The sequence below is a fragment of the Hoeflea sp. TYP-13 genome, assembly GCF_040932035.1.
Lineage (GTDB): Bacteria > Pseudomonadota > Alphaproteobacteria > Rhizobiales > Rhizobiaceae > Hoeflea_A.
Window position 1 is genome coordinate 1 of the sequence record NZ_JBFRBB010000001.1, and the last position, 115,343, is coordinate 115,343.

At 58.7% G+C, this 115,343-nt stretch carries 97 protein-coding genes, 2 tRNA genes, 1 pseudogene and 1 riboswitch (1 of these 101 running past the window's edge); of the genes and pseudogenes, 56 read left to right on the forward strand and 44 right to left on the reverse strand.

Annotated features, from left to right (window positions below):
• Positions 1-121: 121 nt before the first annotated feature.
• Both ABVT35_RS00005 and ABVT35_RS00010 read right to left on the reverse strand, forming a co-directional pair.
• Positions 122-197 (reverse strand) — tRNA-Thr (locus ABVT35_RS00005).
• A 130-nt stretch (positions 198-327) separates the two neighbouring features.
• Entirely contained in the window at positions 328-1,299 is a 972-nt protein-coding gene (locus ABVT35_RS00010; RefSeq protein ID WP_368463931.1) for an NAD(P)H-dependent flavin oxidoreductase, read from the reverse strand.
• A 299-nt stretch (positions 1,300-1,598) separates the two neighbouring features.
• Here ABVT35_RS00010 and ABVT35_RS00015 point away from each other — a divergent pair, with 299 nt between their 5' ends.
• Positions 1,599-2,792, forward strand: coding sequence for a hypothetical protein (locus tag ABVT35_RS00015; RefSeq protein ID WP_368463933.1), 1,194 nt, complete (start codon positions 1,599-1,601; stop codon positions 2,790-2,792).
• A gap of 11 nt (positions 2,793-2,803) precedes the next feature.
• On the opposite strand, the gene ppk2 is transcribed toward ABVT35_RS00015, so the two are convergent.
• Positions 2,804-3,637, reverse strand: coding sequence for a polyphosphate kinase 2 (ppk2, locus tag ABVT35_RS00020; RefSeq protein ID WP_368466230.1), 834 nt, complete (start codon positions 3,635-3,637; stop codon positions 2,804-2,806).
• 253 nt (positions 3,638-3,890) lie between these two features.
• Between ppk2 and ABVT35_RS00025 the strand changes: the two genes are divergently transcribed.
• The 7 genes from ABVT35_RS00025 (at position 3,891) to phoB (ending at position 11,474) form a co-directional block, all read left to right on the forward strand.
• Positions 3,891-5,153 carry an ATP-binding protein gene (locus ABVT35_RS00025; RefSeq protein WP_368463935.1) on the forward strand — a complete coding sequence of 421 codons (1,263 nt, stop codon included), beginning with the start codon at positions 3,891-3,893 and terminating at the stop codon, positions 5,151-5,153.
• A gap of 173 nt (positions 5,154-5,326) precedes the next feature.
• Positions 5,327-6,364, forward strand: coding sequence for a PstS family phosphate ABC transporter substrate-binding protein (locus tag ABVT35_RS00030; protein ID WP_368463937.1), 1,038 nt, complete (start codon positions 5,327-5,329; stop codon positions 6,362-6,364).
• Between the two features lie 62 nt (positions 6,365-6,426).
• Positions 6,427-7,797: a phosphate ABC transporter permease subunit PstC gene (gene pstC / locus ABVT35_RS00035; RefSeq protein WP_368463939.1), complete on the forward strand. Its 1,371-nt coding sequence runs from the start codon at positions 6,427-6,429 to the stop codon at positions 7,795-7,797.
• Complete coding sequence (pstA, locus tag ABVT35_RS00040; protein WP_368463941.1) at positions 7,797-9,080, forward strand: phosphate ABC transporter permease PstA; 1,284 nt, start codon at positions 7,797-7,799, stop codon at positions 9,078-9,080. Before pstC ends, pstA begins: the two co-directional genes overlap by 1 nt.
• An 86-nt stretch (positions 9,081-9,166) precedes the next feature.
• Entirely contained in the window at positions 9,167-9,985 is an 819-nt protein-coding gene (gene pstB / locus ABVT35_RS00045; RefSeq protein ID WP_368463942.1) for a phosphate ABC transporter ATP-binding protein PstB, read from the forward strand.
• Positions 9,986-10,007: 22 nt separating this feature from the next.
• A complete protein-coding gene (phoU, locus tag ABVT35_RS00050) occupies positions 10,008-10,745 on the forward strand; it encodes a phosphate signaling complex protein PhoU (RefSeq protein WP_368463943.1) in 738 nt (245 codons plus the stop codon).
• A 45-nt stretch (positions 10,746-10,790) separates the two neighbouring features.
• Positions 10,791-11,474, forward strand: a complete 684-nt coding sequence (gene phoB, locus ABVT35_RS00055) for a phosphate regulon transcriptional regulator PhoB (protein ID WP_368466231.1) — start codon at positions 10,791-10,793, stop codon at positions 11,472-11,474.
• Between the two features lie 137 nt (positions 11,475-11,611).
• Here phoB and ABVT35_RS00060 read toward each other — a convergent pair whose 3' ends face one another.
• Positions 11,612-12,304: a helix-turn-helix transcriptional regulator gene (locus tag ABVT35_RS00060; RefSeq protein ID WP_368463945.1), complete on the reverse strand. Its 693-nt coding sequence runs from the start codon at positions 12,302-12,304 to the stop codon at positions 11,612-11,614.
• Between the two features lie 113 nt (positions 12,305-12,417).
• On the opposite strand from ABVT35_RS00060, the gene ABVT35_RS00065 reads away from it, so the two are divergent.
• Both ABVT35_RS00065 and ABVT35_RS00070 read left to right on the forward strand, forming a co-directional pair.
• A complete protein-coding gene (locus tag ABVT35_RS00065; RefSeq protein WP_368463947.1) occupies positions 12,418-12,873 on the forward strand; it encodes an SRPBCC family protein in 456 nt (151 codons plus the stop codon).
• Between the two features lie 486 nt (positions 12,874-13,359).
• Positions 13,360-17,454, forward strand: coding sequence for a peptidoglycan-binding protein (locus tag ABVT35_RS00070; RefSeq protein WP_368463949.1), 4,095 nt, complete (start codon positions 13,360-13,362; stop codon positions 17,452-17,454).
• 150 nt (positions 17,455-17,604) lie between these two features.
• Here ABVT35_RS00070 and ABVT35_RS00075 read toward each other — a convergent pair whose 3' ends face one another.
• The 4 genes from ABVT35_RS00075 to ABVT35_RS00090 form a co-directional block, all read right to left on the reverse strand.
• The gene (locus tag ABVT35_RS00075; protein ID WP_368463950.1) at positions 17,605-18,066 is read right to left on the reverse strand and encodes a MarR family winged helix-turn-helix transcriptional regulator; all 462 of its coding nucleotides are present in this window, start codon (positions 18,064-18,066) and stop codon (positions 17,605-17,607) included.
• A complete protein-coding gene (locus ABVT35_RS00080) occupies positions 18,059-19,165 on the reverse strand; it encodes a twin-arginine translocation pathway signal protein (protein ID WP_368463952.1) in 1,107 nt (368 codons plus the stop codon). The genes ABVT35_RS00075 and ABVT35_RS00080 overlap by 8 nt, the downstream gene beginning before the upstream one ends.
• A gap of 86 nt (positions 19,166-19,251) precedes the next feature.
• Entirely contained in the window at positions 19,252-20,643 is a 1,392-nt protein-coding gene (locus ABVT35_RS00085; RefSeq protein WP_368463954.1) for a sensor histidine kinase, read from the reverse strand.
• Entirely contained in the window at positions 20,643-21,317 is a 675-nt protein-coding gene (locus ABVT35_RS00090) for a response regulator transcription factor (RefSeq protein WP_368463956.1), read from the reverse strand. The genes ABVT35_RS00085 and ABVT35_RS00090 overlap by 1 nt, the downstream gene beginning before the upstream one ends.
• Positions 21,318-21,390: 73 nt before the next feature.
• Between ABVT35_RS00090 and ABVT35_RS00095 the strand changes: the two genes are divergently transcribed.
• The 5 genes from ABVT35_RS00095 to ABVT35_RS00115 all read left to right on the forward strand — a co-directional run bounded on the left by ABVT35_RS00095 (position 21,391) and on the right by ABVT35_RS00115 (position 26,696).
• Entirely contained in the window at positions 21,391-22,455 is a 1,065-nt protein-coding gene (locus tag ABVT35_RS00095; protein WP_368463958.1) for an ABC transporter substrate-binding protein, read from the forward strand.
• Positions 22,456-22,582: 127 nt separating this feature from the next.
• Entirely contained in the window at positions 22,583-23,551 is a 969-nt protein-coding gene (locus ABVT35_RS00100) for a Bug family tripartite tricarboxylate transporter substrate binding protein (protein WP_368463960.1), read from the forward strand.
• A 99-nt stretch (positions 23,552-23,650) separates the two neighbouring features.
• Complete coding sequence (locus ABVT35_RS00105) at positions 23,651-24,109, forward strand: tripartite tricarboxylate transporter TctB family protein (protein ID WP_368463961.1); 459 nt, start codon at positions 23,651-23,653, stop codon at positions 24,107-24,109.
• A gap of 4 nt (positions 24,110-24,113) precedes the next feature.
• Positions 24,114-25,649, forward strand: coding sequence for a tripartite tricarboxylate transporter permease (locus ABVT35_RS00110; RefSeq protein ID WP_368463962.1), 1,536 nt, complete (start codon positions 24,114-24,116; stop codon positions 25,647-25,649).
• 12 nt (positions 25,650-25,661) lie between these two features.
• Complete coding sequence (locus ABVT35_RS00115; RefSeq protein ID WP_368463964.1) at positions 25,662-26,696, forward strand: AbrB family transcriptional regulator; 1,035 nt, start codon at positions 25,662-25,664, stop codon at positions 26,694-26,696.
• Between the two features lie 64 nt (positions 26,697-26,760).
• On the opposite strand, the gene ABVT35_RS00120 is transcribed toward ABVT35_RS00115, so the two are convergent.
• On the reverse strand, positions 26,761-27,279 hold the full coding sequence (locus ABVT35_RS00120; RefSeq protein ID WP_368463965.1) for a GcrA family cell cycle regulator: 519 nt from the start codon (positions 27,277-27,279) through the stop codon (positions 26,761-26,763).
• A gap of 430 nt (positions 27,280-27,709) precedes the next feature.
• Between ABVT35_RS00120 and ABVT35_RS00125 the strand changes: the two genes are divergently transcribed.
• From ABVT35_RS00125 to ABVT35_RS00155, 7 genes are all read left to right on the forward strand, one after another.
• Positions 27,710-28,897 (forward strand): aspartate aminotransferase family protein, encoded by a 1,188-nt coding sequence (locus ABVT35_RS00125; protein ID WP_368463966.1) that lies wholly within the window; start codon positions 27,710-27,712, stop codon positions 28,895-28,897.
• A 54-nt stretch (positions 28,898-28,951) separates the two neighbouring features.
• Positions 28,952-29,878, forward strand: coding sequence for an ornithine carbamoyltransferase (argF, locus tag ABVT35_RS00130; RefSeq protein WP_368463968.1), 927 nt, complete (start codon positions 28,952-28,954; stop codon positions 29,876-29,878).
• A gap of 14 nt (positions 29,879-29,892) precedes the next feature.
• Positions 29,893-30,882, forward strand: coding sequence for an Hsp33 family molecular chaperone (locus ABVT35_RS00135; RefSeq protein ID WP_368463969.1), 990 nt, complete (start codon positions 29,893-29,895; stop codon positions 30,880-30,882).
• Between the two features lie 198 nt (positions 30,883-31,080).
• A complete protein-coding gene (locus ABVT35_RS00140) occupies positions 31,081-32,478 on the forward strand; it encodes an efflux RND transporter periplasmic adaptor subunit (protein WP_368463971.1) in 1,398 nt (465 codons plus the stop codon).
• A 1-nt stretch (position 32,479) separates the two neighbouring features.
• The gene (locus ABVT35_RS00145; RefSeq protein WP_368463972.1) at positions 32,480-35,929 is read left to right on the forward strand and encodes an efflux RND transporter permease subunit; all 3,450 of its coding nucleotides are present in this window, start codon (positions 32,480-32,482) and stop codon (positions 35,927-35,929) included.
• A 62-nt stretch (positions 35,930-35,991) separates the two neighbouring features.
• Positions 35,992-36,861: a formylglycine-generating enzyme family protein gene (locus ABVT35_RS00150; RefSeq protein ID WP_368463974.1), complete on the forward strand. Its 870-nt coding sequence runs from the start codon at positions 35,992-35,994 to the stop codon at positions 36,859-36,861.
• A gap of 142 nt (positions 36,862-37,003) precedes the next feature.
• The gene (locus tag ABVT35_RS00155) at positions 37,004-37,873 is read left to right on the forward strand and encodes a formylglycine-generating enzyme family protein (protein ID WP_368463976.1); all 870 of its coding nucleotides are present in this window, start codon (positions 37,004-37,006) and stop codon (positions 37,871-37,873) included.
• A 68-nt stretch (positions 37,874-37,941) separates the two neighbouring features.
• Here the strand turns inward: ABVT35_RS00155 and ABVT35_RS00160 are convergent, their stop codons facing one another.
• A complete protein-coding gene (locus ABVT35_RS00160; protein ID WP_368463977.1) occupies positions 37,942-39,399 on the reverse strand; it encodes a TrkH family potassium uptake protein in 1,458 nt (485 codons plus the stop codon).
• A complete protein-coding gene (gene apaG, locus ABVT35_RS00165; RefSeq protein WP_368463979.1) occupies positions 39,396-39,788 on the reverse strand; it encodes a Co2+/Mg2+ efflux protein ApaG in 393 nt (130 codons plus the stop codon). The genes ABVT35_RS00160 and apaG overlap by 4 nt, the downstream gene beginning before the upstream one ends.
• A gap of 250 nt (positions 39,789-40,038) precedes the next feature.
• On the opposite strand from apaG, the gene ABVT35_RS00170 reads away from it, so the two are divergent.
• A complete protein-coding gene (locus ABVT35_RS00170) occupies positions 40,039-40,650 on the forward strand; it encodes a CDP-alcohol phosphatidyltransferase family protein (RefSeq protein ID WP_368466232.1) in 612 nt (203 codons plus the stop codon).
• Positions 40,651-40,665: 15 nt separating this feature from the next.
• Here the strand turns inward: ABVT35_RS00170 and ABVT35_RS00175 are convergent, their stop codons facing one another.
• A complete protein-coding gene (locus ABVT35_RS00175) occupies positions 40,666-41,883 on the reverse strand; it encodes an O-succinylhomoserine sulfhydrylase (protein WP_368463981.1) in 1,218 nt (405 codons plus the stop codon).
• A 42-nt stretch (positions 41,884-41,925) separates the two neighbouring features.
• A riboswitch (SAM riboswitch) is annotated at positions 41,926-42,003 on the reverse strand.
• Positions 42,004-42,081: 78 nt separating this feature from the next.
• Between ABVT35_RS00175 and ABVT35_RS00180 the strand changes: the two genes are divergently transcribed.
• Complete coding sequence (locus tag ABVT35_RS00180) at positions 42,082-43,170, forward strand: 2'-deoxycytidine 5'-triphosphate deaminase (protein WP_368463983.1); 1,089 nt, start codon at positions 42,082-42,084, stop codon at positions 43,168-43,170.
• On the opposite strand, the gene ABVT35_RS00185 is transcribed toward ABVT35_RS00180, so the two are convergent.
• Positions 43,171-43,959 carry an ion transporter gene (locus ABVT35_RS00185; RefSeq protein WP_368463985.1) on the reverse strand — a complete coding sequence of 263 codons (789 nt, stop codon included), beginning with the start codon at positions 43,957-43,959 and terminating at the stop codon, positions 43,171-43,173. It abuts the gene before it with no gap.
• 128 nt (positions 43,960-44,087) lie between these two features.
• Between ABVT35_RS00185 and ABVT35_RS00190 the strand changes: the two genes are divergently transcribed.
• Both ABVT35_RS00190 and ABVT35_RS00195 read left to right on the forward strand, forming a co-directional pair.
• Positions 44,088-44,161: transfer RNA gene (locus ABVT35_RS00190), tRNA-Gly, on the forward strand.
• Between the two features lie 64 nt (positions 44,162-44,225).
• Positions 44,226-45,086: a transporter substrate-binding domain-containing protein gene (locus ABVT35_RS00195; RefSeq protein WP_368463987.1), complete on the forward strand. Its 861-nt coding sequence runs from the start codon at positions 44,226-44,228 to the stop codon at positions 45,084-45,086.
• A gap of 105 nt (positions 45,087-45,191) precedes the next feature.
• Here the strand turns inward: ABVT35_RS00195 and ABVT35_RS00200 are convergent, their stop codons facing one another.
• Positions 45,192-46,001, reverse strand: a complete 810-nt coding sequence (locus tag ABVT35_RS00200) for a sterol desaturase family protein (protein ID WP_368463989.1) — start codon at positions 45,999-46,001, stop codon at positions 45,192-45,194.
• Between the two features lie 99 nt (positions 46,002-46,100).
• Entirely contained in the window at positions 46,101-46,514 is a 414-nt protein-coding gene (locus tag ABVT35_RS00205; RefSeq protein WP_368463990.1) for a tellurite resistance TerB family protein, read from the reverse strand.
• 693 nt (positions 46,515-47,207) lie between these two features.
• Between ABVT35_RS00205 and ABVT35_RS00210 the strand changes: the two genes are divergently transcribed.
• Positions 47,208-48,872: a lysine--tRNA ligase gene (locus ABVT35_RS00210; RefSeq protein WP_368463992.1), complete on the forward strand. Its 1,665-nt coding sequence runs from the start codon at positions 47,208-47,210 to the stop codon at positions 48,870-48,872.
• On the opposite strand, the gene ABVT35_RS00215 is transcribed toward ABVT35_RS00210, so the two are convergent.
• The 7 genes from ABVT35_RS00215 to ABVT35_RS00245 all read right to left on the reverse strand — a co-directional run bounded on the left by ABVT35_RS00215 (position 48,832) and on the right by ABVT35_RS00245 (position 57,636).
• Complete coding sequence (locus ABVT35_RS00215) at positions 48,832-49,602, reverse strand: thermonuclease family protein (RefSeq protein ID WP_368463994.1); 771 nt, start codon at positions 49,600-49,602, stop codon at positions 48,832-48,834. The two genes, ABVT35_RS00210 and ABVT35_RS00215, sit on opposite strands and share 41 nt — an antisense overlap.
• Entirely contained in the window at positions 49,602-50,252 is a 651-nt protein-coding gene (locus ABVT35_RS00220; protein ID WP_368463996.1) for a S24 family peptidase, read from the reverse strand. The genes ABVT35_RS00215 and ABVT35_RS00220 overlap by 1 nt, the downstream gene beginning before the upstream one ends.
• Positions 50,253-50,343: 91 nt before the next feature.
• On the reverse strand, positions 50,344-50,961 hold the full coding sequence (locus ABVT35_RS00225) for a 2-hydroxychromene-2-carboxylate isomerase (protein ID WP_368463998.1): 618 nt from the start codon (positions 50,959-50,961) through the stop codon (positions 50,344-50,346).
• Positions 50,962-51,127: 166 nt separating this feature from the next.
• Complete coding sequence (locus tag ABVT35_RS00230; protein ID WP_368464000.1) at positions 51,128-53,341, reverse strand: 3-hydroxyacyl-CoA dehydrogenase NAD-binding domain-containing protein; 2,214 nt, start codon at positions 53,339-53,341, stop codon at positions 51,128-51,130.
• A 17-nt stretch (positions 53,342-53,358) separates the two neighbouring features.
• Positions 53,359-54,567 carry an acetyl-CoA C-acetyltransferase gene (locus tag ABVT35_RS00235; RefSeq protein WP_368464002.1) on the reverse strand — a complete coding sequence of 403 codons (1,209 nt, stop codon included), beginning with the start codon at positions 54,565-54,567 and terminating at the stop codon, positions 53,359-53,361.
• Positions 54,568-54,580: 13 nt separating this feature from the next.
• Positions 54,581-55,753 (reverse strand): acyl-CoA dehydrogenase family protein, encoded by a 1,173-nt coding sequence (locus ABVT35_RS00240; RefSeq protein ID WP_368464004.1) that lies wholly within the window; start codon positions 55,751-55,753, stop codon positions 54,581-54,583.
• A gap of 89 nt (positions 55,754-55,842) precedes the next feature.
• Complete coding sequence (locus ABVT35_RS00245) at positions 55,843-57,636, reverse strand: acyl-CoA dehydrogenase C-terminal domain-containing protein (protein WP_368464006.1); 1,794 nt, start codon at positions 57,634-57,636, stop codon at positions 55,843-55,845.
• A gap of 723 nt (positions 57,637-58,359) precedes the next feature.
• Here ABVT35_RS00245 and ABVT35_RS00250 point away from each other — a divergent pair.
• The 3 genes from ABVT35_RS00250 (at position 58,360) to ABVT35_RS00260 (ending at position 63,813) form a co-directional block, all read left to right on the forward strand.
• The gene (locus ABVT35_RS00250; protein WP_368464008.1) at positions 58,360-61,848 is read left to right on the forward strand and encodes a peptidoglycan-binding protein; all 3,489 of its coding nucleotides are present in this window, start codon (positions 58,360-58,362) and stop codon (positions 61,846-61,848) included.
• A 250-nt stretch (positions 61,849-62,098) separates the two neighbouring features.
• Positions 62,099-63,025 carry a sulfite exporter TauE/SafE family protein gene (locus ABVT35_RS00255; protein WP_368464010.1) on the forward strand — a complete coding sequence of 309 codons (927 nt, stop codon included), beginning with the start codon at positions 62,099-62,101 and terminating at the stop codon, positions 63,023-63,025.
• Positions 63,025-63,813: a TIGR02186 family protein gene (locus tag ABVT35_RS00260; RefSeq protein WP_368464011.1), complete on the forward strand. Its 789-nt coding sequence runs from the start codon at positions 63,025-63,027 to the stop codon at positions 63,811-63,813. Before ABVT35_RS00255 ends, ABVT35_RS00260 begins: the two co-directional genes overlap by 1 nt.
• A gap of 16 nt (positions 63,814-63,829) precedes the next feature.
• On the opposite strand, the gene pdeM is transcribed toward ABVT35_RS00260, so the two are convergent.
• Positions 63,830-64,519, reverse strand: a complete 690-nt coding sequence (gene pdeM, locus ABVT35_RS00265) for a ligase-associated DNA damage response endonuclease PdeM (RefSeq protein ID WP_368466233.1) — start codon at positions 64,517-64,519, stop codon at positions 63,830-63,832.
• Positions 64,520-64,581: 62 nt separating this feature from the next.
• Positions 64,582-67,128, reverse strand: a complete 2,547-nt coding sequence (locus tag ABVT35_RS00270) for a ligase-associated DNA damage response DEXH box helicase (RefSeq protein ID WP_368464013.1) — start codon at positions 67,126-67,128, stop codon at positions 64,582-64,584.
• Between the two features lie 118 nt (positions 67,129-67,246).
• Here ABVT35_RS00270 and ABVT35_RS00275 point away from each other — a divergent pair, with 118 nt between their 5' ends.
• From ABVT35_RS00275 to ABVT35_RS00285, 3 genes are all read left to right on the forward strand, one after another.
• Complete coding sequence (locus ABVT35_RS00275) at positions 67,247-67,513, forward strand: DUF6460 domain-containing protein (RefSeq protein WP_368464015.1); 267 nt, start codon at positions 67,247-67,249, stop codon at positions 67,511-67,513.
• A gap of 179 nt (positions 67,514-67,692) precedes the next feature.
• Complete coding sequence (locus ABVT35_RS00280; protein ID WP_368464017.1) at positions 67,693-68,970, forward strand: MATE family efflux transporter; 1,278 nt, start codon at positions 67,693-67,695, stop codon at positions 68,968-68,970.
• 443 nt (positions 68,971-69,413) lie between these two features.
• Positions 69,414-69,659, forward strand: coding sequence for a phosphopantetheine-binding protein (locus ABVT35_RS00285; protein ID WP_368464019.1), 246 nt, complete (start codon positions 69,414-69,416; stop codon positions 69,657-69,659).
• A gap of 17 nt (positions 69,660-69,676) precedes the next feature.
• On the opposite strand, the gene ABVT35_RS00290 is transcribed toward ABVT35_RS00285, so the two are convergent.
• A complete protein-coding gene (locus ABVT35_RS00290; protein ID WP_368464020.1) occupies positions 69,677-70,774 on the reverse strand; it encodes a quinone-dependent dihydroorotate dehydrogenase in 1,098 nt (365 codons plus the stop codon).
• 2 nt (positions 70,775-70,776) lie between these two features.
• A complete protein-coding gene (locus ABVT35_RS00295; RefSeq protein WP_368464022.1) occupies positions 70,777-71,121 on the reverse strand; it encodes a DUF952 domain-containing protein in 345 nt (114 codons plus the stop codon).
• Between the two features lie 122 nt (positions 71,122-71,243).
• On the opposite strand from ABVT35_RS00295, the gene ABVT35_RS00300 reads away from it, so the two are divergent.
• The 3 genes from ABVT35_RS00300 (at position 71,244) to ABVT35_RS00310 (ending at position 72,937) form a co-directional block, all read left to right on the forward strand.
• Complete coding sequence (locus tag ABVT35_RS00300; RefSeq protein WP_368464024.1) at positions 71,244-71,690, forward strand: hypothetical protein; 447 nt, start codon at positions 71,244-71,246, stop codon at positions 71,688-71,690.
• Positions 71,691-71,839: 149 nt separating this feature from the next.
• Entirely contained in the window at positions 71,840-72,073 is a 234-nt protein-coding gene (locus ABVT35_RS00305) for a hypothetical protein (RefSeq protein WP_368464026.1), read from the forward strand.
• A gap of 198 nt (positions 72,074-72,271) precedes the next feature.
• A complete protein-coding gene (locus tag ABVT35_RS00310; protein ID WP_368464028.1) occupies positions 72,272-72,937 on the forward strand; it encodes a response regulator in 666 nt (221 codons plus the stop codon).
• A gap of 38 nt (positions 72,938-72,975) precedes the next feature.
• On the opposite strand, the gene ABVT35_RS00315 is transcribed toward ABVT35_RS00310, so the two are convergent.
• Positions 72,976-76,482: a NahK/ErcS family hybrid sensor histidine kinase/response regulator gene (locus ABVT35_RS00315; RefSeq protein ID WP_368466234.1), complete on the reverse strand. Its 3,507-nt coding sequence runs from the start codon at positions 76,480-76,482 to the stop codon at positions 72,976-72,978.
• A gap of 235 nt (positions 76,483-76,717) precedes the next feature.
• Between ABVT35_RS00315 and mscL the strand changes: the two genes are divergently transcribed.
• Both mscL and ABVT35_RS00325 read left to right on the forward strand, forming a co-directional pair.
• Positions 76,718-77,131, forward strand: coding sequence for a large conductance mechanosensitive channel protein MscL (mscL, locus tag ABVT35_RS00320; RefSeq protein WP_368464030.1), 414 nt, complete (start codon positions 76,718-76,720; stop codon positions 77,129-77,131).
• A 99-nt stretch (positions 77,132-77,230) separates the two neighbouring features.
• Positions 77,231-78,397: a pyridoxal phosphate-dependent aminotransferase gene (locus tag ABVT35_RS00325; protein ID WP_368464032.1), complete on the forward strand. Its 1,167-nt coding sequence runs from the start codon at positions 77,231-77,233 to the stop codon at positions 78,395-78,397.
• 79 nt (positions 78,398-78,476) lie between these two features.
• On the opposite strand, the gene hemA is transcribed toward ABVT35_RS00325, so the two are convergent.
• Positions 78,477-79,754 carry a 5-aminolevulinate synthase gene (gene hemA, locus ABVT35_RS00330; protein WP_368464034.1) on the reverse strand — a complete coding sequence of 426 codons (1,278 nt, stop codon included), beginning with the start codon at positions 79,752-79,754 and terminating at the stop codon, positions 78,477-78,479.
• A gap of 379 nt (positions 79,755-80,133) precedes the next feature.
• Here hemA and ABVT35_RS00335 point away from each other — a divergent pair, with 379 nt between their 5' ends.
• The 6 genes and pseudogenes from ABVT35_RS00335 (at position 80,134) to ABVT35_RS00360 (ending at position 85,286) form a co-directional block, all read left to right on the forward strand.
• Complete coding sequence (locus tag ABVT35_RS00335) at positions 80,134-81,477, forward strand: substrate-binding protein (protein ID WP_368464036.1); 1,344 nt, start codon at positions 80,134-80,136, stop codon at positions 81,475-81,477.
• A gap of 91 nt (positions 81,478-81,568) precedes the next feature.
• Positions 81,569-82,594 (forward strand): branched-chain amino acid ABC transporter permease, encoded by a 1,026-nt coding sequence (locus tag ABVT35_RS00340; RefSeq protein WP_368464038.1) that lies wholly within the window; start codon positions 81,569-81,571, stop codon positions 82,592-82,594.
• A 3-nt stretch (positions 82,595-82,597) separates the two neighbouring features.
• Complete coding sequence (locus ABVT35_RS00345; RefSeq protein ID WP_368464040.1) at positions 82,598-83,737, forward strand: branched-chain amino acid ABC transporter permease; 1,140 nt, start codon at positions 82,598-82,600, stop codon at positions 83,735-83,737.
• Between the two features lie 12 nt (positions 83,738-83,749).
• On the forward strand, positions 83,750-84,448 hold the full coding sequence (locus ABVT35_RS00350; protein WP_368464041.1) for an ABC transporter ATP-binding protein: 699 nt from the start codon (positions 83,750-83,752) through the stop codon (positions 84,446-84,448).
• 3 nt (positions 84,449-84,451) lie between these two features.
• A pseudogene (locus ABVT35_RS00355) lies at positions 84,452-84,511 on the forward strand (hypothetical protein); the annotation flags it as partial.
• Between the two features lies 1 nt (position 84,512).
• The gene (locus ABVT35_RS00360) at positions 84,513-85,286 is read left to right on the forward strand and encodes an ABC transporter ATP-binding protein (RefSeq protein ID WP_368464043.1); all 774 of its coding nucleotides are present in this window, start codon (positions 84,513-84,515) and stop codon (positions 85,284-85,286) included.
• Positions 85,287-85,414: 128 nt separating this feature from the next.
• Here ABVT35_RS00360 and ABVT35_RS00365 read toward each other — a convergent pair whose 3' ends face one another.
• Complete coding sequence (locus ABVT35_RS00365; protein WP_368464045.1) at positions 85,415-85,903, reverse strand: hypothetical protein; 489 nt, start codon at positions 85,901-85,903, stop codon at positions 85,415-85,417.
• A gap of 144 nt (positions 85,904-86,047) precedes the next feature.
• Here ABVT35_RS00365 and ABVT35_RS00370 point away from each other — a divergent pair, with 144 nt between their 5' ends.
• Both ABVT35_RS00370 and ABVT35_RS00375 read left to right on the forward strand, forming a co-directional pair.
• Positions 86,048-86,659: a LysE family translocator gene (locus tag ABVT35_RS00370; protein ID WP_368464047.1), complete on the forward strand. Its 612-nt coding sequence runs from the start codon at positions 86,048-86,050 to the stop codon at positions 86,657-86,659.
• Between the two features lie 252 nt (positions 86,660-86,911).
• Positions 86,912-88,819, forward strand: coding sequence for a methyl-accepting chemotaxis protein (locus tag ABVT35_RS00375; protein WP_368464049.1), 1,908 nt, complete (start codon positions 86,912-86,914; stop codon positions 88,817-88,819).
• 38 nt (positions 88,820-88,857) lie between these two features.
• On the opposite strand, the gene ABVT35_RS00380 is transcribed toward ABVT35_RS00375, so the two are convergent.
• The 3 genes from ABVT35_RS00380 to soxR all read right to left on the reverse strand — a co-directional run bounded on the left by ABVT35_RS00380 (position 88,858) and on the right by soxR (position 92,311).
• On the reverse strand, positions 88,858-90,126 hold the full coding sequence (locus ABVT35_RS00380; RefSeq protein ID WP_368464051.1) for an adenylate/guanylate cyclase domain-containing protein: 1,269 nt from the start codon (positions 90,124-90,126) through the stop codon (positions 88,858-88,860).
• A 112-nt stretch (positions 90,127-90,238) separates the two neighbouring features.
• Positions 90,239-91,720, reverse strand: coding sequence for an ATP-binding protein (locus ABVT35_RS00385; protein ID WP_368464053.1), 1,482 nt, complete (start codon positions 91,718-91,720; stop codon positions 90,239-90,241).
• Positions 91,721-91,846: 126 nt separating this feature from the next.
• A complete protein-coding gene (gene soxR / locus ABVT35_RS00390; RefSeq protein ID WP_368464055.1) occupies positions 91,847-92,311 on the reverse strand; it encodes a redox-sensitive transcriptional activator SoxR in 465 nt (154 codons plus the stop codon).
• Positions 92,312-92,422: 111 nt separating this feature from the next.
• Here soxR and ABVT35_RS00395 point away from each other — a divergent pair, with 111 nt between their 5' ends.
• Together ABVT35_RS00395 and ABVT35_RS00400 are read left to right on the forward strand one after the other, a co-directional pair.
• On the forward strand, positions 92,423-92,818 hold the full coding sequence (locus ABVT35_RS00395) for a VOC family protein (protein ID WP_368464057.1): 396 nt from the start codon (positions 92,423-92,425) through the stop codon (positions 92,816-92,818).
• A 33-nt stretch (positions 92,819-92,851) separates the two neighbouring features.
• Positions 92,852-93,163, forward strand: coding sequence for a DUF1127 domain-containing protein (locus ABVT35_RS00400; RefSeq protein ID WP_368464059.1), 312 nt, complete (start codon positions 92,852-92,854; stop codon positions 93,161-93,163).
• 93 nt (positions 93,164-93,256) lie between these two features.
• On the opposite strand, the gene ABVT35_RS00405 is transcribed toward ABVT35_RS00400, so the two are convergent.
• A complete protein-coding gene (locus ABVT35_RS00405; RefSeq protein WP_368464061.1) occupies positions 93,257-94,246 on the reverse strand; it encodes an AraC family transcriptional regulator in 990 nt (329 codons plus the stop codon).
• A 138-nt stretch (positions 94,247-94,384) separates the two neighbouring features.
• On the opposite strand from ABVT35_RS00405, the gene ABVT35_RS00410 reads away from it, so the two are divergent.
• Genes ABVT35_RS00410 through ABVT35_RS00420 form a run of 3 tightly spaced genes read left to right on the forward strand, consistent with a single transcriptional unit; the run spans position 94,385 to position 96,212 of the window.
• Positions 94,385-95,212 carry an NAD(P)H-binding protein gene (locus tag ABVT35_RS00410; RefSeq protein WP_368464062.1) on the forward strand — a complete coding sequence of 276 codons (828 nt, stop codon included), beginning with the start codon at positions 94,385-94,387 and terminating at the stop codon, positions 95,210-95,212.
• A 23-nt stretch (positions 95,213-95,235) separates the two neighbouring features.
• Positions 95,236-95,739 (forward strand): DUF1772 domain-containing protein, encoded by a 504-nt coding sequence (locus tag ABVT35_RS00415; RefSeq protein WP_368464063.1) that lies wholly within the window; start codon positions 95,236-95,238, stop codon positions 95,737-95,739.
• Between the two features lie 35 nt (positions 95,740-95,774).
• Positions 95,775-96,212, forward strand: a complete 438-nt coding sequence (locus tag ABVT35_RS00420; RefSeq protein ID WP_368464065.1) for a DUF4345 domain-containing protein — start codon at positions 95,775-95,777, stop codon at positions 96,210-96,212.
• 46 nt (positions 96,213-96,258) lie between these two features.
• Here ABVT35_RS00420 and ugpC read toward each other — a convergent pair whose 3' ends face one another.
• The 4 genes from ugpC to ABVT35_RS00440 all read right to left on the reverse strand — a co-directional run bounded on the left by ugpC (position 96,259) and on the right by ABVT35_RS00440 (position 100,477).
• Positions 96,259-97,320 carry a sn-glycerol-3-phosphate ABC transporter ATP-binding protein UgpC gene (gene ugpC / locus ABVT35_RS00425; RefSeq protein ID WP_368464067.1) on the reverse strand — a complete coding sequence of 354 codons (1,062 nt, stop codon included), beginning with the start codon at positions 97,318-97,320 and terminating at the stop codon, positions 96,259-96,261.
• Positions 97,321-97,329: 9 nt separating this feature from the next.
• Positions 97,330-98,118 carry an ABC transporter permease subunit gene (locus ABVT35_RS00430; protein ID WP_368466235.1) on the reverse strand — a complete coding sequence of 263 codons (789 nt, stop codon included), beginning with the start codon at positions 98,116-98,118 and terminating at the stop codon, positions 97,330-97,332.
• Between the two features lie 132 nt (positions 98,119-98,250).
• Positions 98,251-99,132, reverse strand: coding sequence for an ABC transporter permease subunit (locus ABVT35_RS00435; protein WP_368464069.1), 882 nt, complete (start codon positions 99,130-99,132; stop codon positions 98,251-98,253).
• A gap of 61 nt (positions 99,133-99,193) precedes the next feature.
• Positions 99,194-100,477, reverse strand: coding sequence for an extracellular solute-binding protein (locus ABVT35_RS00440; RefSeq protein ID WP_368466236.1), 1,284 nt, complete (start codon positions 100,475-100,477; stop codon positions 99,194-99,196).
• Between the two features lie 264 nt (positions 100,478-100,741).
• On the opposite strand from ABVT35_RS00440, the gene ABVT35_RS00445 reads away from it, so the two are divergent.
• Positions 100,742-101,575, forward strand: coding sequence for an ABC transporter permease subunit (locus ABVT35_RS00445; RefSeq protein WP_368464071.1), 834 nt, complete (start codon positions 100,742-100,744; stop codon positions 101,573-101,575).
• Positions 101,576-101,587: 12 nt separating this feature from the next.
• On the opposite strand, the gene ABVT35_RS00450 is transcribed toward ABVT35_RS00445, so the two are convergent.
• Genes ABVT35_RS00450 through ABVT35_RS00470 form a run of 5 tightly spaced genes read right to left on the reverse strand, consistent with a single transcriptional unit; the run spans position 101,588 to position 108,633 of the window.
• Positions 101,588-102,382, reverse strand: coding sequence for a TIGR03084 family metal-binding protein (locus tag ABVT35_RS00450; protein WP_368464073.1), 795 nt, complete (start codon positions 102,380-102,382; stop codon positions 101,588-101,590).
• A 45-nt stretch (positions 102,383-102,427) separates the two neighbouring features.
• Positions 102,428-104,416, reverse strand: coding sequence for an acetyl-CoA carboxylase biotin carboxylase subunit (locus ABVT35_RS00455; protein ID WP_368464075.1), 1,989 nt, complete (start codon positions 104,414-104,416; stop codon positions 102,428-102,430).
• Positions 104,413-105,219 carry an enoyl-CoA hydratase/isomerase family protein gene (locus ABVT35_RS00460; protein WP_368464076.1) on the reverse strand — a complete coding sequence of 269 codons (807 nt, stop codon included), beginning with the start codon at positions 105,217-105,219 and terminating at the stop codon, positions 104,413-104,415. Before ABVT35_RS00460 ends, ABVT35_RS00455 begins: the two co-directional genes overlap by 4 nt.
• 10 nt (positions 105,220-105,229) lie before the next feature.
• Positions 105,230-106,849 carry an acyl-CoA carboxylase subunit beta gene (locus ABVT35_RS00465; protein ID WP_368464077.1) on the reverse strand — a complete coding sequence of 540 codons (1,620 nt, stop codon included), beginning with the start codon at positions 106,847-106,849 and terminating at the stop codon, positions 105,230-105,232.
• Positions 106,849-108,633 (reverse strand): acyclic terpene utilization AtuA family protein, encoded by a 1,785-nt coding sequence (locus ABVT35_RS00470; RefSeq protein WP_368464079.1) that lies wholly within the window; start codon positions 108,631-108,633, stop codon positions 106,849-106,851. Before ABVT35_RS00470 ends, ABVT35_RS00465 begins: the two co-directional genes overlap by 1 nt.
• Positions 108,634-108,751: 118 nt before the next feature.
• On the opposite strand from ABVT35_RS00470, the gene ABVT35_RS00475 reads away from it, so the two are divergent.
• Complete coding sequence (locus ABVT35_RS00475; RefSeq protein WP_368464081.1) at positions 108,752-109,390, forward strand: TetR/AcrR family transcriptional regulator; 639 nt, start codon at positions 108,752-108,754, stop codon at positions 109,388-109,390.
• A 41-nt stretch (positions 109,391-109,431) separates the two neighbouring features.
• Here the strand turns inward: ABVT35_RS00475 and ABVT35_RS00480 are convergent, their stop codons facing one another.
• The gene (locus tag ABVT35_RS00480) at positions 109,432-111,858 is read right to left on the reverse strand and encodes a hypothetical protein (protein ID WP_368464083.1); all 2,427 of its coding nucleotides are present in this window, start codon (positions 111,856-111,858) and stop codon (positions 109,432-109,434) included.
• Positions 111,859-112,025: 167 nt separating this feature from the next.
• Here ABVT35_RS00480 and ABVT35_RS00485 point away from each other — a divergent pair, with 167 nt between their 5' ends.
• Entirely contained in the window at positions 112,026-112,859 is an 834-nt protein-coding gene (locus tag ABVT35_RS00485) for a protein-L-isoaspartate O-methyltransferase (RefSeq protein WP_368464084.1), read from the forward strand.
• A gap of 55 nt (positions 112,860-112,914) precedes the next feature.
• Here ABVT35_RS00485 and ABVT35_RS00490 read toward each other — a convergent pair whose 3' ends face one another.
• Entirely contained in the window at positions 112,915-113,358 is a 444-nt protein-coding gene (locus tag ABVT35_RS00490) for a hypothetical protein (protein WP_368464086.1), read from the reverse strand.
• 267 nt (positions 113,359-113,625) lie between these two features.
• Here ABVT35_RS00490 and mgtE point away from each other — a divergent pair, with 267 nt between their 5' ends.
• Together mgtE and ABVT35_RS00500 are read left to right on the forward strand one after the other, a co-directional pair.
• Positions 113,626-114,807: a magnesium transporter gene (mgtE, locus tag ABVT35_RS00495; RefSeq protein WP_368464088.1), complete on the forward strand. Its 1,182-nt coding sequence runs from the start codon at positions 113,626-113,628 to the stop codon at positions 114,805-114,807.
• A gap of 107 nt (positions 114,808-114,914) precedes the next feature.
• Positions 114,915-115,343, forward strand: partial view of a FecR domain-containing protein gene (locus ABVT35_RS00500; protein ID WP_368464089.1) — the 5' portion only. Its footprint extends 210 nt past the window's final position; only the first 429 of its 639 coding nucleotides appear in the window; the start codon lies at positions 114,915-114,917; its stop codon lies beyond the right edge, outside the window.

Here is a 115,343-nt window from a genome sequence, read left to right on the forward strand (position 1 = left end):
GATACATCGACTTGGAGCAAAGAACATTGCAAACCATCGACAACCCGTTCGGCACGAGGTTGTCACCCATGTCTTAGGTACGTTCTGTTACCTATGTCTCCGGGTCGGACAGAAGTGAAACTGGTGCCGCTGAGAGGACTCGAACCTCCGACCCCATCATTACGAATGACGTGCTCTACCAACTGAGCTACAGCGGCCCATTGCCATGGCGGCAAAGGAAGGATGAAGGGCGCATTACCTGCAATCCTCGAACAATTCAAGTCGCAGCGCCCATTAAATTTGAATGGGGCGGGAAAATTTGCGTGAGCGTCGATTCCCGCCCGCTCGTCAACCGGCGTCTTGCTCCAGAAGCTGTTTGCGCACCTCATGGTATTCGGCTTCGAGCTGATCGACATATTCGGCCACCGGACGGATGGATTTGACGGCACCGATGCCCTGGCCGGAGCCCCAGATATCCTTCCAGGCCTTTGCGCCGGTCTCGCGCTCGCCGAAATTCATCTTTGTGGGATCGGCCTCCGGCAGATCGTCGGGGTCCATACCGGCCCTTTCGATCGACGGTTTGAGATAATTGCCGTGAATGCCGGTGAAGAAATTCGAATAGACGATATCGGCGGCGGCACTATCGACAATCATCTGCTTGTATTCGTCGACGGCGCGTGCTTCCGGTGTCGCGATAAACGGTGTTCCGATATAGGCAAGATCGGCGCCCATTGCCTGGGCCGCCAAAACGGCGCCGCCATTTGCGATTGCCCCGGAAAGTGCAATCGGCCCGTCGAACCATTCGCGGATTTCCTGCACCAGGGCAAACGGCGAAAGCGGCCCGGCGTGCCCGCCGGCCCCTGCAGCCACCGCAATCAGCCCGTCGGCGCCCTTCTTGATGGCCGATTTGGCGTGGCGGTTGTTGATTATGTCGTGAAGCACGATGCCGCCATAGGAGTGAATGGCCTCGTTGACCTCCGGTACGGCGCCAAGTGAGGAAATAACCACCGGCACCTTGTATTTTTCGCACATCATCAGGTCATGCTCGAGCCGCTTGTTGGAGCGATGGACGATTTGGTTGACCGCGAAGGGCGCCGCAGGACGGCCCGGGTTATGGGCATTGTGGTTTGCCAGTTCCTCGGTGATTTCGGCGAGCCATTCGTCGAGTTGCGCTTCCGGCCGCGCATTGAGTGCTGGAAAAGAGCCGACAATACCGGCCTTGCACTGTTCAAGAACAAGCGGCGGGTGTGAGATGATGAAGAGTGGGGAGCCAATAACCGGCAGTCGAAGATTGTCTTTCAAAATAGCGGGAAGCGCCATAGAGCATTATCCTGTTCATTGACGTTTACGGAAACGTAAGTATCGGGTTAGCAGACCTTCGCGAAACTGAAAAGTGCTAATCGGTGCCGAAGACCGCCGTGAGGCCCGGTCTATCGCCGGTGATGGGGCATTTATCCCGCAGCGGACCCGTTCAACGCATTGCCGAAACGTGTGTTTCGGGTTTGTAAATACGGTCACAACTGTTATGAGAGAATCGGGGACAGGACCGCCACCGCAACGTGCCTGCCGGGGATGATTTGGCCCGGTGCGCAGGACGGAACGGTCGATGGGAGTTGCGTGTGAAGGCATTTGAGACGGCAATCCGCAAGGCGCTGCAAAAGATTGATGACGCCAATCCGAAGCTGCGGGAACGGATCTACCAGTCGGCCCGTGACGCCCTCACAAACAGTCAGGCAAAACAGGGTGTCTGGGGAAGCGATACCGCGTCGGCCCAGAACCGCCAGCTTGAAGAACTGATCAAGGACATCGAGGTTGAATACCGGGAACTTGCGCAAGTACGCAAGCAGTTGAGGCCTGCGCCGCAAGACCCGGATCCGGCGGCCGAACCGGAACCGGCTCCGCCACCCGGGCGCGTCGAGCCGGAAGAACAGCCCGCTCCGCGTCCGCAAAGCGAAAGGGTTCAATGGACCGACCCTGACCCTGACCCCGAAGCCGGACCCGCACCCGCGCCCGCAGCCGGCGATTTGAGGGCCGAGCGGGTCGCACCCGCCGAGGCTCGCCCGGAAGCCGGCAGGCGCGGTTTCCTGCGGCGCGGTCAGAAAAAGAAAAAGGTCGATCCGGCACTGCTTGGCGAAGAGGTTCGAAAAGGTAAGCGAGCCAAGAGGGAGAAAAAGCGGCGCAGGCCCGTTTTTTCGCTCATATTGGTCTTTTCACTGGCAATAGCCTTTATCGGTATTGGTGTCCTGTGGGCGGTTTACAGCGGCATATTCTTGAGTTCCGAACAGCGTGACACCAGTATCCCCAATCCGCCCGCCACGGTGGATGGCGGCGATTTTGCCGGTAATCCGGTCGCAGACGGCGCCTTTTCGGGAGACTGGATCAACGTCTTCACACCCGACGATCTGTCCCGCGTGGCGCGGCGCGGTGGTGCAAAGGCCGCGTTGGTCGACAGCAACGGCCGACCGGCATTGCAGGTTGTCTCGCCTGATCCGGGCAGCGAAAGTGAAGTGTTGTTCGAACTGGCGCCAGCGGTTTTACGTGAGCTTGCCGGTCGCAAGTCGCTGGTCGCGATGACGCTTCGGGCCAGCACCGATACACCAACGCAGATCTATGTCAAATGCATGCTCCCTGCACAGGAGAATTGCGGGCGTCACCGCTTCGACGTGACCTATGAAATCGGCGATGTCGTATTCAGTCTCGATCTGTCGGGCACGGCTGCCAACGGAGAGGCGGGCTACATCGCGCTCAACAGTGATGTGACCGGCACCGGACACGGCGTCGATGTCTATGCCATCCGCGTTCGCGCGCAATAGCAGGGATCCGATCAGTCGCCGACGAAGCCAGGGCCGAAACCGAGGATCTTCTTGTCGATCACGCCAATGGCGTCAGTGTCCTTGCCGTCATAGTCGAGCGTCGTCAGCATGTGCCTTATGAGGTTGATCCGCGCGCGCCGCTTGTCATTGGCGCGTATCACGGTCCAGGGCGCGTGATCGCTGTGGGTATGCTCAAGCATCATGTTGCGCTTTTGCGTGTAATCGCCCCATTTGTTGAGGCTGGCGAGGTCCATCGGCGATAATTTCCAGACCTTCCGCGGATTGTGGCGCCGGTCGTGAAAGCGCTTGAGCTGCATCTCGCGACCGATATTGAGCCAGAATTTGAACAGGTGTATGCCCTCGCGCACCGCCATATGCTCAAAGTAGGGTGTCTCTTTCAGAAAAAGTTCATGCTGGTCTTCGGTGCAAAATCCCATGACCGGCTCGACACCGGCGCGGTTGTACCAGGAGCGGTCGAACAGGACCATTTCGCCGGATGTGGGAAAGTGATCCACATAGCGTTGGTAATACCATTGGCCGCGTTCTTTATCCGTTGGTTTCGGTAGCGCGACGATGCGCGCGGTCCGCGGGTTCATATAGGCCCTGGTCGCCCCGATAGAGCCGCCCTTGCCCGCCGCATCGCGGCCTTCGAAAACAGCAATCACGCGTTCACCGCTGGCCTGCAGCCAGGATTGCACCTTTACCAGTTCAATCTGCAGCGCCTCGATCTGCTCTTCGTAGTCGTCGCGGTCAAGTTTCTTTTTGTAAGGGTAGTTTTCGGAGCTGAACGCTTCATCCTCGACCCAGTCGGGAAGCTTTGGATCGTCTATGTCAAAGGCGCGCATTTTTCCGCCTATGACCAGCTCTACGGTCCTGTCGGTATTGTTCTTGCTCAACTTACGCTCCGCGTGTTTATCCCAGCCAGCTACCATAGCAGCAATCGCCGCCCTTTCCGCAACGTCAATTTCCGTTGAAACCATTCATCGATTTGACATCCGGCGGGTGTACAGCCCGCAATATCGGGCGGGGATTGCACTTTTGTGGCCGTCGGGTGATAGATTGCGCCGCAGTGCAGCATACGGGGACAAGCCAACGAACATGCAATTCATCCGGAGGATCGTTCAGCGACTATACGACGCCCGCTACATTCTGGCGGTTGCCGTCGTGCTTGCGCTAGTTTTGTCGCTGTCTCGCCTTGTCGCGCAGTGGCAAATCCTGCTCGGGCTGATAGCGGTTATTGCTGCAGCCAGCCTTCCGGCCCGTTCAGGGGCAGTTCGCAAACGCGAGCGCCGGCTGGGCAGGGAGCGCCGGGCGCCTCTTGAGGCGATCGTGTTTTCAACCTGCGAGGCGCTTGACGATCCGGCCTTCATCCTGGCTCCCGGAAGTGTGCTGAAATACCAGAACCAGGCGGCTGTCGAACAGTTTGGCCCGATGGCTTCCGGTGCGCATCTTTCATCGCGCCTGCGCTCCCCGGCCATTTTGGACATGGTCAAGGAGGCGATGGCCAACGGGCGCACCTATTCGATTGAACACATCGAAAAAGTTCCGTCCGAGCGGTGGTACAGGGTTCGCATCGCTCCGATGACAGGATTGGCCGAAATGAAGGGCGGCAGCGAACTCTACATGCTCACATTTCGCGATCAGAGCGAATCGCGGCGCATGGATCGCATGCGCTCCGACTTCATTGCCAATGCCAGCCACGAATTGCGCACGCCGCTGGCTTCGCTTTCCGGATTCATCGAGACAATTCGCGGGCCGGCAAGGGACGATCCGGAGGCACGCGAGCGTTTCCTCGGCATCATGTTCGAGCAGGCCGGCCGCATGACGAGGCTGGTCGACGATCTCTTGTCGCTGTCGCGGCTGGAATTGAAAGCCCACATGGTGCCGACCGATGATGTCGATCTGGTGCCGTTGATCCAGCATATCGGCGATACGCTCAAGCCGCTTGCCGAAGATCTCGGTGTGACGGTCCGTCTCCATATGCCGAAGGTTCCTGTGATTGTTCAGGGCGAGCGTGACGAACTCATCCAGGTCTTCGAGAATCTGATCGAGAACGCCTGCAAATACGGGCAAAGCGGCAAACGGGTGGATGTGACCGTGAATGCGGAAACCGAAACCGGCGATCCGGCCGAGGTCACCGTGAAGGATTACGGCCCCGGCATACCGCGAGAACACGTGCCGCGTTTGACTGAGCGCTTTTACCGCGTCAGCGTTGAAGCCAGCCGCTCGAAGAAGGGAACCGGTCTCGGTCTTGCCATCGTCAAGCATATCCTCACGCGCCACCGCGCCAGGCTGATTGTCCATTCCACGGTGGGCGAAGGGTCGGAGTTTTGTGTCAGATTTTCCCGCCCGGACCGGTAATTTACACGCGGATAATATTTGCTCTATAAAAACAAACAGTTAACCTGTCACAATCTTGTAATTCAACCGTCATAAAACTGCGTTGTGCCGACTGGTAGAAGTCGGGCGCCAGGTGATCTACCGGCTGCGTCATTACGGGCGCATCAAACAGACCCTATTGACGGGAGAGATTTATGAAAACGCTTAAAATCACCGCCGCTGCATTGGTGGCATCGGCAACTGTCACCGGCGCTGCCACCGCACGCGATCAGATCAAGATTGTCGGCTCCTCGACGGTCTTTCCGTATACGCAGGCCGTGTCGGAAGAATTTGCCAACCGGACCGGCGGCGCTGCGCCGGTGGTCGAATCGACCGGAACCGGCGGCGGTTTCAAGGTGTTTTGCGGCGGTATCGGGCCGAACCATGCAGACATTACCGGCGCCTCACGCGCCATCAAGGATTCGGAAAAAAAACTCTGCGCCGACAATGGCGTCACCGACATCACCGAGGCGCTCATCGGCTATGATGGTCTATCCATCGCCATTTCCCGCAGCAACGATGCCGACTGGGACCTGACCGAAGAGCAGATTTTCAAGGCGCTCGCCGCCGAGCTTCCGGACGGCAAGGGCGGTTTTGTCGCCAACCCGCACCAGAAGTGGTCGGATATCGATCCCTCCCTTCCCGATGCTGCCATCGTCGCTTTCGGTCCTCCGCCGACCTCCGGTACGCGCGACGCTTTTGTCGAACTGGCGATGCATGACGGCTGTAATGCGCTTCCTGGCATGAAGGACCTGAAAAAGGCCGACAAGGGTCTTTGGAAGGAAAAATGCGGGCGCATGCGCCAGGACGGCCCGTTTATTGAAGCCGGTGAAAACGACAACCTCATCGTCCAGCGCCTTGAAGCCGATACGAACGCAATCGGCATCTTCGGTTATTCGTTTCTCTACGAGAATGCAGACAAGCTCAAGGGCGTGAAGATCAACGGCGTCGCACCGGATTTCGACACCATCGCCGATGGATCATACCCGGTCTCGCGCCCGCTCTTCTTCTACGTCAAGAACGCCCACCGCGAAGTCATTCCGGGCATGAAGGAATTCATCGAGGAATATATGTCCGAAGACGCTCTCGGCCCGGACGGTTACCTTGCGGAGCGCGGGTTGACCCCGCTGGATGACGAGGCGCGTGCGAAAACCCAGTCGGACGTCCTCAACGCATCGAAACTGTCCATGTAGGCAAATCTGCAATTGCCCCGACCGCAGGGCCGGGGCAATTTGATATCGGGGTAGGGGACGAAATGGTTTCGTATTTATTTCTGTTTCTGTTTTTGGCAGCGCTGATCGCCTATTTTATCGCGTCGCGAAAAGCCGTCAGAATTTCCGGCGACGATGCCGGAAGCCTACATTCCCGCCCCATCTATCATGGCCTCAACGCCCTGGTTTATACCGCCATTCCCGCATTCGTCTTCGTGCTGTTGTGGTTGTTGTTTGAAAGCTCCGTCGTCGATCTCCTCGTGCTTAGCGCCTATCCCGGTGCCGATGCGCTGACCGGACCGGAGCGCAACCTGCTCATCAGCGAAATTAGACAGGTTGCCGTCGGCAATATTTTCCGCGAGCCGACACCGGAAGTTGTCGCCGCGGTCGACCAATTGAAGTCACTGAAGGCAACGGCAAACACTCTGCTCGCAGCCTGCGTGGTCGTCATCGCACTTGCCGGCGCGGCGATTGCCATCACGTCCGTATCCAGAAGATTCTACGCCCGCCACAGTTTCGAGTTGTCGGTGACCATCTTCATGATGTTCGCCTCGACGATCGCCATCCTGACGACGCTGGGCATTGTCGCTTCCCTTGTTTACGAGGCAGTTCAGTTCTTCCAGCGCATACCGATCAGCGATTTTCTGTTTGGCCTTCGCTGGGAGCCGCAGATCCCGCTTCGCGAGGACCAGGTTGCCGGCGCCGGCGCCTTTGGTGCGATACCGGTCTTTGTCGGCACGATCCTCGTCGCCGCTCTTGCAATGGCGGTCGCGGTCCCTGTGGGCATTCTTTCCGCGATTTACCTGGCTGAATACGCCTCGCCAAGGTTTCGTTCGATCGTCAAGCCGATGCTGGAGATCCTCGCCGGCATTCCGACGGTCGTCTACGGCTTTTTCGCCGTTCTGACGGTGGCGCCCGCATTGCGGCAGTTGGGAATGGCCATCGGCCTCGACGTTGCGCCCAACAGCGCAATGGCCGCCGGTGGTGTCATGGGGATCATGCTGATCCCGTTTATTTCTTCGCTTTCCGACGATGCATTTGCCGCCGTTCCCCAGGCCATTCGCGACGGTTCGCTGGCGATCGGCGCAACAAAGGGCGAGACCATCCGGCGCGTGTTGCTTCCTGCCGCACTGCCGGGGATCGTCGGCGGCGTGCTGCTGGCGCTCAGCCGCGCCATCGGCGAAACGATGATCGTGGTGATGGCGGCCGGACTCATCGCAAAAATGACCGCCAACCCGCTTGAATCGGTAACGACCGTGACGGTTCAGATCGTGACATTGCTGATTGGTGATACCGAGTTCGATAATCCGAAGACCCTTGCGGCATTCGCCCTCGGTCTGATGCTCTTCATCATCACCCTGTTTTTGAACCTGATTGCCTTGCGTGTCGTGCGCAAGTACCGGGAGGCGTACTGATGTCGGATGGCGGAACCATTGTTCGTCCCGTATGGAATTCTCCCGAAATGGCTGCCCGCCGCCGCAAGCGATACGCCGCCGACCGCCGCCTGAAGCGTTACGGGCTGGCGGCAATCATTTTTGCTATCGGGTTTCTGGCCGTGCTGGTCTCCTCGCTGCTTTACAGCGGCGCCTCAGCCTTCGTTCAGACAAAGGTGCGGGTGACGATCGACCTGACAACCGCCGATATTGCGCCCGACGACATCATGGATGCGAGCTGGCGCAAGATCGTGCGCGGGTCTCTGCGTGATCTGGAGCCCGGCATCCCGCGCTCGGACCTGCGTTCCTATTACGGCATGTTCACATCGTCCGCGCCTTTCCTGGTGCGCGACTACGTCATCCGCAATCCGGAACTCGTTGACAGGAAATTCGATTTTGAACTGCCGTTTGCCGACCCGCTCGACCAGTTCGCCAAGGGACAGATTTCCCGTGACGTTCCGGAAGACCGCCGCCGGGTGAAGAACAAACAGATTGAGTGGTTCGACAAGCTGCAGGCCGAAGGCCTGGTTTCGAAGCCCTTCAATTTCGGCCTGATCCTCAATTCCGATTCACGATTTCCGGAGCTTGCGGGTCTCGCAGGCGCAATTTCGGGCTCGTTCTGGGTCCTGCTTGTGTGCTTCCTGATCAGTTTCCCGGTCGGCATCGCCGCTGCCGTCTACCTTGAGGAATTCGCGCCGAAGAACCGGCTGACCGATCTCATCGAGATCAATATCAACAATCTGGCGGCGGTTCCTTCAGTCGTGTTCGGCCTTCTTGGCCTTGCCGTGTTCCTCGGCTGGTTCGGATTGCCGCGCTCCGCGCCTCTGGTGGGTGGCATGGTGCTGTCGCTGATGACGCTTCCGACCATGATTATCGTGACCCGCGCTGCGTTAAGATCCGTGCCTTCGGCAATCAGGGAAGCGGCGCTCGGACTTGGCGCATCCCGCCATGAGGCGATCATGCATCACATGCTGCCGCTGTCGATGCCGACGATCCTGACCGGCACGATCATCGGGTTGGCGCAGGCGCTTGGAGAAACGGCGCCGCTACTCCTTATCGGCATGAACGCGTTCATAACAAGCGCGCCGGAAGGCGTGTTTTCCGCCTCGACGGCGCTGCCGACACAGATCTACATCTGGGCCGACAGCCCGGAGCGTGGCTTTGTTTCGCGCACATCAGCCGCAATTTTAGTTTTGCTGGGCTTCCTCGTGATCATGAACGGTCTGGCGGTATTTTTGAGAAACCGGTTCGAGCGCCGCTGGTAGCGGCGCGATCGACCGGCCTGTGTTGGTTTCTGCGGTTGCATGTATCCGCCTTGGGATGCAAAACCGGTGGAATGGGGTGTTGAAGGATGAACATGATGTCTGACGCTGCACTGGAACAAGCAGTTGAGGTCAAGGTTGCGGTGCAGCCGCCGATCAAGATGCAGGGCCGTGGGGTCAGCGTTTTTTACGGAGGCTCGCAGGCGCTTTTTGATGTCGATCTGGATATACGCGAGAACCAGGTGACCGCACTGATAGGCCCGTCCGGATGCGGCAAATCCACGTTTTTGCGCTGTCTCAACCGGATGAATGACACGATCGACACCTGCAGGGTTGAGGGAAACATCACACTCGACGGCGCAGACATTTACGATCCGTCCGTTGACGTCGTCGAACTGCGCGCCAGCGTCGGGATGGTGTTTCAAAAGCCAAACCCGTTCCCCAAATCCATCTATGAAAACATCGCTTACGGCCCTCGTATTCACGGCCTGGCGAGCAGCAAGGCCGACTATGACGCGATCGTCGAAAGCAGCCTGCGCCGGGCTGGCCTCTTCGACGAGGTCAAGGATCGTCTTCACACGCCCGGCACCGGGCTGTCGGGCGGACAACAGCAGCGTCTGTGCATTGCAAGAGCCATCGCCATCAGCCCCGAGGTGATCCTGATGGACGAGCCGTGCTCCGCGCTCGACCCGATTGCGACGGCCAAGGTCGAAGAGCTGATCGACGAGCTGCGCGAGAACTTCACCATTGTCATCGTCACCCATTCGATGCAGCAGGCTGCACGTGTCTCACAGCGCACGGCCATGTTCCATCTCGGCAATCTGGTCGAGGAAGGCGATACCGACAAGATGTTCACCAATCCGGACGACCAGCGAACCCAGGATTACATCACCGGCCGTTTCGGCTGAGCCTGATTGGACAGATACGATCATGATAGACGAAAACAACTCCGGACAACTCGCAGCGCACACGGTCACCTCCTATGACGAGGAGCTTCAGTTCCTGGTCCGCCGTATTGCCGAAATGGGCGGCCTTGCCGAACGCATGGTCGAGGAATCGGTTGCATCGCTGGTGAATTCCGATACCGCGCTGTCGCAGAAGGTCATTTCCGATGACCTGATCCTCGATGAGGCGGAAAGGCAGATCGGCGAAAAGGCTGTGCTTATCATTGCCAAGCGCCAGCCCATGGCCTCAGACCTTCGCGACATTATCGGCTCGATCCGCATAGCCGCCGATCTCGAGCGCGTTGGAGACATGGCCAAGAACATTGCCAAGCGGGTGATTGCGGTGCAGGGCATGGGCCAGCCCAAAAAGCTGGTCCGCGGCCTTGAGCATCTTGCCGAACTGGCGCTGACGCAGCTTAAGGAAGTGCTCGACGCCTATTCGTCCCGCTCTGCAGGACTTGCCAATTCCGTCCGTGACCGCGATGACGAGATCGATGCTATCTATACATCGCTGTTTCGCGAGCTTCTGACCTATATGATGGAAGATCCGCGCAATATAACCGCCTGTACCCACCTGCTGTTTTGCGCCAAGAACATCGAGCGCATAGGCGATCATGCAACCAATATCGCCGAAACGGTCTACTACATGGCAACCGGATCGCAACTCAGCAGCGAGCGTCCCAAAGACGACGAGACCGCGACCGTGGGTGTTGAAGAAGACTGAAGTGACCGCCTGTAAGCTGGCCGCCACCGGAGAATTCAAATGGGCATGGCACCGCATATAACCGTTGTTGAGGACGAGGAGGCGCTGAGCGTTCTCCTGCGCTACAACCTTGAGGCGGAGGGTTATGAGGTCGACACGATATTACGCGGCGACGAGGCCGAAATCAGACTGCAGGAACGGGTACCGGATCTCCTGATTCTCGACTGGATGCTGCCGGGCCTGTCCGGCATCGAACTGTGCCGGCGCCTGCGGGTGCGGCCCGAGACCGAAAGGTTGCCGATCATTCTGCTGACGGCGCGCGGCGAGGAAAGCGAGCGGGTGAGGGGACTTTCAACGGGAGCCGACGACTACGTCGTCAAGCCGTTTTCGACCCCTGAACTCATGGCGCGCGTGCGGGCGCTCCTGCGCCGCGTCAAGCCGGAATCCATTTCGACATTGCTGAAGAGCGGCGATATCGAACTCGACCGCGAGACCCACCGCGTCTATCGCCGCGGCCGCGAGATCAAGCTCGGCCCGACCGAATTCCGCCTGCTGGAATTCTTCATGACATCCCCGACGCGCGTGTTTTCGCGCTCGCAGCTTCTCGACGGCGTATGGGGGCACGACATCTACGTGGATGAACGCACGGTTGACGTTCACGTCGGCCGGCTGCGCAAGGCGCTGAACCTTGCAAAAATGCCTGATGTCATCCGCACCGTCCGCGGTGCCGGTTATTCGCTGGAAAACTAGAGCGTTTCTGCTTCACTCACCGGCGCGAACGCTTCGAGCGCGGCGGTGAGTGAGCGTAGTTGTTAGCGGCTTTTGAGGGCCCGCAACCAAGGTCAGCTCCGGGCCAAATTCGCCGAATGCTGTAGTGTGGTCTAACGTCAGCTTGGCATCCGCCTTGCTGTCGCCTCCTCCCAGCCTTTGATCAAAGCCGCCCGACGCCCCGGGTACTTTTCGCCGAGCACCTTTAGTTCTCGCACGCGGTCGGTCTTGAAATGCCGGTAGTCCTGGCGCGTCTCGCACCATCCGATGAGATACCGGGTTCGATCCAGATAGGCTATGAGCAGGGGCCAGACGATCCGGTCGGTCACGCTCCTGTCCCGATCCGCGTACGTCAGTTGAAGCCGATAGCGCTCGCGGATGGCGTGGCGCAAGAGCGCGCCGTCAAAGCGCTCGGCGACCGTTGATCTTGTTTGAATGGCCTTCGAGCTCGCGTCCAATACGATCGGGCGCAGTTCTTTCGGAATCGCTTCGGACAGTTTTGACACCAGGTCCCGCGCTGCACGTGCCAATGAAGGGTCGGCCTCAGAAGCCACCCACGCAGCGCCCAGAGCCGCAGCTTCCAACTCATCCGCCGTCAGCATCAATGGAGGCATGTCGTAACCGTCGTCGAGAACATAGCCCACGCCCGCTTCTCCGGTGATCGGGATACGTTGCGCATGAAGTTCCGCCATGTCGCGGTAAAGGGTGCTGATTGAGATTTCCAATTCATCGGCGAGCTCCCGTCCTGTGATCGGCGACCGGTTTGATCGCAATATCTGGATAATCTGAAACAGGCGTTCGGTGCGACGCATTTTTAACCTCTCCTCTCACACTCCTATCATAACGGTGAGAGGAGGACATAATTATTAAGGGTTCAGAACCAACAGGATCGCGCTACACCAGCGCCGATGATAAGGAGCATTCCATGATCCACTTTGAACGGAGCCTCACCATTGATGCAGACCCCGATGCCATCTGGGCCGTTCTCGATCGCTTCATGCATATTGACGAGTTCGCCCCGGAGATCGTTTCGGTCGATGCACTGACATCGGGCGAAGCTGGGCTGGGGTCAAAGCGCCGCAACCATTTTAAGAACGGCACGTCGCTGGTGGAAGAAGTAACGGCTTGGCAGCCAGGCAAAGGATATACGGTGCAACTCTCTGACATGGCGGCCATGCCGCTGCATGAAGCCAGTTCGGACCTTTGGATCCAAACTTCGGGCAAAGGCTCCCTAGTTACATGGACTTTCGATTATCGTGTCAAATACGGTCCCCTCGGATGGCTCATGGGACAAACTCTGATGAAAATGATGATGGGCAAGATCATCGATGCGAATTTGAAGGGCCTGGATAAAAAAGTGATGGCCGCGCATACCAGTTGAGGCCTACCGGGAAGTACGACTTAAAAGGCATTGCACCAGGGTCAGATATCTCCTCACGCTCAGCAAGCGCCAGCGCCAGACGAGATCTCTTGCGTTCGCACGTGCGTCGAAATTCTGCGATCCGCCCAAACAGCCCGCGTTCAGCGCCTGGACGGCTCATCGCACTGCGCATCCGGGAATAGCACGATCCCACCGGTTTCGGAATGATGCCAACGAGAGGCTGGCAGCGCTGTATCTCGACCCTGGCTGATCCAATCATTCCGGATCATCGAAGCATCGCCTGTTTCTAGCTGTAATATCAGGCTGTAAAGAACAGTTTCTGTACAGCGTGGCAGATTTGAAGTAAAATATTAACGATAACGCCCGTAAGCGAACATTGGGGAGGTAAAGGTGGTGTTTCGCGCGCTCGTTTGCGTAAACGTGCTTTTAATTTCAGTTTTATATACATCATTTTCTGCGCTGGCTCAGTTTGATGCCGGCGACTTCATGAGGATGGGCGTTGAAGTACTTCGGCATATGTCGAATGACGAAGCGCAGCCTAATCGCAACGACAATAGGAAGGCGGCTCCGGTTTCGCCGAACCGCTTGAACCGTGCCGAAATCAGAGAGGTGCAGCGAAGGCTGAATGAACGCGGTTACGCCGCCGGGCCGGTGGATGGCGCGGTTGGCCCACAAACACGGCGAGCCATTGCAGCATTTCAGAGCGACGCCGGCTTCACTGCGACCGGCAGACCAGACACGGCGCTGCTGGCTGCTTTACGCTCGCTGCCGGCGAATAACCGGCAAGACCAGGCAGTTCAGGTCACGGAGCGGCCACCGAACGGGTTTACGCAGTTTAACGGATATGATTTTCCCGGCGGCGACTATCGAAGCGGATTGACCGATCCACGGCTAAAGAACATCTCGCAAGGCCAGTGTGCGGCTCAATGCGCGCGTGAGACACAATGCAGGGCCTATACGTACAACGCTCAAGTTTCCGTTTGCATCCTCAAGGACAGGGTTCTGTCCAGAAAACGCTTTGCCGGAGCGATTTCCGGCGTCAAGCAGACCGCTCCAGATACCTCCATGGCACAAGCGGATCAGCAACCGGCGCAAATTGAATCCACTGGCGGCAAGCAGCAGTCGGCCGAATTGGTGCAGACAGATATGACAGGACTTGCCGGCATCGCCATGCGTAATGGCCGGGTTGAAACGTCGGCCGGTGGGGGATTGTCCTGGATACACGGCAGAGCGGCCGATGAGCACGCGGAGGCGCTGCGCTACGCACTGATGCGCCTGGCCTTCACGCGCGCTCCCGATCTCTGGGACGAACCCGCTTTTGCATTCACGGCTATCCGTCTGGTCGATGGCCCGACACAGGCGCGCATCCTCCAAAGCGCCGGCATCGATCCGGCCGTCCTCAACGAGGCCGGCCAGGAGCTCTATCTGGATAAAAAGCAATACCAGCGGAAACTTGACGAATTTGCAAAGCGCGCTTTGCTGGCCGCTATCCGCCAACAACTGCCGCCAATCATCGCAGCGAATGCGCCGAAGCTGCCTATGGCGATGTTCTTACCCTGTCGGATCAGCCTTAAGCAGTATGACTTCGAGCGTAAGATCTTTCCAATGTCCCGGGGCTGCGAATCCATCTGGTTTGACAAAGGCGGTTACGGCGAGGCGGTGTTTGGCTACAATCCCGAGATCATAATCACTGCGCCAATTCCGACGGACCGTCTGCGCTTCGACATTCCCATCCCGGAGGTGCAAGCGCGGGACTTTCGCGCCGATTTGTACGCGGGCAGCGCAGACAATCCGATACCGTATGGCGCCATGGGCATCAAGGCGCGGATAACCGACATGGTCGCTGCCGGCGGGCGGCACAATCTTCGCCGGTTCACGCTAAAGGTCGAGGTTGAGGATGCCGCGCTCTATCGCGCCGATGATTTTTCGATGCCGCTTTTGCAACTCGGTATCGAGCCGGTGCCGTCGGTCGACACAGTCAGCCCAGTCCCGAGCGGGCCGGTTTGGCTAAACGCCGACGCACTCAATGTCATATTGCGACGCACGGGAGAGGGCAGTGCGCAGGAACTGGCGGAACTGCTGCGAACGCGAGCCCGCCTGGAAACCTTTCCGGACCGGTTGAATGAGTACGAGAGGGCGTGGGGGCTCTTTTTCCCCGATGAGCTTGTCAGGGATATCAGCGGGGGAGCCCACCCGCCGCCCGAACTCACACGAAACTTTGCCGAGTGGCAAAAGGCGCGTGTCGCCAATCCTCCGGCAACCATGATGTTGGAAACGAGCAGTGTGGGCGGCAGCTATTTTAATAAGACCGTGGAGGGCGATAACGCCTGGCCGATATTTCCGTCAGACTTATCCACCACTCGGCAGAAAAATTATGCGGAAGTGGCTGAATGGCTGGGGTTGCCGATCGATCGGATCACCAGCCCGACGCAGATCAGCCTGTCCGATGTCGGCACCGTGAAGGACCACGAACTCTGGCTGTCCCTGCCCGCATCTGCCGACAGCTATAAAATTGCGCCCGAGACACATGTCCGGTTGGATGGAAGCCAACTGAAAACAGTGGTCGAAATGCGGGTTGTGCGTTGGCGCATTGACGCCGGTTGGGGAGATAAGCCGCTTTTGGTGATGGATGTTGAACCTGTATCCGCACTTGTCACGAACCCGCAACGCAATCAGATCATCGGCCGCGCCAGTTTCGATCAAACATTCGACCGGCTTCCGGCGGAAAGGTCACGTGGTCCGGAAATAGCTGCCCCATCTGAGAAGATGCCCTATTCGGCTGAAACTGTGGACCTGCTGATTGTAAAATTTGCGCCCTCGGCATTCGACAAAGCCATGCAGGAGCGCATGCTGCTGGTGCGATGGCACTACGAACAGAGTTTCAACGGACAAGCACGGGAACCCGAATGGGGTCGTTTCTTCGAGGAGCAGTCACCAAAGCCCAACGAGGAGTCACAACGGGACCTGATGCAAGGGTTCAAAAACTGGACCGTTGCCCGCGCCGCAGCGATGCCCGACATGGTGACGGCGGTATTTTCCACTTACAACGCCAACAAAGCCGGACCAATCCAGTATCTTGGCGGGCATGGCGTCTATCTGGAGGAGATCGACGATAGCGATGTCAGTTCATGTAAGGCTTACTCCAGGGACGACGACAGTATTCTTGCGCTGACACTTGGAAATGCGTGTGACTATCTGGCCCAGGGCCTTACAATCCCCTCTCGCAATATTTATTTCGGCGGCAGCCTTTCCGGTTGGCTGACTGCGCAGGCGCAGGACGAGATGAATGACATTTATCGTGGCGATAAGGGGGTCGGACCCAGAGTAGATTGCCATGAGGCCGTTCACGGCACTGACGAATACTGTAGCCTGATGAAAAAGGCGGTGTTGAAAGGAGATCTGGCGGGGCAGCCCAATAACCTCAACGATGTCCTGTTGCTGGACAAAGAGATCACAATCGCTGACGACAAGGTCGAGGAGCTCAAAGCGTTCGGCACCAAGGCAATCGAAATTGATCTTCGCATCACCGGCGTCGACATCAGCGATACATTGCCGATAACCACCGATCACGAGATCATCCGGCGTTTTAATGCATTTGTTTCCGACAAGAAGCCGCGATTGAAGGTACGGTTCGATATCGATCCGGACACCAGGCTCAAGCAACCGATTTTCATTATCCGTGGCGATGTGCAAGAGGCGCGTCTGGTCAAGGTGAACCACATCAAGCGCGGAGGCGATGCCTCGCTTACGACGATTGCACTGCTTGACACCCAAGTGCCGCAGCAACCGGATGAGAGCTTGATGAAAGAGGCTGTGCCAGCGTTCAGTCCGCCACCGAAGGAACCCTTCGGACCAGACGTGGTCGGTCTCAGGCTCGGCATGAGTTTCGAAGACGCCGAGAAGATCATTCGCGAGCATATGGACGTCGGACAAGTTTACCGGGCCGATCGCGCCTGGCAGCCGGCGACCGCCACGGGAGATTTGAAGCCGTATACAAGCGGGATGTTGTACGAGTCGGAAGACAGTACCGACATGATTGTCATTTTTGACGAGCCACCGGCGGCCCCCGGAACCGTTATGGGAATTCTCCGTCGCGTCGCGTTTCCCGAAGGAACGGTCCTGCCGGCGGACATATACAGCCTGCTGGTCAAGAAATATGGCAAACCCGATGACGCAGACAAATACAGAATGATTTGGCAACTCGGCGAGAAATCCGGTTCCGGTGACTGTGTCGCATTTTGGAATTCGAGCGGCACTTTAGACCTGTGGCGCAATCCTGCTGAAGGCGCGCAAGGGGCTGATTCCTTTCCGGCTCCGCGTCCGGGAGTCGTTCCAAGCATGGGTTTTTACAAAGACGACATGGACGTCGAGGATAACGGCGACTGTCCTCCCGGTATTATTGCAAATGTGGACAAGTCACTTCAGCTGAAACCCGGTCAGTATTTTCTGGCCCTGGAAGTGCGCGTTTTCGACCAACGCATTTACGCCGAGCAGTTCCGTACAAGCGTGCAAAAAGTCAAAGAAGGCGAAAGCTACACCAAGCCGGGGGGCGAGGCGGTCAAGCTGGACCTGAAGCTTTGAACCCATCGTCTAGCCCATACGCCGTTCAAAGGCACAATGTGGATGCCGTGCGCCGATCATGACGGACACTTGCTTGCAAGTATTGGGCGTCCGCATAGTCGACGTTGGTTCTTTCTGCAACGAATGACAATTCACCTCAAAACCGCCCGCTCAGCGCTTCGACGGCTCATCGCGCTTCGCATCCATGAACTGCCGGATTTCGGCCAGCTTCGGAATGATGCCTTCGATGAATTCGGGCGGGTATTTTTCTGCAAGAACCGCCATGTCCGGGCTCATGTTCTCAATCGCGCCATCGCGGAACTTGCGGCCGGCGGGCGTCAGCCACACGCATTTGCTTCGCCCGTCGTCGGGGTTCGGGCGCATCTCCACAAGGGTGTGTTTTTCAAGCACCGACAATGTGTGCGTCATGGTCGTTTTAGGCACCTGAAAGGCGTTCGCTAGTTCCAGCGGCGTGCGCCCGTCCTGAACCCGGATGAGATGGTTCAGGACGGAAAAGTGCGAGATCAGGAAACCGGTCGGCAGCTTCGATTCAAACAGGGCGCGGCTGAGCTGTTCGATGATGCCGATCTCGTTGAACAGCGTGAAATAGAGTGCAAGTGTCTTGCTATCCATTGACGATGCGTGTCTCCAGCGGCCATCGCGGCGATCGGCCGACCTTCGGTCCGAACCCGAGCCTGCCAAGCATTTGCACGGTATGGCCGGGTTCCGCAAGCATGGCATGCGCCTTTTCGTAGTGAGGAGCCATTTCCTCGAATTCCTGCAGCGCCTGGCTGACCGGGTGCAATGACAGGCCGAGCGCGGTCGTCGTCAGGTTCAGACGCAGCCAGCGGCGCCCGGCCTCGATCTGGTTGAGGCGGGTGTTGCCTTCGGTGGTTATCACCGCATAGGCAGGCGTTGCGTTCAGCATTTCCTTGTAGATCCTCACGCCTTCCTTGAAGCCGGTCGAATTCGGATCATTCTGCGCCTCGCGGCTGAGCACGCCCGCAAGCATCAGCGCCTCCAGAAAGGGGCCGCCCAGATCGATACCGTCCGGGTTGGCGTTTATCTCGGCTTTGCCGAACCGCATCAGGTCGACGCTTTCCTTCATTGTGCGGGGCGTGAAGGATTCGGTCTGCCAGGCCAGCCAGGTCAGGTCGCGGATTTTCGCCACATCGTCCGGCCTGGTGCGGATATCCGCAAGCGGTTCCAGCTCTGCAACCATGTTTGCCGGCACTTCCTGGGCGGTAAAGGGCTCCTTGCTTGAGCGGCGATCAAGGATATGGGCGAACAGCGGGTCGGCCTTGGCGCCCTCGCGGAACCGTGCAACGGCAACCGGTCCGTCCTCGCCTTCCGGGAAGAAATCGTAGTCGATTTCGTGCCCGGTCTGCGAAGCGGCAATCGTCATCAGCTCGATAAAGCAGCCCAGCCCGATGGTGAGCTGGCGCGCATAGGGGTCTGTTTCCGGCAGGTCGCGCGCCTTGTCACGGTAAAGCGTGACGGTGTCGGCCGCACCCAGATCGACCAGCCAGGGCTGCCGGTTGTGCGGATTGGGCGCAAGGATGGCATAGGAAAGGGCGCGGCGGCGCGGCTCGTCTTCAAGACCGGCCGATGCCCAGGGGGCAAGCGCCTTGGAGGGGGTGCGGGTCGCCGCGAATAGACCGGAAGCGGCACCGGCTGCAGCGATCGTGCCGCCGCCGATGATGGTCAGGACTTTACGCCTGCTGATCGTCATTGTTTGCTCCATTTAGTTCGAATTCGTACTATATAGTGCGATATCGAACTATAATCAACCCCTCGGCTTCTCCGCCGGTTCAGTCGCTATTTGGCTGAAAATTTCATATGGACGATCAGGCCACCGCCGTTCGACGGTGCGCGAAGTTCAAGGCGCCCGCCGAACAATTCGGCAATCTCATTGGCAATGGCGAGCCCCAGGCCGCTCCCTTGCGCCTGCGCATCGCTGCCGCGCCGGAACCGGCCCATCACCGATTGCTTGTTCGCCGGATCAATGCCGATGCCGTCATCTTCAATTTCAAGCAGAACGCCCGCGCCTGCATCTCTTGTGCGGACTGTGATCTCGATGGGCCGGCCGCCGTGGCGCATGGCATTGTCGACCACGTTGCGGAGCATCTCGCGCACAAGCACGTCGTCGCCGCGCATCCTCAGGTGGTCAGGTCCGTCATATCCAAGGTCGATGTCTGCAGGCAGCCCGCCTGAAATCAGCTCTTCGCAGACCTGCCGGCTGATAGCCGCGATATCGCAGCTGTCGCGGGCGACGTCCTTTTGGGCGGCGGCATCGATGCGGGCAAGAACGAGCAACTGGGATAGCACGCGTTCGGTGTCGCTGACGGCTTCGTCGGCTTCGGCCAGCGCCTCCTGACGGGCCTCCGGCGTATTTGCGCGATTGGCGATTTCGAGCTGGGTGCGCATGACGGTCAGCGGCGTGCGCAGTTGATGGCTGGCATTGGCAGTGAAATTGCGCAGCGCCGAAATGGAAGATCCAAACCGCTTCACGAGATCGTTTATCGTCGCGACTAGCCCGCTGACTTCGCTCGGTACACGGTGTTCGATCGGGCGCAGATCTTCCGGGCTGCGGCGTCCGACGGCTTCTTGCAGCCTGTAAAGTGGCCGCAGCGCCCGTGTGACCGCGATCCAGACGACAAATGCGGCGGTCAGAATGAGCACGCTCTGCCGCAGGGCCGAACGAAACAGGATGTCACGCGCCATCTTGGCCCTTGCATTTGTGGTCTCGGCAACAACCACCTGATAGGCAAGCGACACCGTGTCGGAGGCCGCCGCTCCGGAACGAACGGCGACCCTTATGGGCTCGTCGCGGAACCAGGCATCGGCAAATTGCATATCGCGTTCTTCCCGGTCGAATTGGTCCGGTACCGGAAGAAGCCGGTATCCGGTCACAAATTGCGATTGCGGACCCTCGATACGATAGAAAACCCGGTCTTCCTCTGCCGAGGTCAGCATTTCCAGGGCGACATAGGGGATATCGACTTCAAGCAGGCCGTCGTCATTGACAAAAATACGTTCGGCGATCGCCAGCGCAGATCCGGCGAGAACCCGGTCTGAAATCTCATCAGCGGTTTCGCGCGCGGACCGGTAGGAATCGAACAGCGCCAGGAGACCGATGGCCAACAGCGGCAGCAGCAGCCACAGGAGCAGGCGGGTGCGTATCGAATAGGAGGACGGTTGCCCGCTCATCAATGGTCACCGGGGGTCTGCAGATAATAGCCCAGTCCGCGTGCAGCCTTTATCGAGATACCGTGATCGGCAAGGCGCCGGCGCAGCCGGCTGATATATTGTTCTACGGCGTTCTCACTAATGTCTTCGTCAAAACTGCTAAGGGAATCAATCAGTTGTGCCTTGCTCAGGATGCGGCCATTGGCCAGCATCAGCGCCTTGAGCACGTTGATTTCGCGCGCCGGGATTTCAATGGCGACCTCATCGGCAAAGACCTGGCCGCTTTTGAGGTCGAATTTAATCGGCCCCGCTTCCACAAGCGAGGTTCTGACCGCCAGCGAACGGCGGATGAGTGCCCGTACCCGGGCGTTCAGTTCGCCCCATTCGAAAGGTTTTGTCAGATAGTCGTCCGCGCCAAGATCAAGGCCGCGAATACGATCCTCGAGCCCGTCCCGCGCCGTCAGGATAAGCACCGGAACCGCAATCCGGTCCGACCGCATTTCACGCAGGACTTCCAGACCATCCATCTCGGGCAGGCTCAAATCGAGGACAACCAGATCGTAGTTAAGCGCCTTGACGGCCGACAGCGCGGAATCGCCGTCGGCGACACAGTCGACCGCATATCCACTGTCGGCAAGGAGCTGTTTCAGCCCGTCCGCCAGTTTGCGATTATCCTCAACGATCAAAACCCGCATGGTACCTCCGCCAGAAAGGGTAGTCACTCGATTGCCTCTTGTGAATGCGAATTTTGCAGGGCAATGTCGCCGGATGCGCATTGTCTGCTTTCTGTTGTTTGTTCTCCTGATGATTGCCCCGGCTCGGGCTGCAACCGTATTTCCACCTTTTGACGGAGAGGCGGCCGAGCGGACATTGACCGTCTATTCGACGCTCGATGAAACCGTTGCGCGGCCTCTGATAACGGCGTTTCAGCAAGCCCATCCCGGCGTTGCCGTCAGCTATGAAGACCTGCAGTCGCTTGAGATCTACGAGCGCGTCATCCGTGAGACGGACGAACAGGGAAAAACCGCTGATCTTATCATCTCCTCGGCAATGGACCTGCAGGTTAAACTGGTCAATGACGGTTACGTGCAGGCGGTGCCGGAAATACGTTTGGATAATTGGCCGCAGTGGGCGAGCTGGCGCAAATCGGCTTTCGGACTGACGTTTGAACCGTCGGTCATCGTCTATCACAAGCCGAGCTTTGAAGGTTTGCCCCTGCCCAAAAACCGGGCCGATCTGATCGAGCTGCTCAAATCCTCCGAAGCGCAACTCTATGGGCGCATCGCCACCTATGATGTCGAGCGTTCGGGTCTCGGATTTCTCTTCCTGGCGCGTGACAAGGAACACAATCGGGACATTTGGGAACTGGTTTCCGCGTTCGGTTCCTCAGGCGTAAAGCTCTATTCCAACTCATCGGCGATTCTTGATCGTGTTGCCGACGGCCGTTTTGCCTTGGGTTATAATATACTCGGCTCCTACGCGCAGAGCTGGGCAAGCCGCAAACCCGACCTCGGTATCATTCTTCCCGAGGACTATACGGTCGTCATGTCGAGGATTGCGCTTGTGCCGGAAGCGGCGGCCGATCCCGACCTTGGAAAAGCGCTATTGGCGTTTTTGATGTCCCGGCAGGGCCAGACGATCATGGCGCGCGATGTCCGGCTCCCGGCGCTTCATCCGGACGTGGATGGCCCGAATACCGCATCGGCTATGCGGGAGCGTTTCGGACCGCAGCTCCGGCCGGTCTCGATCAGTCCCGGTCTGGTTGTCTATCTCGATCAGGTCAAACGTGCCCGTTTCATTGCACGCTGGAACGAAGCGCTGAGCGCCAAATAGCACCGGAATCCGGAGGCCGTGCCTCCGGCTCAGCCAATTCTGAAGGATGTCAGCTTCATGACAGCTTTTGCTGTTTTGCTTAGCCGTACACGCCTTCGGGCGCGATGATTATTTCTGGGAGGAAAACATGCTGAGAAAACTGACAGCCGTACTGGCCGTTTCGGCAATGACACTTGGTGCAGGAGCCGGTTTGGCGCAAGCGCAAACCGTTGAAGAGATCAAGTTCCTGATCCCCGGCGGGGCCGGTGGCGGCTGGGACGGCACGGCCCGGGGTACGGGCGAAGCACTGACGAAGTCGGGCATTGTCGGGTCCGCATCCTATGAAAACATGTCCGGCGGTGGCGGCGGCAAGGCAATTGCGCACATCATCGAGACAAAGGATCAGGGAACCCTGATGGTGAATTCGACGCCGATCGTCATTCGCTCGCTGCAGAAGGTCTTCCCGCAGTCGTTCCGTGACCTGACGCCGATTGCCGGAATTATCGGCGACTACGGCGCAATTGTCGTCGGCAAGAATTCCGAAATTTCAGATCTCGGCGGACTGGTCGCAGCCTATAAGGCTGACCCCGCGAAAGTGGCTATTGGCGGCGGCTCAGTTGCCGGCGGCATGGACCATCTTATCGCGGCGCTGGTCATGAAGAATGCCGGCGAAAGCCCGACCGATGTCAAATACATCCCCTATGACGCCGGCGGCAAGGCGATGGCCGGTTTGCTCTCCGGTGAAATCAGCGCGTTGACGACCGGCTTCGGCGAGGCGCTCGAATTGGCGCGCCAGGGCGAGGTCAATGTGCTTTGCGTCACGTCGCTTGAGCGGCTTCCGGCCGCCCCCGATACGCCGACATGTGATGAGTCAGGGTCGGTTGGCACCAATTTCGTCAACTGGCGCGGATTCTTTGCAGCGCCCGGCCTGCCGGACGACAAGAAGGCCGAATACATTGCGGCCCTTGAAAAAATGTACGACACGCCGGAATGGGTTGCCGTGCGTGACCGCAATGGCTGGGTTGAAATCTTCAATCCGGGCGATGACTTCTCGACATTCCTTGAGCAGCAGGAAGCAGAAGTCGGCGGGCTTATGAAAGAGCTCGGCTTCCTTTAAGCGCGGTTTCATCCGCATTAGAAAAAGGGTGGCGGGACGCTTGGTGCGGTGCCCGCCACCCAAATGGCAGACGGCATGCGCCGTCGGGGGAGCATTTCCATGCTGTTTTCCAAGGACAGAATTGGCGGCGTATTGCTGCTCGCATTTTGCATTACCTACGGCGTATTGAGTCAGAACATCACTCTGCTGCCGATCCAGGCAAAGGCCGCATTTACCGCCCGCACCATGCCCGAGGTTCTGATGGTGCTCGGTATCGGCCTGTCGCTGCTCGTTATCCTGTTTCCGGGCTCGCACGAGCGCCCCAGGCTGGCCGGTTTCAATTGGACAACAGCAGCTTTATTCATGGTGCTGATGTCCGCATACGGGCTGACCATCCGCCCCCTCGGATTTCTGCTGTCGACCTCTGTATTCCTCATCGCCGGCTTTGCAATGCTTGGCGAGCGGTCTGTCACGAAACTGCTTCTGGTTTCGGTTCCGCTCGTCGTCGCCTTCTGGGTGTTGATGACACAGGGGCTTGATGTGTTCATCGAGCCGCTCCCCTGGTTCCTGAAAGGCTGATTCAATGATTGACGGCATACTGATTGGTCTTGGAACCGCGCTGACGCCCATCAACATTCTCTTCGTCCTGACCGGCTGCCTGGTCGGCACATTCATCGGCATGTTGCCCGGCCTTGGACCCATGTCGGCCATCGCGCTGATGATCCCGGTTGCCGCCAGTCTGGAGCCGGCGACCGGTATTATTCTCATGGCCGCTGTTTACTACGGCGCCATATTTGGCGGGTCGACGTCGTCGATCCTGATCAATGCGCCGGGTGTGGCAAGCACGGTGGCAACCTCCTTTGACGGCTATCCCATGGCAAAGCAGGGCAAGGCTGGAAAAGCACTTGCGATAGCAGCCTATTCGTCATTTTCCGGCGGCGTGATTGCGGCCGTGTTCTTGCTGGTTGCAGCACCGTTTCTGGCGGCGGTGTCGCTGTCCTTTCATTCGGCAGACTATTTCGCGCTGATGGTGCTGGGACTGACCGCCGTTGCCGCATTTGCCGGCAAGGGCGATGTATTGAAGGCGTTGTTGATGACCGTTATCGGCCTGATGCTGTCAACGGTCGGCACCGATCAGACGCAAGGAGTTCCGCGTTTTACATTGGGATTGATTGACCTGACCGACGGTATTTCGTTCCTGCTTCTCGTCATGGCGACCTTTGCGCTTTCCGAGGCCCTGATGGCCATCTTGAAGCCGTCGGGCGACGACAAGCGGCAGCAAGAAATGGAGGCATCGTCCAATCTCGGGTCGATGCGTGTTTCGAAGGAAGAAGTACGTGAGATGACACCGGTTATCGGCCGCTCCTCGATCCTCGGCTTCATCATTGGCGTGCTGCCCGGTGCCGGCGCCACAATCGCCAGCTTTCTGGCCTATGGCACGGAGCAACGCATTGCCGGCCCCGAGAAGGGCAAACTGTTCGGAAAAGGATCGATCCGGGGCTTGAGCGCACCCGAAACGGCAAACAACGCTGCTGCAACGGGCTCGTTCGTACCGCTTCTTACACTTGGCATTCCCGGTTCCGGTACAACGGCGATCATGCTCGGCGCCCTGATTGGCTATGGCATTCAGCCGGGACCGCGCCTTTATGTCGATCAGCCCGCAGTGTTCTGGTCGGTCATCGTCTCCATGTGGATCGGCAATATCGTTCTGCTGGTCCTCAACCTGCCGCTCATTCCTTACATTGCCAAAATACTGGCCATCCCTTCACGGTTCCTGCTGCCGCTGATCCTGTTCTTTTCGCTGATCGGCGTCTATTTTGTCAGCTTCAACACGTTCGATATCCAGCTCATGGTGTTGTTCGGCCTTGCCGCGGTTGTCTTCCGGTTTCTCGACTTTCCGATGGCGCCGATGATCCTCGGCTTTATCCTTGGCGGTATGATGGAGGAAAATCTGAGGCGCGCGCTGCTTATCAATAACGACAGCTGGTCCTTTATCTGGCAGCGTCCGCTCACCCTGGCGATTCTCCTCATCGCCGCCTCCTGTCTTTTCGCACCCATCGTCTGGTCGCGCATACAGCGCTTGCGCAAAGGTGCCGACCGGGCCGGGGAAGGGGGCTGAGAATACCGGAACATGGCACGGGCGGGACATGACCTTGTAACCACATCGACAACGCTGGCGGCCGGAGCCGCCGGCCTTGCCGTTGCCTGGTTCATAGGATTTCCCGCACCGGCCCTTACGGGACCGGCGTTGATGGTGACGGCGCTGTCGGTGATCGGCCTTCGGCTCGCCGTGCCGAACATACTGCGCAATGCCTGCTTCGTGATCATCGGACTGTCGATGGGAACCGGCGTGACGCCGGAGGTTTATGCAGCGGCACGGCAATGGCCGCTCAGCTTCATATTGCTGGCGATCAGCGTCTGTACCATCTTCTTTGTATGCAGATTTACGTTGCAGCGTTTCTGGCGGCAGGACAGCGAGACCGCGATCCTGTCCTCAACGCCCGGGCATCTCAGCTATATTCTCGGCCTCAGCACCGATACGCGCGGTGATATTCCAACCATAAGCGTCATACAGAGCACACGTGTACTGGCGCTCACCCTGCTGGTTCCCTTTGCCGTTGCCCTGATGGGTTATGACACCACGCAGATGGGGTTGCCCGGCGGGAAAATGACGCTGCTTCCGCTCGGCGTGAGTGTTGTCCTCGCAATGCTGCTGGGCCTGTTTCTCAACCGTCTGCGGGTACCGGCGGCGCTGTTGATCGGCGGGATGATTTTTTCGACCGTGACCCATCTGAGCGGTCTGGTTGACGGACACGTTCCGCTGTGGGCATCAATTCCAGCATTTGCGCTTATGGGTACCCTGATCGGCACGCGTTTTTCGGGCGTGTCCATGAAGACTTTGCGCAGGGCGCTTGGTGCTGGACTGGTGGTGACGATGATCGCGTTCGTTGTGACAATCGTCTTTGCCGTCCTTCTCGTCCAGATCATTGATCTGCCGCTTCCGCAGGTGCTGATTGCATTTGCACCGGGGGGCGTTGAATCGATGGCTGCCGTCGCGGTCATCCTTGGCGCGGATCCGACATTTGTCGCCGCCCACCACGTCTGGCGGCTTGTTATTCTGACGTTCCTCGCACCGGCCGTGCTGGTGCGCACGAAACGCCAATAGCAAAACAAAAGGCGGCCCCGGAAGACCGCCTCTTCATCAAGGCCCGCAATGCCGTTGCTGTGCTCTAGCGCACGCGCTTGCGGTCAGCGGTCGGCTGAAAGGCCAGCTTTGAATGATAGTTGCAGTAGGGGCCGGTGTCGTCACAATCGGTGCCGCAGAAGTAGAAATCTTCTTGCAGCGGATCGCCAACAGGCCACTTGCAGGTCTTTTCGGTCAGCTCCGTCAGTGCCAGTTTTCGGAAAATCGGCACGACGACGTCCTCGACCGGTCGCGTATCGATCTCGGCAATCGCATCGGCGATGACTTCCTGCTTTAAGGCAGTTGCACCGGCCGTGCGTGGCATCGAACGGGTCGTGCTCGTCCGTGACGAATAGCCGTTGCTTCTCGATGATGTGGATACACGTTTGGCGCGCGAAGCCGACGATCCGCCGGATTTTGCACGTCCCGGTAGGTTAAGGCGATGTACCTTGCCGATCACGGCATTGCGGCTCACACCGCCCAATTCCGCCGCAATCTGGCTTGCACTCAAGCCGTCTGCCCATAGTTTCTTTAGCCTGTCGACACGCTCATCTGTCCAGCTCATGGTCATATACCCCTTTGTTGCCGCATCGGGGGGCGACCGAATCCTTCAACGAGTTCCGAATTCATTTCGGAGCCGAAATGTATTTTCTGTTAAAGGTTACTAGGTCCGCCGCATGCAGTCCAAAATCTTAACTATAACCTAGTGACAGGGAGACTCGGTGACAAGGTTCCGGCGAATCAAGAAGATTCCTTTTTTAAGTTTTCCCCAACTTGAAGGCATTTTTGGCCCATTTTGGCCCAATTTGGCGGGGACGCATTGCGGGCCGGTCATTGATTCGCGGTGGTTGATTGACGCCTGCGCACAGTATAAAGATACAGCAACAGCTGCCTTTTCCGGGCAGCTATTTGTTTTTGTCCGGCTGAATACGCCGGATTGATACGGAATTTGTTCAACCGCACAACGCGTGCCGTGGCCTTTGGGAGATATGGGCATGTCAGAGAATGCGTCGCTTTACGGCACGTATAATCGTATTCCGCTTCGCTTCGAGCGGGGAGAGGGTGTCTGGCTGATTACCGAGGACGGTTCGCGATATCTCGATTTTGCCGCCGGCATTGCAGTCACGTCGGTCGGGCATTCGCATCCGCATCTGGTGGAGACGCTGAAAAACCAGGCCGAGCGCCTGTGGCATCTGTCCAACCTTTATGAGATTCCGGACCAGGCCCGTCTCGCAGACCGTTTGACGGAAGCGACATTTGCCGATCGCGCGTTTTTCACCAATTCCGGCGCCGAGGCTCTGGAATGCGCCATAAAGACCGCGCGCCGCTACCACTATGTCAACGGCCAGGATAATCGTTTCGGTATCATAACGATCGAGGGCGCCTTTCATGGCCGGACGCTTGCCACGATTGCGGCCGGCGGTCAGGACAAATATCTCGAAGGTTTCGGTCCCAAGGCACCCGGTTTCGATCAGGTTCCCTTTGGCGACCTGGATGCCATCAAAAATGCGATCAATGACGAAACGGCTGCGGTCCTGATCGAGCCGTTGCAGGGCGAAGGCGGAATTCGCGAGCTTTCCGCGCAATGGCTCCGGGACCTGCGTGCGCTGTGCGACGAACATGGTGTGCTGCTCGTTCTGGATGAGGTCCAGTGCGGCGTGGGTCGCACGGGCAAGCTCTTTGCCTACGAGTGGGCCGGCATCACGCCGGACATTATGGCCGTCGCCAAGGGCATTGGTGGCGGGTTTCCGTTTGGTGTTTGCCTGGCGACGGAAGAAGCCGCGGCCGGCATGACACCGGGTACGCACGGCACCACCTATGGCGGCAACCCGCTTGCCATGGCTGTTGGCAATGCGGTTTTGGACGTGATCCTCAAAGACGGGTTCCTTCAACACGTGCGCGACGTCAGCCTGGTGTTCAAGCAGGGGCTTGCAGAAATCGCCGACCGGTATCCCGATGTCGTGGACGAGATCCGGGGAACCGGCCTGATGCTCGGCATAAAATGCAAAGGGCCGAACAGCGAGCTGCTCGTGGCCATGCGCGACGCCAATCTACTTGGAGCCCCGGCCGGCGACAATGTCGTGCGTCTGCTGCCGCCGTTGACGACAACGGTCGAAGAGGCCAGGGAAGGACTGGCCCGCCTGAGTGCCGCGGCTGCCGCCGTCTCAGGAGCAAAGGCCTGACGGGCGCAAAGCGGGCATGGAGCAAGCTGCGCCGCATTAACAAGGAAAACCGCAATGACTACACGTGACGGCCCCCGTCATTTCCTTGATCTATCCGCCGTTTCCGGCACGGACCTGCGCGACATACTCGACCACGCGCACATGCGAAAGGCTGCGACCAAGGACGGCACCGCGGACAAGCCGCTTGACGGCAAGGTCCTTGCGATGATCTTTGAAAAGCCGTCAACCAGGACCCGCGTATCCTTTGACGTCGGCATGCGGCAGCTCGGCGGTGAAACCATTTTGTTGTCCGGCAACGACATGCAGCTCGGCCGCGCCGAATCCATCGCCGACACGGCGCGCGTGCTTTCGCGCTACGTTGATATTGTGATGATCCGCACCACCGATCACCGGCGGCTGACGGAGCTCGCCGAATTTGCCACCGTTCCGGTGATCAACGGGCTCACCGACGACACGCACCCCTGCCAGATCATGGCTGACGTGATGACATATGAGCAGCATCGCGGCTCCATTGCCGGAAAGACGCTTTCCTGGGTCGGTGACGGAAACAATGTGCTGCACTCGCTCATCGAAGGATCCGCGCGCTTTGGCTACCACATGAATGTTGCGGTTCCCAAGGGGTCCGAGCCGGTGCAGGAATACACAGATTGGGCGCACAACAACGGTGGCAAGGTGTCGATGTCGACCGATCCTGAAACGGCGGTTGCCGGATCGGACTGCGTCATTACCGATACCTGGGTATCCATGGGCCAGGAACAGCGGGCCCGCGGTCACAATGTATTCAAGCCCTATCAGGTCAATGCCCGACTGATGGAAAAAGCCGACCCCGATGCCCTGTTCATGCATTGTCTGCCGGCCCATCGCGGTGAAGAAGTGACCGATGAGGTCATAGATGGGCCGCAATCGGTGGTATTTGACGAGGCCGAAAATCGGATGCATGCGCAAAAGGCCATCCTTGCCTGGTGCCTTGATCGCCTCTAATTCAGACTGAGAAGATGACAGACAATATTACCCTCGGAGAAATCGGCTTTGCCGGTGATGACAAGGTCGTGCCGTTTCAGGTTGAAGGGCTTGATGCGCGTGGACGTGCCGTACAGCTCGGCCCGATGCTCAACGCCATTTTGGACCGTCACGACTATCCCGAGCCGGTCGCCCGGTTGCTTGCCGAGACCATCACCCTGACGGTGCTGCTTGGAACGTCGCTGAAATTTACCGGCAAGTTCATCGTCCAGACGCAGACAGAAGGTCCGGTGGACATGCTGGTCGCCGATTTCACCACACCCGACAGTCTGCGCGCCTATGCCCGCTACGACGAAAAGGCGCTTGCCGAGGCCGTGGCGCTCGACCAGCTCGAACCGCACGAACTGCTTGGCAAAGGAATTCTTGCTTTTACCATCGACCAGGGTGCGCATATGCAGCGCTACCAGGGTATCGTCGAGCTCAACGGATCGACTCTCGAAGAGATTGCGCGCGCCTATTTCCGTCAGTCGGAACAGATTCCGACGGAAGTGCGGCTGGCAGCCGCACAGCTATACGGTTCCAACAGCGGCGGCGAGCGCGAACACCAGTGGCGCGCCGGCGGTGTGGTGCTTCAGTTCCTGCCCGAGTCCCCTGAACGCATGCGCCGGGCGGACCTTCCCGGCGGTGATCTGCCGGATGACATAGACCACGGCGACTTCGAGGAAGACGAGGACTGGATTGAAGCCAAGTTGCTCATGGAAACCATTGCGGACGACGAACTCGCGGATCCGCAGGTTGGTTCCGAACGGCTGCTTTACCGGCTGTTTCATGAGCGCGGCGTGCGCGTCTTCGAACCGCTCGAAGTGCGCGACAACTGCTCTTGTTCGCGCGACAAGATCAAAGATGTGCTCATGGGGCTTGAAAGCGATGAGATTGCCGAAAGCGTTGAAAACGGCGAAATAACGGTAAAATGCGAATTCTGCTCTTCGAGTTACGTTTTTGATCCGTCTGAAATCGAAGAGTAACTTCACCTTCAACTGCGTTTTCCGGCGCAATGGCGATCCGCGGCATGGCCTTGCGCGATGTAAAGTAATGTAAAGTTGAGCTTGGGTTTCTGGCATTTAGCCAAAAAATGGTGAAAATGCCGCCAAGGTTACAAAACTTTAATTTCTGCGGCGAGCGACTACATAAGTAGACTGCTGGGAGCCAGCCGGAGCGCATGTATGCTGAAGTCGATAAATGAGGACGGGGAGCCGGAATCGTCCCTGTCCGGTACAGCACCAGACAACAAACCCGGGTCGAGATCGCCGCTTTTGCGCGGTGGCCGCGCTCTGCTGCAGATTCTGCTGATGCTTGCGGTTCTTGGCGGATCCTACTTCGCCATGAACCGGATCATAGATACAAAGCCTGAGCGGGACCCCCGTCCGTTCCGGCCCAACGTCTATTCCGTCGAAACCGTAACGGCAAAACCGCAGGCAAACCGCCCGAAGCTCTTGCTTTATGGTGAGGTCCAGGCGGCCCGCTCGGTAGAACTTCGCCCGCTTGTCAATGGCGAAATCATCGCAGTCAATCCGAATCTGAGCGCCGGTGCGCGCGTCTCCAAGGGCGACGTCCTGATCGAGATCGATCCGTTCTACCATCGCGGGGCGCTTTCCGAAGCGCGAGCAAATCTTGCGCAGGCGCGTGCCACGCTGGCAGAAACAGAAGCGCGCATCATTGCCGAAAACGACCAGCTTGAAGCCGCCGAAACACAGCTCAGGCTCGCCGAAAGCGACCTCGAGCGTGCGCAATCGCTCGTCTCTAGCGGAGCGCTGACGGAGAAGCAGGTTGAGGACCGGCGCCTGATTGTGTCGCAACGCCAGCAGGCCGTCAGCCAACGCCGCAACAACCGGTTGATTGAAGATGCCAGGCGTGAGCAGCAGGTTGCCAGTATCGACAGTCTGACCTGGAAGGTGCAACAGGCCGAGCGTAATCTTGAAAACGCAGTTCTCAAGGCGCCATTTACCGGTGTGGTCAACTCTGAAAATGCGGAGCCGGGCCGCTATGTCAGCAGCAGCGACGTTGTCGTCACATTATATGACGACGAGGCTCTCGAGGCCCGCTTCACCTTGACCGATGCGCAGTACGGGCGCATTTCGGCCGATGCGGATCCGCTGATCGGCCGTGCCATCAAGGTAGTCTGGACAGTCGGGTTGAGCAGCTATGAATATACCGGCCAGATAGACCGCATCGCGGCCGAAATCGCCTCCAAGCGCGGCGGAGTGGAGGTCGTCGCCAGGATCGATCCGACGAGTTCTGCGGTTCAGTTGCGACCGGGCGCCTTTGTCGAAATCGACGTTCCCGACAGGCTGTACGGGCAATCGTTCCGGATTCCCGAAACGGCTCTATTCAACGGCGCCGAAGTCTTCGTGGTCGAAGACGGCAAACTCGTTCGCCGCATCGTCGAAATTGCTGCGTTTGACGGTGAGGACATCATCATCAGTGACGGCCTGGAGCCCGGTGACGTTGTCATGACGACCCACCTGACCCAGGCCGATGACGGCGTGCGGGTTCGTGAACCCGGATCTAAGGCGCCAGGTGCGGGAGACGGCGTCGCCGCCAGAAGCACCAGGGGTAGCTGATATGGCTGAACGCGGTGTGCGCCAGGTGATCGAAGACGCTGCAGGGGATATGGGCGGCCCCGGCTTCCTGGTGCGCACATTCATCCGCCACCCCAATGCGGCCAATCTTCTGATGATGCTGATGATCCTCATCGGCGTGTTCAGTATTTTGAAGATCAACACGCAGTTCTTCCCGTCGGTCGACCGGCCGAACATCAATGTCTCGGTTTCGTGGTCCGGCGCCAGCGCGGAGGATATCGAGGCCAACCTGCTTGCCGTCATCGAGCCGGAAGTGCGGTTTGTCGAAGGCGTCGATGTCATGACGTCCACGGCCCGGGAGGGCTCGGGATCCATCAGGCTGGAATTCGAGGACGGCTCCGACATGCAAAAGGCGTTGTCGGAGGTCGAAACGGCGGTCAAGGGTATCACCACGCTTCCTCAGGATGCCGATACGCCAACCGTATCGAAGGCGAGCTTTTTCGACCGCGTGGCGAGCCTGTCGGTGGGCGGCAGTGCACCCGAGCCGATCAAGCGCGAATGGGCAAAGCGCATCCGCGACGATTTGATCGCCCGCGGCATCGACAAGGTCGATTTTACGGCGCTGCGCGATGAGGAAATACATATTGATATACCGGAGCGCGAGCTTCGGCGGTTGGGTCTGGCGATCAACGACGTCTCGCGCATCGTGACCGACAATAGCAGCGATCTGCCGTCCGGCAGTCTGGACGGCGCGGTTGAACGGCAGCTGCGTTCGCTGGCCGACGCCAAAACGCCGGAAGCACTCGGCAACATCGAAGTGCTGTCTTTCTCGTCCGGAGAGAAGGTGCGTCTTGACGACATAGCAACGATCAAGAACGGCTATGAGACCACGGCAACCCGGGGCTTCACCGGCGGCAATGTCGGCATCGAGATCGACGTGCGCCGGGCCGCCTCTGCCGATACCTTGCGCACCGCCAGAATTCTGGACGAATATCTTGCCGAACTGCGCCCGCAACTGCCGCACAATATAGAAATTCAGACCTATGAGGTGGCATCCGACGCCCTGCTCGAACGCATCATGCTTCTGGTCAAGAACGGTCTCGGTGGGCTTGTGCTGGTCGTGGCAATCTTGTTTCTGTTTCTCGACGGCCGCATCGCGTTCTGGGTTGCCGCCGGCATTCCGGTTGCCCTGCTGGCAACGGTCGGGTTCATGTTTGTTTCGGGTCAGTCCATCAACATGGTATCGCTGTTTGGACTCATCATGATGCTCGGCATCATTGTCGACGACGCGATCGTCGTTGGGGAACACACCAATACCCGCCTTGAAATGGGCGACGATCCGAAGACGGCTGCCGAAAACGGCGTCGCCATGATGCTGACGCCTGTCATGGCCGCGATGACAACAACGATAGCCGCCTTCGCACCGATGCTTTTGATCACCGATACGATCGGCCAGATCATGGGCGTGCTTCCCCTCGTCGTCATTGCGGTCATCATCGCCAGTCTGCTCGAGTGTTTTTATGTGCTTCCCGGCCACTTGGCCCATGCGCTGGAACGGCAGGCCGGACCGCGCTGGTCCTACTGGCGGCAGTTTTTCTTCGCCTTCGTCTTTGTCGTTGCCGTTTCCACGGCCCTGACGCCCTATTCGCCGCTCTATGGTTTCATGCCGGAGGATTCGGCTGCCTATGTCTGGCTCACCGGCCTTGAAGGTCTGCAGATGCCGGTCCGCATGATCCTGGTCGCCGGAGGATCGCTGCTTGCCGCGACGGTTATCGAGGCGATCATTTTGGGTTTAAAACGCCGTATTGCAGCCGGACGCAGCGATCCGGTTGCCGGAGAGCCCTTGAAAGCAGGACGGTTCAGAAGCTGGTTCGACCGCAATTTCGTCCGCTTCCGGGACGGTCCGTTCGACCGGCTGGTTTCGCTTTCCTATCGCTGGCGCTATGTGACTGTCTCGATAGCCGTCGGGCTGGTCCTGGTTCTTGCTGTCGGCCTCATACAGGGCAAGCGCGTCGAGTTCGTATTTTTCCCATCGCCGGAAGCCGAAAACATCCGCGGCAATGTCAGCTTCATCGCCGGATTGCCGGAAGAAGACGCTCTGGTGGCGATAGCCCGGATCGAGGATGCGTTCCGTAGGGCCGAGCAGGAAATAACAGGCGGAAGCGAGGAACTCGCCCGGTCCATATTTGTCATGTTCAGCAAGGCGAGCCGGTTTGGCGGCACCAGCGCAACCATCAAGGTGCAGCTGACATCGTCCGAATACAGAACCGTGCGAACACCGGACATCGTGCGCGCATGGAGAAGGGCAGTTCCGGAGGTTCCCGGCGTTTCGCGCTTCTCGGTCTATCAGTCCCGGGGCGGGCCGCCCGGTCGCGATGTCGATGTCGAATTGCGCGGAAACAGGATCTCCGACCTTAAGGCCGCGGCAACGGAGATCATCCCAATTCTCAGCTCCATTGCAGGTGTATCGGGCGCCGACGACAACCTTCCCTACGGCAAGCCGGAACTGGTTGTTGAAATGCTGCCGCGCGGCGCGGCGCTGGGCTTTACCGCGGAAGACATCGGACGGCAGCTTCGCAATGCCTTTGACGGGCAGATTCCGTTCCGTTTCGCCCGTGGTGATGACGAGGTGACGGTGCGCGTGTCCCAGCTCATGCGGGCCGGGGGGACCGGAGCCCTCCGCAGCTTTGAACTCAAGAGCCCCGAGGGCGAGTTCGTGCCGCTTACGGAAGTGGCAAAACTCACCGAGCGCCAGGGCTTTGCCTATATTTCCCGCAAGGACGGAAAGACGAAGATTTCAGTCACCGGTGACATAGACAATGAAATCAACACCACCGACGGCGTGATCGAGGAGCTGGAGGCGAGCGGAATTATCCGCACGATTGCCGACAAATACGGTGTTGATTACCGCTATGGCGGCCGGTCAGAGGAACAAAAGACCGCGTTTGCCGATCTCCAGCTCGGCATGATTGTCGCGCTTTCGGTGATTTACATTATCCTTGCCTGGGTATTTGCCAGCTACTGGCGGCCGTTTGCCGTCATGCTGATCATTCCGTTTGGCGTTGTCGGTGCCGTGTTCGGCCACTGGCTGCTGGGTTACCAGCTCACAATCCTGTCGTGGATTGGGCTTCTTGGCCTGTCCGGCATTCTGGTCAACGATTCGATCATCCTGGTGACCCGGCTGGATGAGCGTTTGAGGGAAGGCGAGGAACTTGTCTCGGCTGCCACGGGCGCCAGCCGCGACCGATTGCGCGCGGTGCTGCTGACCTCTCTGACAACAATCGGCGGATTGCTGCCGCTGCTGTTTGAGACCAGCCGCCAGGCCCAGTTCCTCCTGCCGATGGCGGTCACGATCGTGTTCGGTCTTGCCATGGCGACACTGCTGGTTCTGTTCCTGGTCCCGGCCCTGGTCGGTATAGGCAGCGATATCCGCAGTGCGTTTGTCGCGGTATTCGGCCATCAGCAGCACCAACGCGGAACACGTGGCGCATGACCGGCATCAGATCAGGACACTGCGCTAAATACATCATCATCCACAAAATCAGAGCATAGCCCATGACATCATCGCCGTCCTCGGAACCTGGCGCACAGGCGACGCCAACAAACCAGCCCGCATCCCCGGTCGAGGTCCTCGCCGGCCGATGGCCGGAGCCAGGATGCGTATTTCGTGATTTCGGTCAGGACGGTATGCCGGATAAAAGCTTACCGGAAATGGTGGTGATTCCGGCCGGCACCTTCACAATGGGATCTCCGCAAGATGAACCGGGCCGAAACTCGTCCGAACATCCCCAACATGAAGTCACCATTGCCCGCCCCTTCGCAATGGGGCGGTATGCCGTCACCCAGGAGGAATGGCAGGCGGTCATGGTCAAAAACCCGAGTGACTTCAAGGAAAGTCGCAATCCGGTCGAAAGGGTCAGCTGGGACGATGCCAAGGCATTCGTCGAGGCGTTGAACATGAAGCTTGGCCTGGCTGAGGGAGCCGGCTATCGCCTGCCTTCCGAGGCGGAATGGGAATACGCCTGCCGGGCCGGAACGACGACACCGTTCTGGTGGGGCAGCAAGAACACCATCGACATGGCGAATTATGACGGTGAACGCCCCGATTCTTGGGGCAGAAAACGCAAAATCCGGCAAACAACGGTACCGGTGGTTGACTTCGAACCCAACCCGTTCGGTCTTTATCAAATGCATGGAAATGTGGATGAGTGGTGTGAAGACTATTTGAACAATGACTACACGGGAGCGCCGGGCGACGGCAGCGCCTGGACGCAAGGGGAATGTAAGTTACGCGTTAAGCGTGGCGGTTCGTGGCTCTTCCATGCCAATTATGCGCGCTCCGCAGCCCGCGGCGGGATCGTTCCACACCACCGTAGCCACAATATCGGGTTCCGGCTGGCGAGAACCTTGACTGACGCGTCTTAGTGCCTTTCCCTCCTGAAAAGAGAGAGTGCGCCAGGCAATGCTTGAATTTCAGGACCAGGTGGACACGAGCCTTCAGTACTGGCAACTCTGCGGGACAGCCTGCACACAACAATCCCACATCCACAATATCAGAGCGTAGCCCATGACATCATCGACGTCTCCCGAACCTGGCGCACAGGCGGCGCCAACGACCCAGCCCTCAATCCCGGTCGAGGTCCTCGTCGGCCGATGGCCGGAGCCGGGGTGCGTGTTTCGCGATATCGGCCAGGATGGTAAGCCGAACCAAAGTTTACCGGAAATGGTTGTGATCCCGGCCGGTACTTTCACGATGGGATCTCCGCAGCGGGAGCCGACCCGGGACTTCAATGAAGATCCCCAACATGAGGTCACCATTGCCCGCCCCTTTGCAATGGGGCGCTATACCGTCACACAGTCGGAATGGCAGGCGGTTATGGGCAATAACCCGAGTGAGTTCGAAGGCGATCGCAATCCGGTCGACAGTGTCAACTGGGGCGATGTCCAGGCATTCGTCGAGGCGTTGAACAAGAAGCTTGGCCGGGCCGAAGACAATGGCTATCGCCTGCCTTCCGAGGCCGAATGGGAATACGCCTGTCGGGCTGGTACGACGACGCCGTTCTGGTGGGGCAGCAGAATCACAACGGATGTGGCGAATTTTGACGGCGAGCGCCCCTTCAACAGGGGCAACAAGGGAACGAAACGGAATAGGTCTGTCCCGGTCGATGAATTCGAGCCCAACCCGTTCGGTCTGTATCAAATGCACGGAAATATGGATGAGTGGTGTGAAGACTGTTGGCATGATGACTATGCGGGAGCGCCAGGCGACGGCAGCGCCTGGACGCAGGAAGAATGCATAGAGCGCGTGCTGCGTGGCGGCTCATGGCTGTTCTACGCTTATGCGCTTCGCTCCGCCCACCGCACCAGGGCCGAACCGCATTACCGTAGCTCCAACTTTGGAGTCCGGTTGGTAAGGGATCTGGCTCTCGAGGCTTAGACTCGCAGGACAATCAAATCGCATGTCGTGTCACGGATCACAGGAGACAGAAGGCGATGGCCGTTTTGTCACGTGCGCCAGAAGCGCGGCAGGAAAAGCACCATGATTGTGAAAAGCTCAAGCCTGCCGAGAAGCATGCCGGCAGAAAGGGTCCACTTGGCCATGTCGTTCAGCGGTGCGTAATTGCCGGCCGGCCCGATGACCGTGCCGAGACCGGGACCGACATTGGAGATCGCCGAACCGGCGCCCGACAGGGCGGTTGTCGTGTCCAGCCCGGTCAGGATAAGAGCGATGGCTATGGCGCCGAAGCTGATGACGTACAAAAACATGAAGCTCATCACCGAGGCGATGACCCGCTGGTCGATCGGGCGGCCGTTGAATTTCGGCCGGAAGATGCCGTGCGGATACATCACCTGGTTGATGTGCTGGCGGATCGCCTCGAAAAGCACCTGGAAGCGGAAGATCTTTATGCCGCATGAGGTGGATCCGGCGCACCCGCCGATAAACATAATGACAAAAAAGAATGATATGGCGTGTGGCCCCCAGATGCCGTAGTCGGTGGTCGCATAGCCCGTGCCCGTTGTAATCGAAACCACGTTGAAGGCAGCGTATCGCAGTCCGTCAAGGCCGATATGGTATTCGCCGTAATGCGCCATCAGCCACGCGATGATGGTCGCTATCGTGAGCAATCCCAGAAAAACGCGAACCTGCGAATCCATGAAGACCGGGCGTATCCGTCCCTGCAGCATCTGCACATAGAGAATAAACGGGATCGAGCCGAGGATCATGAAGACAATGGTGATCCAGTCTATGGCAGCGCTGCTGTAGTGACCGATCGAATCGTCCTTGGTGGAAAACCCGCCTGTCGCCACCGTGGTCATGGAATGAATGACCGCATCGTCGAAGGGCATTCCGGCTGCCAGGAACAGAATGCAGCACACCACGGTAAACCCGATGAAGACAAGCGTGATCGAGCTTGATATCTGCGTCGCCCGGGGCAGGATTTTTTCTGCCGTATCGAAGGCCTCGGCCTTGAAGAGCTGCATACCGCCGATTTGCAGCATCGGCAGGACCGCGATTGCCATAACGATAATGCCGAGGCCGCCAAGCCATTGCAGCAGGCCGCGCCAGAACAGGATTCCGGGCGGAGCATTGTCCAGCCCCTGGATGACCGTCGCGCCCGTGGTCGTCAGACCGGACATCGATTCAAAAAAGGCATCCGTATAGCTCGGTACGATGCCGGACCACACAAAGGGCAGTGCCCCGAACGCCACCAGCGCGACCCAGGACACGGTGGTCATAAGCAGCGCCTGCCGTGTCGACAGGCCGCGCGGCGTACCCCGCGTTGCTGCAAAGAGAGACAGGCCGATAAGCGTCGTCAGCATGGACGAGGCGAAAAAGACGACCCAGTCATCATTATCGGCGGCAATGTCGACAATGGCCGGCAACAGCATCGCCAGTCCGAGCGTTGCGATCAGAATGCCCGTGACAAGGATGACGGGGCGGAAATCCAGTGCTCCGTTCAATTGAGCGTTCTCGCCATTCCAGGCACATCCAGTGAGAAGGCCGGAATGTCGACCATGAAGCTCTCGCCGTTCTGACGCTCCATGCGGTATTGGCCGACCATCATGCCGGAAGACGTGTCGAGCGGGCAGCCGGATGAATATTCGAACTGGTCTCCGGGCTCCAGGACCGGCTGCTCACCGACCACTCCTTCGCCGCTGATTTCGTCCACCTGGCCCATCGCATCGGTGATACGCCAGTAGCGATCGCGCAGCTGCACGGTTTGATCGGAATGATTGACGATCACGATGCGGTACCCCCAGACAAACCTGTTTTCATCCGGCTCGGATTGCTCCTCCAGATAAAACGGTTCGACCGTGATTTCGATTTCGTTTGTCAGCGCCCGATACATGTTCGCCCGCGCCCTCTGCCTCGAATCCCCTGATATCATAACGCGGCCTGTATAAAACACCATCGCGCAATGGGGAATCGGGTTTTCGGCGCTTGCTTAACGGTGAATCTTGTTCCAACACCGTCAAGCCGGTCCACCGGTCGGACCAAGCTGACGCAATTGTGAGAATTGGTGGCTTTTACAGGGCTGTGAAAGCTGTATGCATGACGCAAACGCAATGCGTTACGGGGACCGGGAAAAGGGAGAGGCCATGCTGGATGGCGCCGTCAGAAAGATAATCAATCCGCCGCTGGATGCTTGCGGCCGGCGCGTTGCGGCATTGGGAATTTCCGCAGATACAGTCACTGTCATTGGCTGCGTCATAGGCCTGGCGGCTGCCTTTGCAATCTGGCAGCACGCCTATTGGACCGGGCTGGTGCTGCTGCTGATCAGCCGAATTTTCGACGGGCTTGACGGCGCCATTGCCAAAGCAACGGAATCCACCGATTTTGGCGGCTATCTCGACATTGTGCTCGATTTCGTCTTCTACGGCGCGATCCCGCTCGGATTTATCCTGGCAGATCCCGCCGCGAACGGCGTCGCCGGCGCGGTGCTGATCTTCTCATTCTACGTGAACGGCTCAACATTCCTTGCCTATGCCATCATGGCTGAGCGCTATGATATGCACAGCACCGTGCGCGGTGAAAAATCCCTCTATTTCACCACCGGCCTTGCCGAGGGCACGGAAACAATTGCGGTGTTGTCTGCATTTTGCGTCTTCCCCGGCAGCTTTCCGGTCATCGCCTATATCTATGCCGCAGTATGCTTCTACACAGCACTGTCGCGCATCATACTTGCCGGCCGCGTCTTCAGCCGGCAATAGCCCTATGGCAGTAACTTAAATAGCTGTCAAAGCCCGATCGATATCGGCAATAAGATCGTCTGTATCCTCCAGGCCGATCGACAGGCGCACAGTGGCGTCAGTAATGCCGAGTTCGGCCCTTGCTTCTTCGGCAAGGTTCTTGTGCGTGGTTGTCGAGGGATGCGTGACCAGGCTTTTTGCGTCGCCCAGATTGTTTGAAATCTGGATGATATCGAGCGCATTTTCAAAATCGAACGCGGCCCTTTTTCCGCCTTCGATTTCCATGGCGATGAGGGTCGATCCCCCGGACATCTGCTTTTGCACCAGATCGGCCTGCGGGTGGTCGGCTCTGCCGGGGTAAATGACCCGTTTGACTGCACTCTGCTCGGCCAGAAAATCGGCAATTTTCCGGGCACTTTCGGTCTGCTGCCTGACCCGAACGGGAAGGGTTTCAAGACCTTTTAAGAGCGTCCAGGCATTGAACGGCGACAGCGACGGTCCCGTATGGCGGAAAAAGTCGTGAAGGCTTTCCTCGATCCATTCCTTTGTCGACAGCACGATGCCGCCCAGGCACCGGCCCTGGCCGTCAATGTGCTTGGTGGCCGAATAGACAACGATATGAGCGCCGAGTTCCAGGGGTTTCTGGTAAAGCGGCGTGGCAAAGACATTGTCGACGACCAGCTTTGCGCCGATGGAGTCGGCGATGTCCGCCACGCCGGCAATATCGATGACCTCGAGCGTCGGGTTGGTCGGGCTTTCCAGAAAGAACACTTTGGTGTTGGGGCGCACCGCCCGCTGCCAGTTTTCAAGATCGGTGCCGTCAATGAGTGTCGTCTCGACACCGTATTGCGGCATCAGAGTTTCGACCACCCAGCGGCAGGAGCCGAAAAGCGCCCGTGCCGCAACCACATGATCGCCCGCCTTGACCTGGCAAAGCAGTGCCGACGAAACGGCGGCCATGCCGGAAGCGGTGGCTCGCGCGTCTTCGGCTCCTTCGAGAGCGCACATGCGTTGTTCGAACATGTCGACGGTTGGATTTGCGTAACGGGAATAGATGAAACCCGCATCCTCACCCTTGAAACGGGCTTCGGCGGCTTCAGCGCTGTCATAGATAAAGCCCTGCGTCAGAAACATGGCCTCGGACGTCTCGCCGAACTGCGAACGGCTGACGCCGCTATGCACCATTTGTGTGGCGGGGCTCCAGTTTGACGCATTCGTCTTTCTGGTTTCGGCGTTGTTGTTTTTATCCGTCATCTCATTCATCCAACAAAAAAACCGGCTTGCGAACATCGCTAGCCGGTTTGACACCCGACCTTTTAGCGACTTGTTTAACGTGGCAGCAAGCCGGTCGGCCAAATCACCACGGGATAAGGCTTCTTTACAGCCCCGAATTCCTTGCGTCAATCGTGTCACGCTGTATTTGATAGGATGAAACAATTAGGGACCCAGGGCATGGCAGGCGCGGGAATACTGGCGGATCGGGACATTGCAGCGCTTTTCGAGGCGGGGCGCCTCGCGGCGCCGCGGGCGCTCGACGACGACCAGATTCAGCCTGCGAGCCTTGACCTTCGTCTTGGCCTTAAAGCCTATCGCGTGCGCGCCAGCTTCCTGCCCGGCCCGGGCCACAAGGTCGCCGACAAGCTGGAGCGGCTGAAGCTGCACGAGATCGATCTTTCCGATGGCGCGGTGCTTGAAACAGGCTGTGTTTACATCGTGCCGCTTCTGGAAAGCCTCGATCTGCCGGACGACATCTCGGCTTCCGCCAATCCGAAGAGCTCAACGGGCAGGCTGGACATCTTTACCCGCGTCATGGCCGACAATACCCAGGAATTCGACAAGATGCCCGCCGGATACTCGGGGCCGCTGTTTCTGGAGGTCAGCCCGCGTACTTTCCCGATCGTCGTGCGCACCGGGTCGCGCCTGTCGCAGATCCGGTTCCGTAAAGGAAGTGCCGGTCTTAACGAGGCGGCACTGGCGCAACTCCACGAAAGCGAGGTTCTGGTCGCCTCGGATGTTCCCAACATCTCCGGCGGCGGCATTGCGCTTTCCGTCGATCTTGAAAGCGGGCCGGACGGCCTTGCCGGTTACCGCGGCAAACACCACACTTCCGTGATCGACGTCGACAAGAAGGCCAAGCACGACATCCTCGATTTCTGGGAGCCGATCTACACGCGCGGCAATGGCTACATCATCCTCGATCCGGATGAGTTTTATATTCTCGTCTCGCGTGAGGCTGTGCACGTGCCGCCGCTCTATGCCGCCGAAATGACGCCATTCGACCCGCTGGTCGGTGAGTTTCGCGTACACTATGCCGGTTTTTTCGATCCTGGCTTCGGCCATTCATCGGCGGGCGGATCGGGCAGCCGTGCCGTGCTTGAGGTGCGCAGCCACGAAGTGCCGTTCATTCTGGAACACGGGCAGATCGTCGGCAGGTTGGTCTACGAACACATGCTCGAGCGCCCGAAGGCGCTTTATGGCACCGATCTTGGATCGAACTATCAGGCACAGGGCCTGAAGCTTTCCAAGCATTTCAGGCAGTAGTCAGCCTGTCTTTTCGGCCTTGATCGAAGCGATATCGGAACGCAGTGCCCGGATCTCGTTAAGGATCATTTCCTGTTCGCTCTGCAAAGCCTCGCGGTCTGCCGAAGCCTCGGCCTCGTGCTCGGCCTGCATGGCCGACACGATGATGCCGATGAAGAGATTCAGCACCGTGAAGGAGGTCGCAACGATGAACGGAACGAAGAACGCCCAGGCCATCGGGTAGGTTTCCATGACCGGGCGCACAATGCCCATCGACCAGCTTTCCAGCGTCATGATCTGGAACAGCGAATAGGCCGATGCCGGGATCGATCCGAACCACTCGGGGAACGCTCCGCCATAGAGCTTCGTCGCCATTACGGAAAAGACGTAGAACACCAGCCCCAGGAGAAGCACGATCGACCCCATGCCGGGCAGGGCGGCGATCAGCCCGCCGACGACCCGGCGCAGCGAAGGCACCATGCTGACAAGCCGCAGCACCCGCAAAATGCGTAGCGCTCGAAGGACCGAAAGGCTGCCCGTCGCCGGCAAAAGCGCAAAGCTGACCACGACAAAATCGAAAATGCTCCAGGGGTCCTTGAAGAACGCCAGCCGGTTGACGGCAAGCCGGCCGAGGATCTCGATGACGAAAATCGCCAGGATCGCCTTGTCGAGGAAGAAGAGCACGCTGCCGAATTGCGAGACAGCCGCGGGGATTGTCTCAAGGCCAAGCGTAATTGCGTTGACGATGATAATGCCCGTGATGAACCATTCGAATGTGCGGTTTTCTAGCAGGGATTTGAGTGCGTGCATGATGAATCGACCGGTCAGTTGAAGCCCCCTGCACATGGCAATGCCTTTGGGCCAAGTCAAGTTGCGCTTGACAGAAAAGATGGTTGCGCCATTGTGAGCAATCCGGTTCGCCGGAAGCATTGCTGCCCGCGGGTATGATGTAATGGTAGCCTGTAAGCTTCCCAAGCTTGACGCGCGGGTTCGATTCCCGCTACCCGCTCCAGCAATCCGCTTCCTGTAAAGTGGCGCCGGTTAGTCTCGTGTCGGAAGGTCTGTTGAGCCAGTTCATGTCAATGCCCGCTACCCTCCGGCCGCTCGTTGTGGCCACAACCTGTCTGTTGGCAGCGATTGCCGTCTCACCCAAAGCCCCGGCACAGTCCGCGACCTCTCCCAACTACTGGGATCCGCGTGAGCGGGTCATCGTGCCGGACCTGGCGTCGCGCAACCGCATCCGGTTTCTAACGACGCACGATTTCCCGCCCTTCAATTTTCTGGATCAGCAATCACGCGTGTCGGGGTTCCATGTCGATCTGGCGCGTGAGATCTGCGACGAACTGAACATTGCCGACAAATGCCAGATCCAGATACTTCCCTGGAGCGAGCTTGCAACGGCGATGGCAAGCGGGCTGGGCGATGCGCTTATTTCCGGCGTCGCCATCTCCGCCGAAAGCCGCGACCAGTATCTGTTCACCCGCCCGTTCCTCAAGTTTCCGGCACGCTTCGTGCTCTCCAATCGGGTGGAAGTCGAGGGGCAGGATGCTTCATCCCTTGCCGGAAAGCGTGTCGGCGTCATCGCTGGTTCGGCACATGATGCCATGCTCCGCGCCTATTTCCCGGAGATCAAGCCGGTGACATATGAACGCGACGAGTGGATGTTTGACGGCCTGAAAACCGGCGAGGTGGAAGCCGTGTTCGGCGACGGTGTGCAGCTTTCCTTCTGGCTGGTCAGCAATTCAGCGAACGAGTGCTGCTCGTTTTTTGACGGCCCTTACTTTGCGCCGGCATTTCTGGGCGAGGGGCTTGCAATCGCTGTGCGCCGTGACAGTCCGGATCTTCTCGATGCCTTCAATCACGCGATTTTGTCGATCAGCAAGGATGGCCGGATGCGCGAGATTTACCTGCGCTATTTTCCCAACGGGCTTTACTAGAGTGAGATCCGAAAAGTTGGAACCGGTTTTCGGATAAATCGAACGACAATGCAAATAGCTAGAGCACCAAGCGCGATTTCGAAATTGCACACGGTGATCTAGCGCCTATTTACGGAACGGCAAAAGCAGCGACCAGCCCAGTTTGACGGGGGATCCGTCACGATAATCCTTCAGTCCGATCTCCATGCCCTGATGGCCGAGCCTTGGCTGCGCCCAGTAGGTTCTGAAAATCCGGTCCCAGAACGGGAAATTGAAGCCGTAATTCGTGTCGGTTTCGCGGCTGTCGCTTGAATGGTGGACACGGTGCATGTCGGGCGTCACCAGCACCAGACGCAGCAGCCGGTCGATGCCGGCAGGAATTTTTGCGTTGGAGTGGTTGAACATCGCGGTGCCGTTGAGCACGATCTCAAAGAGCAGCACGGCAACGGCAGGCGGACCGAGTGCCAGGATGATCAGCGCCTTCCAGAACATCGAAAGCACGATTTCAAGTGGGTGGAACCGCAGCGCCGTGGTGACATCGAAGCCCGGATCGGAATGGTGCATGCGGTGAATGCGCCACAGGATATGGAACTTGTGGCTGGCGACGTGTTCCAGCCAGACCGCGAAATCGAGCACGACGAATGCGATGATGCCGGCAATCCAGGCAGGCGTTTGAAGGTAATTGAACAGCCCGTAGTCCCGGTCGTTGACCCAGAGCGCCGTACCGACTGCTGCGAGTGGGAAGATGACGCGCAGTGCAACCGATGAAATCACCACCATTGAAAGGTTGGTAAACCAGCGTCGCGCCTTGATGGCGCCCACAAGCTCGCTCCGCTCGAGCCGCGGATTAAGCAGCTCGAACAGTGCCATGGATGTAAAAATGACCCCAAAGGCGATAAAACGCACCACTGGTTCGGACAGACCGAACAATTCCAATTTTCAGCCTCCGATCAGTTTGATGCAGGTCCGTACCCGTCATGTAGCGCACTTGGGAAGGAAATTCCCGCGCCAACAGGAGCTGAGTGACAGGGCCGTTCAGTGCGTGCGGTAGCGCGCCATGGCACCGCGTTCGATGGCGGCGCAGGTCAGCTTGTCGAGACCCAGCCGGTCCCGCAGGATCTGCAATAAACGCAACTCCTCCTGCTCGACATGAAGGTCGGCAGCGGCAACCTCGACGGCAAGCGAATAGGCTGTGTCGTAGAGATTGTGCGGCAGCGCGTCGTGCACGATCAGCAAAACGGTGTCGAGGCCGTCCTGCTCACTCAATATTGCACCGCAATCCTTTGAAACCCGGACCAGCCGCTCTTCATTGAAGTCCTGGAAGATGGGCAGAGTGCGCGTGACATTGCCGATTTGAGCGAGCTCCGCGTCGGTCATGGTGCGGTCGACGGCGGACATCGTGACCATGATGTAAATTAGCGCGTCCTGAATGGTGATCGGGGATGACATGCAAAGTCCTTCTTGATCTGCGTCCGGATGATTTGGGTTGCGTTTAAACTATGTAGCAGCGCCGCAGAGTGCAAGGCCATTATGTCCGCTCACGGCCGTACCGCCGCTACGCGGCTGGCCTGCGCGGGGCGCGCCGCATTTGCGGCGACGGCCGGTCGGCCTTGCGAAGCTCTGCGAGCTTCGATCTGTTTCCCTCGCGATGCGGTCAAGGGAAATGAACACGGTGCGCAGCACCGCAAGCGCGACTGCGCGTCGGGCCGGATGGCCCGCCCTCGCGGAGCATAGGCCCGAAGGGCCGCTCATGCGTGAGCGAAAAACAATTACAAGCAGCACCGCAAGCGCGACTGCGCGTCGGGCCGGATGGCCCGCCCTCGCGGAGCATAGGCCCGAAGGGCCGCTCATGCGTGAGCGAAAAACAATTACAAGCAGCACCGAAAGCGCGGCTGCGCGTCGGGCCCTGTGGCCCGCCCCGTCCGGAGGTTAGCGGCGAAGCCGCGCTCAACCGTGAGGACAATAGATTACCAGTTATTGACCTTCCGGGGCTCTCGGCATAGGTTCTGCTGCGCTGCAGCAGACGATGTCTGCGATAGCGGAAAATCCGGCATAGCTTAGATAAGCCGACCCGTGGCGTTCACGCGGTACGAAGGCCGCAGTGACAATTGTTGAAATCGTGACAATTCCGAAAGTGAGACGATGAGTACGAACCGCCAGACCCAGATCGATCTTGATGAAGATATGATTGCGGCAGCGGCTGAGGCAAAGGCCTGGCCGTTCGAAGAGGCGCGAAAGCTCGTCAAACGTTACGAAAAGGGCGGCCATCCCGAAACCGTCCTGCTGGAGACCGGTTATGGCCCGTCCGGGCTGCCGCATATCGGCACCTTCGGCGAGGTGGCCCGCACATCCATGGTGCGCCATGCGTTCCGGGTGCTGACGCGGGACACGGTCAATACGAAAATCCTGTGTTTCTCGGATGACATGGATGGCTTCCGCAAGGTGCCTTCCAACCTGCCGAACCAGGAGATGCTGCAGGCGCATCTGGGCCTGCCGCTCAGCCGCATTCCTGACCCGTTTTCAAACGAGTATCCGTCCTTTGGTGCGGCAAACAATGCCCGTCTGATGGCTTTTCTCGACCGGTTCGGATTCGATTACGAATTCGCCTCCTCGACCGACTACTACACCAGCGGCCGTTTTGATGAGGCGCTGCTTCGCATGCTGGCTGTCTATGACGATGTCATGGCGATCATCCTGCCGACGCTCGGCGAAGAGAGGCGTGAGACCTATTCGCCGTTCCTGCCCGTGTGCAAGCGCACCGGTAAGGTGCTGCAGGTGCCGATGATCGCTCGCAATGTCGATGCAGGCACGGTCACATACAAAGATCCCGAGACCGGTGAAGAGATTGAGACGGGCGTGACCGGCGGTCAGGTCAAGTGTCAGTGGAAGGCCGACTGGGCGCTGCGCTGGTACGCGCTCGGCGTCGACTATGAAATGGCCGGTAAGGACCTGATCGACAGTGTCAACCTGTCGTCGAAGATCTGCCGCGCGCTCGGCAAGCCGGCGCCCGAAGGCTTCAATTACGAACTGTTCCTGGACGAAAACGGCCAGAAGATATCCAAGTCCAAGGGCAACGGCCTGACCATCGACGAATGGCTGACCTATGCGTCCGAGGAGAGCCTGTCGCTCTACATGTTCCAGAAGCCGAAGACGGCCAAGAAGCTCTATTTCGATGTCATCCCAAAGGCCGTAGACGAATATTTTACCTTCCTTTCGGCCTATCAGCGCCAGGACTGGAAGAACCGGCTCGGCAATCCGGTCTGGCACATGCACAACGGCAATCCGCCGGACATCGACAATCCGGTACCGTTTGCCATGCTTTTGAACCTTGTCAGCGCCTCGAATGCCGAAAACAGCGATGTGCTATGGGGATTTATCTCCCGCTATGCGCCGGGCGTAACCGCCGAAACCCATCCGAAGCTCAATGAGCTGGTCGGCTACGCGATCCGTTATTTCAACGATTTCGTCAAGCCGACCAAGGTCTTCCGGCCTGCCGACGAGGTCGAGCGCGAGGCGCTTGCCGGGCTGGATGAAAAGCTGGGCAGCCTTCCAGAAGATGCCGACGGAGCCACGATCCAGGATGCGGTCCTTGATGTGGCGCGTGCCATCGAACGCTATCAGGATCCGAAAAGAAAAAGTCCCGACGGCGGTCCGGGCGTATCGGTCGCCTTCTTCCAGGTGCTCTACCAGGTGCTTTTAGGCCAGGAGCGCGGTCCGCGTTTCGGTTCATTTGTCGCGCTTTACGGGATCGCCGAAACGCGCGCGCTCATCGCAAAGGCACTGGCAGGGGATCTGGTAAAGGGCTGACGCCGTCCGGCGCGATCACGACCTGGCTGTCGGGTACCGGCAGCAATCCGCGTGGATCTTCACCGAAAAGACCGATGCCTTCGTCCCTGGCCGTTCGCTCGAAATCGGCATATTTACTGTCATCCGGGGTCCGCACCCAGCCGCGGGTCACCAGCCATGCGGCGGGATCCTGTTTGCCCACAAGGCAGGTCACGACAATCGGGTCTTCCCACTCCCCCGACGGCACTGCGCAGGACAGCGAACGGCCGCCCATGAAATTGCGGAACGCGGTGCGGGCGATGATGCCGCAGGGCCAAAGCAACCCGCCCGGACTTGAACAGGTTTCGTCCGGATCGGTCACGATCAGGCCCTTCAACCGGATCTCTCCCTGCGGAAAGGCAAGCTGTCCGGCGGCAATGACAAGCGGCCTGTGCAACAGCGTCGGGCGCGGGCCCGTATCCTCATCCAACTGTGGTGTCAGGGGCGGGCGCGGCGCGATCCGCTCCAGCCGGGCGGCATCTTGCGCAAACGGCGTGGCAAAACGGGCCGGTTCGATGGCGCGTGGCGCCTCCGCGCTGGAGACCGCTGCTGTTTGATCCGGCGCTTCATCAGTCCACAGGGGTTCCGTTCCGCCCATGCGCTTGGTGGAGGCCGGATCGGGGACAAAACGGTAGAGGACAACCGCCCCGATGATCAGCAGGACGAGAATAACCGCAGGGCGCAAAACCGAGTTTAGCTTCAACCAGAACATCACTGACTGGCCCATACGATGCGGGCAATCCAGTCTATTTCGTCCATATTGAACGAGCGGTCGGCGTGGTCGGGATTGAGCGATGCCAGTTCAATCGCCTGGGCGCTCTTTTTGCGCAGCAGCTTTGCCATGATCTCGCCTTCGCGGGTTTTGACCACAACCCGGTCTCCGCGTCTGACCTGTGCTTCGGGATCGACGATCAGCGTATCGCCATTGCGATAGAGCGGCAGCATCGATTCCCCTTGAATCTTCAGCGCATAGGCATGCCGCTCTGTCGCCGCCGGTAGTTCGACGACATCCCACCCGTGGCCTGTCGGATATCCGCCATCGTCGAAATATCCTCCGTCGCCGGCCTGTGCAAAGCCGAGCAGCGGAACATTGCTGCTTGCGCCGTTGTCCTGGCGGGCGACGGCGACGCCGGCGCCGTTTGCAAGATCGGCGAAATCGGCAAGTGAACAGCCCGTTGCCTCGAGTATCCTTGCAATCGATTCGGTCGACGGCCAGCGTTGCCGGCCATCCGCGGCCTTGCGCTTCGACCGGTTGAACGCGGTCGGATCAAGCCCCGCCCGGCGCGCCAGCGCCGAGACGGACAACCCGTTGTGTTCGGCAAGAACATCAATAGCCGACCATATCTGCTTGTGCGAGAGCATCGTCAGGCCCCGGTTAGACTGTTCTTCGAATTATATTTTTAGAACAACCAGCCGGCAAATAGAAGAGATCGCCATCAGATGGGCAGAAGTACTACGGCGTGTAGGGTTCCCGCCTGGTTTTCAGCGCATGTTCCAGGAGCTCGATGCGATCCTGGCCCCAGAACACTTCGCCGTTGAGCACATAGGCCGGAACACCGATGGCATCGGCTGCGACGGCTTCTTCCGAATTTCGCTCGCGAATGGCGGCAACTTCCGGTGACTGCGCGCGTTCCAGAATGGCTTCGGCATCAAAGCCGCAATCATCAAGAAACCCGGCGATGACCTCGCGGTCCGACAGGTCACGTTCATCAGCCCACACGCCGGCAAAAACCTTCTGCATGTATTGAGCTGGCGACTTTCCGGCTTCGACGAGCGCTATGACGGCCTGGTCCGCAAGTGTCGTGTCGACCGGCCAGTGTTTCGGCTTGGTGTTGATCGGCAGACCCCTGAATTCGGCAACCCGTTGCAGTTCGACAAGCCGGTAACGTTGGCGCACCGGCGGGCGCTGTGCCGGCGGTACCGCTCCGGAAACTTCCCAGAGCGCAAAGAGATTTACCGGCTTGTAGTTGATTTCCGCGCCCTGGCGCGCCGCGGCTTCAACCAGTTCTTCATGCCCCAGATAGGTAAAGGGCGAAGCACCGTAAAAATAGTAGTCGATAACCGCCATCATATGATCCCCGTTACGATATGCATTGTCCGGACTATGTCTAGCCGGCTGAAAAGACCCATTGCACTCGAATTAGAACCCGAAGGAGAGCCGGCAAGGCAAGATGGCCGATTTCTTAAAAAAAACGGGCCAGAAGGCCCGTTTTTGTGGTTAATCATGGCGTACCGGTTCAGGCTGCCTGCCCGAGACCGGCCCCGGCACCGAAGCGGCTGTAGAAGCTCTCGCCGTTGGCTGCCATTTCTTTCAGGAGCGGGGTTGGTTTGAAATGCTCACCATGTTTCGTGGCAAGGTCGCCGCACATTTCTACAAAGGCCTTTGCACCCATGCCGTCGATATAGGACAGCGCGCCACCGGTATAGGGCGCGAAGCCGAAGCCGAGGATCGAACCCACATCTGCTTCGCGCGGATCCGTAACGATGCCTTCTTCCATGGTCCTCGCCGCCTCGAGTGCAACGGTCGCAAGGAAGCGTTTCTTGACTTCATCGACACTGACCTCGTCCGGATCCTGTTGCGGATATAGATCCTTCAGGCCCGGCCAGATGTGTTTCTTGGCCGGTTTTGCCGGATAATCGTAGAAGCCCTTGCCGTTTTTGCGGCCAAGACGCCCGTGGCCGTCCACCATCGTGTCGATGAGTTTGACGTGGCGCGGGTCCACCGCGCCTTCGCCGAGATCGGCAATGGTAGCACGATTGACCTTCTGCGAAAGGTCGATGGCGACCTCGTCATTGAGCGCCAGCGGACCAACCGGCATGCCGGCCATCTTGGCGATGTTTTCGATCATTACCGCCGGAATGCCCTCGACAATCATGCTGTAGGCTTCGGTCATGTAACGCATCACGCAGCGATTGACGTAGAAACCGCGTGTGTCGTTGACGACAATCGGCGTCTTCTTGATTGCCTGCACGTAGTCGAGCGCAACGGCAAGAGCCTTGTCGCCGGTCTTTTCGCCGAGAATGATCTCAACCAGCATCATCTTGTCGACCGGTGAGAAGAAGTGGATGCCGACGAAATCGTCAGGACGTTTGGAGTTCTCCGCAAGGCCGGTAATCGGCAATGTCGATGTATTGGAGGCGAATACGGAACCCGGAGCCAGAACGGCTTCGGCTGCTTCCGTCACGGTCTTCTTGATGCCCCGGTCTTCGAACACGGCTTCGACCACCAGTTCAGCGCCGTCAAGCGCCCCATAATCGGCTGTCGGGGTGATCAGCGACAGAAGCTTGTCGGCCTGCTCCTGCGTCATCCGGTTCTTTTTGACCGCTGCGGCGACCAGGTCTTCCGAGTGCGCTTTACCCTTGTCCGCCGCCTCCTGGTCGCGGTCGATCAGCACTACCGGAATACCGGCCTTGGCTGTCGAATAGGCAATGCCCGCACCCATGAAGCCTGCACCGACGACGCCGACCTTGGTGAACTTGGTCTTTTCAACCCCGGCCGGGCGGCGCGCACCCTTGTTGAGATCCTGCAGCGACACGAAAAGCGAACGCACCATCGCGTAGGCTTCTTTCGTCTGCAGGATTTCGGTGAAGTAACGCTGCTCGATACGAAGACCCGTATCGAACGGCACCTGCAGGCCTTCAAAGACGCACTTGATGATGGCATAGGCGGATGGATAATTGCCGTAGCTCTGCTTGCGCAGGTTGGCGGAAACCGCCGGCCAGAGCTGTGCGCCCTGCGGGCTCCAGACATTGCCGCCGGGCAGCTTGAAGCCCTTTTCGTCCCATGGCTGGACGGGTTTCAGCCCGTCGCGGATCATCTGCTTGGCCGTTTCGATCAGTTTTTCCGGCTCCGCGATCTCATGGATGAGGCCGAGGGACTTTGCCTTTTTCGGGCTGAGATTCTGACCGGTGGTCATCATCATCAGTGCGTCCTGCTGATTGGTCAGGCGCGGCACGCGCTGCGTTCCGCCGGCGCCGGGGAAAATGCCGACCTTGACTTCCGGCAGGCCCATCTTGACCGACTTTGCGTCCGCGGCAACACGGCCGTGGCACGACAGCGACAGTTCAAACGCACCGCCCATGCACACGCCGTTGATGGCAGAAACCCAGGGCTTGCCGCATGTCTCGAGCTTGCGGAAGAGGCCGGTCATGCGTCCGACCTGCTCGAACAGCATCTTCGAGGCGCCTTCAGGGTTCTTGGCCTTTTCCTCATGGATGCGTTCGAACATCGATTTCAGCATCGTAAGGTCGGCGCCGCCCGAAAACGTGGATTTTCCGGAAGTGACGACCGCGCCCTTGATTGCATCGTCAGCGACGACCGCATCGACAATGGCGTCGAGTTCGCTCATCACCTCTTCGGTGAAGACATTCATCGATTTGTCCGGCATGTCCCATGTGACAAGGGCGATGCCGTCCGCATCCGTTTCCAGCGTAAAATTCTTGTAGCTCATCTGGTGTTCTTCCCTGTCTATACGCGCTCGATGATGGTTGCAGTGCCCATACCGGCACCGATGCACAATGTGACAAGCGCGGTGTTGAGATCGCGGCGTTCAAGTTCGTCGAGAACCGTTCCGAGGATCATGGCGCCGGTTGCACCGAGCGGATGGCCCATGGCAATGGCGCCGCCATTGACGTTGATCTTGTCGTGCGGAATTTCCAGCGCCTGCATGTAGCGCAGGACAACGGACGCAAAGGCCTCGTTCAGTTCGAACAGGTCGATGTCGTCCAGCGCCATGCCGGCGCGGTCGAGCAGCTTGCGCGTTACGTCGACGGGACCGGTCAGCATCAGCGCCGGGTCGGAGCCGATATTGGAAAAGGCGCGGATCTTGGCACGCGGCTTGAGGCCCATCTTCTTGCCGCCTTCGGCCGAGCCCATCAAAACGGCGGCGGCGCCGTCAACGATACCGGAAGAATTGCCGGCGTGATGAACGTGGTTGATCATCTCGACATCTGGATGCGCCTGAATGGCAACCGCGTTGAAGCCGCCCATTTCGCCGATCATGCCGAAGGAGGCATTGAGCGAGGCAAGGCTCTGCATGTCCGTGCCTGGGCGCATATGCTCGTCATGGTCAAGAATGGTCAGGCCGTTCTGGTCGTTGACGGCAATGACCGAATTCTTGAAATAGCCGCTATCCCAGGCATGGGCCGCACGTTTTTGGCTCTCCACCGAATAGGCATCCACATCATCGCGTGAAAAACCATATTTGGTGGCGATCAGATCCGCCGAAACACCCTGCGGCATGAAATAGGACGGCATGTTGACCGACGGATCCATGAACCAGGCGCCGCCGGACATGCCGAGACCGACGCGGGACATGGATTCGACACCGCCGGTGATCACGATGTCGTCGGCGCCCTGACCGATCTTGGCCGCGCCCATATTGACTGCATCAAGGCCCGAGGCGCAGAAACGGTTGACCTGCATGCCGGGCGCTTCCGTTGCGTAGCCGGCCTCGAATATGGATGCGCGGGCGATGTCGCCGCCGGCTTCCATCACCGGATCGACGCAACCGAAGACAACGTCATCCAAGGTGGATGTATCCAGCTCGTTGCGGTCTCGGATAGCTTCCAGAACCTTCGCGCCAAGCCGCACGGAGGGCACCTCGTGAAGACTTCCGTCTTTCTTGCCGCGCCCTCGGGGGGTGCGCACATGATCATAGATAAAGGCATCAGCCATTGTCGTAGTCTCCTCAAAGGCTCCGTGCGATAAGCAGTTTCATGATTTCATTGGTTCCGCCGTAAATGCGCTGCACGCGCGCATCGCGGAACATGCGTGCGATTGGATATTCGTTCATGTAGCCGTAACCGCCATGCAACTGCAGGCACTCGTCCATCACCTTGCACTGCAGGTCGGTCAGCATGTATTTCGCCATCGACGCGGTCGTCGGGGTCAGCTCGCCCTTCAGGTGCTGTTCGACGCAGTGATTGACGAAAACGCGCGCCATCGTGGCTTCCGACTTCAGCTCGGCCAGCTTGAACTGGGTATTCTGGAAGTCGAGTACGGTTTTGCCGAATGCCTTGCGCTCGCGCACATAGTCGATGGTCAACGCCAGCGCCCGTTCGATCATGGAGATCGCCTGATTGGCGATCAAAAGACGCTCCTGCGGCAGTTCGGTCATGAGCTGGATGAAGCCCTGGCCCTCTTCCGTGCCGAGCAGATTGGCCGTCGGTATGCGCACGTCGTTGAAGAACAGCTCCGACGTGTCGTTGGCCTTGAGGCCGATCTTGTCGAGATTGCGCCCGCGCTCGAAGCCTTCCACCTCATCCGTTTCGACCACCATGAGCGACGTGCCTTTGGCCCCGGCCGTCGGGTCGGTCTTGACGACGACGATAACGAGATTGGCGTTCTGGCCGTTGGTAATGAAAGTTTTCGACCCGTTGATGACATAGTGATTGCCGTCCTTGCGGGCGGTCGCCTTGACGCCCTGCAGGTCCGATCCGGCGCCGGGCTCGGTCATGGCGATGGCTCCTATCAACTCGCCCGTGGCAAGCCTCGGCAGCCATTTCTGCTTCTGTTCTTCAGATCCGTGATGGAGGATATAAGGCGCGACGATAGCGTTGTGCAGGGCGATGCCAAAACCGTCGACACCGGTATGGCCGATGGCCTCGGTGATGATGGCTTCATGGGCATAAGTGCCGCCGACACCGCCATATTCTTCAGGCATGGACGCGCACAAAAGACCCGCCGCGCCGGCTTTTTCCCAGGCCTGGCGGTCGACGATTTCCTGCTTTTCATAACGCTCGTAGTGGGGGGCGATCTCTTCTTCCATGAACCGGTTGGCCATGTCCTCGAGCATGGTCAGATCGTCGCTCATCCAGTCGGGCCGCGGAACTTCCAAAACCTGTGCGGGCATGGTTGCCATTCAAATTCCTCCAGCAAGAGATCCGGCAGCGCCGGACCTGTCCTATTCAAATGTGGGGCCGTGTTGCCGGGCTGCAAGCCCGGCCGACATCAAAATGCAGCGGCGTCGAGCGCCATGACCGATTCCGAACCGGCCTCGATACGCTGGCGGCGCAGAGTCGTTTCCGGCATGATCCGCTCGAAGAAGAAACGCGCAGTGGTCAGCTTGTTCTGCAGATAGTCGGCGTCGTCGCCGCCGCCATTGAGTTTTTCCTGCGCGACCTTGGCCATGCGGGCCCACATGTAACCGAGCGCAACGACGCCGAAGAGGTGCATGTAATCGGTCGATCCAGCACCGGCATTGTCGGGGTTGGACATGCCGTTCTGCATGAACCACATGGTTGAAGCCTGCAGGTCGCCGAGTCCCTTTTTCAGGCTCTTGGTGAACGGCGCCATCGCCTCGTTGTCGCGGTTTTCCTCACAAAAATCGCCGACTTCCTTGAAATAGGCCATGACGGCCCGGCCGCCGTTCGCGCCGAGCTTGCGGCCGACGAGGTCGAGGGCCTGAATACCGTTGGCGCCTTCATAGATCATCGCGATGCGTGCATCGCGCACATACTGGCTCATGCCCCATTCTTCGATATAGCCGTGTCCGCCATACATCTGCTGGGCAGCGACCGCATTGTCAAAACCGCGGTCGGTCAGTACGCCCTTGAGGATCGGCGTCATCAGGCCGAGCACATCGTTGGCCGCCTGACGGTCCTCTTCGGAATCGGCGCGATGCTTCAGGTCGGAATTCAGCGCCGTCCATAAAAGCAGTGCGCGGCTGGCCTCGTTGAACGACTTTATGGTCATCAGAGTGCGGCGCACATCCGGATGAACGATAATGGGGTCGGCCTTCTTTTCCGGCTCCTTTGCGCCTGTGAGGGCGCGGCCCTGGATGCGCTCGCGGGCATAGTTGGCGGCGTTCTGGCCGGCAATCTCCGATTGGCACAGGCCCTGCAGGCCGACACCGAGGCGGGCTTCGTTCATCATCACGAACATGGCGTTGAGGCCCTTATTGGCCTCGCCGATGAGATAGCCGGTCGCATCGTCATAGTTCATGACGCAGGTCGCATTGCCGTGGATCCCCATCTTTTCTTCGATGGAGCCGCACGAAACGCCGTTGGGGCCGGATACCGAGTTGTCGTCATTGACGTTCAGCTTCGGAACAATGAACAGCGAAATGCCCTTGACGCCGTCCGGCGCGCCCTCGATGCGCGCGAGAACCAGGTGGATGATATTGTCCGACATGTCGTGTTCGCCGGCCGAAATGAAGATCTTCTGGCCGGAAATCCTGTAGCTGCCGTCATCCTGCGGCACTGCCTTGGTGCGCAGGAGGCCGAGATCGGTGCCGCAGTGCGGCTCCGTCAGGTTCATCGTGCCGGTCCAGGATCCCTCGATCATCTTCGGCAACCATTTTGCCTTCTGCTCGTCGCTGCCATGTTCGGTGATGGCCGCGATGGCGCCCTGCGTGAGGCCCGGATACATCATCAGCGCCATATTGGCGGCAGAAAGATATTCGCCAATGGCAGTATGCAGGACCAGCGGCAGGCCCTGGCCACCGTATTCGGGGTCTGCCGAAAGACCCATCCAGCCACCCTCGCGGTATTTGTCATAGGCTTCCTTGAAGCCCTTGGGCGTGGTTACGGTGCCGTCGTCATGGCGCACGCACCCTTCCTGGTCGCCGACCTGGTTAAGCGGCAGCAACACCTCTTCGGCGAGCTTCGAGCCTTCCTGCAGGATTGCTTCGACCACATCAGGCGTCGCATCGGAGAAGCCTGAAAGGTTGTTGTAACGTTCGTAGCCGAGCACGTCGTTGAGAATGAACAGCGTGTCTTTAACCGGGGCCTGATAGCTTGGCATGGGGGTTCTCTCGTCTGGTCCACTGGAGTTGGAAGATGGTTGACGTTCTATACAAATAATTGACGTTTGCGTAAACGTCAAAATTTTTTACACCGAAAATCAGTATCCAGGGCAATTGAAGCACACTCATGACGCGACATCGGGATTGCGTTTCACATCTGCGCGAGCGTTTCTGGCGCATGCCAACGGGAGTGGGGAACGCGACGATTTGGCACGGCGTCGTTAAGAAATTTGCCAAAAAGTAACTTTGGTTAACGGCTTGTTTACCACGTTTCGCGAATGTGCATTTAGCGGCGGTAACTCCCGATTCTCATGTTTTTCGTCATTGAAGGATTACCAAACGCATCGGGGATTTCCGGCGAACCGCCGGCTGTTTTTCCGCATGCGGCCAGAGGTGGGAACCAATAACCGTTCTATTTTGTCGATACGGAAAAAATGATGAACAGATCAAGACCTCCGAAAAACTGGCAAGATCCCCGGCAGACAAATTCGGTAGACATGCTGAACCGGTCGATCGCTGATCTTGAGGCGCGCATCGAATCATTGAACAATCGCGGGCGGCGGCCGGCGGGCAGGTCTGAACAGCCGGCGCCGGCACCAGACAGGGGTAACCAGCAGCGAGCGGCCAATAAGGAGCGCCGTCCGGCGCCACACCAGTTGCCGCAGCGTGAACAGACCGTACCGGTGCAAAGAACCCAGCCACGCAACGCACAGAATCCCGCCATGAGGGAAACAAGCGGCGCCATGCGGGAAATCGCAGAGGCGCTGGTGTCGTTACGAAACGACATGCGCCGCGATGTCGACGAAATGAAAACCATCGCCGACTCCGCGGCAATGCCGCACGGAGTGAGCGAGGAACTGGCGAGACTCGTTTCCAAGATCGAGGCGTTTGAAAATGCCAGGGCCGGCGAAACTGCGCGGGCTGGCATTGACAGTTCCATGTTGCAGGGTGAGCTCGATGAATTGCGCACCCTGGTCGCCGATCTTGCCAGGGAAGACAGCATGCGGCGCCTCGAAACCCGTTGGGATGGGTTTGAGGAGCGCATTTCCGACCTTGACCCGGCCGCCGTACGTGAAGAGCTGATCACGCTCTCCTACAGGCTTGATGACATCAAGTCGTCCATCGGTCAGTTGCCGTCCGCCCTGCCGCTGCATGCGCTTGAAGACAAAATCAAGATGCTGGTCGGAGCTATCGACGCAATGGCGCGCCAGCCGGCCGCGGCAGATCCCGAAGTTGCACGCCAGTTTGCATTGCTCGACGACCGTCTTGACGAGATCAGCCGTGCAATCGTTGCAACCAGCAATGCGCAGGCCTCCGCCGTGGATCGCGAGGTGGTCGACCGGCTGGAACAGCGTCTGGATTCACTGGTTGATCGCATCGGGCAGATCGGCAAGTCCAACCAGACCCAGATCGGGCAGGCCCATCAGGCCCATAATGAGCTTTCGGAGCGTATGGAAGCCTTGACCCGGCGCGTCGAGGAACTGGCCAACGAAGAGGCGATGGGAGCGCTGGCGGAGCGCCTCGACATGCTGACGCACACTCTTGTGCAGCAGTCGGCAACGGATCCGCAACTGATCGCGCAACTGGACGAACTTTCCCGCAAGGTGGATTCGATCGACCTCGATATTGTCAATACGCATCTTGCAGAACAGCTCGGCGAACTTTCGCTGCGCATCGACAACATCAACACCGACCTGACAGCAACAAACAGCAATCAGGACACGATTTACGGGCGCCTTGAGGATCTTGCCGACCGGGTCGAGCAAAGCGCGGCGCGTCAGGCCACTGTTGATTTAAGCCCGCTCGAAATGCGGCTGGCAGAAATCGCCGCCCGTCTGGATGAGCAGCAGGTGCCGCAGGAAAACGACGATGCGGCGATCCGCAACCTGGAAGACCAGATTGCCGGCCTGTCGCGATTGCTTTCCGATCCGCTTCCCCAGCGCGAAAGCACATCGGCTCTCGAGCCGCGCCTGGCAGCGATCGAGGATCATATTTCGACCAGCCACTCCGACAGCCAGGATCTAGTCATTGAGGCCGCACGCCAGGCTGCGGAAACGGCCATCGCCACCTACCAGCAGAACGGCGCTTCGGCCGCTGATATGTCGGCGATCGAGTCGCTTGTCGGCGATCTGAGGTCGCTCGAGGATCTCAGCCGAAAAAGCGAGGAGCGTAGCGCCCGTACAATCGATGCGGTGCACGACACGCTCCTGAAGATCGCCAATCGGCTTGAGAGGCTTGAGGATACTGCGACACATCAGCCAGTGCCGGAACCGCACATGCATGAAACGGCCATTCCCGAGCCGAACATGTATGAAACCGCGATGCATGAACCTCCGGCGCTCAATATCGGTAACGAAGCAGATCCCTATGGCGAGCCGCAGCCCGCAACCGCCGTCTATCCGCCTGAGGAAACAGCGGCGTTTCACACGCACGACGCGACGGAGGAGGAGCTCGACGAGCCCGGTTTTTTTACCGACCATGATGAGGACCTGCCAGAGCTCGATGAAGAGCCGGCAAGCAGATCGCTGTTGTCAGGGCTGAAGCAGCGCATTACCGGTGGATCGCGGTCTAAGATCACCGACGACCATAGGGAACATGCCCTGCAGAACGTTCACGCCGCGCCTTCCATCGATCCGGTCGGCGACATCGATCCGGAAACGGCCAATATGCCGCTTGAACCCGGTTCGGGTGCACCTGATATCAAACGGATCATGGCCAAGGTGCGTGAAGCGCAGACAATGGCCGACGAGGATGCGCCCTTCGCCGCCGAAGCAGAGCAGGCCAGGACCGACAAGGCCGATTTCATTGCCGCCGCCCGCCGCGCAGCACAGGCCGCCGCATCCGAGGCTGCTGAGTTGGAGGCAGTTGCCAATGAAGAAGAGGCAAACAGACCTTCGTTGAAAGACAAACTGGCCAGCCGCCGCAAGCCGATTTTGCTTGCAGCCGGAGCGATCCTTCTGGCGGTCATTTCCTATCCGCTCCTTTCCGGCTTCATGGGCGGAGAGGAAAAGCCCGTACAGTCCGCATCGGTTGAAATGCCGGCCGTGGTAGAGCCGGCTCCCGAACCCATTGCAGAGCCTGTTATCGATGCTGTGGCAGAGCTACCCAAGGTGGAGGTCGTTGAGAACAACGTCGCCGACCCGATCGACCCGGCACCGACACCGGCGCCCGCCATTGCTCCCACACCGGCAGCCGTCGCACCGTCACCAGCCGCCACTGCCGCACCGGCAGCGCCGCAGGTTCTGTCTGCTGACAACGGCATACAGCCGAGCTCGAGCTTCCAGCCGGCGGAGCCCGCATCCGAAACGGAGGTTGCGTCGCTTTCCACCGACGCACCGGCAAAGGCCGTGGAAATCGATATGCCGCCGGAGGCCACCGGTCCGCTCGCACTGCGCGAGGCGGCGGCAAACGGAGACGGGCTTGCCCTTTTTGAGATTGGCGCTCGCTACACCGATGGTCGTGGCGTTCCCGTCGATCTTTCCGAAGCCGCAAAGTGGTATCAGCTGTCGGCGGATATGGGCTTTGCACCGGCTCAGTACCGGCTTGCAAACTTCTACGAGAAGGGAACCGGCGTCGAACGCGATGTCGACAGGGCGCTGACCTGGTATCAGATGGCTGCCGAACAGGGCAATGCAAGCGCGATGCATAATCTCGCCGTGCTTTACGCCATGGGCCGCAAGGGTGTATCTGACTACGATTCCGCCGGAACCTGGTTCACCCGCGCCGCTGATCTCGGCGTCAAGGACAGCCAGTTCAATCTTGCCATCCTGCATGCCCGCGGCAGCGGTGTCCCGCAGGATCTGGAAGAATCCTACAAATGGTTCGCCATTGCTGCAAAAGCCGGCGACAAGGATGCTTCCAAGAAACGCGATGAGGTGGCAAATGCGCTGCGCCCCGAGCAGCTTGAGAGCGCCCGTGCCAAGGTCGAGTTGTGGAAGCCCGCGGCATTGGTTGAAGCTGCGAACTCGGTTCGTATACCGCCGGAGTGGCGCGGAACGGAAACCCGCACCGCCTCGGTGGACATGACCAAGGCCGTCAAAAACATTCAGGCGATCCTGACCAAGAACGGGTTCGACACCGGTGGCATTGACGGCATCATGGGCAACCGCACCGTCGAGGCGATCAAGGCATTCCAGGCCTCCGTCGGACTGGCGCCGACTGGCGAGGTCTCGGACGCCCTGGTCAAGGAACTCATGGCTCGAAACTACTGATCCGCCACCGTGCGGATAGCCGGATAAGCAACGACAGCGAAACTGCCGTCACCCCGCCCGATTGCGGGGTGATTGCTTATTGTCCCGCTACTCACCCGGCAATTCCGTATCCATTTTAACTGTCCTGAAAAACTTACCTCTCTGGCCCCAGTCACAATGATTGACTCGGGGAAACATAAGGCGCATGACAGAACGGGATGCCTGCTGCATTCGGTCACAATAATCTTGGGATACGCGTCTTCGGCCTGACATGAGCATATATCTGCCCATAGCAGAATTGTCTGTAAATGCCTTTATCATTCTGGGTATGGGCGCTGCGGTGGGTTTCCTGTCGGGGATGTTCGGTGTTGGTGGCGGATTTCTCATTACGCCGCTTTTGATTTTCTATAACATTCCGCCCGCCGTGGCTGTTGCGACCGGTGCCAATCAGGTCGTCGCCTCGTCTTTCTCCGGAGCACTTTCCCACTTTCGCCGGGGCACGCTCGACATCAAGCTCGGCCTGACGCTGCTTGGCGGCGGACTGGTGGGCGCCTCGGTCGGCATCTATCTTTTTACGCTGCTGCGAAGTCTGGGACAGCTCGACCTAATCATCTCGCTGTTTTACGTCACGTTCCTGAGTATCGTCGGCGGCCTGATGCTGCTGGAGAGTATCAATTCGCTGCGCCGGGCAGCGGCCAACAAGCCGGTTTCTCTTCGCAAGCCGGGCCAGCACAACTGGGTTCACCGGCTGCCCTTCAAGATGCGCTTCAAGCGGTCGAAGATCTATCTTTCGGTCATTCCGGTCATTGTGCTCGGTTTCGGTATTGGTGTTCTTACCTCGATCATGGGCGTTGGTGGCGGATTCATCATGGTGCCGGCGATGATCTATCTGCTGCGCATACCGACCAATGTCGTTATCGGCACCTCGCTGTTCCAGATCATTTTCGTTACCGCCTTCACGACAATTGTCCAGGCGACGACAAACCAGTCGGTTGATGTTTTTTTGGCGGGCCTTTTGATGATTGCCGGCGTCGTCGGCGCGCAATACGGCGTAAGGGTCGGCCAAAAGCTGCGTGGTGAGCAATTGCGTGCCCTGCTGGCATTGCTGGTGCTCGCGGTCGGCGTCCGTCTCGCACTCGACCTGGTCCTCACCCCCGATGAACTCTATTCGGTCGTTACGACCAAGGAAGGGTTCTGATGCGGTGGCCTTCAGAAATAAAGGCACTGCTGGCCGCATTGCTGCTGGTTCTTGTTGCTGCAGTGGGCGTAAAGGCGGCTAACGAAAAGCTCGATATTGGCATTTCGACCAATGAAATAGCCATTACCTCCGATTTCGCCGGCGCCGACCTGATCGTATTCGGCGCGCTGGACAACGCCGATCCGCTGCTTCTACAACTCGGTCAGTACGATATCATCGTTGCCCTCGAGGGGCCGCCAAAGGAAACCGTCGTCCGCAAGAAGGACCGGGTTTTTGGCATCTGGATCAATCGCTACTCCATGCGTTTCGAGCCTGCGCCGGCCTCCTATTCGATTTCCAGCACCCTGCCCATCAACCGCATTACCAAGGAGATCGAGCTCAGCGGCCGAACGATCGGCATCGAGCACATTCACCTGACCCCGGCGGGAAATGTCGGGGACGGCACACGTGTGCCTGAATTTAAAAGCGCGTTGCTCAGGCTGCGGGTCGAGGACGGGCTTTACCAGAGCGAGCCCGTGGGGGTCGAATTCGTCAGCTCAAGCCTGTTTCGTGCAACACTGCGGTTGCCGGCCAGCATACCGGTTGGAGAGCACAGGCTGCGGGCATTCCTGTTCAAAAACAACGAATTCGTCATGGAACGGAATTTGCGGCTGCGGGTCGTCAAGACCGGCATTGAGCAGTTCGTGTTTGAGCTCGCCCATCAGCAGGCGTTCCTCTATGGTCTGCTGGCGGTCGGTCTCGCCATGATAACCGGTTGGCTGGCCAGCGTCATTTTCCGAAAAGACTGAACTGCGGCGGCCGGTTTTATCCGATAAGCCGGTCGAACGGCACCGAATAGATCCTGTCGCGGCCAAGCAGATGGGCGGTGAGCCGGCGCCGCTCGAAAAGTCCCTGGAAAGCATTGTTCCGCAGGTTGAGGCCGCCGGTTGTCACTCCGAAAGACGGCATGATCAGGCGTTGTCCGTCCGATGCGAAACAGGGGCGCCGGACGCCCTTGCCCCGGCGCACGACACGCGCCGCCGGATGCAGATGCCCGGCGACTTCGCCCGCCGCCTCGGCGGCATTCGCCGCCGGCTCGTGGCGAAAGCACAGCCCGTCGAGATAAAGTTCGCTGACACAGTCGCCGCCCAGCCCTTCGGGATGATCCGGATCATGGTTGCCGGCAATCCAGAACCAGTGGCGCCCGGCCATCAGGTTCGAAATCTGCTCCTGGTGCTGGCCGGGCAGGGCTGCGGCACCCTGGCGGTCGTGAAAACTGTCGCCGAGACAGATGACGCAGGCCGGCCGGTAGCGGCTTACAACGGCCGTGACGAGTTTCAGCGTCTGCGCCGTGTCATAGGGCGGCAGCATCATGCCCCGGCGGGCAAAAGCGGCACCCTTTTCAAGATGCAGGTCGGAAACGATCAGCGTGGCGCTTTGCGGCAGGAACAGCGCGCCGAGCGGATCGCAAACGGCTGCGGTTTCACTGATTTCGATTTCGGCGGTCTGGATCATCTCGTCGGCGATCAATGCTTGTGCGGCACTTGCCCTGTTCATGAAACCCGTTTCCCCGCATCTTAGCCGCTGCCCATCGCTTCGGCGATAATCTCGTCCGCCGCCTCGGCCAGAATGTCGTCCTGCGCCTCGCCGGACACCGGTTCCTTGCCGATCTCCAGCATGACGGGGACGGCGAGGGGCGATATCCGGTTCAGCCGGTTCAAAACGATTCGGCCTTTGATTCGCGACAGCATATCCGCTAGCCGCCGAATATCCAGTAGCCCGCTTGCCGCGTCATGCCGTGTTGCCTGCAAGAGAATGTGATCGGGTTCGTGGCTGCGCAGGACGTCATAGACAAGATCGGCCGATACCGTGACCTGCCGCCCGGTTTTTTCCTTGCCCGGATGCCGGCGTTCGATAAGCCCGGAAATGAGAGCGCAGTTTCGGAATGTGCGTTTGAGCATCCATGATTCAGCAAGCCACGCTTCGAGGTCGTCACCCAGCATGTCTTCGTCAAACAGTGCGGCAAGTGAGAGTTCGCCGCGTTCGAACATGAGTCCCATGTCCCGCAGGCCCCAAACGGCCATCGCATAGTCGGTGGCAACGAAACCGAGCGGTCTGGCCCGCGCCCGCTCCAGTCGCCGGGTCAAAAGCATGCCCAGCGTCTGATGCGCCAGCCTTCCCTCAAACGGATACATCAGCATGTAATACCGGTCGCCCTGCGGAAATGTTTCGATAAGCAATTCGCCGCGCGACGGCAATACCGATTTCTGCCGCTGGATTTCCAGCCATTCGCGCACCTGCGGCGGCAGCGCACGCCAGGTGTCCGGATCGCCAAGCATGGTGCGGACCTGATCGGCCAGATAGGTCGAAAGCGGAAACTTGCCGCCGGCATAGGCCGGTATTTTCGGGCTGCCGGCGCCGCCCTTTGAGACGATGCACTCGTTTTCACGGATACCCTCGAAACGCAGAACCTTGCCGGCGAAAAGGAATGTGTCGCCGGGAGAAAGCATTTCGACGAAGGATTCTTCGACTTTGCCGAGAACGGGCCCGCCGCGCACATTTGTGCCGCGCCCCGAGTGCCGTGTCAGGCGTATCTTCAGTTCCGGAGCTTCGATGATTGTGCCGATATTGAGCCGGTACTGCTGGGCGATACGCGGATTGGCGACCCGCCAGGTTCCGTCCTTCGTCAGCCGGATGCGGGCGTACCGGTCGTAGGTTTTAAGCGCATAGCCGCCGGTCGCGACAAAATCGACGACACGGTCGAACTGCTCGCGCTCGAGTGCACTGTAGGGCGAGGCTGATTTGACTTCCTCATAGAGATCGTCCGCTGTAAACGGCGCCGCGCAGGCCATGCCGAGCACATGCTGGGCAAGCACATCATAGGTGCCGATACCCACGGGCGGCGTGTCCTGTGCTCCAAGATAATTGGCATCGAGCGCCGCCTGGCACTCCATCACTTCGAAGCGGTTGGCCGGCACGAGTATGGCGCGGCTCGGTTCATCCATGCGGTGATTGGACCGGCCAATGCGCTGTGCAAGGCGGCTTGCCCCCTTGGGCGCGCCGACATGGACGACGAGATCGACATCGCCCCAGTCGATGCCGAGATCCAGCGTCGAAGTGGCAACCACGGCCCGCAGGCGGTTATCGGCCATGGCCGCTTCCACCTTCCGCCGCTGGCTTGCGTCGAGCGATCCGTGATGCAGCGCTATCGGCAGGTCATCCTCGTTGATCCGCCATAATTCGCGAAACAAAAGTTCGGCCTGGCTGCGCGTATTGACGAAGAGGAGGGTAGTTCTGTGTTCGCCGATCGCCTGGTAGACATCGGCCATCGCATAGCGCGCCGAATGGCCTGACCACGGCACATGTTCGTCGGTTTCCAATATGCTGATTTGCGGCTTGGCTCCGCCTTCGACGACAATCCGCTCGGACAGGTTCGCGCCCTTTGATCCGCTCTGCGGCATCAGCCAGGCCTGCAGGGCTTCGGGATCCGCGACCGTTGCCGACAATCCGATAGTCTGCAGGTCGGGGCAATGTTTGCGTAGCCGGGCAAGCCCTAGCGACAGCAGATGACCGCGCTTGGAAGTGACCAGCGAGTGCAATTCGTCGAAAATGACAAATTTCAGCCCGTCAAACAGAGTATCTGCCTCGCGGCTGGCAATCAGCAAGGCAATCTGCTCGGGCGTCGTAAGCAGAATATCGGGCGGGTTGCGTTTCTGGCGCTGCCGCTTCGACTGCGGCGTGTCGCCGGTCCTTGTTTCGACGCGCACCGGCAGTTCCATCTCGGCAACGGGCGTTGCAAGGTTGCGCTCGATGTCGATTGCCAGAGCTTTCAGCGGCGAAACATAGAGGGTGTGAATACCCTGCCGCGCAGATGAACGTGCCGCGCCTGGTTTGCGCTTTTCTTCCTTCAGGGTGATGTCGACAAGCGAAGGCAGAAAGCCGGCAAGCGTCTTGCCGGCGCCGGTCGGTGCGATCAGCAGCGACGAGCTTCCTGCATCGGCTTTTTCAAGTAACGCCAGCTGATGCGGCCGCGGTTGCCAGCCGCGCTTGCCAAACCAGCCGGAAAAGGGTTCGGGCAGGCCGGTTTCCGCACTGGCGGGCTTTTTCCCAGAATCATCGTTCACTCGGAAACGTTAGACCAAGACGGGTCTCGGAAAAATGGCTTTGTCGGGTCGAATGAAGCTGTTGAACCGTCGGCAAATAGCGATTACCTATTGCACAACCAACATGGAGTATCGCCGAATGTCCGGCAAGCTGACCCGATTTTTGGGTGACACACCCGGCCGCACCGTCGTCAAGCTGATCGTGATTTCGTTCATCGTCGGCGCGGTGATGAGCGCATTTCACTGGTATCCGATCGACGTTGTCTATGCGATCCGCGATTTCCTGGTCAATGTCTGGAATCTGGGCTTTGCCGCGCTTGGACGCTTTGGCGACTATCTGTTACTTGGTGCGGTCATCGTCGTTCCGGTATTTCTGGTCATGCGGGTATTGAGTTACCGTCGATAGGCCGTAATAACATCAAGCCTGCATCGCACAGCAATTGAATAATCCCTGCCCGGCAGCAGCGGGGGACCACACGACACTTTTCGCAGGAGAGGCAACCGATCGAAGCGTCGGCAGGAAACACGGCCGTTCAGCGGCCATTTACCGTCAGCCACCGGCTTGTCCTTTCGATCGCCGTTCCGATGACGCTCGCCTATCTGACAACCCCGCTGCTTGGGCTTGTGGACATGGCAGTGGTCGGCCGTCTCGGCGATCCGGCGCTGATCGGCGGCCTTGCGATCGGGGCGATAATTTTCGATGTGGTCTTTACGACCCTGAACTTCCTGAGGGCATCAACAACCGGTCTGGTTGCGCAGGCTTTCGGCAGCGGCGACACCCGGGAAGAACAAGCCGTTTTCTGGCGTTCCGTGATCATTGGTTTTGCCTGTGGCGTCGCCGTCCTCATATTGTCGCCGCTGATTATCTGGGCCGGAATCTGGGCCATGGCGCCCGGCGAGGCCGTGCGCAAAGCAACGCAAGTCTACGTTTCTATCCGCATCGTTTCTGCGCCGGCAACGCTGGTAAACTATGCTATTCTCGGTTTTCTGCTTGGCCGCGGACAGGCAATCGCAGGCCTTCTTTTACAAACGCTGATCAATGGCACCAACATAGCACTCTCTGTCTATTTGGGGCTTCATCTTGAATGGGGCATCGCTGGTGTTGCCTGGGCAACGGTGACCGGTGAGGCGATCGGAGCCGTGATTGGCTTTGCGTTCGTGTATTTCCGCCTGGACAAATCGGCTCGTCCCGGTTGGCGGGCGGTTTTTGACCGGCCCTCCATTGTCAGGCTGATGTCACTCAACCGCGACATCATGATCCGGTCTTTTGCGCTGCTGATCGCCTTTGCACTGTTTGTGCGCCAGGGTGCGCAATTCGGACCGGTAACCCTTGCCGCCAACGCAGTCCTGATGAATTTTTTCATGGTCGCGGGCTACTATCTCGACGGATTTGCCACCGCCGCCGAACAGCTTGCGGGGCGTGCCGTCGGCGCAAATTACCGGCCCGCCTTTGATCGTGCCGTCAGGTTGACGCTGTTTTGGGGAACGGGGCTGGCTGCGCTGACGACGCTGTTTTTCCTGGTTTCGGGAGAAATGGTGATTGATTTCCTGACAACGTCGGAAGATGTGCGGGCGGAAGCGCGCAAATACATCGTCTGGGCCGCACTGACCGCACTGGCAGGTGTTCTGGCATTCGAGATGGATGGCGTTTTCATCGGCGCCACATGGTCGCGGGACATGCGCAATATGATGCTTCTTTCACTGGCGCTTTTTGGCGCCCTCCTGCTGACATTGGTACCGGCTGTTGGAAATCACGGGTTGTGGCTGGCTTTGCTGGCGTTTTTGGGCGCGCGCGGTTTTTCACTCTATGCCATGCTCGGGGTACGTGCGGACAGGGCCTTCCCGCCCGCAAGGCCGGTTTAGCCGGCGGGCCGTCAACAGGCTCTCTCCGTCTGGTTTGGACTCGGGAAAAATAAACGCAATTTCAACGCATTGGGTCTAGGGTCACGGCATCCGGCGACTTTGCGCCGCGGCGGCATCGATCTGGTCGGCATATGATTGAATATATAAATGTGTAGCAACCGCAGATAAAAATCAATCAAAATGAACAATCATGCAGAGTGCGGATTGCAAGTGAAGATAAATGTGAGAATCAAATTCTCTTGATTCAAAATACAACTTGTCGGTGTTGTGGAAAAAACTTACGAAATATTAATATTCGCTGTTCAATTGTCCATAAAACAGTCGCAAAATAGATGTAATATTTGTGTTAGATTGCCGGAAGGCGCGCTGAAGCGGTTCGAGTCGATGACCGTCTGCAAGACGGGGCACGGCCCCAATGCAGGGATAGCCGCAGGGAAGAGACCATGGATAAAAGCGTGGCAGCCATTCGCCAGATAGTGGCGGAGATATTGCTCGTTCCCATCGAGCGGGTTGATTGCCATTGCGCGCTATCGCAATTGCCGGCATGGGACAGTCTTACCCATATGACCTTGCTGCTGGTGATCGAGGAAAAAATCGGGCAGCGGCTTGCGATTGAGCAGGTGGGAAGTTCGAGTTCCGTTGTGGATGTCGCTGAACTTTTGAATGAAACCCACCCCACCCTTCACTGAATAAGAAACGCTCCGATTTATTGAGGCATCGGTCTGGATACCCATTCTTCCGTGCGCGTGTCGCGCAGTTCTGTAATGGAAGCAACGTTCCGCTCCGCGACCAGTTCCGAAAGCCCGGTCAGAATTGCGCGCACCAGCCCGGGACCCTGATAGACAAATCCGGTATAGAGTTGCACGAGGTCGGCGCCGGCACGGATTTTTTCCAGCGCTGCCGCAGCCGAATCCACACCGCCAACCCCGACGATCGTCATCGACGGGCCAACGAGCTTGCGCAGTTTTGCCAGAACGATGGTCGAGCGCTCAAATAGCGGCCTGCCGGATACGCCGCCGGCCTGCCCGATATGCCGGTCGTCGCTCAGTCCGCTGCGCGAAAGCGTCGTATTGGAGATGATCAGCCCGTCAAGAGCGTGTTCAAGCGCCAGTTCGGCGATATCCTCAAGATCACCCGCCGCAAGGTCGGGCGCCACTTTAAGGAATATCGGTTTTCTTGCATGACCTTGCGCGATCTCGACGCTGCGGGCCGCAAGGACCGCCTCCAGCAGTGCCGCAAGGCTGTTTTTGGCCTGCAGGTCCCGCAGCCCCGGTGTGTTGGGCGAGGAAATATTGACGGTGAAATAGTCTGCTACGGCATAAAAGACTTCAATTCCAAGAGCATAGTCGGCGATCCGGTGTTCAGAATCCTTGTTCGCGCCGACATTCACGCCGATCGGACCGGGCCTGTCGCCCTTGATCGCATTCAGTCTCTCAAGCACCACAGCATGGCCGTCATTGTTGAAACCGAATCGGTTGATCACCGCTTGATCCGCCGGCAGGCGAAATATCCGCGGCTTGGGGTTTCCCGGCTGCGGTTTCGGCGTCACGGAGCCGATTTCCGTAAATCCGAATCCGAGACGAAGCACTTCCATCGGCACTTCGGCATTCTTGTCGAATCCTGCCGCGATACCGAGCGGATTGCTGAAGGAAAGGCCGGCCGTCTTTACCGCCAGGCGCGCATCCAGCGCCGCCGGACATCCGGGCAGGGCACCCGATTTCAGGGCGAGGATGGACAGTTTGTGGGCGATTTCCGGCTCAAGCGTGAAGAGTGCTCGGCGGGCAATGGTGTAGAAAAGATCCATATTCAATCCAGATCGGGCAATACGTGTTTGCCGTCCTTGCCAAGCGGCATCGCTTTCACCCACAGCACACCATCCACGGGCAACGGCGCGTATAGGTGCGGAAAGAGGTCGCCGCCGCGGGAAGGTTCGTATCGCAATGTGTCACCGAAAACACTGCCGTCAACGGCAATGAGAAGCAGATCCTTCTGCCCGGCAAAATGCAGCGCCGCCGTGTCGGCAACCTGCTCGGCGGTGGAAAAGTGAATGTAGCCGTCCCGGAGGTCGATGGGTGCGCCTTTGAACGCACCGGTGTCCTGTGCGCTATGCCACAATTCCTGTGGCACGATCTTATAAATGTGTTTCGGCATATTGATCCAGTTCGTTCACTCGGGATTTAATGGCGGCCTCATTCTGCCACCATCGCAATTCTGGCACGATTATCAGCTACCTACATGGTTGATTCGAATAAATCACCGGGGACGCGTCTAAAATGAACCGAAATCTTCCAGTGATCTCACTCACCGCGGCAGGACTTGCTGTGCTGCTGTGCACAACAATGGCCGCCGCACAGGAAGGACGGTTCGTCATGGAGCGCACAGACAGCGGATTTATCCGGCTCGATTCCTATACTGGCGAAATTTCGGTTTGCACTGATACGGACGGCCAGATCGTCTGTCGCATGGCTGCGGATGAACGGCATGCGCTGGAAGAGCAGATCGATCTGCTGGAGGACCGGATCGCCGAGATGGAAAAGGTAATCGATGGACAAACATCCGAGCGACAGAATCATCTGCCGACGGACGAGGAAATCGATCGCACATTCGGGATCATGGAAAAGATGATGCGGCGTTTTCTCGGTGTGATTGAGGAATTCGACAGGGAAAATGAGGAAAATACACCGAGCGAACCGAAACCGGAAAAAACGAACACCAATTAAACATTTGTTTATTGGAAATGATAAACATACCATTATATTAGCGGTTTAACAGACCTACAGACCATGCCGGGGCGGATGGCATAATTGCGAGGTAACCTGCCGTATTCCAATTGGGGTACATCGGAAGCCTCCATTGGAGGACCGCCCACGTGGCCAGCTACTTTCTGGACGAAAACACCAAAGACGGCGCACGCGAAGTTCATGCCGACGGTTGTTGCCGCCTGCCGGATTTTTATCACAGAATCTATCTGGGCGAGTACAGTAGCGTTCAACAGGCGCTCCGCAAGGCCGTCCTCCTCCATGACAGGGTCTATGCATGCTCTGACTGCTGCAGCGAAAAGGCTGTGCCGCAGTCCCCCGGTCCGGTGCTGCAGGCCTCCTGAAACCAGCTCGATTCGTTCGTTTCCCGCATTTGCGGCAACGGGCCGTAAAAGAATTTTCTTTTCGCGGACCGGTAAGCCCGGTAGCATTATGGCGTGCAAAGCGATATGCACGGCTTATTGGAATGAATTGCCTGTCTGAGCGGCGGGAGGACGAAGTGTCTTTCAGGCAAGGCGGGCCTCTGGGAGGGGGCGAGCGAATTGGCAAGAACATTTATCATAGCAGATGACCATCCGCTCTTTCGCGGTGCACTGAGGCAGGCGCTGGCCGGAATTGAAGATGGATTGGAAATTGTTGAAGCAGGCGATTTTGGCGCGGCGCGTGCCGCTGCGGCACAGCACCCGGAAGCGGATTTGTTATTGCTTGATCTGACCATGCCGGGCGTCAGCGGTCTTTCCGGGCTGATTTCTTTGCGGGCTGAATATGTAAGCCTCCCGGTTGTGGTTGTTTCCGCATCCGACGATCAGGCGACAGTCCGCCGTGCAATCGACCTTGGAGCTTCCGGGTTCATTTCAAAGTCCGGCAGTATCGATGATATCCGTGACGGTATCCGCGCGGTCCTTGCCGGAGATGTGTGGACACCACGCGATTTTGAACTCGGGCCGGAACAGGATCCGGAGATCGCCGATCTCATCAAACGGCTGCAGACGCTGACACCGCAACAGAGCAGGGTGCTCGGCATGTTGGCGGAAGGACTGTTGAACAAGCAGATTGCCTATGAGCTCGGCGTTTCCGAGGCGACCATCAAGGCGCATGTGTCTGCTGTCCTTCAAAAGCTGGCTGTAGACAGCCGCACCCAGGCGGTCATACAGCTTTCGAAAATCGGTACCGACGCGCTCGACAACGAATCCGGTCCGGTAACCTGAACAGGGCCACCACCCGGCAAAACCCGACGGCAACCGTCCTATTCAGCAGCTGATTTTCTCGCTGCGGCGATCTGGTTGAGAAAAGCTCTCAGCGCAGCCGGACGCAGAGGCTTGTTGAAGATCGATATCGACTGTTCCTCGGCCCTGTTGCGTACGTCGAGCGTCCGGTCTGCTGTCGCCAGAACCGCCGGGATATCGACATTCCAATGTTCACGGATGGATGCGATCACATCGATGCCATTGCCGTCGTCGAGGTGAAAATCGGCAATGATCGCATCGGGTGGGCTTGTCTGGCTGTCGAGCATTGCGCTGACCTGCGCGCTGGAACCTGCGCTGATTACCCCGCAGTGCCACCCGGCCAGCAGAATCTCCAGGCCCTCGACGATCTTGGGTTCGTTGTCGATACACATGACTGTCAGGCCGTCAAGCGACATCGGTGTTGGCGACACGGCCTGCTCGGTTGCCGCTTGACGCACATGTTTGACATCGGTTTCGACCGGTATTTCGACGCGAAAGCTGGTGCCCTTGCCAGGCGCCGATGACAGATGAACCCGATGCCCCAGCACCCGCGCGATACGGTCGACAATGGAAAGTCCAAGACCAAGGCCCGCAGCGGTTTTGGCGCCGTCATCCAATCGGGTGAATTCACGAAAGACCGTCTCGAAACTTGATTGCGGAATGCCGATGCCGGTGTCGACGACCTGAACCACGGCCGTTCCTCCGTGTCGCCGCACGCCAACAAGCACGCGGCCGCTACGGGTATATTTTATGGCGTTGGAGACGAGATTCTGTATGAGCCGTCGCAAAAGGTTCGGGTCGCTGCGCACGATAGCGGAGCTTTGCAGGACCCTCAGTTCAAGATTGTTTTCCGCAGCCAGGGGCGCAAAATCGGTCTCGATGCGACGCAGCACCTCATTGAGCGGAAATACCGAAATTTGCGGTTTCATGGCGCCGGTATCAAGCCGCGAGATATCAAGCACCGCGCCAAGGATCGATTCCACCGATTCCAGGGATGAATCGATGTTTTGCACCAGTTCGCCATTGTCGGATCGGCCGAGCCGCTCCACCAGCGAGGATGAGTAAAGCCGCGCCGCATTGAGTGGCTGTAGGATATCGTGGCCGGCGGCGGCAAGAAAACGCGTTTTCCCGATATTGGCCTCTTCGGCCCGTGTCTGCGCCTGCGCCAGCTCACCATTGACGCGCACCAGCTCGGCGGTGCGTTCGGCAACCCTCTGCTCAAGCGTTTCGTTTGCCCGGGTCAGCGCTTTTGCGGAGGCAACGCGTTCGGTGATGTCGGCATAGGTCGTAACAACGCCCGCGTCTGGCATCGGATTGGATCGGATTTCGATGATCCTGCCCGATTCCGAAAGCGTCAGCGTCCAGGCGATATCCATGGTCAGAAAGCTGTCGATAATGCCTTTGACCTGGTCTTCGCGGATGTCACCGCGTTTGGCGAGCATGGAGACGATATCCTCCAGCGCAACCCCGACCTGGCCGACGGACTCCGGCAACTCCATCAGCGAGCGGAAGCGGCGGTTCCAGACGCTCAGCCGGTTGTTGCGGTCAAACACCGTTATGCCCTGATCCATCTGGCCGAGTGCGCTTTGCAGCAGGTCGCGGTTATATTGCAAGGCTTCCGATGCTTCGTCGAGCAGGCGCGCGGTGTCGGAGGACGTATCGTCTTCCTTCTGGAAAAGCAGCGACAGCACAAGCCGAGCCGAGGCCGATCCGATGGCGCTGCCGAGCAGCTGCTCCGAATAGCGCACAAGGTCCATATCCGCGGGCGCGCTCGGCTCCAGCCAGCGGCCGCGGGTTGTCTCGTAGGTGTGGAAGGACCGTTCGGTACGCTCGACACCGAGATATTTGGTAATTGCCTGTTTGAGCTGCTTGACCGTAATGCCGGTCTGCCAGTCGTTGCGCGCCGGCCTGATCATCGAGCGCTGAGGAATGAAAACGCCGGCCTGCATACGCTCCAGAGGCCTGGCCTGGCGGCTGAGCGAGCCGGCGACGAACAGGGCGAGATTGACCAGCAGGCTGAGGATAACGCTGTTGACGAAGGGGTCGGCGCCCGGGCCGGAGAAAGCATCCGTCCCCGGCAGCAGGAAACCCAGTACAGCAGCGGCAATGGCCGAATTGTCCGGCCCTCCAAGGCTCGGCACAAACAGCAGATAGGCCCAGACGAACATGCCGCCGCAGAGCCCCATGATCGCACCGCGTGCATTGGCTGCCTTCCATAGCAGCCCGCCGAACAATGCCGGGGCGAACTGTGCAATGGCGGCGAAGGACAAAAGGCCGATCGAGGCGAGGCCGGCATTGATGTTGGCTGATCGGTAATAGGCATAACCCAAAAGCAGAATGCAGAAGATGGCGGTTCGCCTGATTTTCAGGATCGCTCCGGTGAAGTCGGACAGATCGCTGCTTCGCCGGATGATGTTCTGGCGCAGCAATATCGGCATGACGATATCGTTTGAAATCATGATGGCGACGGCAACGGACGCCACGATGACCATCGCGGTCGCCGCCGAAAATCCGCCGATAAAGGTGGCCAGCGACAGCCAGGACAGGTCATTGGCCAGCGGCAGCAGCAATACGAACTGATCGCCGGCACCGCCTTCCAGGCTTAGCAGCCCGGCAATGGCGATCGGAATGACGAACAGGTTGATGGCGACCAGATACAGCGGAAACAGATATCTTGCCGTATTGAGTTCGCTCTCCGTGCGGTTTTCCACCACCGTGACATGGAACTGCCTAGGCAGGACGACAATCGCAAAAGCCGACAATACGGTCAGCACAAGCCAACGGGCCGGTGCAGTCTGGTAGCTGAGCGCGGCCATCGCGGCATCGCTCTGACGCGCCTGCTCGATGAGGTGTCCGGGGCCGTCGAAGAGCACGAAGGTTGCAAATAGCCCGACGGCGGTAAATGCGATGAGCTTGACCACCGATTCCGTCGCAACGGCGAGGATCAGGCCGTTCTGGTGCTCCGTCGCATCGGTATGCCGTGTGCCGAAGATCACCGCAAACCCGGCCAGGAGCAGCGCCACGATCAGCGAGATATCGGTCAGTAAAAACAGACCGGACTTGGCCTCGAACGGTGTGTTGGCCATGATGATGGTTACCGACGAGGAGACCGCCTTGAGCTGCAGCGCAATATAGGGGATCGTCCCGATGACCGCGATCAGTGCGACAATGCCTGCAACAGTGGGGTTCTTGCCATAGCGTGCTGCAATGAAGTCGGCGATCGACGTCAGCTTTTCGGCCTTTGCCAGATTGACGATCCGGCGCAGCACCGGCATGCCGATGGTGAACATGAGGATCGGCCCGATATAGATGGCCAGGAACTCATAGCCGCGCTGCGCGGCAAGTCCGACGCCGCCGAAATAGGTCCAGGACGTGCAATAGACCGCGAGGCTGAGCGCGTAGATAAGCGGGCGGCCTTTTCCCACGCTGCGCTTGGCCGCCGACTTGCGGTCGCCATAGCTGGCAATCGCGAACAGCAGCAGCAGATAGAGCAATGCGGAGGTAATGATCACCCAGCCTGCCAGCATATAGTCTTCGATCCTTTCAACAGTCGATATTTCCGCCAGCATAAACGCTATGGCGGCACACGCAAATGAGGACAAAGTGGTATGCAGGTCCTTAAGTGTCTGACTTTCTGCCCAAATAGCTCATCCACAGGCAGGTTTCACCGTTCCGGTTCCGTTGTTCCATTTCTGCCAAACTCGCCCTAGTGTGTTTGCAGATTGAAGTAATAATGCCGGAAATAAAGAGAGGGGACTGCTCATGCTCAAGGAATTCAAGGAGTTCATAGCAAAAGGCAATGTAATGGACCTTGCCGTCGGGGTTATTATTGGCGGCGCATTCGGATTGATCGTCAAATCGCTGACCGGCGACATCATCATGCCGATTGTGGGCGCGATTTTCGGCGGTTTTGATTTTTCCGACTATTTCATTCCGCTAAGTGGAGCCGTAACTGCCACCACTCTTGAAGCAGCGCGCGAACAGGGCGCCGTTTTCGCCTACGGCAATTTCATAACGGTGGCGATCAATTTCCTGATCCTTGCGTGGATCATTTTCCTGATGGTCAAGGGTGTCAACAATCTGCGCCGCAAGGAAGAAGAAAAGCCCGCAGCGCCGGCCGCCCCGCCTGCGGATGTGCAATTGCTGACGGAAATCCGCGATCTCCTGAAAAAATGAAATCCCACTCATCAGCGGTATCGATGGGACCATAAATGATTATGGCGTGATTTTTCCCGCCATTGGGAGTATCGCAACCTTCAGGTCGGGAGGTTGCAGATGACGTTATTGGATGATTTGAGCCCGCAGGCGCGCAATGTGCCGGAAAGCAGCATTGTCGCCGTCGTCAACCATGCGCGGCTGCGGGGCGACGTCATACCGCTCTGGGTGGGCGAGGGGGATCTTCCAACCCCGTCTTTTATCAGCGATGCCACGGTCAAATCCCTACGCGATGGTGAGACATTCTACACCTGGCAGCGCGGAATTCCGCCGTTGCGGCAGGCACTGGCCGACTATTACGGGCGGCATTTCGGCGGCTCCCACGATCCGGAGACCTTTTTTGTCACCGGATCGGGAATGCAGGCAATCAAGCTCTCCATCGAGGCGATCTGCGGTGCCGGTGACGAGGTGGTGTATCTTTCGCCATCCTGGCCGAACATTGCCGCAGCCCTGGAAATATCGAGCGCCCAGGCTGTCCCGGTGGCGCTCGACTACACGGATAACGGCTGGACGCTCGATCTGGAGCGGCTCGCCGGCGCGATCGGCCCGAAGACCAGGGCATTGTTTATCAACACGCCATCCAACCCGACCGGCTGGACTGCAAGCGAGGCAGAATTGCAGGCAATCCTCGACCTGGCGCGAAAAGCCGGCATCTGGATCATGGCCGACGAGATTTATTCGCGCTTTTACTATGCCGGCCACCGCGCACCGTCATTTCTGGATGTGATGGAGGAGCGGGACAGGATCCTGTTCGTCAATTCGTTTTCAAAGAACTGGTCGATGACCGGTTGGCGCGTCGGCTGGATCAAGGCGCCGGCCGAACTCGGACAGGTGTTCGAAAACCTCATTCAGTATTCGACTTCCGGTGTGCCGCAGTTCCTGCAGAGGGGTTGCGTGGTGGCGCTGAATGAAGGCGATGCTTACGTCGAGGAGCAGAAAGAACGAGCAAGGCATGGCCGCGACGTACTTTGCGATGCGCTGATGGCAACCAATCGCGTTCGGTTGCTGAAGCCTGAAGGCTCGTTTTACGCATTTTTCTCTATCGACGGCATGGAAGATACAGGCAAGGCGGCATACCGCATCGTCGACGAGGCCGATGTCGGTCTGGCGCCCGGCTCCGGTTTCGGGCCCGGCGGTGAGGCGTTTCTGCGCGCTTGCTTCCTGCGCCGCCTCGACCATGTGCAGACGGCCGCCGAGCGCCTTGCAAGGTTTATTTCCGGGATCTGACGGTGCCGCTTAAGGAGCAGGCTTCATAACAAAAGGGCGATCGTGCGACCGCCCTTTGAATGTCAGGAATTGAACCGCCTCAGCCGCCCGATTTGGGAACCGTCAGCTTGACGATGCGATCTGATCCTACAGGCCCCTCATTGCTGCCGGCGGCAAACGGAATGCCCAGCGTATACCAGACTTCCTTGACCGCTTCGCACAGTTCGCCAATCAGCTGATCGTCATGGAACGGGCTCGGCGTAATGCGCAGCCGCTCGGTGCCGCGCGGCACGGTCGGATAGTTGATCGGCTGGATGTAGATACCGTGAACGTCAAGCAGCCGGTCCGATGCCTTCTTGCAGAGTTCCGGATCACCGACATGCAGCGGCACGATGTGCGTTTCCGATGGCATCACCGGCAGGCCGGCCTCGGAAAGCGCTTTTTTGGTGGCCTGCGCCTGGCGCTGATGGGCCTTGCGTTCTTCCTGGGATTCTTTCAGGTGGCGGATCGACGTGGTCGCAGCCGCGGCAATCGCCGGGGGCAGTGCCGTGGTAAAGATAAAGCCGGGCGCATAGGAGCGCACCGCATCTATGACGGCACGCGGCCCGGTAATGTAGCCGCCGAGCGCGCCAAAGGCTTTCGCCAGCGTTCCTTCGATGATGTCGATCCGGTCAGCCAGTCCGTCGCGGTCCGTGATGCCGCCGCCGCGCGAGCCGTACATGCCGACGGCATGGACTTCGTCGATATAGGTCATCGCACCGTATTTGTCGGCAAGATCGGCGATGGCCTCGATGGGGGCGATATCACCGTCCATGGAATAGACCGATTCGAATACGATCAGTTTGGCGCGTTGCGGATCGGCCGCGCGCAGAAGCTCTTCGAGGTGCTCCAGATCATTGTGTCGGAAAATTTTCTTTTCACTGCCCGAGCGTTTGACGCCCTCGATCATCGACGAGTGGTTGAGTTCGTCTGAAAGGATCAGGCAGTTGGGAAGCAGGCGTGCGATCGTCGAGATCGAGGCTTCGTTGGAAATAAAGCCGGACGTAAAGACAAGCGCTGCTTCCTTGCCGTGCAGATCGGCAAGCTCAAGTTCAAGCTCCACCAGTGGATGGTTTGTGCCTGAAATATTGCGTGTGCCGCCCGCGCCGGAACCCATTTTGCTGGCAGCATCGCATAGCGAGGAAATCACATTGTCGTTCTGCCCCATACCGAGATAGTCGTTGGAGCACCACACTGTGACCTCGCGCGCGGCCCCGCCCGAGCGGTGGATAGCGCGTGGAAACTTGCCTACTATACGTTCCAGATTGGCGAAGACGCGATAGCGTTTTTCGGCATGCAGCTGGTCGACTGCTTCCTGAAAAATGCTGCGATAATCCATTGAATTCAAACTCCAACTCGCAATTTCCGCACTCGAATGAAGCAGTGAAATGCGGATTGCTGACCCCTGCCTATGGTTCGGTCTGATTATTCAGCAGGCACGGCCACCGTCCTATCAGACTTTAGATGAACTCTAAACAGGAAATTATGCCGCAGCCTTGATAACCATCAAGCCATCACGCCATTTTGTTTGGATTTTTTCGCATTCCGGCCCGCATGCCAATCCGGCGGGTGCCCGATACATCTAGAACAAAAGTCTAATAAACCAAAGTCTTATATCCGAATGGATTATTGCGCCGATCCTGTGTGCGGCTAGCATTTGGCCCGTTCCGTTCAAGAGGAAGCGGGACACTCGATCAGCGACATTCGGGAGGAATTCAATGTCCAGACTAACCATGACACGTCGTGGCTTGCTGAAGGCGGGTGCGGCATCGGGTGTTGCGCTTGCAGCGCCGATGAGCTTCGTCCGCGGCGCCTATGCGGAAGACTTCTGCAACATGCCGACGGGCGGCAGCGTGACGCTCGGCTTCAACGTGCCGCAGTCGGGTCCTTACGCCGACGAAGGCGCCGATGAACTGCGCGCCTACCAGCTGGCGACAAAGCACCTCAACGGTGAAGGCGACGGCGGCCTGCTCAACACATTCTCGTCCAAGGCGCTCAAGGGCAACGGTATTTTGGGCAAAAAGGTGGAATTCGTCACCGGTGACACGCAGACCAAATCCGATGCCGCCCGCGCATCCGCCAAGCGGATGATTGAAAAGGACGGCGCCATCATGATTACCGGCGGCTCGTCCTCTGGTGTTGCCGTGGCGGTGCAGGGCCTGTGTCAGGAAATGGGTGTCATCTTCATGGCGGGTCTGACCCACTCGAACGACACCACCGGCAAGGACAAGAAGCGCTATGGCTTCCGCCACTTCTTCAATGCCTACCAGTCGGGTCTCGCGCTCGGACCGATTCTCGCCGATGAACTCGGCAAGGACCGCACCGCCTATCATCTGACCGCCGACTACAACTGGGGCTGGACCCAGGAAGAGTCGATCAAGGATGCAACAGAAGGCCTCGGCTGGCAGACCGCCAACGCCGTGCGCACACCACTCGGTGCTGGTGACTTCTCGCAGTATCTGACCCCGGTTCTCAATTCCGGCGCCGATGTTCTGATCCTCAACCACTACGGCAAGGATATGGTCAACTCGCTGACCCAGGCTGTTCAGTTCGGCATGCGCGAAAAGCAGGTCAACGGCAAGGACTTCCAGATCGTTGTGCCGCTGTTCTCACGTCTGATGGCACAGGGCGCCGGCGAGAACATCAAGGGCATCCTTGGAACCACCAACTGGAACTGGTCGCTGCAGGACGAGGGCTCGACGGCATTCGTCAAGTCGTTCGGCCAGGAATACGGCTTCCCGCCGTCCCAGGCTGCACAGACCTGCTACGTGCAGGCGCTGCTTTATGCCGACGCCTGCGAGCGGGCCGGAACCTTCTATCCGCCGGAAGTCATCAAGGCGCTCGAAGGCTTCGAGTTCGACGGCATGGGCAACGGCTCAACCCTGTATCGGGCTGCCGACCATCAGTGCTTCAAGGAAGTGCTTGTGGTGAAGGGCAACGAAAATCCGGAGTCGCAGTTCGACCTTCTGGAAGTCGTCAAGATCGTGCCGCGTGAACAGGTCACGTACGATCCCACGATCTTCGGTGGCGACCTCGGCCCGGCAGACGCAAAAGCCTGCTGACACCGCCTGAGGCGGCTTCAATCTCAAACACACCGATCGGCCGTTTTATCGGCCGGTCGGCCAAGCGACAGGTTGTCCGGGGAACAACACTATGGATGCTATTCTTCTTCAATTGCTGAACGGTCTCGACAAGGGCGGCGCCTATGCGCTGATCGCTCTCGGACTGACGCTGGTATTCGGAACGCTGGGCGTAGTGAACTTTGCGCACGGCGCGCTGTTCATGCTCGGAGCGTTTTGCGCTGTTACCTTCAACAAGCTGCTCAACCTCGAGCAAGTTGTCCTCGACGAAACCAAAAAGACGGCCTGGGGTACTGCGACTGAAATCCGCACCCCCTATATCGAAAACTGGTTCGGCGATTTTGGCACGTTTCTTCTCGATTATTCCGTGCCTGTTTCCATTCTGGTCGCAATTCCCGTCATGCTGCTGATAGGCATTGTGATGGAACGCGGCCTGATCAAGCATTTTTACAAGCGTCCCCACGCCGATCAGATCCTGGTCACCTTCGGACTGGCGATTGTGCTGCAGGAGATCATCAAGCATTACTTCGGCGCCAACCCGATTCCGCAGCCGGCTCCGGAAGTCGTTGCCGGCAGCGCCGACATCGGCGCCTGGTTGGGATTGGGTGACGGGCTTGTCTATCCGTGGTGGCGCCTTGTTTACTTCGGCTTCTCCGCCGCCGTCATTGCCGCCGTCTTTGCCTTCCTGCAATTCACCACCTACGGCATGGTGGTGCGCGCCGGCATGCGCGACAGCGAGACGGTTGGCCTGCTTGGCATCAACATCCAGAAGCGCTTCACCGTTGTCTTCGGTATAGCGGCCGTTGTCGCCGGGCTAGCGGGCGTCATGTACACACCGATTCTTCCGCCCGACTATCACATGGGTATGGACTTCCTCGTGCTGTCCTTTGTCGTCGTCGTTGTCGGCGGCATGGGATCGCTGCCAGGCGCGGTGCTGGCTGGCTTCCTGCTCGGCGTTCTGCAGTCCTTCGCCTCGATGAATGCGGTCATGACGATCTTCCCCGGCATAAACCAGATCATCATCTATCTGGTGGCGGTCGTGATTCTGCTGACAATGCCGCGCGGACTTCTTGGCCGCGAAGGCGTGATGGAGGACTAGACCATGAAAGAGATGCTCAACAGAGAACCGTTCGCGCTTGCCGCCTTCACACTCGTCATCCTGCTGATGCCGATCTGGCTGACGCCGTTCGGAGCCAACTATCCCGACCTGCTGCAGAAATTTGCGATATTTGCGATTTTCGCCATGGGCTTCAACATCCTGTTCGGCCTGACCGGTTACCTCTCTTTCGGTCATGCCGCCTTCCTGGGCGTCGGCTCTTATGCGGCCGTCTGGTCGTTCAAGCTGTTCACCATGAATGTGCTGCCGGCCATATTCTTCGGCGTTGCCTTTGCCGGGATTTTCGCGCTGGCGATCGGCTATGTCAGCCTGCGCCGTTCGGGTATTTACTTCTCGATCCTGACGCTGGCCTTTGCGCAGATGTCCTACAATCTTGCCTATTCGGTGCTGACGCCGATCACCAATGGCGAAACCGGTCTGCAGCTGACGCTGCAGGACCCGCGCATTATCGACAACGCGTTCTCCCAGCCCGGTGCCGGCCTGCCCGAGACCAACCTGTTCGGCCTCGATATGAGCGGCTATCCCGGGTTCTATTTCTGCGCCATAGTGCTGATCGTTTGTTTCTTCATCACAAGGCGCATCTTCAACTCGCCCTTCGGCCTGATGCTGCGCGGTATCAAGTCCAACCAGAACCGCATGGGTTATACCGGTTTCGACACCCGACCCTACACGCTGGCCGCCTTCGTGATTTCCGGCATGTTCGCCGGGCTGGCCGGTTCGCTGCTGGCCGTGACCGACCCGCTTGCCGGCGCCGAGCGCATGCAGTGGACCGCATCCGGCGAGGTCGTGCTGATGACCATTCTGGGCGGCGTCGGCACCCTGATCGGACCGATGCTCGGTGCCTGGCTGATCAAATATCTCGAAAACATCTTCTCGTCCTTCAACGAGGCGACCCTGGAACATTTCTTCTCGTTCCTGCCGGAAGGCCTGCAGGCCGTTGCGGTCGATGTTGCCAGCCTGTTTGTCGGCGAAGGCTGGCACCTGACGCTGGGCGTGTTGTTCATGCTGATCGTCATATTCCTGCCCGGCGGCCTGATGGAGGGATGGCGCCGTCTGGTACGGCGCTTCTCCGGCGGCGGGGGCGGCAAACCCGAAACGGCCTCGGCCATACAGCCGGCGGAATAGGAGGATATGGTCATGGTAGCCAACAGCGTTCTTCATGTGGCCGATGTCCACAAGAGTTTCGGCGGCCTCAAGGCCCTCAGCGACGTCGATCTCAACGTCGAGGAAGGCACCACCCACGCCATTATCGGCCCCAACGGTGCCGGCAAGTCGACATTGCTCAATGTCTGTGTCGGACGTATCAAGCCGGACAGCGGCCACGTGGTTTTCAATGGCGAGGTGCTCGACAATCACACACCGGACGAGATTAATCAGCTCGGCGTGTCGCGGGTTTTTCAAACCCCGGAGATCTTCTCCGATCTCACCTTGCTCGACAATGTGATGATCCCGGCCTTTGCCAGCCGCGACGGCTCGTTCAGCCTCCGGCCGTTTTCGAAGCTGCGGCACGAATCAGCCATTCGCAAACAGGCAGAAAAAACCCTGGCCGATGTTGGTCTCGCTGTCATGAAGGACCGCGAGGCGGCTTCTCTCTCGCGCGGCGACAAGCGCCGGCTGGAGCTGGCCATGTGCCTTATTCAGAATCCGAAACTGCTTCTGCTGGACGAACCGACGGCCGGCATGTCGCGCCATGATACCAATCGGACGGTTGACCTTTTGAAGACCATTAAACAGCGTGGTATGACTAAGGTTATCATCGAGCATGATATGCACGTGGTGTTTTCGCTGGCCGACAAGATTTCGGTTCTGGCACAGGGCCAGATCATCGCATCGTGAACGCCGGACGAGATTAAAGGGAACCCGAAAGTACAGGAAGCTTATCTTGGTGGAGCGCACTGACATGTTGACCAAAACGGAAGCAACCCATCTTGAGGTTGCCGGACTCGATGATGCCCTTCCAAACCCACGCGATTCCTTTTTCAGCGTTCGCGACATCCATGCCTATTACGGCGAATCCTACATCGTCCAGGGTATTTCACTCGACCTCAAGGAGGGCGAGATCTTGGCGCTTCTTGGGCGCAACGGCGCCGGCAAGACATCGACCCTGCGCACCATCGCAAGGGTGGATGATCCGGAGCTCAAAAAGGGCGAAATCTATCTCGGCGGCGAAAGCCTGCATGACAAGAAATCCTACCAGGCGGCTCAGATGGGCATCCAGCTTGTCCCGGAGGACCGCCGTATCATCGGCGGACTGACGGTCGAGGAAAATCTGATCCTGTCCCAGGTCGAGGAGCCGCTCGGCTGGGAGCTGGAGCGTATCTACGAGCATTTTCCGCGCCTTGCCGAAAGGCGCACGCAGATCGGCACGACCCTGTCGGGCGGCGAGCAGCAGATGCTGGCGGTCGCACGCGCACTGGCCCGGGACGTCAAGCTCCTGCTTCTGGACGAGCCCTATGAAGGGCTGGCGCCGGTCATCGTGCAGGAGATCGAGAAGATCGTCCGCCAGATCAAGGAGATCGGTATTACGACGATCATCGTCGAGCAGAATGCCGTTGCCGCGCTCAAGCTCGCCGACAAGGCCGTCATCGTCGACATGGGTGAAGTCGTCTATTCCGGGCTGGCCAAGGATGTCCTCGACGACGAAGACCTGCGCAACGAATATCTGGCTATATAGCCGGACACCATCTCAACACTGTTTTCACAAGCGATACCTGGCAGCCAGAAGGATTTCCTGGCTGCCGGTTTTTTTGTTCTTCACAAATAGCAGAAGAAATTCAGCTTGTTGCCGCTCTGCGTTGTCTTCTACGGCAGCGTAATGGACAGCTTCCCCTTCAGATAGGTGCTGCCGCCCTTGTCGATCGCATCGAGCCGGCGCCCGGAAAATCCGCCGGAACCGGTCGCGCCTTCGAAACGCCCGGTGCCGGTCAGCTCTTCGAACCGGGCTTCGACCTCGATGCCGTCCGGCCCGGTGCTGCGTGCCGTGCCGCTATAGGGAGCCCTGAGCTCGGATCCGTCCTCGAACGTCCATAGAGCATAGCCGTGAAAAGTGCCCGTCCCGTTTGTCAGGTCGAACCAGCCATCATAGCGATGGACCGCAACCTCTCCTTCCGGAAATATTGCAAGGCCACGGAATTCGGCAATGCCGACAATATGGGATTTGTCATCGAGGATCGGCATCGCCTGGGACGAACGCACATGCATAACCGCCTCGTACTCGCGCTCGGCCGTTGCCGCGTGAGCCGCGGTCAATGTCCCGAATACCAGCAACACGCCGATTAAAATCCGCATCATGATCTGTTCTCCCGGTTGATGGTTGAATTCACGCATATCGCAAGAGGCAGGGCAAGCTTCCGGTTACTCGGAGCTGTGAATGTGTCTTGAAAGTACAATCGATCTCTGATCTCATCGCGTCGATTGCAACCCGGAGTAACGCCTATGATGATCGAATATCTGCTGACCGCGACGATCGTCGTGTTGCTTCCGGGGACGGGTGTGCTCTACACGCTGGCATTCGGACTTGCCAGGGGATGGCGTGCCAGTGTGCTTGCCGCACTTGGCTGCACACTCGGGATCGTTCCGCATATCGTAGCCAGCATCGTCGGGCTTGCGGCCCTGCTCCATACGAGCGCGCTTGCCTTTCAGGTCGTCAAATATCTTGGCGTCGCTTATCTGTTTTATATGGCCTGGGGTATCCTGCGCGACGGCGGCACATTGCAGGTCACGGCCGAGCGGACATCTGTCAGCGCATTCAGGATCATCCGCAACGGGCTTCTGTTGAACATTTTGAACCCCAAACTGTCGCTGTTCTTTCTGGCATTCCTGCCGCAGTTCGTGCCGGTGGGCACAACCAGCCCCACCATCTTTATGCTGGGGTTGGCCACCGTATTCATGGCTTTGACATTCGTCGTTTTCGTTGGCTACGGGGGATTTGCCGCCGCCACGCGCCGCCACGTCATATCAAAGCCGGCAGTCATGCGCTGGTTGAAACGCGGCTTTGCCGGCGCGTTTGGCGCCTTGGGATTGAAGCTGGCATTGTCAGATGCCTGACTGGCCGCGGGCGGCGCAACCAAAGGTTGGTTAACGAAGCCTAAACCGCATGGTCGTATCCTGAAATCATATTGGTATGGGTGTTCAAACGCCCACTTGCATGATGCACAGCGCCTGCTACCGGCGCGGACCTGGCCTGTTTATTAATTCCAGAAATTCAGCATGCTGGCCGAATTACCGGCGGAAAATGTTCTTCACTCGCTCCGGCCCCGTGCCCGATTTCGGATACGACTGATCTTTGCGCGGTGAATTATGTCCATCAGAAAATCCCTCGTCTTCAAGCTGGCGCTGCCGGTTCCCATTGTTATCTTGCTTTGCCTGGCAATTGCATGGTTCCTTGTTCCGAACATCGTAATAGGCAACGCGCTTGACGCAGCGACGCAAGCCGGCCTGCAGACCGCGAAGCAGTTCAAGATCATTCGCGGCTACTATACGGAAAACATCATCAAGAAGGCCAAGGCCACAGGCGGCCTCAAGCCGGCGATCGATCATGCCGGCCAGCCGGATGCCATCCCGCTCCCGGCCACGCTTATTCATGATCTGAGCAACCTGCTGTCCGCCGAAAACACCACCATGGCGCTCTACAGCGCCTACCCCTTCCCCAACCGGGAGGGGCGGGTCATGGACGACTTCATGAAGAGCGCCTGGGCATTCCTGAATGAGAACCCGGATCAGGTCTTCAAACGGCAGGAGGTGCGTGACGGCAAGACGGTGATGCGGATTGCCATAGCAGACAAAATGGCCGTTCAGGCCTGTGTCGACTGCCACAACGCCCATCCGCAAACGCCTAAAAATGACTGGCAACTTGGCGATGTGCGCGGCGTGCTGGAAATAGACTCAAACGTCGACCAGGCCTTGGCTGCGGCGTCGAGCCTGAAGGATAACATCCTGCTCGGCATATTCCTTGCGGGTCTTGCGATATTGGCGGTTGTCATTGCCGGTGCAAGCGCGATTTCAAGGCCGATCAAGAAGATGACGGGCGCCATGGGTAAAATAGCCCATGGCGAGCTGGATACGGATGTCCCGTGCCTGGAGCGCCATGACGAGCTGGGCCATATGGCGAAGGCCCTTGAGGTGTTCAAGGAAAACACCGGCCGCAATGTGGAACTGGAAGCCGAGCAGGCCGAGCAAAGGCAGCAGAAAGAGGCGGAGGAGGCCGAGCAAAAACGGCACGATGCAGCAGTTGCCGCCGAACGCGAGCGGGTTGCCGAAAGCTTCAGCCAGGCCATGGCCGCCGTATCGCAAAAGGACTTCAGCTACCGCATTACGGATGATTTCCCGCCGGACTATCAAAAGCTGAAGGAGGATTTCAACGAGACCTTCACGCAGTTGTCGATGATCATCGACCGTATTGGCGATGCGTCGGCGCACATTTTGTCAAGCTCCGGCGAGATCACCGTTGCCGCCGACAATCTCGCAGGCCGTACAGAGCAGCAGGCTGCGACTGTCGAGGAAACGGCGGCGGCGCTTGAGGAAATCACCTCGGCGATGAAATCCGCGAGCGAAAGGGCCAATGAGGCTAGCGGTCTCGTTGCAACGGCAAAGGACAACGCTGAAAAATCCGGCAACGTGGTTCGCAAGGCAATCGACGCGATGAACAAGATTGAAACCTCGGCAGGGGAAATCACGAATATTATCGATGTCATCGACGATATTTCTTTCCAGACCAATCTGCTGGCGCTCAATGCCGGCGTCGAGGCGGCGCGTGCAGGCGAGGCCGGGCAGGGTTTTGCCGTGGTTGCCACCGAGGTGCGGGAACTTGCCCAGCGGTCGGCCACTGCCGCAAGCGAAATCAAGACGCTGATTGAGACCTCCGGTGAAAATGTGAAGGCCGGTGCGGCTCTGGTCAACGATACCGGCGATGCCCTTGAAACCATCGTCACCGATGTCGGCAAAATCAACCAGCATGTCGAGGCAATTTCCGGGGCGGCCGGTGAACAGTCGCTTGGACTTCAGGAAATCGACAAATCCGTCAACAATATTGACCGTGGTACGCAGCAAAATGCTGCTGTTGCGGAAGAGGCATCGGCTGCAAGCCAGACGCTGAAACAGGAAGTTGCGAGCATTGACAGGATGTTGCGGGAATTCAAAACCAGCGCATCGGCATCCAAGGCCGCGCCGGCCGAAGGTGGTGACGACCCGCTGCTTGCAGCGGGCTGAATATCACGCAGCCAATCAGGCCAGGTGGGTGAAAATTGCTAGTTCACCCATCTGGTGCCTTCTTCCTTCTTGGTCTTCAGGGCGTCGGCAGAGATATTCTGCTTCGGCGCTTTCGGGGCAAAGAGCTCGATTTCCTGCGAAACGCCGACCAGCCTGTGTTTGCCCGTTGAAACCCAGGCACCCGGCTCATTGGCGGCGATCTTGCTGGTGACGAGTGCGTGCGCCTCGGCTGCCTTGGTCAGCGTCTCGATGCGGGAAACCTCGTTGACCGTAGGTCCGATGACCGAGAAGGTCAGCCTCTCCGCGACGCCGATATTGCCGAACATGACTTTGCCGGTGTTGAGACCGACCCCGAAGCGAATGGGAACCTTGTTGTCTTTGGTGCGTTCGTCATTGACCTGCTCGCGCATGGAAAAGGACTCCCTCAGCGCCATCGTCGCGGCCTTGGCGGCTTCCGGAAATTCCGCTTCGGTCTGGTACGGGAAGATCGCAAGCACGGCATCGCCGATGAAATCAAGCACCTCGCCGCCATGCTTGATTGCCGATCCTGCAGTGCATTCATAATAGTGGTTGAGGAGGTCGAAATAGTCGTCCGGCGCCATCGTATCGGCCATAGCGGTTGAATCGCGCAGGTCCGAAAGCCAGACAACGGCCTGTGTTTCCTGGCCGTCTCCGCGCTTGATCGCGCCATCGAGAACCTGCCTGCCGGCCTGGCGCCCGAGATAGGTCTCGACAATGTTGCCCGCAATCCGGGACTGAATTGCAGTCTTGCCGGCAACGGCCATGCGACGCTGGATTTTCTGCAACGCTGCAACGTCGTCATCGGAAAAGCCGCCCGGACGGTCGGACGACCAGGCAACGAGCAATCCGAACGCCTTGCTGTCTTTTGTCGTGTCGGCACTGTCGAACGCGGTCATGATCGTCAGATAGTCGGTCATGCCCTGTTCGATCAGCTCCTCCAGGATCGGAAAGTCGACGAGTTTGTTCGGACCGTCCAGATAGCGCCGCAGCACACTGACATTGTGCTCGAACATGAAATGCATGGGGCTTTTCAGAAAGTCTTCCGAGCGCTCGTTCTGGTGCCTGAACTGCTCCAGTTCCGGCGGTTTGCCGCGCAGCCACAGGACGGTTTCGGCCTGGAACAGCGGATGCAGGGTTGGCCAGGTCAGGCGCGCACGCGCCAGAGGAACGCCGGCGGCGTAAAGCTGCTGGCAGACCGCTTCGAACATCTCGACGATGTCAGGCTCGGCCAGAGCCTGATCGATCAGCCATTCGCCGATCTCTGAAATCAGGGGATTATCCGCCATTTTTGTCGCCCTCGATCACTAACTGCGGGTTGGACACTATAAATTGTGCTCCACCCGGACGATTGCAAGGGAAGGTACACTGCTCCTGACAGAAGGCTGTCAGGAGGCCCTGTCACGCATCGGCGGTGTCCGGGTTGCCCGGCGCCGTCTGCCAGCCGAGATCGGGCAGGGAAATGACCCGGTTGCCGCGCAAATCGCTCGAGCACACGAGAAAGCCGTTTTCTTCCATATAGCCAAGAAGCCAGCGGGCGCGGCCGGTCGATCGCGTGCCGTAAGCGGTGGCGATCGCAATATTGGAGGGGCATGCCTCTTTCTGGGCGGCGGCACGGGCCAGAAGCAGATAAACGCCGCGCATATTGTCCGGCAGCTGTGAGGCCATCAGGGTTGCCTGTGACCATTCTTCATCGCCCACCTCCTGCGTCAGGCCGCCGGCCCTTGCAACGGGCAAAAGCTCACGGAAAGCCTGCAGATCGGGCGGGCGGGTGATTTTCTTGATGCGGCAGCGGACCTGGAAATCCTGGTAGAGGATGGCAACGGCCTGATAGGCAGCCTCGGGGTCCTCCATCATTTCTTCCAGAATGCCGGCAATAGTCGCCTCGCGCTCGTCCGGCGACAGGCCGTCCTCGATGAACAGGTCTTCGCGTGGCGCGGGTTCGGATTTCGCGGCTGCGAGCTGATTCATGACACCAGTCGGATCGACCGGGCGAGGGGTGGCGCGCTCGACCGGCGGCATGTTGCCGGGGCCAACGGCATACAGTAGCTCCTGCACATCCTCTTCGGCCGGCTGTTGCGGCAACGGCATCAGCTTGGGACTGGAGCCCATGCCGCGCGTCTTGACCGGCCCTATGGAGACCTGCAAAGGCCTGCGGCTGAGGGCCGGGCCGAGCGCCACGAACTGGCCCCTGTCGAGATTGCGGAACGTCTCGGCCTGCCGGCGCTCCATGCCGAGGAGATCTGACGCGCGCGCCATGTCGATATCGAGGAATGTGCGGCCCATGAGAAAGTTGGAGGCCTCGGCCGCAACGTTCTTTGCAAGTTTTGCCAGGCGCTGCGTCGCTATGATGCCGGCAAGACCGCGTTTGCGGCCGCGGCACATCAGATTGGTCATGGCGCCGAGCGACGCGCGACGCGCCTCCTCGGTGAATTCCCCCGATGCGGTCGGCGCGAAAAGCTGTGCCTCGTCGACGATCACCAGCATCGGATACCAGATTTCCCGTGCCACCTCGAAAAGCCCGTTCAGGAACGCGCCCGCCGCTTTCATCTGCTTGTCGGCATCAAGCCCTTCCAGGTTGAAGACGACGGAGACGCGGTGCTGGCGCACCCGTGCGGCGATCATCTGGAGGTCGCGTTCGGTGCCGTTGGCATCGACGACCACGTGGCCGTATTCTTCCGCCAGGGATACAAAATCACCCTCCGGGTCGATGACGGCCTGCTGGACCCAGGGCGCGCTTTGCTCAAGCAGCCGGCGCAGAAGATGCGATTTACCGGAACCCGAATTGCCCTGCACCAGAAGCCGCGTTGCCAGCAGCTCTTCAAGGTCCATTTCAGCCGGAAGACCGGTTTTCTGGGTGCCGAGGTCTATTTGTACGGTCATGCGCGCGTGGCGTCCGTGGGTGGAAAGTCGATTTGTTGAAACGAACCGGGAATCCGGTCAGCTAGGTGTTAGCAGACCGGGCGGACCGGGTGCAATAATCTGCCGCGCCATAATTGTGAGTAGTGGTCAGTCATCGACGTTTGGCGGATCGTCACCCAACAGATAACGCGGTCCGCTGCCGTGTGAGCGGGCCCGGTCTTCCGGGTTGTAGAGGGTGCATTTCCTGAGCGACAGGCAGCCGCAGCCGATGCAGCCGTCAAGATTGTCACGCAGCCGCACAAGGGTGTCGATGCGTGTGTCCAGCTCGCTGCGAAAGCCGCGGCTAATCTTTGTCCAGTCGGCCTTTGTCGGCGTGCGCCCCTGAGGCAGAGCCTCCAGCTGCTTGCGGATCTGCTCGATCGTAAAGCCGAAACGCTGGGCAATCATGACGAAGGACAACCGCCTTATGTCGGAGCGGAAGAACCGCCGTTGCCCACCGGAATTGCGTTCTGCCGCAAGCAGGCCCTCTGCTTCGTAGTAGCGGATCGCTGAAACCGTAAGTCCGGTGCGTCGCGCCAGTTCACCGATGGCCAATCTGTTGTCTGCACGCATTGGAATACTTTCGTTTTAGGTGTCGAAAAATATTGCTTGACCTCAAGTTAACTTGAGGGATTACGATGTCAATATCAAAGAGTTGATCATCGAGATTGAACGGAGTTTGTTATGACGAAAGCAACGCTGGAACATGCGAATATCACGGTTAGCGATCCGGTAAAAACGGCAAATCGCCTGTGCGAGTTATTCGGCTGGCACATCCGCTGGCAGGGCGAGGCGATCCATGGCGGCATGACCGTCCATGTCGGTTCGGACGACAGCTACCTGGCGCTTTATACCCCCGGCAAGCGCACAAGCGCGCCCGCCAGCAGCTACATCACGACCGGCGGCCTGAACCACATCGGTATCGTGGTCGATGATCTCGACGCCGCCGAGAAAAAGGTGGCTGAGGCCGGCCTCGAGCCGCACTCCCACGCCGACTATGAGCCCGGTCGCCGCTTCTATTTCCACGATGATGACGGCATTGAATTCGAAGTTGTCAGCTACGCGACCGTTCCCGCCTGAGGCGCGGCGCACGAGTAAGAAAGGAGACATCCCGTGACAACCTATCGCACGGGCCTTGGAGCCCTGACGACACGCGGCCAAGTGGCCGGTTGGAGCGCTGTCCTGTCGCGTGCGGCGGCATTGTTGATACGCCGCAAGAACCGACGAGCCATGTTGAGCCTCCGTGAACTCAATGAGCATCAACTGGCCGATATCGGCGTGACGCGGGACGACCTGCGCTCGGCCTTGCGCGGCGGCCCGTTGACGGATCATTCCGGGGAATTGATGTGCGCGGTGAAACGCCGGCGCCAGCGAAGCGTTCGTTGCCTGCCCCAGGCATCTTCCGCGCGGGAAACCGATCGTTGAGTCCTCCCGGCAGGCAAATTCCTGCCGGCTTTCCGGCGGCCGTCCCTAACGGTCGCCGGTTTTTATGAAGCGCGGCTCCGGCGTCAGTGTGATTCAGGCAGCCGTGAGACCCGTCTGTCCCTCATAGGTGGGTGCCGTGCCGCGAACACTGCCCGGCGGAACCCCGAAGACCCGTTTGAAAGCCCGGCAGAAAGCCGCCTCGGATTGATAGCCGAGACGATTTGCAATAACCGTCAGAGGCTCCGACGTTTCCTGGAGCTGCGTGCGGGCAAGCTGCATGCGCCACCAGGTCAGATAGCGCATGGCGGGTTCGCCGACGAGTTCTGTAAAGCGCGCCGAAAATGCCGAGCGGGACATGCCCGCCTCGCGCGCCAGCGAAGCGACGGTCCATTCTTCCTGCGGAGCCCGGTGTATTGAAGCAAGCGCCCGTCCGACCTGTTCGTCGCGCAGGGCTGCCAGCCAGCCCTGTTTGGCTTCCGGTGCCGAATCTAGCCAGGAACGGATCGCCTGGATCACCAGAATATCTGCAAGTCGGGTAATGACGGTTTCTCCGCCCGGGCGCAGCATGCTGGCCTCGCGGGAAATAAAGCGCAGCGTGCTTTGCAGCCAGCCGCCCTCGTCATGATCCCAGCTGTCGACATGAAGCACCCTTGGCAGTGACGCGATGAGACGCTCGGCCGCCACATGATCGAAGCGCATGACGCCGCATGTCGCATGGGTAAATTCGCCGCCGCCGCCATAGCGCATGATTTCGTAGCGCTCACTGACCTGCTCGACCGGGACATCGAACAGCGGCCTTGCATCGGCTTCCGGTCCGCTGCGGATCCGGTGTCCGGCGCCATGTGGCACAAGCGTCATGCTGCCCTGTGTAAGCAGCAATGGTTCATGGCCGTCGATCTCAAGCCAGCAGCGCCCGGCGGTGACGACGTGAAACATCATCATTCCCTCGAACGGCGGCATATCAACACACCATGGCGCCGTCAGTTCAGCGCGGCAGTAGAGACTGCCGGAAAGACGCAGCAGATGGAGGGTCTCACCGATCGGATCATTTGGCGGCGGAGGTTGTCGCGGAGGTGCTGTCATGAAGGCACAATGCCACAAATATTGCTTCTGCGTCCAGTCACTTGGACGAACGGCAAATAATCATGGACGATCCATCATTGCTGATCCAGAAATTTGTGCACATTTTCAGAAGGCATAAATCAAAAAGGAGAGTGCGTCATGCAAAAATCCCCCATACTCGTGATTGGCTCCACCGGAAAGATCGGTCGCCGGATCGTTCAGCGCCTTGAGGGCCGTGGTTACGCCGTCAGAGGAGGCTCGCGGCATTCCGAGCCACCCTTCGACTGGGAAAACCCATCCACATGGCCCGCGGCACTTCGTGGTGCCGAAGCCGTATATATTTCCTATTATCCGGACCTTGCAGCACCTGGTGCGCCGGCAGCGATTGAAGAATTGACCGCACGCGCCGCAGACGCCGGCGTCAGGCGGCTGGTCCTGCTTTCCGGGCGCGGCGAGCGCAATGCCGAGCATTGCGAGGACATTGTCCGCGGTTGCGGTCTTGACTTCACGCTCATTCGCGCAAGCTGGTTCTCGCAGAACTTCAATGAAGGTCACCTGCTTGAACCCGTGCTTGGCGGCGTTGTCGCGATGCCGGCCGGAAGTGTACGCGAGCCGTTTGTCGATGCGGACGACATTGCCGATGTTGCCGTCGCCGCGCTTACCGAAGACCATCACGCCGGTCAGCTTTACGAGGTCACCGGACCGCGCCTTCTGACATTTGAAGAAGCCGTTTCCGAAATCTCGGCCGCCGCGGGGCGCAGGGTCGAATATGCACCGATCTCACTGGAACAGTTTCGTGCCGGCATGACCGAGGCCGCTGGTCCGGAACTGGCAAACCTGCTCACCGATCTGTGCAGCGAGGTCTTCGACGGCCGCAACGAGTCACTCGCAGACGGTGTTCAGAAGGCGCTTGGCCGTGAGCCGCGGGACTTTGCCGACTTCTGCCGCGCAAGTGCAGCGTCCGGCGTGTGGAGCCTTGCCGCCTAACGCCCTTGAGGAGGATTAATGTCATGCCTGTCTGGTTTTTCCTTGTTCTGCAGGTCTCGTCCATTGCCTGCGCCATTGTCGGCGGCGTCTTTCTGGCGTTTTCGGATTTCATCATGAGATCGCTGAACAGGGCCGAATCCGGCGCCGGAATTGAAGCCATGCAGGTGATCAACCGTGAAGTCTTAAAATCGGTATTCATTGTCCTTCTGCTCGGCCTTTCGGCGCTGTCGCCGGTGATGATCGGTTACGCCTTGTTCAACCTCGGCGGATTGATCCGCATCCTGGTTATGCTGGGAGGTGCCATTTATCTCGTCGGCGTTTTTGCCGTGACGGTCGTCTTCAATGTTCCGATGAACAATCGGCTGGCCGGCAGCAAAAGCACGTCACAGGAAGGCCTGTCCTACTGGGCCTCCACATATTTTCCGGATTGGACGGCATGGAACCACGTTCGCGCATCCGCCAGCGTCGCGGCGGCCATCTGCTATCTCGCCGCCTGTGTCGCGATGGTTCAGGCATCGCTGATTTGATCTCCGAACCACTATAGTCAAGGAAATCTGAGACCATGAAAAACTCAATCGTTCTTAAGACAATTTTGCTGATCTCGGGCCTGGTCGCGACCGGGGTCGGAGGGGCTATCCTATTTCTGCCGGTGGCCTTTTACGCAGCCAGCGGCATTGAACTTGGCGGCAATGTCAGCCTTCTGAATGAGCTGAAGGCGCCGGCAATTGCCATGCTGGCAAGTGGGATATTTGTCATGTCGGGCGCGTTCGTAGCCAGATTGACCCTTATTGCCGTCGTCATGTCCGCCTTCCTGTATCTTTCCTTCGGCCTGTCACGGCTGTTGAGCATGGCAATGGACGGAATTCCGGCAGAAAGCCTCGTGCAGGCGGCCGCACTTGAAATTGTCATCGGCCTGGCGTGTGTCTTTGCCCTGGTGAGGTACCGCGAAAACACAGCGCGCTCGACATCAGGTAGTGCCGCATTTGATCCGGTCAATTAAGCCGATCGCATTGCGCTGGTGGCCGGCTAAACAGCCGGCCTTGGCTTTAGACCCGGCGTCCGGTTGAAGCGTCGAAAAGATGCAGCGAACGGGCGGGCAGATGGGCAAAGACCATATCGCCGTCGATCGGGTGTTCATTGTCGAGATGGGCAATGAAGGGCGTGCTGCCGATCGTCGTGTGCAGCAGCCGGCCGGCGCCCAGTTCCTCCAGGAAATCGACCTTGATCGGAATGGTATGGTCGGCAGCCTGCTGATGGATTTCAACATTTTCCGGCCGAATGCCGATACGGATATCGCCTGTGACCTCCAGCTGATGATCGACCGCGACATGGCCGAGGTCCTTGATCTCCAGCCCGCCATTGCCGTTGTAATGGCCGTCGAGGATGTTCATCGGCGGCGCGCCCATAAAGCTTGCGACAAAGATGCTGGCGGGTGTGTGGTAGATCTGCGCCGGCGTGCCGATCTGTTCGATCTTGCCGGTATTGAGCACGGCGATCCGGTCGGCCATGGTCATCGCTTCGATCTGGTCGTGGGTCACGTAGATGGATGTCACCCCGAGTTCGCGCTGCAGCTTGCGGATTTCGATGCGCATCTGGTTGCGCAGCTTGGCATCGAGGTTCGAAAGCGGCTCGTCAAACAGGAACAGCGCCGGATCGCGCACGATCGCGCGGCCCATGGCAACGCGCTGGCGCTGCCCGCCTGAAAGCTGGCTCGGGCGGCGGTTTAAAAACTCTTCAATGTGCAGGAGCTTTGCGGCCTTCTGCACGGCCGCGTCGATTTCTTCCTTGGGCTGGCCGCGGTTTTTCAAACCGTAGGCCATGTTCTTGTAGACCGACATATGCGGGTAGAGCGCATAGTTCTGGAACACCATGGCGATATCGCGCTCGGCCGGATCCAGCTCGTTGACAACCCGTTCGCCGATGGAAATCGTTCCCTCTGTAATGTCTTCCAGTCCTGCAATCATCCGCAACAGCGTGGATTTTCCGCATCCCGAAGGCCCGACAAGGACGATGAATTCACCATCGTCGATACTCAGGCTGGAAGGCGACAGCGCTTCCGTTCCGTTGGGATAGACCTTGCGGACATTGTCAATGACAACCTTGGCCATTCAATTCACCTATTTATCGGACTCAACCAGGCCCTTGACGAACCATCTTTGAAAGAAAACAACAATAATGACGGGTGGCAGCATGGCAACAATGGCAAGTGCCATTGCCTCGCCATATTCCGGGATCTGCGCCCCGATGAAAACCTGCATGATCTGCGAAATGCCGCGCACCAGCGTGAAGAAACGCTCATCCGTCGTCATCATGGTCGGCCACAGATACTGGTTCCAGCCGAACACGAACATGATGATGAAAATCGCCGCAATCATCGTTTTCGACAGCGGCACGAGGATGTCGATAAAAAATTTCACCGGGCCGGCGCCGTCGATCCGAGCCGCTTCGATGAGCTCGTTCGGTACTGATTTGAAGAACTGTCTGAAGAAAAACGTTCCCGTGGCAGAGGCAATCAGAGGAACGATCAGTCCCGTATAGGTATTCAAAAGGCCAAGCCCCTGAACAATCTCGTAGGACGGCAGGATGCGCACCTCGAGCGGCAAAAGCAGCGTCGTGAAAATCGCCCAGAAGGCGAATGTTGCGAAACGGAAGCGGAAATAGACAATCGCATAGGCGGCAAGCATGGAGATGACGATTTTGCCGACGGCAAATCCGATGCCGAGGATGAACGAGTTCATCAGCATGCGCATGCCGTCGACCGATTTGGTGAAGCCGCCCGGCACCAGCATTGCGTTGTAATAATTGGCGCCAAGCTGGTCACCGAATGACGCCTGCAACCCGCCGCTGTGGACGGTTCCGGCGTCATGGCTGGACGTCAGGAATGCCATTAATACCGGCAGGAGCATGAACAGCGAGCCGATGATCAGAATTACGTGATCGGACAGTGTCTTCCAGCGAAAGCGCGGTTTGCGGGAACTGGCCTGCGCGGCGGCTGTTGAGCGTTCAACTGATACGTCTGATGTTGTCATACCGGTGCCTCAACTGTAGTGAACGCGACGTTCGATCAGACGGAACTGGAAGATCGTCAAGATCAGCACGAGGATCATCAGGATCACCGACTGGGCGGAGGAGCCGCCAAGGTCGTTGCCGCGGAAACCATCGAGGAACACCTTGTAGACGAGGGTCACCGGATTGTTGCCGGGTTCGCCCTTGAGCACGACGTCGATCACGCCGAATGTGTCAAACAGCGAATAGGTGATGTTGATGATGAGAAGAAAAAATCCTGTCGGTGCGAGCAGCGGAAATGTGATGGTCCAGAAACGCCGCGTCGACGAGGCGCAGTCGATGGCAGCCGCCTCCTGGACCGATTTCGGTATGCCCTGCAGCCCAGACAGGAAAAAGATGAAATTGACGGGGATCTGTTTCCAGATCGAGATGGTGATCATGGCGAAAGCCGTGTCGAAACGGTTCACGCCGAGTTTAAAATCCCACCCGAACGAGCGGAAAAATTCAGCAATCGGGCCGACAAGGTTGTCGAACAGCATGATGCCGATCAGCCCGGCAACCGGCGGCGCAATCGCATAAACCCACATCAGAAGTGTTTTGTAGGTTGAGGCACCTTTCAGCACACGGTCTGCAGTAACCGCAAGCAACAGCGCGGTCGCGAGGGAAAAGAAGGTCACGAGAACCGAGAAAATGACGGTGAACTCGGCTGTGCGGACATAGTCGGAGCGTGAAACCATATCGCTGAAATTGTCGAGGCCGACAAAGGTGGACGAGAATCCGAACGGGTCTTCGAGATAGAAGGAAGACCGGATGGCTTCGGCTGCGGGCCAGTAGAAAAAGATGACAATGATCGACAGCTGCGGCAGCAATAGAAGATAGGGATACAGCGGCGAGCGGAACTGGGATTTATTCATGCGATGACCCGTCTTGAAAAAATGCGGGGCATGCGCCTGGCACGCCCCGCATCATCATACACTAGTTGCCCATTGTTTTTGAGAAACGCTCGAGCAGATCGTTGGATTCTTCTTCGATCGTAGTGAAGGCGGTGTCCACGTCCGTCTCACCCTGAAGAAGCTTGCCGTATTCGCGGTTCATCACATCGCGGATCTGGACGTAGAAACCGAGACGGTAACCCTTTGTCCAGTCGCCTGCAGGCAGTGAAAGCTGCTTGATGCCGATTTCGGCCTGTGGCGTCGATTTGTAGTAACCGTCCTTCTTGGCAAGGTCGTAGGCGGCCGTTGTGATCGGCACGTAACCGGTTTCCTTGTGCCAGAAATACTGGATTTCAGGCGAGGTCAGGAACTTGAAGAACTGGGCGACTGCTTCGTTTTCTTCCTTCGGGTGGCCGGACATTGCAAACAGGGCGGCGCCGCCGATGAAAGTCTGGGTCGGGTCTTTCGTCAGCGATTCCCAGTAGGGCAGATAGGTTGCGTTGAACGGGAACTTTGCGGACTTCTTGACGCCGCCGAACGAACCGGACGAGCCGAGCCACATGGCCACCTGGCCTTCGTTGAAGGGCTTCTGGTTGTCAGTCCAGCCGGTTCCGTACCAGCCGAATAGACCGTTATCCAGCCACTCTTTGACGGCTGTGAAATGACCCTTGATCGGGTCCTGGTTCATCAGCATGACCGGCGTGCCTTCGGCATAGCCGTTGTCCTTGGTGGCGAATTCCAGATTGTGACGGGAATAGAAATTCTCGGTGAAGATCCACGGAAGGTGGGACTGGGAAAGCGGAACATATCCGGCGGCTTTGAGTTTCGGTGCCGTGACGGACTGGAATTCCTCCCAGGTTTTCGGCGGTGTGACACCGGCCTTTTTCAGCGCGTCTTCATTGTAGTAAAGGATCGGCGTCGAGGAGTTGAACGGCATGCCGATCATTTTTCCCGCTTCGTCCGCATAGAAGTAGCGCACGCCCGAAATGTAGTCGTTGATGTCGAAGGGAACGCCATTATCCTTCATAAGATCCTGGGCCGGCACAACGGCGCCCTTTGCACCGATAAGCGTTGCCGCTCCGGCGTCGAAGATCTGGATGACGTTTGGCTGTTCACCGCCGCGGAACGCAGCGATACCGGCAGTCATGGTTTCTTCATAGGTGCCCTTGAAAACAGGCGTGATCTTGTAGTCGGATTGCGATGCGTTGAATTTTTCAGCAATCTCGTTGACGGTATTACCAAGCTGGCCGCCCATCGCGTGCCACCATGTAATTTCCGTTTGTGCGAAGGCCGGTACGGCCAAAGCGACGGACATGGCGGTTGCCATGGCGCCGACGAAGTACTTGCGAATTGACATTATTCGCCTCCCCAGAGTTGATCGGATTGACCCCGAAACGACAACGCGCCTTGTCGGTCGCGGACGTCGGAAACTAGGCTATGGCAAGTGACACGCGAATGTCAAAAAAATGAAGAAATTATGACAGAAAAAATTGTGAAAGCGAAAATGGCTGGGGTGTTGCCGAAGGTGCTGAAATGCCTTCTGATGGCTGAAATGAATTGATCCTCGAACAGCATCGGTATAGTTGGACGGATGGCAAAAAAACGCAGCGCGCAAAGAGTGATAGACCATCTGGTTCTGATAACCGGATCGCTGATTATGTTGCTGCCGGTGGTGGCTGTCTTTTTGACGTCAACCCACCAGAATTCGGAGATTTCCCGCGAAGGGCTGCAGATGAGCTGGGGGCCGGAATTCACCCAGGTCTACGGTCAGGTCCTGACTGCAAAGGCGGGTTTCAGCCAGACGATCACCGCCGGCGGCATGGCGCTGAATTCGACGGTTCTGGCGCTCGGCTTCGCGCTCGGTAAATGCCTGCTGTCCGTGCTCTCGGCCTATGCGCTTGTCTATTTTCGTTTGCGTTTCGCTTCCTTTCTGTTCTGGCTCATTTTTGCCAGCCTACTGCTGCCGATCGAGACCCGGATCCTGCCCAGTTTCATGGTTGTCCACACGCTCGGACTGCTCAACAGCTATACCGGCCTCATCGTGCCGTTGCTGGCCGCGGCGGTTGGTACATTTTTTTTCCGGCAGTTCTTCAAGTCCGTTCCCGACACCTTGCATGAGGCTGCACGGATCGACGGTGCTGGGCCTTTCCGGTTTCTGGTCGATATTCTGTTGCCGGTATCCTGGCCAATGATACTGGCGCTTTTTGCCGTCACTTTCGTGCAGGGCTGGAACCAGTATCTTTGGCCGCTGATGATCACCACCACCGGCGAGGGCTATTTTACCCTGGTGCGGGGCATCGAGCGCTTCGGCACGGCATCGAACTACGGCATGGCGCTGGCGATTCTCGCCATGCTGCCGCCGGTCATCGTGGTGCTGCTTCTGCAGAAATGGCTGGTGAAGGGGCTGGTCGGGGAACAGAAGTGATTTCCGCCGGAATCAGCCGGCTTTGCGAAACCGGCTTCCCGGCGCCGGCGGCGTTTCGGGTGGACCGGCAAAGCACTGAGCATGCGCCATCCATTCCGTTGCGATCGGCCCTTCAACCGTGAGCGATGTATCTGCGATGTTGCGTGTCTGCGTGACCACCTGCGCAAATTCGACCGCCTGACCGGTGATGCGCTCCGCCTGACCGGCCTCGCCATATTCGACAACGAATCCGGAAGGAAGGGTTAAGGTCAGATGCGGCATGGTTTCGGGCACGTCCCTGCCGCGCACCTTGAAGGCCCAGCCGAACGTGTTGACGCCGAGCACGACAATGTTGCGGATGCGATCGGCCTCCTTGCGCTCGACGCCCAAAACATCGAACACCTCCTGGCCATGCGCCCAGGTCTCCATCTGCCGTGCCGTCATCGATGAGCGGACCGACATATCGGGACCGGCCCATTGTACCCGCATTTTCGGGTCCAGCTTCGACCAGCGCGGCCCCATATCTAGGAAAAGCTCCTGCCAGGCGGCCAACAGATCGCGTCCCCGTTCCCGCACTTTACCGTTTTCGAAGGTCCGCAGGCTGCTTCCGGCGAGCGCCTTAACCAGTTCATCCAATTCGGATTTGAATTTGTCCGGATCGGTCAAAGACAGATCGGCTGCCCTGTTCCAGAAATGCAGATGGGCAAGCACGTCATTGATTGTCCAGCCCTTGAACTGCGTTTCCTGCACGAAGTCCTTGTCTTCAAGGTCGGCCAGAATCGCAGCCAGTGCCTCACTCTCGGCCAGAAAATCCTGCGCCTGCTCCATTGAATTCCTCCCTTGTGGCCGTGCCGGTCCACATATTTGCGATAATCATTCCGCCGCTTCGCTGATGTCGATCATCAGGTCGCCGGACCCAAGCTGATCGCCCTTTGCCGCACCAATCTGATTGACGACACCGGCAATCGGCGCCGTGATCTGGTGTTGCATTTTCATCGCCTCGAGCACCGCCAGCGCATCCCCTTTGGCAACGGCCTGGCCTTCATTGACAAGTATGTCGATCACGAGGCCCGGCATTGGCGCAAGGACGCGTCCCCCGGCGCCGGCCTCGTCTTCTTCGCCCGCAATCACCCGGTGGAATGAAAAGCGTTTTTCCGCCACCGCCAGAGATATTGTGTCCGCTTGCTCAATGACGGCCACCGCATCGACAGTGCGGCCGTCGATTTTTGCGCGCACGCTTTCGCGGTCATGCGCGGAGATTTCAACGGTGCACTCATCTTCGCCAATTATGACGGACCAACCGGCACCCTCGCAGCGCACGCCGATATCAAATGCACCCTGATCGCTTGCAAGGTGCAACGGCATCGCCGGCAAGGATGCACTCGACCAGCCAAGCTGGGTTCGGGAGAGATATCCGGCATTGCGGTATGCTGCGTCCCGGTCGGCGCTGAGCAGCAACACCGCGGCCAGCGCAACATCGGTTCCGCTAGGAATATCCGCCGCAATGCCGCCGGGATAGGTTTCACCGATAAAGGCGGTTGTTGCGTTGCCCTGGGCAAATGTGCCGGTCTTCAAGATATCAGCCAGAAACGAGGTGTTGGTTACCGGTCCAAGCAGAACGGTTTCCTCCAGCGCCCTGATCAGCCGTGTTCGCGCGACATCACGGCTTTCACCCCAAGCAACGATTTTGGCGAGCATAGGATCGTAAAAGGGCGAAATCTCCTGGCCGGTTGCAATTCCCGCATCGATCCTGATGCCGTCGCCCTCGGCGGGGCGCCACAGATCGATGTGGCCGGTCACCGGCAAAAACTCCTGCGCCGGGTCTTCGGCATAAAGCCGGACCTCGATCGCGTGACCGTTTAATTGAACATTGTCCTGCGAAAGCGGCAGCTTTTCGCCGCGCGCCACTGCAATCTGCAGGGCAACGAGATCGAGACCGGTGATCATTTCGGTCACCGGATGTTCGACCTGAAGGCGCGTGTTCATTTCAAGAAAATAGAAGTCGCCTGATGCATCGAGCAGAAATTCAACGGTGCCCGCGCCGCGGTAGTCTACCGCCTTTGCCGCTGCCACCGCAGCGGCACCCATAGCCTCGCGCAGATTTGGTGTCATCACCGGGCAGGGGGCTTCCTCCACCACCTTCTGGTGACGCCGCTGCACCGAGCAGTCACGCTCGCCAAGGTGGATATAATTGCCGTGCGCATCGGCGAACACCTGCATCTCGACATGGCGGGGCCGCATGATCGCCTTTTCGATGATCAGTTCGTCCGAGCCGAACGCATTGGCTGCTTCCGAGCGCGCCAGGGAAAGCGCAGCACCAAGGTCGGCCGGTTTTTGGACGAGCCGCATGCCGCGGCCGCCGCCGCCGGCTGCCGCCTTGACCATGACGGGATAGCCGATCTCGTCTGCGGCTTTGGTGAGCGCCGCGTCGCTTTGATCCTCACCCTCATAGCCCGGCACGCACGGCACCCCGGCGGCGATCATGCGCCGCTTGGCTTCAGCCTTGTTGCCCATCAGGTAAATCGCCTTGGCAGGCGGTCCGACAAAGACAATGCCGGCGTCTTCAACAGCCTCGGCAAAAGCTTCATTTTCCGAAAGGAAGCCGTAGCCGGGATGAATCGCTGATGCGCCGGCGGCCTTGGCCGCGGCGATAATATTGTCGGGGCGCAAATAGCTGTCGCCCACCGGCCCCGGTCCGATAAGCAGGGCTTCGTCCGCCTGCGCGACATGCGGCGCGTTCCGGTCCGCTTCGGAATAGACCGCGATGGTTCGAAGACCAAGCGCCCGGGCGGAACAGATGATGCGGCAGGCGATTTCGCCGCGATTGGCGATCAGGATCGAGTCAAAGGCCACGGTGCTCATTCCTCCGCCCATTTCGGTTTGCGTTTGTCAAAAAAACTGGCGATGCCTTCGCGTGCCTCGTCGGAGACCATCCGGTCGGCAAAGTTCTCCGCCGCCGCCTGCATTTGTTGCTGGCGCGACATGTTCGGAATGGCCAGGATCAGCGCCTTGGTGTCGGCAACCGCTCCCGGTGCGCAACGCATTAGTTGCGACCCGATGCGGGCGATTTCAGCGTTCATATCGTCAGGTCCGGAGACAACGGCGTCAACGAGGCCAACCGATTTGGCCTCCTGCGCGCCCATTGTTGCGGCCGTCAGCATCAGCCGGCGGCCCTCTCGGGCACCCAGCCTTTGCAGCACAAACGGCGATATCTGTGCCGGCGTGAGCCCGATCATCGTTTCCGTCAGTGAAAATTTCGCCGCCTCATCTGCAATGACGATATCGCCCGAACAGGTCAGACCGAAACCGCCGGCCATCGCCGCGCCCTCAACGGCCATCACGGTCAATTGCGGAAGCGTGTTGACCGCATCAAACAGCACGCCGGCCTGGAGGCTCATATCGATGATTTCCTGCCGGTTCGCTTCGCCCTGGAATGCCGATCTGAACATTTTCAGGTCGCCCCCGGCACAAAAGATACCGCCGCGTCCGCGAATGGTAACGCCGCGGATGTCGCGGTCGTCGCGTATCGCCGCGCAAACCGCAAGAAGCTCCGTGACGCGTTTGCCGGTCAGCGGGTTGCGTGATTCCGGCTGATTGAACCAGATGGTCAGCCAGCCGGCCTCAAGCTCCAGATCAAGTGCCTTCGTTTCGGGCAGTGCGTTCATTGCTCCGCTCCTACATCCGCGCCACGCCAAAGGCGTTTGGCTGCAGTTTGCGGTTTTTCGCCTCAAGACAGGTTTCAAGGCAAAAGCCAAGCACCTTGCGCGTGTCGCGCGGATCGATGACGCCGTGATCGAGGCAGCGTCCGGAGGTGTAGAAAGCGTGTGACTGGCTGTCGAAATGCGCCGCGATCATCTTGTGCTGGCCGGCGAGAGCTTCCTCGTCAATATCTTCGCCCTTCCGCTTGGCCGCGACCCTTGCCACCATCGTCATGGTGCCGGCCGCCTGTTCGCCGCCCATGACGCCGGTCGTTGCATTGGGCCAGGCAAAAAGGAAATCGGGCTCGAAGGCGACGCCGCTCATGCCGTAATTGCCGGCGCCGAAACTCGCGCCGATATAGAGCGTGATTTTCGGCACACGCACATTCGACACAGCCTGGATCATCTTCGAGCCGTGTTTGATCATGCCGGCCCGCTCATATTCGGTGCCGACCATGTAACCGGTGGTGTTGTTGAGGAAGATAAGCGGCATTTCCGCCTGGTCGCACAGCTGGATGAACTGCGCCGCCTTTGTTGCGCCGGCCGGGTCGATCGGCCCGTTATTGCCGATGATGCCGCAGGCAATGCCGTTGATACTTGCCTGAAGGCAGACGGTTGAGACGCCGTATCGCGGCTTGAAATCCTCAAAATCCGAACCGTCGACGATGCGGGCGACAACCTCGCGCACGTCATAGGGGATCCTGTAGTCCGTCGGCACGATGCCGGCGAGTTCGTCCGGATCGTATTTCGGTTCCTGAAAATCACGCTCGGCAATCGGCGCGAGACGCTTGTTCCAGTCGAGGCGGCGCATGACATTGCGTGCGATCGCGACGCCATGCGCGTCGTCCTCGGCAAGATACTCCACCAGTCCGGAGGTGCTTGCATGCATTTCCGAGCCGCCGAGTTCGCGGTCGTCCGCCTTTTCGCCGGTGGCCGCATGAACCAGCGCTGCACCCGCAAGTGCAGCCATGCCGTTTTTCTTGACGCCGATCACATAGTCGGAAAGGCCCGGCATGTAGGCACCGCCCGCCGTCGATGGCCCGTGCAGTACGGTGATAGTAGGAATGCCGTCGGCGCTGAGCAGCGCAAGGTTACGGAAAAGCGCACCGCCCTGCGCCCAGCCTTCGACCTTGTATTCCATCAGATTGGCACCGGCGCTTTCAACGAGGTGGATCAGCGGCAGTTTGTGACGCCGCGCCAGCGCTTGAATGGAAAGGACCGCCGGCAGGCTCATCTTGCCCATGGCGCCGGCCTTGATGCCGCTATCATCCACCCAGACCATGCAGCGCACGCCTGAAACGAAACCGATCCCTGTAATCAAAGATGAGCCGGGAACGCTCTTCTTGGGATCGGAACTGTCAGCCAGGTAGCCGGCGAGCGAATGCAGCTGAACAAAAGGCATTCCGGGATCGAGCAACCGGGCAAGCCGCTCGCGCGGGGTGATCTGACCGCGCTCCTCGAAGCGCGGACGGCGGCGTTCTGAAAGGGTAACGGCCCGGGTTTCAAGCTCGCGCAATTCATCGACCAGCGCGATCATATCCGTCCGGTTCTTCTGAAAACCGTCCGAACCGGTCTGTATCTGGCTGCTAAAGCTCATCAGGAGTGCCCTCCACCGCTATTTTTCATCAGCGCCTTCGGTAGCGAGACCGGAAGCGACAGGAGCGTTTGCGCACAGGCCTTGCCCTGCGCGTCGTTGAGCAGGCTGGCAATGCCGCCACCGCCCAGGACGTCATGCATAAGAATATTCATGCCATGAATTCCCGGAAGGCAGAACCGTTCGACATCGCCTTTCAGGTGACGCGAAAACGCCTCGGTAACAGCGGCCTCGTCGATTGCCCGCCAGATCCACGGGAGGAACTCGGGGCGCCTTGCGATGATGCCGATATTGGCATCATTGCCCTTGTCGCCGGAGCGTGCCCAGGCAAGGTCTTCCAGACGGCAGGTTACGAGATCGCCCGCGTCTTCGGTACGCGGCTCTGCGGGCCGTTCAGGCAACCGGTCATCGTGAATGTCTGCCGGCGGTTGTCTGTAGCCGATATCGGCGCCGTCGAGCCGCACCTGTACAGGGACGTCGTTGGTGTCGATGAGGAACGAAAAGAGACGCACAACAGGTGAAGGCTTTGGCCGCCCGCCGCCGGTGAAAAAATGCAGGCCCGGCGGTGTTGCGAGGGCCCCGCCGGTTATTTCCTTCAGGAACAGCCCGACGGCCCGCGCGTCGGCATGCCGCACCGCCGCCTTGACGGAGATTTCTTCGAATACGCCCTCCGGCGGGCGGCCACCGAACAGTTCGACGGCTGTTTCCGTAAAATCGGGCGCGCCGAGCGCCTGCAGGCGGTTTCGTGCCCGTTCCAGACCCGCGTCAACGAAGGCTCGGGCTTTTTTGCGGGCATCGCGGCCGTTGAACTGAAAGACAAAACCCGCACGATAGCCATCCATATAGGTTGCCGAGACCTTCAGCCGGCCCGTTGGTGCCCGACCTTTCGCTCCGGCGACATCAACGCGGTCGCCGCCGGTCTGGCTGATTGTGACACCGGAAAAATCGCAGATTACATCCGGCAGGATATAGGCCTGCGGATCGCCGATCTCATAAAGCATCTGCTCGCCGACCGACGCGGGCGACACAAGGCCCGATGTGTGCGGGGGCTTGGCAACCGAAAATGTTCCGTCAGCACGCATTTCAGCGACCGGATAACCGATTTCTGCGAGATTGCCCGACTGTTCCCAGTCGGTAAAATTGCCGCCGGTCGATTGCGGGCCGCACTCGAGAAGATGGCCGGCGAGGGAGCCTGCGGCAAGCCGGTCATAGTCGTTCCGTTCCCAGCCGAAATGATGAATGCAGGCAGCCAGCGCCAGTGCACTGTCGGCGCAACGTCCGGTGATGACGATGTCGGCACCTGCGTCGAGCGCATCAGCAACCGGGAATGCGCCGAGATAGGCATTGATCGAAGCAATCTTGTTCGCACCGGGAAAGGCGGTGCCGTCGAACATTTCCTTAAGGCCTGAGAACTCGCTGGCCCGGGCAACCAGATCATCACCTTCGACAACCGCGATCTTCAGGTCCAGACCGGCCTTGTCGACAACTGCGCGTAGCGCATCTGCACAGGCCTGCGGATTAACGCCGCCCGCATTGGAAAGGACCTTGACCTTATTTTCTGCAATGGCCGCCAGATTCCTGGCCATGGCATCACTGACAAAATCGGTTGCATAGCCGAGTGCCGCATCCTTCATACGCGCGCGCGCCATGATCGACATGGTGATTTCGGCAAGATAGTCGTAGACGAGATAATCAAGGCCCGGATAGGTCAGCAATTGTCCGGTCGCGTGCGGTGCTTCGCCCCAAAAACCGCTTGCTCCCCCGATAATCAGATGATCTTTGGACATGCTTCCTCCGGCAATCGGGTTAACATTGCAGACCGAACATTCTGTTTTTAAAATCTTGCCATGCAACCTGTCAAGAAGATATAAGTGCACGATATCGGAAGATGGGAAAGCGGCATTCATGTCTGAAGCAGCGACAAGGGAAAATCCGGCGAAGGTCTCGAAAAAGGAGATCAAGGCCGAAGCGATGAAACGCCGCATTTGCGCGGCTGTCGTTGCATGCCTGGACGAGCATGGTTATGCCGAAACCTCGATAAACCGCATCCAGGAGCGTGCCGGCGTGTCGCGCGGTGCCCTGACCCATCACTTCCCGACCAAACAGGCGCTCGTTGCAGAAACCACAATGCGCATGCTTCATGCGGCCACGCGGCCGATGTATGCGGATAAAAGCACCGGAGAAACAAAGCCGGCCGTGCCGGCAGACCAACTGCTGAACAATTCCTGGAACCACATCGTCAACACCGCCGAAGGGCGCGCTTTCGTCGAAGTCATCGTTGCCTGCAGGACCGACCGTGAACTCTATAATGTCCTTGCCGATGATCTTCAGGAATGGGATGCCGAAAGCTCGTCGACCATCGCTGCGCTCTATCGCGGTTCGGACGCGGCGGAGGACGATGCGGAACTGCTGTGGAGCATCAGCCGCACATTCTTCCGCGGATTGCTGACCCATGAGCGCTTTGTATCGGACCCGGCCTATCTTGCCCGCATGATGGACCGCTTCGCCGGCATCATGAATGCGCATCTGATCGTGCGGGGATAGTTTCAGGCGCGCGGTGCAGGCTGAAGTCCTCAGGGCAAACTTCACTGCGAGAACTCGTAGCCTTTCGTGACAAGCTGCGGTGGTGATTTATGGGCGGTGAAACGCTCCTGATCGCAGAACTGGCTGTTGGGATCGCCGCCGAGACATTTGAGCGCGCCCGGCAGCGACACCTCGATCTCGACCTCTTCGTCATAAACGATATCGTTCCACCAGCGGCTCATATCCTCTTCAGCCCGTTTGCCGGGCAACAGCAGCGGGTGGCTGTAGGGTCCGTTCGGCATTCTCGGCGCGGCTACGGCGACAAGTGTCATCTTCTCACCGGGGGCGAGATCGACATTCCAGGTCTTGTCGAGATAGACGGGGGCCGCGTCGATCTTCACCGGGAGCTCCGCATAGTGTTCGCTGCCGGTGTTTTCCACGGTCACCTTATAGACGCTGTGGAAATGGGTGGTTTTGCAGAGCGCCTTCTTGCCGTTTGACTTGAGCTGCTCTTCCAGTTCATCCGCTGCCTGCAGGAGAGCCTGGCGGGAGCGTTTTTCGATTTCCTTTTCAAGACGTTCGCGCAGCTCTTCCTCGGCCATGCTGCTGGCTGTTTCTATGGTGATATCAACCGCCAGATTGCCGACATTGGAGGCAAGGTCCGCGCTCGGCACCTGCTGAACGGCTGTTTTGGCCACGCCGCGCGCAAGACCGTCGACCCCGTCGCGCATCATCTCATTGAGATTGGGAATGTCAGGTGGGATACCGGCCGAGACGAGAGCGGAATTCAGCGCAAATTCAAGTGCGCTGTCCGGTATCAGGTTGAAGGTCAGCGTGCCGGCAATATCGACAACCCGGTTCTTCATCCACTGATAGCTCTTGCTCGTCCAGCTCCAGGCGCCGGAGAAGAAATCGCCCACTTTTTTGAGGAAGTTCTTGTCCTTCTTGCCGTATTTTTCCTCCCAGGTCTTGCAGCCGGGCGGCCATCTTTCAATCTGGTGGAAAGGCTTGAACTCAAGGTTAGTCATGCGGACCTGCGGCCTGCTGCCCGGCACTTCTTCCTTTGCGTAGAACTCGTAAGGCGGCTGCGGCGGCAGCTTGGTTCCATAGAATATCCGCATGGTGTTCGACGGCTGGCCGACCACCTGCTCAAGGCCGGCCTCGGCAACCGGCAATACCCGGACATGGATAATCGCCGGGCCTTTACCGCCCGGCAGATCTTCGGCAAGCGCCTTCACATCGAAAGCAAACCAGCCCTCTTTTACGTTGACGATATCAGAGGCGAGCAGCCCCTGCGGATTGAGGTCAGTCTCGGAGCCTTGATTAAATGGCGGGAAGGGCAGATAGCTCACCTGCCACAGGGCGCCGGAAGCGTGCGGTACCTTGTCGACCCGGAAATTGAGCTGCGCTGTCTGGTATTGGGCATCCGGATCGATCTCGAAATCCGCCGGATTGGCGAGCGAGCAGTCGCCACTTGCACATTTGAAGAGGCTTGCGCCCTCGGGATAGCGATCCAGACTGTCGAGAAGATTGACCCAGTTGACCGCAACGACAGTCGGCGCCAGTGGTTCGAATTTTTCAAAGCTGATCGCCGGATTGATGACGATAACGCCTTCCGCCGGCGGTTTGGGGCGCAGCACGGGTTTTGGCTGGAGAACCGGTTCGGCCTGTTGCACGGCTCGCGGCGGTGACGGCGGCTTCGGTGTCGGGACCGGTACAAGGATTGTAACTTCCACCTCGCCATTGGATGCCGGAGTGCCGGGCGCCGGCTGCGGTTCGACCGGCGTTTCCACGATCTCGGGCGGTTTGCGGGTGCAGGTGATCTGCCTGAAGCCGTTGCAGTATCTGGCATCGCAAATACGTCCGTCGCCGAAGACAACGGTGGGAATGCCCTTTTTCCCCGTCGTTTGGTCAACGACGAATTTGCTGGCCCTCGGAAATCCCATTTCCCGGCAGAAGAGTTCGGCAGCCGGCTCTCCGCATTCGCGGCCCCAATTGCGGCACCAGTCAACCCTGACATCCTTGATTTTGGGGAAGCGGAAGCGGGTAGTATCGGGATCGACCACCACTGTTTTCATCGCCGGCCCGGGTATTTTTTTCGGTGCGCCGACTATCTGTCCGCCAGCCGGCTCTTTGGGCTGTTCCGGTTTCTTGGCCTCCACGGGTGCCGGTTTGGCGCACGTAATGGCGCGAAAACCAGAACAGATTGCCGCGCGGCAAAGACGCCCGTCGCCAAACACGACCGTTGGCACGCCAAAGGCGCCCAGGCCTGGATCGATGGAAAATCGAACTGCACGTGCATAGCCATTTTGCTGGCAAAATAGTTCGGCCGCCGGCGCGCCGCACTGGCTTCCCCAATGCTTGCACCAATCGAGCCGGACGCCGTTGATTGTAGGGGTGCTGAAAGTCCGCGTGACATCCTGCGCGGCTAAACGCCCAGGTAAAACCGCGAGCAACAGGATCACAAATGCTGCGAAGGACCGGGACATTTCCAACCTTCCTTGGGCGGATTGTACAATAGAACATAGGAAACACCAATTTGGGCAAAAGCGGGCCGCCTACCTATTTTGCCGTCAACATTGGTGCCTGCGATGGTGCGGAAAACCGTTGAACCCGGCCACAAGGAACGTCAAAGTGCTTCAAACTGGAGGTGGCAATGCCGCAATCCAACATCGCGGATGCACGGGCTTTTTTCGCCAGGCTGATGGCCGGCGCAAGCAGGTCTGCCGATCCGCGTTTCGAGGAGGTGGTGGCAAGTGTGCCACGCGAAGCGTTCATGGGACCGGGACCATGGAAAATCGTTGCCGGACGGCGCTATGTCGAGACACCGGATGCCGACCCGGCCTATCTCTATCAAAATGTTCTGGTGGCGCTCGATTCAAGTCGCGGTATCAACAATGGCGAGCCGTATCTGCACGCGCGCTGGATCGGCTGCGCGGAGCCAAAGCCCGGTGAATATGTCACGCACATAGGCGCTGGAACCGGTTATTATACCGCGATCCTGTCGAAGCTCGTCGAACCCGGCGGACATGTCGATGCCTTCGAGATCGTGGAACATCTTGCAGAGGCGGCGCGCTACAATCTCAAATCCTATGACAATGTCACCGTGATCGCCGGCGATGCTGCCTCGCAGCCAGTGGCTCCGTCAGACCTGATCTATGTGAATGCCGGCGTGATCGAACCGCCCCTGCAATGGCTTGAAGCGCTCAAACCCGGTGGCCGTATGATATTCCCGTGGAGCCCATCGCCCAGCGCCGGACTGACGCTACTGGTAACCGCCAGGGAGGAGGGCCTGGACATCAAGCCGCTGATGCCGGTCTGGTTCATTCCATGCAAGGGTACCGGAGATGTCAGCGAATGTGCGCTTGTGCCTGATCAAAATGAAGCGTCGAAGGCGCGGTCCCTTCATAAAAATGCGGACCGCCCGCCCGACGACAGCGCGGTGGCGATCTACGACACGGTCTGGTTCTCCACCGACCCTGTTCCATAGCGCATAAAAATGCCCCGCCATGGACAGGCAGGGCACGTTAATCAATTCCGGCGATTTAGTTCTGAAGTTCGCCGCCGCCGCCAAGGCCGATCTTGCAGGTGGCTTTGAGCGGCACCCAATTGCTGAGTTGCTTGAAATTGGGTGCCGAGGCACGGTATTGCGTGTCGATTGCCTGGTGGATCGTCAGCGTTCTGGAATAGGTGCCCATAAATGTGCCGTTTCCGGTTGCCTTGGTTTGCACCATGTAGGGGCCGGCCACGCCGCTGCCGCCCGCGCGGGCAATGAATATCGGCACCGAACCTTCCTTGTTGGTGAAAACCCAGGCCGTCAGCTTGGCATCGGCCGGGCAGGTATTCGTTGCGGGTGACTTGATGCCCATCTGAAGCTTGGTGACCTTCAGTTTGGGCTCTCCGCCCTGTTTGATGTCCAATGCATGGGCCGAGCCGGCCATGCCTGCTATGGCTGTTGCGGCAAGGACTGTAAGAATTCTGCGTTTCATGATGTGCCCCCATCAGGTTCATCGTTTCGTGATGGAGCCTATCATGGCAAGGCGGCCCTGAACCAATATTGAACCCCTCGTTAAGCCGGCGTTCATCTGGGCATAGAAGACGGCAATTCCCAATTGGTGATTGAAATTGCCCGGAAAAACCTGTGTCGTGGGCGCGTGATCGGGGACTGTCGCAAGTCCATTCCTGGTCCGCGGGACGCGGGTGCAAAAATTGTTTGCCGTCCTTCGGCGTGCTGAGGGCAAAGGTCGAGAGATTTCATGGAAGCAAAGCTCGAAAAGAAAACGCTGGCGCAGTTGGGCGATGATGAGATCATCCGGCGCATTGACGATCTGCAGCCTGATGATGCGGCACGGTTGCTGAGAAAACTCCCGGCAAGGCGCCGAGGAGCGATAAGTGCCAGGATCGCCGGAGACCGCCGCGCCGAAATCGCACGCCTCGCCGATTATTCGGAAGAGGTTGCCGGCGGATTGATGAATTCGCGCTATGCCGATCTCGATGCGGCAACGCGGTGCAGCGATGCGGTTCGGCAGCTCGTTGCCGAAGATACCGCGGAGACCATCTACATCGCCTATATCGTCGATTCAGAGCGCAGGCTGCTCGGAAGCGTTGGCCTTCGTGAACTTCTTCAGGCGCCGAAAGAGGCCCGCGTTGCCGATGTAATGACACGCACCGTCGATGCCGTTCCCGTCGACCTGGCGGCTGAAGACGCGGCACGCCAGGTCGCGCAGAGCGGACAGTCGGCGCTGCCTGTTGTTGACGGGCAGAACCGTCTGGTCGGCATAATTTCCCATGACGATGCATTCACGCGTCTGGAGGCCGAAGCATCAGAAGACATGCAGCGATTTTCAGCCGTGACCGGTGAGACGGACCAGGATTATCTCGATGTTCCGTTGTGGCGGGATTTCGGACGCCGCGCGCCTTGGATCCTGGGTCTTGCCATTGCCGGGCTGCTTGCCGGCTATGTCGTGCATATCTATGAGAACGCACTGGATGTGCTTGTCATACTGGCGCTTTATATGCCGATGGTGGCGGACACCGGAGGCAATGTCGGCACGCAGACATCAGGTCTCTTGATCCGCTCGATCGCGACAGGACACGTGACCACGGGCAGCGGCCTGCGTATTTTGTGGCGCGAATTGCGGGTTGCTCTTTTGCTCGCGGCAATGCTCTTTGCCTTTGCCTGGGCAAAAGTGCTGTTCATTTCAAACAGTGCGGATGTCCCGCAGGGACTGACGCTTCACATGATTGCCTTTGCTATCGGTGTGGCGATCGCAGTGCAGGTGATTGTATCCGCCGTCATCGGCGCACTCCTGCCGCTGGCGGCATTGAAAGTGCGGCAGGACCCGGCCGTCATGGCAGGCCCCGCACTGACGACCATTGTGGATACCACCGGCCTGCTCATGTATTTCATGATCACGACCTCGATCTTGGGACTTTGAAGGTTTGGCTTTGGAATCTCATATGCGTCTCAACTGCGGGCAAAGCGCGCGCCACATTGAACGCATAATTGAGCGACACACTACGCCGGCAAATGGATAGGCCTTTGATGACAATGCACAATAAGCGTTCAGGACACCCAAACCGCAGGCGGTTTTTGACAGCCGCTGCCGGGTGCGCCGGTGCCCTGGCTTTTTCGCGCAAGGGCCTGGCAGCCGATCCGATCGGCAGCGTTACGGAGCTCACCGGCGAAGCAACTGCAAACCGGCGCGGCGGGCTCATTGAGCTGCAGATCGGTGCGGACCTGATGGTTCGTGACCTGATCCGGACCGGTAAACGCAGCTTCCTGGCAATGAGGCTTGGAGACCAGACGTCCATGCGCCTTGGCGAGGAAACCGAATTGCTGATCGATGAATACCTTGCGGATGTTCAGGGCACATTCGATCTGTCGAACGGTGCGCTCGTATTCGACCGTCCGGAGGATGCGCCGAAAATGCCGACGACGGTAAGAACGGTTTTCGGCCAGATCGGTGTCCGC

Coding starts and splice junctions, on each gene's coding strand:
- ABVT35_RS00010 (WP_368463931.1), bottom strand. CDS start 1,299: ATGGCGCTTCCCGCTATTTTGAAAGACAATCTTCGACTGCCGGTTATT.
- ppk2 (WP_368466230.1), bottom strand. CDS start 3,637: ATGCGCGCCTTTGACATAGACGATCCAAAGCTTCCCGACTGGGTCGAG.
- ABVT35_RS00025 (WP_368463935.1), top strand. CDS start 3,891: ATGCAATTCATCCGGAGGATCGTTCAGCGACTATACGACGCCCGCTAC.
- ABVT35_RS00030 (WP_368463937.1), top strand. CDS start 5,327: ATGAAAACGCTTAAAATCACCGCCGCTGCATTGGTGGCATCGGCAACT.
- pstC (WP_368463939.1), top strand. CDS start 6,427: ATGGTTTCGTATTTATTTCTGTTTCTGTTTTTGGCAGCGCTGATCGCC.
- pstA (WP_368463941.1), top strand. CDS start 7,797: ATGTCGGATGGCGGAACCATTGTTCGTCCCGTATGGAATTCTCCCGAA.
- pstB (WP_368463942.1), top strand. CDS start 9,167: ATGAACATGATGTCTGACGCTGCACTGGAACAAGCAGTTGAGGTCAAG.
- phoU (WP_368463943.1), top strand. CDS start 10,008: ATGATAGACGAAAACAACTCCGGACAACTCGCAGCGCACACGGTCACC.
- phoB (WP_368466231.1), top strand. CDS start 10,791: ATGGCACCGCATATAACCGTTGTTGAGGACGAGGAGGCGCTGAGCGTT.
- ABVT35_RS00060 (WP_368463945.1), bottom strand. CDS start 12,304: ATGCGTCGCACCGAACGCCTGTTTCAGATTATCCAGATATTGCGATCA.
- ABVT35_RS00065 (WP_368463947.1), top strand. CDS start 12,418: ATGATCCACTTTGAACGGAGCCTCACCATTGATGCAGACCCCGATGCC.
- ABVT35_RS00070 (WP_368463949.1), top strand. CDS start 13,360: ATGAGGATGGGCGTTGAAGTACTTCGGCATATGTCGAATGACGAAGCG.
- ABVT35_RS00075 (WP_368463950.1), bottom strand. CDS start 18,066: ATGGATAGCAAGACACTTGCACTCTATTTCACGCTGTTCAACGAGATC.
- ABVT35_RS00080 (WP_368463952.1), bottom strand. CDS start 19,165: ATGACGATCAGCAGGCGTAAAGTCCTGACCATCATCGGCGGCGGCACG.
- ABVT35_RS00085 (WP_368463954.1), bottom strand. CDS start 20,643: ATGAGCGGGCAACCGTCCTCCTATTCGATACGCACCCGCCTGCTCCTG.
- ABVT35_RS00090 (WP_368463956.1), bottom strand. CDS start 21,317: ATGCGGGTTTTGATCGTTGAGGATAATCGCAAACTGGCGGACGGGCTG.
- ABVT35_RS00095 (WP_368463958.1), top strand. CDS start 21,391: ATGCGCATTGTCTGCTTTCTGTTGTTTGTTCTCCTGATGATTGCCCCG.
- ABVT35_RS00100 (WP_368463960.1), top strand. CDS start 22,583: ATGCTGAGAAAACTGACAGCCGTACTGGCCGTTTCGGCAATGACACTT.
- ABVT35_RS00105 (WP_368463961.1), top strand. CDS start 23,651: ATGCTGTTTTCCAAGGACAGAATTGGCGGCGTATTGCTGCTCGCATTT.
- ABVT35_RS00110 (WP_368463962.1), top strand. CDS start 24,114: ATGATTGACGGCATACTGATTGGTCTTGGAACCGCGCTGACGCCCATC.
- ABVT35_RS00115 (WP_368463964.1), top strand. CDS start 25,662: ATGGCACGGGCGGGACATGACCTTGTAACCACATCGACAACGCTGGCG.
- ABVT35_RS00120 (WP_368463965.1), bottom strand. CDS start 27,279: ATGAGCTGGACAGATGAGCGTGTCGACAGGCTAAAGAAACTATGGGCA.
- ABVT35_RS00125 (WP_368463966.1), top strand. CDS start 27,710: ATGTCAGAGAATGCGTCGCTTTACGGCACGTATAATCGTATTCCGCTT.
- argF (WP_368463968.1), top strand. CDS start 28,952: ATGACTACACGTGACGGCCCCCGTCATTTCCTTGATCTATCCGCCGTT.
- ABVT35_RS00135 (WP_368463969.1), top strand. CDS start 29,893: ATGACAGACAATATTACCCTCGGAGAAATCGGCTTTGCCGGTGATGAC.
- ABVT35_RS00140 (WP_368463971.1), top strand. CDS start 31,081: ATGCTGAAGTCGATAAATGAGGACGGGGAGCCGGAATCGTCCCTGTCC.
- ABVT35_RS00145 (WP_368463972.1), top strand. CDS start 32,480: ATGGCTGAACGCGGTGTGCGCCAGGTGATCGAAGACGCTGCAGGGGAT.
- ABVT35_RS00150 (WP_368463974.1), top strand. CDS start 35,992: ATGACATCATCGCCGTCCTCGGAACCTGGCGCACAGGCGACGCCAACA.
- ABVT35_RS00155 (WP_368463976.1), top strand. CDS start 37,004: ATGACATCATCGACGTCTCCCGAACCTGGCGCACAGGCGGCGCCAACG.
- apaG (WP_368463979.1), bottom strand. CDS start 39,788: ATGTATCGGGCGCTGACAAACGAAATCGAAATCACGGTCGAACCGTTT.
- ABVT35_RS00170 (WP_368466232.1), top strand. CDS start 40,039: ATGCTGGATGGCGCCGTCAGAAAGATAATCAATCCGCCGCTGGATGCT.
- ABVT35_RS00175 (WP_368463981.1), bottom strand. CDS start 41,883: ATGACGGATAAAAACAACAACGCCGAAACCAGAAAGACGAATGCGTCA.
- ABVT35_RS00180 (WP_368463983.1), top strand. CDS start 42,082: ATGGCAGGCGCGGGAATACTGGCGGATCGGGACATTGCAGCGCTTTTC.
- ABVT35_RS00185 (WP_368463985.1), bottom strand. CDS start 43,959: ATGCACGCACTCAAATCCCTGCTAGAAAACCGCACATTCGAATGGTTC.
- ABVT35_RS00195 (WP_368463987.1), top strand. CDS start 44,226: ATGTCAATGCCCGCTACCCTCCGGCCGCTCGTTGTGGCCACAACCTGT.
- ABVT35_RS00205 (WP_368463990.1), bottom strand. CDS start 46,514: ATGTCATCCCCGATCACCATTCAGGACGCGCTAATTTACATCATGGTC.
- ABVT35_RS00210 (WP_368463992.1), top strand. CDS start 47,208: ATGAGTACGAACCGCCAGACCCAGATCGATCTTGATGAAGATATGATT.
- ABVT35_RS00215 (WP_368463994.1), bottom strand. CDS start 49,602: ATGTTCTGGTTGAAGCTAAACTCGGTTTTGCGCCCTGCGGTTATTCTC.
- ABVT35_RS00220 (WP_368463996.1), bottom strand. CDS start 50,252: ATGCTCTCGCACAAGCAGATATGGTCGGCTATTGATGTTCTTGCCGAA.
- ABVT35_RS00225 (WP_368463998.1), bottom strand. CDS start 50,961: ATGATGGCGGTTATCGACTACTATTTTTACGGTGCTTCGCCCTTTACC.
- ABVT35_RS00230 (WP_368464000.1), bottom strand. CDS start 53,341: ATGAGCTACAAGAATTTTACGCTGGAAACGGATGCGGACGGCATCGCC.
- ABVT35_RS00235 (WP_368464002.1), bottom strand. CDS start 54,567: ATGGCTGATGCCTTTATCTATGATCATGTGCGCACCCCCCGAGGGCGC.
- ABVT35_RS00240 (WP_368464004.1), bottom strand. CDS start 55,753: ATGGCAACCATGCCCGCACAGGTTTTGGAAGTTCCGCGGCCCGACTGG.
- ABVT35_RS00245 (WP_368464006.1), bottom strand. CDS start 57,636: ATGCCAAGCTATCAGGCCCCGGTTAAAGACACGCTGTTCATTCTCAAC.
- ABVT35_RS00250 (WP_368464008.1), top strand. CDS start 58,360: ATGAGGGAAACAAGCGGCGCCATGCGGGAAATCGCAGAGGCGCTGGTG.
- ABVT35_RS00255 (WP_368464010.1), top strand. CDS start 62,099: ATGAGCATATATCTGCCCATAGCAGAATTGTCTGTAAATGCCTTTATC.
- ABVT35_RS00260 (WP_368464011.1), top strand. CDS start 63,025: ATGCGGTGGCCTTCAGAAATAAAGGCACTGCTGGCCGCATTGCTGCTG.
- pdeM (WP_368466233.1), bottom strand. CDS start 64,519: ATGATCCAGACCGCCGAAATCGAAATCAGTGAAACCGCAGCCGTTTGC.
- ABVT35_RS00275 (WP_368464015.1), top strand. CDS start 67,247: ATGTCCGGCAAGCTGACCCGATTTTTGGGTGACACACCCGGCCGCACC.
- ABVT35_RS00280 (WP_368464017.1), top strand. CDS start 67,693: ATGACGCTCGCCTATCTGACAACCCCGCTGCTTGGGCTTGTGGACATG.
- ABVT35_RS00285 (WP_368464019.1), top strand. CDS start 69,414: ATGGATAAAAGCGTGGCAGCCATTCGCCAGATAGTGGCGGAGATATTG.
- ABVT35_RS00290 (WP_368464020.1), bottom strand. CDS start 70,774: ATGGATCTTTTCTACACCATTGCCCGCCGAGCACTCTTCACGCTTGAG.
- ABVT35_RS00295 (WP_368464022.1), bottom strand. CDS start 71,121: ATGCCGAAACACATTTATAAGATCGTGCCACAGGAATTGTGGCATAGC.
- ABVT35_RS00300 (WP_368464024.1), top strand. CDS start 71,244: ATGAACCGAAATCTTCCAGTGATCTCACTCACCGCGGCAGGACTTGCT.
- ABVT35_RS00315 (WP_368466234.1), bottom strand. CDS start 76,482: ATGCTGGCAGGCTGGGTGATCATTACCTCCGCATTGCTCTATCTGCTG.
- mscL (WP_368464030.1), top strand. CDS start 76,718: ATGCTCAAGGAATTCAAGGAGTTCATAGCAAAAGGCAATGTAATGGAC.
- ABVT35_RS00325 (WP_368464032.1), top strand. CDS start 77,231: ATGACGTTATTGGATGATTTGAGCCCGCAGGCGCGCAATGTGCCGGAA.
- hemA (WP_368464034.1), bottom strand. CDS start 79,754: ATGGATTATCGCAGCATTTTTCAGGAAGCAGTCGACCAGCTGCATGCC.
- ABVT35_RS00335 (WP_368464036.1), top strand. CDS start 80,134: ATGTCCAGACTAACCATGACACGTCGTGGCTTGCTGAAGGCGGGTGCG.
- ABVT35_RS00340 (WP_368464038.1), top strand. CDS start 81,569: ATGGATGCTATTCTTCTTCAATTGCTGAACGGTCTCGACAAGGGCGGC.
- ABVT35_RS00345 (WP_368464040.1), top strand. CDS start 82,598: ATGAAAGAGATGCTCAACAGAGAACCGTTCGCGCTTGCCGCCTTCACA.
- ABVT35_RS00350 (WP_368464041.1), top strand. CDS start 83,750: ATGGTAGCCAACAGCGTTCTTCATGTGGCCGATGTCCACAAGAGTTTC.
- ABVT35_RS00360 (WP_368464043.1), top strand. CDS start 84,513: ATGTTGACCAAAACGGAAGCAACCCATCTTGAGGTTGCCGGACTCGAT.
- ABVT35_RS00365 (WP_368464045.1), bottom strand. CDS start 85,903: ATGATGCGGATTTTAATCGGCGTGTTGCTGGTATTCGGGACATTGACC.
- ABVT35_RS00370 (WP_368464047.1), top strand. CDS start 86,048: ATGATGATCGAATATCTGCTGACCGCGACGATCGTCGTGTTGCTTCCG.
- ABVT35_RS00375 (WP_368464049.1), top strand. CDS start 86,912: ATGTCCATCAGAAAATCCCTCGTCTTCAAGCTGGCGCTGCCGGTTCCC.
- ABVT35_RS00380 (WP_368464051.1), bottom strand. CDS start 90,126: ATGGCGGATAATCCCCTGATTTCAGAGATCGGCGAATGGCTGATCGAT.
- ABVT35_RS00385 (WP_368464053.1), bottom strand. CDS start 91,720: ATGACCGTACAAATAGACCTCGGCACCCAGAAAACCGGTCTTCCGGCT.
- soxR (WP_368464055.1), bottom strand. CDS start 92,311: ATGCGTGCAGACAACAGATTGGCCATCGGTGAACTGGCGCGACGCACC.
- ABVT35_RS00395 (WP_368464057.1), top strand. CDS start 92,423: ATGACGAAAGCAACGCTGGAACATGCGAATATCACGGTTAGCGATCCG.
- ABVT35_RS00405 (WP_368464061.1), bottom strand. CDS start 94,246: ATGACAGCACCTCCGCGACAACCTCCGCCGCCAAATGATCCGATCGGT.
- ABVT35_RS00410 (WP_368464062.1), top strand. CDS start 94,385: ATGCAAAAATCCCCCATACTCGTGATTGGCTCCACCGGAAAGATCGGT.
- ABVT35_RS00415 (WP_368464063.1), top strand. CDS start 95,236: ATGCCTGTCTGGTTTTTCCTTGTTCTGCAGGTCTCGTCCATTGCCTGC.
- ABVT35_RS00420 (WP_368464065.1), top strand. CDS start 95,775: ATGAAAAACTCAATCGTTCTTAAGACAATTTTGCTGATCTCGGGCCTG.
- ugpC (WP_368464067.1), bottom strand. CDS start 97,320: ATGGCCAAGGTTGTCATTGACAATGTCCGCAAGGTCTATCCCAACGGA.
- ABVT35_RS00430 (WP_368466235.1), bottom strand. CDS start 98,118: ATGCTCCTGCCGGTATTAATGGCATTCCTGACGTCCAGCCATGACGCC.
- ABVT35_RS00435 (WP_368464069.1), bottom strand. CDS start 99,132: ATGAATAAATCCCAGTTCCGCTCGCCGCTGTATCCCTATCTTCTATTG.
- ABVT35_RS00440 (WP_368466236.1), bottom strand. CDS start 100,477: ATGGCAACCGCCATGTCCGTCGCTTTGGCCGTACCGGCCTTCGCACAA.
- ABVT35_RS00445 (WP_368464071.1), top strand. CDS start 100,742: ATGGCAAAAAAACGCAGCGCGCAAAGAGTGATAGACCATCTGGTTCTG.
- ABVT35_RS00450 (WP_368464073.1), bottom strand. CDS start 102,382: ATGGAGCAGGCGCAGGATTTTCTGGCCGAGAGTGAGGCACTGGCTGCG.
- ABVT35_RS00455 (WP_368464075.1), bottom strand. CDS start 104,416: ATGAGCACCGTGGCCTTTGACTCGATCCTGATCGCCAATCGCGGCGAA.
- ABVT35_RS00460 (WP_368464076.1), bottom strand. CDS start 105,219: ATGAACGCACTGCCCGAAACGAAGGCACTTGATCTGGAGCTTGAGGCC.
- ABVT35_RS00465 (WP_368464077.1), bottom strand. CDS start 106,849: ATGAGCTTTAGCAGCCAGATACAGACCGGTTCGGACGGTTTTCAGAAG.
- ABVT35_RS00470 (WP_368464079.1), bottom strand. CDS start 108,633: ATGTCCAAAGATCATCTGATTATCGGGGGAGCAAGCGGTTTTTGGGGC.
- ABVT35_RS00475 (WP_368464081.1), top strand. CDS start 108,752: ATGTCTGAAGCAGCGACAAGGGAAAATCCGGCGAAGGTCTCGAAAAAG.
- ABVT35_RS00480 (WP_368464083.1), bottom strand. CDS start 111,858: ATGTCCCGGTCCTTCGCAGCATTTGTGATCCTGTTGCTCGCGGTTTTA.
- ABVT35_RS00485 (WP_368464084.1), top strand. CDS start 112,026: ATGCCGCAATCCAACATCGCGGATGCACGGGCTTTTTTCGCCAGGCTG.
- ABVT35_RS00490 (WP_368464086.1), bottom strand. CDS start 113,358: ATGAAACGCAGAATTCTTACAGTCCTTGCCGCAACAGCCATAGCAGGC.
- mgtE (WP_368464088.1), top strand. CDS start 113,626: ATGGAAGCAAAGCTCGAAAAGAAAACGCTGGCGCAGTTGGGCGATGAT.